The 115,343-nt window shown below is 35.7% G+C and carries 114 protein-coding genes and 1 tRNA gene (2 of these 115 cut by a window edge); 59 read left to right on the top strand and 56 right to left on the bottom strand.

Annotation, left to right across the window (positions count from 1 at the left end):
* The 3 genes in view from tpiA to GGR42_RS14970 are tightly spaced (at most 21 nt apart) and all read left to right on the top strand, a layout consistent with a single transcriptional unit that may run on beyond the window.
* On the top strand, positions 1–729 hold the 3' portion of the coding sequence (tpiA, locus tag GGR42_RS14980; RefSeq protein WP_167965692.1) for a triose-phosphate isomerase. The gene continues 21 nt to the left of window position 1, outside the view; 729 of the gene's 750 nt are visible here — the last part of the coding sequence; the start codon falls outside the window, past its left edge; the stop codon is at positions 727–729.
* Positions 730–737: 8 nt separating this feature from the next.
* On the top strand, positions 738–1,571 hold the full coding sequence (gene prmA, locus GGR42_RS14975) for a 50S ribosomal protein L11 methyltransferase (protein ID WP_167965690.1): 834 nt from the start codon (positions 738–740) through the stop codon (positions 1,569–1,571).
* 21 nt (positions 1,572–1,592) lie between these two features.
* Positions 1,593–1,868: an ATP-dependent Clp protease adaptor ClpS gene (locus tag GGR42_RS14970; RefSeq protein ID WP_167965688.1), complete on the top strand. Its 276-nt coding sequence runs from the start codon at positions 1,593–1,595 to the stop codon at positions 1,866–1,868.
* A 26-nt stretch (positions 1,869–1,894) separates the two neighbouring features.
* Here the strand turns inward: GGR42_RS14970 and GGR42_RS14965 are convergent, their stop codons facing one another.
* From GGR42_RS14965 to GGR42_RS14950, 4 genes are all read right to left on the bottom strand, one after another.
* Entirely contained in the window at positions 1,895–2,308 is a 414-nt protein-coding gene (locus GGR42_RS14965) for a DUF6691 family protein (protein ID WP_167965686.1), read from the bottom strand.
* Positions 2,305–2,868 carry a YeeE/YedE family protein gene (locus GGR42_RS14960; RefSeq protein WP_167965684.1) on the bottom strand — a complete coding sequence of 188 codons (564 nt, stop codon included), beginning with the start codon at positions 2,866–2,868 and terminating at the stop codon, positions 2,305–2,307. Before GGR42_RS14960 ends, GGR42_RS14965 begins: the two co-directional genes overlap by 4 nt.
* Before the next feature lie 78 nt (positions 2,869–2,946).
* Positions 2,947–3,336 carry a hypothetical protein gene (locus tag GGR42_RS14955; protein ID WP_167965682.1) on the bottom strand — a complete coding sequence of 130 codons (390 nt, stop codon included), beginning with the start codon at positions 3,334–3,336 and terminating at the stop codon, positions 2,947–2,949.
* Between the two features lie 158 nt (positions 3,337–3,494).
* Complete coding sequence (locus tag GGR42_RS14950; RefSeq protein ID WP_167965680.1) at positions 3,495–3,971, bottom strand: hypothetical protein; 477 nt, start codon at positions 3,969–3,971, stop codon at positions 3,495–3,497.
* A gap of 132 nt (positions 3,972–4,103) precedes the next feature.
* Here GGR42_RS14950 and GGR42_RS14945 point away from each other — a divergent pair, with 132 nt between their 5' ends.
* The 8 genes from GGR42_RS14945 (at position 4,104) to GGR42_RS14910 (ending at position 12,625) form a co-directional block, all read left to right on the top strand.
* Positions 4,104–4,466, top strand: coding sequence for a rhodanese-like domain-containing protein (locus GGR42_RS14945; protein WP_167965678.1), 363 nt, complete (start codon positions 4,104–4,106; stop codon positions 4,464–4,466).
* A gap of 236 nt (positions 4,467–4,702) precedes the next feature.
* Entirely contained in the window at positions 4,703–5,371 is a 669-nt protein-coding gene (locus GGR42_RS14940) for a DUF6799 domain-containing protein (protein ID WP_167965676.1), read from the top strand.
* Between the two features lie 83 nt (positions 5,372–5,454).
* Positions 5,455–6,357, top strand: a complete 903-nt coding sequence (locus tag GGR42_RS14935; protein ID WP_167965674.1) for a hypothetical protein — start codon at positions 5,455–5,457, stop codon at positions 6,355–6,357.
* Between the two features lie 147 nt (positions 6,358–6,504).
* A complete protein-coding gene (locus tag GGR42_RS14930) occupies positions 6,505–7,809 on the top strand; it encodes a TolC family protein (protein WP_167965672.1) in 1,305 nt (434 codons plus the stop codon).
* Between the two features lie 8 nt (positions 7,810–7,817).
* Positions 7,818–8,900 carry an efflux RND transporter periplasmic adaptor subunit gene (locus tag GGR42_RS14925; RefSeq protein ID WP_167965670.1) on the top strand — a complete coding sequence of 361 codons (1,083 nt, stop codon included), beginning with the start codon at positions 7,818–7,820 and terminating at the stop codon, positions 8,898–8,900.
* Between the two features lie 18 nt (positions 8,901–8,918).
* Positions 8,919–12,113, top strand: a complete 3,195-nt coding sequence (locus tag GGR42_RS14920) for an efflux RND transporter permease subunit (RefSeq protein WP_167965668.1) — start codon at positions 8,919–8,921, stop codon at positions 12,111–12,113.
* A gap of 1 nt (position 12,114) precedes the next feature.
* Entirely contained in the window at positions 12,115–12,420 is a 306-nt protein-coding gene (locus GGR42_RS14915) for a hypothetical protein (RefSeq protein WP_167965666.1), read from the top strand.
* 19 nt (positions 12,421–12,439) lie between these two features.
* Positions 12,440–12,625 (top strand): YgaP family membrane protein, encoded by a 186-nt coding sequence (locus tag GGR42_RS14910; protein ID WP_167965664.1) that lies wholly within the window; start codon positions 12,440–12,442, stop codon positions 12,623–12,625.
* A 46-nt stretch (positions 12,626–12,671) separates the two neighbouring features.
* Here the strand turns inward: GGR42_RS14910 and GGR42_RS14905 are convergent, their stop codons facing one another.
* Positions 12,672–13,406 (bottom strand): hypothetical protein, encoded by a 735-nt coding sequence (locus GGR42_RS14905; protein WP_167965662.1) that lies wholly within the window; start codon positions 13,404–13,406, stop codon positions 12,672–12,674.
* A gap of 157 nt (positions 13,407–13,563) precedes the next feature.
* A tRNA-Arg gene (locus GGR42_RS14900) sits at positions 13,564–13,637 on the bottom strand.
* A gap of 73 nt (positions 13,638–13,710) precedes the next feature.
* Between GGR42_RS14900 and GGR42_RS14895 the strand changes: the two genes are divergently transcribed.
* Entirely contained in the window at positions 13,711–14,223 is a 513-nt protein-coding gene (locus GGR42_RS14895) for an adenine phosphoribosyltransferase (protein WP_167965660.1), read from the top strand.
* Here the strand turns inward: GGR42_RS14895 and GGR42_RS14890 are convergent.
* From GGR42_RS14890 to GGR42_RS14880, 3 genes are all read right to left on the bottom strand, one after another.
* A complete protein-coding gene (locus GGR42_RS14890) occupies positions 14,220–14,372 on the bottom strand; it encodes an SsrA-binding protein (protein ID WP_167965658.1) in 153 nt (50 codons plus the stop codon). The two genes, GGR42_RS14895 and GGR42_RS14890, sit on opposite strands and share 4 nt — an antisense overlap.
* A 535-nt stretch (positions 14,373–14,907) precedes the next feature.
* A complete protein-coding gene (locus GGR42_RS14885; protein ID WP_245201485.1) occupies positions 14,908–16,629 on the bottom strand; it encodes a M56 family metallopeptidase in 1,722 nt (573 codons plus the stop codon).
* 12 nt (positions 16,630–16,641) lie between these two features.
* The gene (locus tag GGR42_RS14880) at positions 16,642–17,001 is read right to left on the bottom strand and encodes a BlaI/MecI/CopY family transcriptional regulator (protein WP_167965654.1); all 360 of its coding nucleotides are present in this window, start codon (positions 16,999–17,001) and stop codon (positions 16,642–16,644) included.
* 152 nt (positions 17,002–17,153) lie between these two features.
* Here GGR42_RS14880 and GGR42_RS14875 point away from each other — a divergent pair, with 152 nt between their 5' ends.
* Complete coding sequence (locus GGR42_RS14875) at positions 17,154–18,101, top strand: calcium/sodium antiporter (RefSeq protein WP_167965652.1); 948 nt, start codon at positions 17,154–17,156, stop codon at positions 18,099–18,101.
* Between the two features lie 4 nt (positions 18,102–18,105).
* Positions 18,106–19,728 carry a carboxypeptidase-like regulatory domain-containing protein gene (locus tag GGR42_RS14870; protein WP_167965640.1) on the top strand — a complete coding sequence of 541 codons (1,623 nt, stop codon included), beginning with the start codon at positions 18,106–18,108 and terminating at the stop codon, positions 19,726–19,728.
* 67 nt (positions 19,729–19,795) lie between these two features.
* Here GGR42_RS14870 and GGR42_RS14865 read toward each other — a convergent pair whose 3' ends face one another.
* Positions 19,796–20,818: a glutamine synthetase beta-grasp domain-containing protein gene (locus GGR42_RS14865; protein WP_167965638.1), complete on the bottom strand. Its 1,023-nt coding sequence runs from the start codon at positions 20,816–20,818 to the stop codon at positions 19,796–19,798.
* Between the two features lie 218 nt (positions 20,819–21,036).
* Between GGR42_RS14865 and GGR42_RS14860 the strand changes: the two genes are divergently transcribed.
* From GGR42_RS14860 to GGR42_RS14825, 8 genes are all read left to right on the top strand, one after another.
* Positions 21,037–23,223: a glutamine synthetase III family protein gene (locus tag GGR42_RS14860; protein ID WP_167965636.1), complete on the top strand. Its 2,187-nt coding sequence runs from the start codon at positions 21,037–21,039 to the stop codon at positions 23,221–23,223.
* A gap of 73 nt (positions 23,224–23,296) precedes the next feature.
* Positions 23,297–24,283, top strand: coding sequence for a serine/threonine dehydratase (locus GGR42_RS14855; RefSeq protein WP_167965634.1), 987 nt, complete (start codon positions 23,297–23,299; stop codon positions 24,281–24,283).
* A 36-nt stretch (positions 24,284–24,319) separates the two neighbouring features.
* A complete protein-coding gene (locus tag GGR42_RS14850; RefSeq protein ID WP_167965632.1) occupies positions 24,320–25,498 on the top strand; it encodes an AIR synthase related protein in 1,179 nt (392 codons plus the stop codon).
* A gap of 51 nt (positions 25,499–25,549) precedes the next feature.
* A complete protein-coding gene (locus GGR42_RS14845; protein ID WP_167965630.1) occupies positions 25,550–26,005 on the top strand; it encodes a Rieske 2Fe-2S domain-containing protein in 456 nt (151 codons plus the stop codon).
* 28 nt (positions 26,006–26,033) lie between these two features.
* The gene (locus tag GGR42_RS14840; protein ID WP_167965619.1) at positions 26,034–26,468 is read left to right on the top strand and encodes a thioredoxin family protein; all 435 of its coding nucleotides are present in this window, start codon (positions 26,034–26,036) and stop codon (positions 26,466–26,468) included.
* Positions 26,465–27,460, top strand: coding sequence for an FAD:protein FMN transferase (locus tag GGR42_RS14835; RefSeq protein ID WP_317169698.1), 996 nt, complete (start codon positions 26,465–26,467; stop codon positions 27,458–27,460). The genes GGR42_RS14840 and GGR42_RS14835 overlap by 4 nt, the downstream gene beginning before the upstream one ends.
* A 9-nt stretch (positions 27,461–27,469) precedes the next feature.
* The gene (locus GGR42_RS14830) at positions 27,470–27,679 is read left to right on the top strand and encodes a DUF4266 domain-containing protein (RefSeq protein ID WP_167965617.1); all 210 of its coding nucleotides are present in this window, start codon (positions 27,470–27,472) and stop codon (positions 27,677–27,679) included.
* 27 nt (positions 27,680–27,706) lie between these two features.
* A complete protein-coding gene (locus tag GGR42_RS14825) occupies positions 27,707–28,981 on the top strand; it encodes a DUF3570 domain-containing protein (RefSeq protein ID WP_245201484.1) in 1,275 nt (424 codons plus the stop codon).
* On the opposite strand, the gene GGR42_RS14820 is transcribed toward GGR42_RS14825, so the two are convergent.
* Positions 28,967–29,620 carry an ATP-binding cassette domain-containing protein gene (locus tag GGR42_RS14820; protein ID WP_167965615.1) on the bottom strand — a complete coding sequence of 218 codons (654 nt, stop codon included), beginning with the start codon at positions 29,618–29,620 and terminating at the stop codon, positions 28,967–28,969. The genes GGR42_RS14825 and GGR42_RS14820 overlap by 15 nt on opposite strands.
* Before the next feature lie 318 nt (positions 29,621–29,938).
* Entirely contained in the window at positions 29,939–30,964 is a 1,026-nt protein-coding gene (locus GGR42_RS14815; RefSeq protein ID WP_209024000.1) for a glycoside hydrolase family 16 protein, read from the bottom strand.
* Positions 30,965–31,065: 101 nt separating this feature from the next.
* On the opposite strand from GGR42_RS14815, the gene prfA reads away from it, so the two are divergent.
* Positions 31,066–32,142, top strand: a complete 1,077-nt coding sequence (prfA, locus tag GGR42_RS14810; RefSeq protein ID WP_167965613.1) for a peptide chain release factor 1 — start codon at positions 31,066–31,068, stop codon at positions 32,140–32,142.
* Positions 32,143–32,150: 8 nt separating this feature from the next.
* The gene (gene pyrF, locus GGR42_RS14805) at positions 32,151–32,972 is read left to right on the top strand and encodes an orotidine-5'-phosphate decarboxylase (protein ID WP_167965611.1); all 822 of its coding nucleotides are present in this window, start codon (positions 32,151–32,153) and stop codon (positions 32,970–32,972) included.
* 3 nt (positions 32,973–32,975) lie between these two features.
* Here pyrF and GGR42_RS14800 read toward each other — a convergent pair whose 3' ends face one another.
* The 8 genes from GGR42_RS14800 to GGR42_RS14765 all read right to left on the bottom strand — a co-directional run bounded on the left by GGR42_RS14800 (position 32,976) and on the right by GGR42_RS14765 (position 43,427).
* Positions 32,976–33,170: a hypothetical protein gene (locus GGR42_RS14800; protein ID WP_167965609.1), complete on the bottom strand. Its 195-nt coding sequence runs from the start codon at positions 33,168–33,170 to the stop codon at positions 32,976–32,978.
* A gap of 210 nt (positions 33,171–33,380) precedes the next feature.
* Positions 33,381–34,187 carry a hypothetical protein gene (locus GGR42_RS14795; protein WP_167965607.1) on the bottom strand — a complete coding sequence of 269 codons (807 nt, stop codon included), beginning with the start codon at positions 34,185–34,187 and terminating at the stop codon, positions 33,381–33,383.
* 23 nt (positions 34,188–34,210) lie between these two features.
* On the bottom strand, positions 34,211–35,932 hold the full coding sequence (locus GGR42_RS14790; protein WP_167965605.1) for a SusD/RagB family nutrient-binding outer membrane lipoprotein: 1,722 nt from the start codon (positions 35,930–35,932) through the stop codon (positions 34,211–34,213).
* A gap of 24 nt (positions 35,933–35,956) precedes the next feature.
* On the bottom strand, positions 35,957–39,193 hold the full coding sequence (locus GGR42_RS14785; RefSeq protein WP_167965603.1) for a SusC/RagA family TonB-linked outer membrane protein: 3,237 nt from the start codon (positions 39,191–39,193) through the stop codon (positions 35,957–35,959).
* Positions 39,194–39,423: 230 nt separating this feature from the next.
* Complete coding sequence (locus GGR42_RS14780; RefSeq protein ID WP_245201483.1) at positions 39,424–40,953, bottom strand: helix-turn-helix domain-containing protein; 1,530 nt, start codon at positions 40,951–40,953, stop codon at positions 39,424–39,426.
* Positions 40,954–41,293: 340 nt separating this feature from the next.
* On the bottom strand, positions 41,294–42,001 hold the full coding sequence (locus GGR42_RS14775; protein ID WP_167965601.1) for a DUF4197 domain-containing protein: 708 nt from the start codon (positions 41,999–42,001) through the stop codon (positions 41,294–41,296).
* Between the two features lie 67 nt (positions 42,002–42,068).
* Positions 42,069–42,920: a formyltetrahydrofolate deformylase gene (gene purU, locus GGR42_RS14770; RefSeq protein WP_167965599.1), complete on the bottom strand. Its 852-nt coding sequence runs from the start codon at positions 42,918–42,920 to the stop codon at positions 42,069–42,071.
* Positions 42,921–43,031: 111 nt separating this feature from the next.
* Complete coding sequence (locus GGR42_RS14765; RefSeq protein WP_167965597.1) at positions 43,032–43,427, bottom strand: hypothetical protein; 396 nt, start codon at positions 43,425–43,427, stop codon at positions 43,032–43,034.
* 119 nt (positions 43,428–43,546) lie between these two features.
* On the opposite strand from GGR42_RS14765, the gene GGR42_RS14760 reads away from it, so the two are divergent.
* Both GGR42_RS14760 and GGR42_RS14755 read left to right on the top strand, forming a co-directional pair.
* A complete protein-coding gene (locus GGR42_RS14760) occupies positions 43,547–43,993 on the top strand; it encodes an Lrp/AsnC family transcriptional regulator (protein WP_167965595.1) in 447 nt (148 codons plus the stop codon).
* 175 nt (positions 43,994–44,168) lie between these two features.
* Complete coding sequence (locus tag GGR42_RS14755; protein WP_245201482.1) at positions 44,169–45,524, top strand: alpha/beta hydrolase; 1,356 nt, start codon at positions 44,169–44,171, stop codon at positions 45,522–45,524.
* Here GGR42_RS14755 and GGR42_RS14750 read toward each other — a convergent pair.
* The gene (locus tag GGR42_RS14750) at positions 45,511–46,248 is read right to left on the bottom strand and encodes a DJ-1/PfpI family protein (protein WP_167965591.1); all 738 of its coding nucleotides are present in this window, start codon (positions 46,246–46,248) and stop codon (positions 45,511–45,513) included. The genes GGR42_RS14755 and GGR42_RS14750 overlap by 14 nt on opposite strands.
* Before the next feature lie 60 nt (positions 46,249–46,308).
* Between GGR42_RS14750 and GGR42_RS14745 the strand changes: the two genes are divergently transcribed.
* Positions 46,309–46,959, top strand: a complete 651-nt coding sequence (locus GGR42_RS14745) for a DUF1684 domain-containing protein (protein WP_167965589.1) — start codon at positions 46,309–46,311, stop codon at positions 46,957–46,959.
* A gap of 31 nt (positions 46,960–46,990) precedes the next feature.
* Here GGR42_RS14745 and GGR42_RS14740 read toward each other — a convergent pair whose 3' ends face one another.
* The 7 genes from GGR42_RS14740 to crcB form a co-directional block, all read right to left on the bottom strand.
* Positions 46,991–47,593, bottom strand: a complete 603-nt coding sequence (locus GGR42_RS14740; RefSeq protein ID WP_167965587.1) for a carbonic anhydrase family protein — start codon at positions 47,591–47,593, stop codon at positions 46,991–46,993.
* A gap of 77 nt (positions 47,594–47,670) precedes the next feature.
* Positions 47,671–49,263 carry a SulP family inorganic anion transporter gene (locus GGR42_RS14735; RefSeq protein WP_167965585.1) on the bottom strand — a complete coding sequence of 531 codons (1,593 nt, stop codon included), beginning with the start codon at positions 49,261–49,263 and terminating at the stop codon, positions 47,671–47,673.
* A gap of 78 nt (positions 49,264–49,341) precedes the next feature.
* On the bottom strand, positions 49,342–49,683 hold the full coding sequence (locus GGR42_RS14730; RefSeq protein WP_167965583.1) for a hypothetical protein: 342 nt from the start codon (positions 49,681–49,683) through the stop codon (positions 49,342–49,344).
* 191 nt (positions 49,684–49,874) lie between these two features.
* Positions 49,875–50,918, bottom strand: coding sequence for an outer membrane beta-barrel protein (locus GGR42_RS14725; RefSeq protein WP_167965580.1), 1,044 nt, complete (start codon positions 50,916–50,918; stop codon positions 49,875–49,877).
* A gap of 146 nt (positions 50,919–51,064) precedes the next feature.
* Entirely contained in the window at positions 51,065–52,309 is a 1,245-nt protein-coding gene (locus tag GGR42_RS14720) for an ammonium transporter (protein ID WP_167965578.1), read from the bottom strand.
* Positions 52,310–52,337: 28 nt separating this feature from the next.
* Positions 52,338–52,676 (bottom strand): P-II family nitrogen regulator, encoded by a 339-nt coding sequence (locus GGR42_RS14715; RefSeq protein WP_167965576.1) that lies wholly within the window; start codon positions 52,674–52,676, stop codon positions 52,338–52,340.
* A 293-nt stretch (positions 52,677–52,969) separates the two neighbouring features.
* Positions 52,970–53,341 (bottom strand): fluoride efflux transporter CrcB, encoded by a 372-nt coding sequence (crcB, locus tag GGR42_RS14710; protein ID WP_167965574.1) that lies wholly within the window; start codon positions 53,339–53,341, stop codon positions 52,970–52,972.
* A 543-nt stretch (positions 53,342–53,884) separates the two neighbouring features.
* Here crcB and GGR42_RS14705 point away from each other — a divergent pair.
* Positions 53,885–54,271, top strand: coding sequence for a pyrophosphohydrolase domain-containing protein (locus GGR42_RS14705; protein ID WP_167965572.1), 387 nt, complete (start codon positions 53,885–53,887; stop codon positions 54,269–54,271).
* Between the two features lie 45 nt (positions 54,272–54,316).
* Here the strand turns inward: GGR42_RS14705 and GGR42_RS14700 are convergent, their stop codons facing one another.
* Positions 54,317–55,381, bottom strand: coding sequence for a branched-chain amino acid aminotransferase (locus GGR42_RS14700; protein ID WP_167966409.1), 1,065 nt, complete (start codon positions 55,379–55,381; stop codon positions 54,317–54,319).
* A 109-nt stretch (positions 55,382–55,490) separates the two neighbouring features.
* Here GGR42_RS14700 and GGR42_RS14695 point away from each other — a divergent pair, with 109 nt between their 5' ends.
* From GGR42_RS14695 to GGR42_RS14660, 8 genes are all read left to right on the top strand, one after another.
* A complete protein-coding gene (locus GGR42_RS14695) occupies positions 55,491–55,976 on the top strand; it encodes a DUF4920 domain-containing protein (protein WP_167965570.1) in 486 nt (161 codons plus the stop codon).
* 1 nt (position 55,977) lies between these two features.
* Positions 55,978–56,640: a tRNA (5-methylaminomethyl-2-thiouridine)(34)-methyltransferase MnmD gene (gene mnmD, locus GGR42_RS14690; RefSeq protein WP_167965568.1), complete on the top strand. Its 663-nt coding sequence runs from the start codon at positions 55,978–55,980 to the stop codon at positions 56,638–56,640.
* Positions 56,641–56,748: 108 nt separating this feature from the next.
* Positions 56,749–57,309: a nucleotide exchange factor GrpE gene (locus GGR42_RS14685; RefSeq protein ID WP_167965566.1), complete on the top strand. Its 561-nt coding sequence runs from the start codon at positions 56,749–56,751 to the stop codon at positions 57,307–57,309.
* A 9-nt stretch (positions 57,310–57,318) separates the two neighbouring features.
* A complete protein-coding gene (gene dnaJ / locus GGR42_RS14680) occupies positions 57,319–58,443 on the top strand; it encodes a molecular chaperone DnaJ (protein ID WP_167965564.1) in 1,125 nt (374 codons plus the stop codon).
* A gap of 188 nt (positions 58,444–58,631) precedes the next feature.
* Positions 58,632–59,567: an ABC transporter ATP-binding protein gene (locus GGR42_RS14675; RefSeq protein WP_167965562.1), complete on the top strand. Its 936-nt coding sequence runs from the start codon at positions 58,632–58,634 to the stop codon at positions 59,565–59,567.
* On the top strand, positions 59,560–60,894 hold the full coding sequence (locus GGR42_RS14670; RefSeq protein ID WP_167965560.1) for an ABC transporter permease: 1,335 nt from the start codon (positions 59,560–59,562) through the stop codon (positions 60,892–60,894). The genes GGR42_RS14675 and GGR42_RS14670 overlap by 8 nt, the downstream gene beginning before the upstream one ends.
* A 3-nt stretch (positions 60,895–60,897) precedes the next feature.
* Complete coding sequence (locus GGR42_RS14665; protein ID WP_167965558.1) at positions 60,898–61,788, top strand: mechanosensitive ion channel family protein; 891 nt, start codon at positions 60,898–60,900, stop codon at positions 61,786–61,788.
* A gap of 63 nt (positions 61,789–61,851) precedes the next feature.
* Positions 61,852–63,015, top strand: a complete 1,164-nt coding sequence (locus GGR42_RS14660) for a sigma-54-dependent transcriptional regulator (protein WP_167965556.1) — start codon at positions 61,852–61,854, stop codon at positions 63,013–63,015.
* On the opposite strand, the gene GGR42_RS14655 is transcribed toward GGR42_RS14660, so the two are convergent.
* Positions 63,016–63,702, bottom strand: coding sequence for a hypothetical protein (locus GGR42_RS14655; protein ID WP_167965554.1), 687 nt, complete (start codon positions 63,700–63,702; stop codon positions 63,016–63,018).
* Between the two features lie 197 nt (positions 63,703–63,899).
* Here GGR42_RS14655 and GGR42_RS14650 point away from each other — a divergent pair, with 197 nt between their 5' ends.
* The 3 genes from GGR42_RS14650 (at position 63,900) to GGR42_RS14640 (ending at position 67,210) form a co-directional block, all read left to right on the top strand.
* On the top strand, positions 63,900–64,784 hold the full coding sequence (locus GGR42_RS14650) for a PPK2 family polyphosphate kinase (RefSeq protein WP_167965552.1): 885 nt from the start codon (positions 63,900–63,902) through the stop codon (positions 64,782–64,784).
* Positions 64,781–66,175, top strand: a complete 1,395-nt coding sequence (locus GGR42_RS14645; protein WP_167965550.1) for a M20/M25/M40 family metallo-hydrolase — start codon at positions 64,781–64,783, stop codon at positions 66,173–66,175. The genes GGR42_RS14650 and GGR42_RS14645 overlap by 4 nt, the downstream gene beginning before the upstream one ends.
* 102 nt (positions 66,176–66,277) lie before the next feature.
* Positions 66,278–67,210: a peptidylprolyl isomerase gene (locus tag GGR42_RS14640; RefSeq protein ID WP_167965548.1), complete on the top strand. Its 933-nt coding sequence runs from the start codon at positions 66,278–66,280 to the stop codon at positions 67,208–67,210.
* A gap of 470 nt (positions 67,211–67,680) precedes the next feature.
* On the opposite strand, the gene GGR42_RS14635 is transcribed toward GGR42_RS14640, so the two are convergent.
* The 3 genes from GGR42_RS14635 to GGR42_RS14625 form a co-directional block, all read right to left on the bottom strand.
* On the bottom strand, positions 67,681–67,875 hold the full coding sequence (locus GGR42_RS14635; RefSeq protein ID WP_167965546.1) for a cold-shock protein: 195 nt from the start codon (positions 67,873–67,875) through the stop codon (positions 67,681–67,683).
* Between the two features lie 128 nt (positions 67,876–68,003).
* Positions 68,004–68,747 carry a subclass B1 metallo-beta-lactamase gene (gene bla / locus GGR42_RS14630; RefSeq protein WP_167965543.1) on the bottom strand — a complete coding sequence of 248 codons (744 nt, stop codon included), beginning with the start codon at positions 68,745–68,747 and terminating at the stop codon, positions 68,004–68,006.
* 62 nt (positions 68,748–68,809) lie between these two features.
* Entirely contained in the window at positions 68,810–69,448 is a 639-nt protein-coding gene (locus GGR42_RS14625; RefSeq protein ID WP_167965541.1) for a peroxiredoxin, read from the bottom strand.
* 107 nt (positions 69,449–69,555) lie between these two features.
* On the opposite strand from GGR42_RS14625, the gene GGR42_RS14620 reads away from it, so the two are divergent.
* Positions 69,556–70,101, top strand: a complete 546-nt coding sequence (locus GGR42_RS14620; RefSeq protein ID WP_167965539.1) for a YfiT family bacillithiol transferase — start codon at positions 69,556–69,558, stop codon at positions 70,099–70,101.
* Positions 70,102–70,115: 14 nt separating this feature from the next.
* Here GGR42_RS14620 and GGR42_RS14615 read toward each other — a convergent pair whose 3' ends face one another.
* The gene (locus GGR42_RS14615) at positions 70,116–70,676 is read right to left on the bottom strand and encodes a thioredoxin family protein (RefSeq protein WP_167965537.1); all 561 of its coding nucleotides are present in this window, start codon (positions 70,674–70,676) and stop codon (positions 70,116–70,118) included.
* A gap of 124 nt (positions 70,677–70,800) precedes the next feature.
* Between GGR42_RS14615 and GGR42_RS14610 the strand changes: the two genes are divergently transcribed.
* Entirely contained in the window at positions 70,801–71,739 is a 939-nt protein-coding gene (locus GGR42_RS14610; RefSeq protein ID WP_167965535.1) for a bile acid:sodium symporter family protein, read from the top strand.
* Positions 71,736–72,779 (top strand): 1-acyl-sn-glycerol-3-phosphate acyltransferase, encoded by a 1,044-nt coding sequence (locus tag GGR42_RS14605; protein WP_167965533.1) that lies wholly within the window; start codon positions 71,736–71,738, stop codon positions 72,777–72,779. Before GGR42_RS14610 ends, GGR42_RS14605 begins: the two co-directional genes overlap by 4 nt.
* On the opposite strand, the gene GGR42_RS14600 is transcribed toward GGR42_RS14605, so the two are convergent.
* The 3 genes from GGR42_RS14600 to GGR42_RS14590 all read right to left on the bottom strand — a co-directional run bounded on the left by GGR42_RS14600 (position 72,772) and on the right by GGR42_RS14590 (position 77,592).
* Positions 72,772–75,297, bottom strand: a complete 2,526-nt coding sequence (locus tag GGR42_RS14600) for a M14 family metallopeptidase (protein ID WP_167965531.1) — start codon at positions 75,295–75,297, stop codon at positions 72,772–72,774. The genes GGR42_RS14605 and GGR42_RS14600 overlap by 8 nt on opposite strands.
* An 82-nt stretch (positions 75,298–75,379) precedes the next feature.
* On the bottom strand, positions 75,380–75,757 hold the full coding sequence (locus GGR42_RS14595; protein ID WP_167965529.1) for a PUR family DNA/RNA-binding protein: 378 nt from the start codon (positions 75,755–75,757) through the stop codon (positions 75,380–75,382).
* 80 nt (positions 75,758–75,837) lie between these two features.
* Positions 75,838–77,592, bottom strand: coding sequence for an ABC transporter ATP-binding protein (locus GGR42_RS14590; protein ID WP_167965527.1), 1,755 nt, complete (start codon positions 77,590–77,592; stop codon positions 75,838–75,840).
* 177 nt (positions 77,593–77,769) lie between these two features.
* Here GGR42_RS14590 and nusB point away from each other — a divergent pair, with 177 nt between their 5' ends.
* From nusB to yajC, 3 genes are read left to right on the top strand one after another with little or no spacing between them, the layout of a single operon-like run.
* Positions 77,770–78,717: a transcription antitermination factor NusB gene (gene nusB / locus GGR42_RS14585; protein WP_167965525.1), complete on the top strand. Its 948-nt coding sequence runs from the start codon at positions 77,770–77,772 to the stop codon at positions 78,715–78,717.
* A gap of 42 nt (positions 78,718–78,759) precedes the next feature.
* Positions 78,760–79,245, top strand: a complete 486-nt coding sequence (locus tag GGR42_RS14580) for a DUF1573 domain-containing protein (RefSeq protein WP_167965523.1) — start codon at positions 78,760–78,762, stop codon at positions 79,243–79,245.
* Positions 79,246–79,250: 5 nt separating this feature from the next.
* Positions 79,251–79,538 (top strand): preprotein translocase subunit YajC, encoded by a 288-nt coding sequence (gene yajC, locus GGR42_RS14575; RefSeq protein WP_167965521.1) that lies wholly within the window; start codon positions 79,251–79,253, stop codon positions 79,536–79,538.
* Positions 79,539–79,595: 57 nt separating this feature from the next.
* Here the strand turns inward: yajC and GGR42_RS14570 are convergent, their stop codons facing one another.
* Together GGR42_RS14570 and pepT are read right to left on the bottom strand one after the other, a co-directional pair.
* A complete protein-coding gene (locus tag GGR42_RS14570; protein WP_167965519.1) occupies positions 79,596–80,198 on the bottom strand; it encodes a YdeI/OmpD-associated family protein in 603 nt (200 codons plus the stop codon).
* Positions 80,199–80,203: 5 nt separating this feature from the next.
* Complete coding sequence (gene pepT, locus GGR42_RS14565) at positions 80,204–81,430, bottom strand: peptidase T (RefSeq protein ID WP_167965517.1); 1,227 nt, start codon at positions 81,428–81,430, stop codon at positions 80,204–80,206.
* A 73-nt stretch (positions 81,431–81,503) separates the two neighbouring features.
* Between pepT and GGR42_RS14560 the strand changes: the two genes are divergently transcribed.
* Positions 81,504–81,929: a hypothetical protein gene (locus tag GGR42_RS14560; RefSeq protein ID WP_167965515.1), complete on the top strand. Its 426-nt coding sequence runs from the start codon at positions 81,504–81,506 to the stop codon at positions 81,927–81,929.
* A 63-nt stretch (positions 81,930–81,992) separates the two neighbouring features.
* Positions 81,993–83,021, top strand: coding sequence for a quinone-dependent dihydroorotate dehydrogenase (locus tag GGR42_RS14555; RefSeq protein ID WP_167965513.1), 1,029 nt, complete (start codon positions 81,993–81,995; stop codon positions 83,019–83,021).
* Positions 83,022–83,153: 132 nt separating this feature from the next.
* Here GGR42_RS14555 and GGR42_RS14550 read toward each other — a convergent pair whose 3' ends face one another.
* The 3 genes from GGR42_RS14550 to eutB form a co-directional block, all read right to left on the bottom strand.
* Positions 83,154–83,573 (bottom strand): Dabb family protein, encoded by a 420-nt coding sequence (locus tag GGR42_RS14550; protein WP_167965511.1) that lies wholly within the window; start codon positions 83,571–83,573, stop codon positions 83,154–83,156.
* 49 nt (positions 83,574–83,622) lie between these two features.
* Positions 83,623–84,249, bottom strand: coding sequence for a DinB family protein (locus GGR42_RS14545; RefSeq protein ID WP_167965509.1), 627 nt, complete (start codon positions 84,247–84,249; stop codon positions 83,623–83,625).
* A gap of 303 nt (positions 84,250–84,552) precedes the next feature.
* The gene (eutB, locus tag GGR42_RS14540; protein WP_167965507.1) at positions 84,553–86,883 is read right to left on the bottom strand and encodes an ethanolamine ammonia-lyase subunit EutB; all 2,331 of its coding nucleotides are present in this window, start codon (positions 86,881–86,883) and stop codon (positions 84,553–84,555) included.
* A 162-nt stretch (positions 86,884–87,045) separates the two neighbouring features.
* Here eutB and GGR42_RS14535 point away from each other — a divergent pair, with 162 nt between their 5' ends.
* From GGR42_RS14535 to GGR42_RS14505, 7 genes are all read left to right on the top strand, one after another.
* The gene (locus GGR42_RS14535) at positions 87,046–87,672 is read left to right on the top strand and encodes a LysE family translocator (RefSeq protein WP_167965505.1); all 627 of its coding nucleotides are present in this window, start codon (positions 87,046–87,048) and stop codon (positions 87,670–87,672) included.
* Between the two features lie 75 nt (positions 87,673–87,747).
* On the top strand, positions 87,748–88,572 hold the full coding sequence (locus tag GGR42_RS14530) for a hydroxymethylglutaryl-CoA lyase (RefSeq protein ID WP_394352768.1): 825 nt from the start codon (positions 87,748–87,750) through the stop codon (positions 88,570–88,572).
* A 138-nt stretch (positions 88,573–88,710) separates the two neighbouring features.
* The gene (locus tag GGR42_RS14525) at positions 88,711–89,889 is read left to right on the top strand and encodes a hypothetical protein (protein ID WP_167965503.1); all 1,179 of its coding nucleotides are present in this window, start codon (positions 88,711–88,713) and stop codon (positions 89,887–89,889) included.
* A gap of 12 nt (positions 89,890–89,901) precedes the next feature.
* On the top strand, positions 89,902–90,441 hold the full coding sequence (locus GGR42_RS14520; protein ID WP_167965501.1) for an FMN-binding protein: 540 nt from the start codon (positions 89,902–89,904) through the stop codon (positions 90,439–90,441).
* Positions 90,441–90,944: a hypothetical protein gene (locus tag GGR42_RS14515; protein ID WP_167965499.1), complete on the top strand. Its 504-nt coding sequence runs from the start codon at positions 90,441–90,443 to the stop codon at positions 90,942–90,944. The genes GGR42_RS14520 and GGR42_RS14515 overlap by 1 nt, the downstream gene beginning before the upstream one ends.
* 62 nt (positions 90,945–91,006) lie before the next feature.
* Positions 91,007–92,479, top strand: a complete 1,473-nt coding sequence (gene guaB / locus GGR42_RS14510; RefSeq protein ID WP_167965497.1) for an IMP dehydrogenase — start codon at positions 91,007–91,009, stop codon at positions 92,477–92,479.
* A 111-nt stretch (positions 92,480–92,590) separates the two neighbouring features.
* Entirely contained in the window at positions 92,591–93,256 is a 666-nt protein-coding gene (locus GGR42_RS14505; protein ID WP_167965495.1) for an ankyrin repeat domain-containing protein, read from the top strand.
* Between the two features lie 2 nt (positions 93,257–93,258).
* Here the strand turns inward: GGR42_RS14505 and GGR42_RS14500 are convergent, their stop codons facing one another.
* Together GGR42_RS14500 and lysA are read right to left on the bottom strand one after the other, a co-directional pair.
* Positions 93,259–93,792, bottom strand: a complete 534-nt coding sequence (locus GGR42_RS14500; protein WP_167965493.1) for a thioredoxin family protein — start codon at positions 93,790–93,792, stop codon at positions 93,259–93,261.
* Between the two features lie 127 nt (positions 93,793–93,919).
* Positions 93,920–95,161 (bottom strand): diaminopimelate decarboxylase, encoded by a 1,242-nt coding sequence (lysA, locus tag GGR42_RS14495; RefSeq protein ID WP_167965491.1) that lies wholly within the window; start codon positions 95,159–95,161, stop codon positions 93,920–93,922.
* A gap of 196 nt (positions 95,162–95,357) precedes the next feature.
* On the opposite strand from lysA, the gene sucC reads away from it, so the two are divergent.
* Both sucC and GGR42_RS14485 read left to right on the top strand, forming a co-directional pair.
* Positions 95,358–96,551: an ADP-forming succinate--CoA ligase subunit beta gene (gene sucC / locus GGR42_RS14490; RefSeq protein WP_167965489.1), complete on the top strand. Its 1,194-nt coding sequence runs from the start codon at positions 95,358–95,360 to the stop codon at positions 96,549–96,551.
* A 268-nt stretch (positions 96,552–96,819) separates the two neighbouring features.
* On the top strand, positions 96,820–97,161 hold the full coding sequence (locus GGR42_RS14485; protein ID WP_167965487.1) for a hypothetical protein: 342 nt from the start codon (positions 96,820–96,822) through the stop codon (positions 97,159–97,161).
* A gap of 43 nt (positions 97,162–97,204) precedes the next feature.
* Here GGR42_RS14485 and GGR42_RS14480 read toward each other — a convergent pair whose 3' ends face one another.
* Entirely contained in the window at positions 97,205–97,558 is a 354-nt protein-coding gene (locus GGR42_RS14480; RefSeq protein WP_167965485.1) for a DUF1456 family protein, read from the bottom strand.
* Between the two features lie 122 nt (positions 97,559–97,680).
* On the opposite strand from GGR42_RS14480, the gene GGR42_RS14475 reads away from it, so the two are divergent.
* Positions 97,681–98,082, top strand: a complete 402-nt coding sequence (locus tag GGR42_RS14475) for a TerB family tellurite resistance protein (RefSeq protein ID WP_167965483.1) — start codon at positions 97,681–97,683, stop codon at positions 98,080–98,082.
* A gap of 128 nt (positions 98,083–98,210) precedes the next feature.
* Positions 98,211–98,636: an Hsp20/alpha crystallin family protein gene (locus GGR42_RS14470; RefSeq protein ID WP_167965481.1), complete on the top strand. Its 426-nt coding sequence runs from the start codon at positions 98,211–98,213 to the stop codon at positions 98,634–98,636.
* Positions 98,637–98,733: 97 nt separating this feature from the next.
* Here the strand turns inward: GGR42_RS14470 and uvrB are convergent, their stop codons facing one another.
* The 7 genes from uvrB to GGR42_RS14435 form a co-directional block, all read right to left on the bottom strand.
* Positions 98,734–100,722 carry an excinuclease ABC subunit UvrB gene (gene uvrB / locus GGR42_RS14465; RefSeq protein WP_167965479.1) on the bottom strand — a complete coding sequence of 663 codons (1,989 nt, stop codon included), beginning with the start codon at positions 100,720–100,722 and terminating at the stop codon, positions 98,734–98,736.
* Between the two features lie 54 nt (positions 100,723–100,776).
* Positions 100,777–102,171: a T9SS type B sorting domain-containing protein gene (locus GGR42_RS14460; protein ID WP_167965477.1), complete on the bottom strand. Its 1,395-nt coding sequence runs from the start codon at positions 102,169–102,171 to the stop codon at positions 100,777–100,779.
* Positions 102,172–102,287: 116 nt separating this feature from the next.
* Positions 102,288–103,091, bottom strand: a complete 804-nt coding sequence (locus tag GGR42_RS14455) for a dienelactone hydrolase family protein (RefSeq protein WP_167965475.1) — start codon at positions 103,089–103,091, stop codon at positions 102,288–102,290.
* Positions 103,092–103,204: 113 nt separating this feature from the next.
* Positions 103,205–104,938 carry a T9SS type B sorting domain-containing protein gene (locus GGR42_RS14450; protein ID WP_167965472.1) on the bottom strand — a complete coding sequence of 578 codons (1,734 nt, stop codon included), beginning with the start codon at positions 104,936–104,938 and terminating at the stop codon, positions 103,205–103,207.
* A gap of 102 nt (positions 104,939–105,040) precedes the next feature.
* Positions 105,041–107,755, bottom strand: a complete 2,715-nt coding sequence (locus GGR42_RS14445) for a T9SS type B sorting domain-containing protein (protein ID WP_167965470.1) — start codon at positions 107,753–107,755, stop codon at positions 105,041–105,043.
* Between the two features lie 29 nt (positions 107,756–107,784).
* Positions 107,785–108,618: an ABC transporter permease gene (locus tag GGR42_RS14440; protein ID WP_167965468.1), complete on the bottom strand. Its 834-nt coding sequence runs from the start codon at positions 108,616–108,618 to the stop codon at positions 107,785–107,787.
* Positions 108,619–108,663: 45 nt separating this feature from the next.
* On the bottom strand, positions 108,664–109,566 hold the full coding sequence (locus tag GGR42_RS14435; protein WP_167965466.1) for an ABC transporter ATP-binding protein: 903 nt from the start codon (positions 109,564–109,566) through the stop codon (positions 108,664–108,666).
* 92 nt (positions 109,567–109,658) lie between these two features.
* On the opposite strand from GGR42_RS14435, the gene GGR42_RS14430 reads away from it, so the two are divergent.
* Entirely contained in the window at positions 109,659–110,735 is a 1,077-nt protein-coding gene (locus tag GGR42_RS14430; RefSeq protein WP_167965464.1) for a hypothetical protein, read from the top strand.
* Here the strand turns inward: GGR42_RS14430 and GGR42_RS14425 are convergent, their stop codons facing one another.
* The 4 genes from GGR42_RS14425 to GGR42_RS14410 all read right to left on the bottom strand — a co-directional run.
* Complete coding sequence (locus tag GGR42_RS14425) at positions 110,736–111,794, bottom strand: nucleoid-associated protein (protein ID WP_167965462.1); 1,059 nt, start codon at positions 111,792–111,794, stop codon at positions 110,736–110,738.
* 34 nt (positions 111,795–111,828) lie between these two features.
* Positions 111,829–112,329, bottom strand: a complete 501-nt coding sequence (locus GGR42_RS14420) for a plasmid pRiA4b ORF-3 family protein (RefSeq protein WP_167965460.1) — start codon at positions 112,327–112,329, stop codon at positions 111,829–111,831.
* A gap of 27 nt (positions 112,330–112,356) precedes the next feature.
* On the bottom strand, positions 112,357–113,391 hold the full coding sequence (locus tag GGR42_RS14415) for a COX15/CtaA family protein (protein WP_167965458.1): 1,035 nt from the start codon (positions 113,389–113,391) through the stop codon (positions 112,357–112,359).
* Between the two features lie 120 nt (positions 113,392–113,511).
* Positions 113,512–115,343 carry the 3' portion of an OmpA family protein gene (locus tag GGR42_RS14410; protein ID WP_167965456.1) on the bottom strand. It continues 109 nt past the right edge of the window, so 1,832 of the gene's 1,941 nt are visible here — the last part of the coding sequence; the start codon falls outside the window, past its right edge; its stop codon occupies positions 113,512–113,514.

Raw genomic sequence — 115,343 nt, 5'->3', positions numbered from 1 at the left:
GGAAACTGGAAAATGAATAAAAATTTGGCAGAAACAGAAGCTTTGTTGAGTGAATTGTCTGCTAAATTACCCAATACTGAAGCCGAGGTGATGGTAGCCCCCACTTTTGTTAATTTAACCGGGGCTATTTCCAATTTAGAGGGTTCTACCATAGAAGTAATAGCCCAAAACATGCACTTTGCAAAAAGTGGAGCATATACGGGTGAAATATCGGCCGGTATGCTGGTAAATATTGGAATAGATACTGTAATCATAGGCCACTCGGAAAGAAGGGCATACTTTGGGGAAACAGATGAAATCTTGGAGAAAAAAGTTACAGCGGCCTTGGAAAATAATCTAAAGGTAATGTTTTGCTTTGGTGAGGAATTGGAAGACCGTAAATCTGGCAACCATTTTAATGTGGTTAAGAGCCAGTTGAAGAACGCTCTTTTTAGTTTGAACAAGAGTGCGTGGGGGAATATAATTTTGGCATATGAGCCTGTATGGGCCATTGGAACAGGAGAAACGGCTTCTCCAGAGCAAGCGCAAGAAATGCATGCTTTTATTCGTAAGACCATTACAGAAGCTTATGATGCTACCGTTGCTGAAAATGTGTCTATTTTATACGGAGGGAGTGTAAAGCCGGGCAATGCAGTGGAAATTTTTTCCAAACCCGATGTTGATGGTGGTTTAATAGGTGGTGCCTCTTTGGTTGCAGATGATTTTGTGGCTATCATTAAGGCCATTTAAACCTTCTTATGCAAAATGTTTATTTGGAATACAACTTTAGGGTAGAGCCTCTTCAACCTGCGTCTGATATATTGATGGCTGAACTGGGCGAGGTTGGCTTTGACAGTTTTGTAGAGACAGAATCTGGTGTTTTGGCCTATGTCAAAAAAGAAGACTGGTTGGAGAATATCTTGGAGTCTGTTCAAATTTTATCTCAACCTAACTTTAAAATTTCATTTGATTTTATTGAGATTGAACAAGAAAACTGGAATGCCGTTTGGGAAAGTAACTTTGAGTCCATACAAGTGGGAAGCCAATGTGTGGTGAGGGCACCTTTCCATGAAAAACCCAATGTGGAGTTTGATATTGTCATTGAACCAAAGATGAGTTTTGGTACGGGTCACCATGAAACCACTTATATGATGATGAAGCATATTTTAGAAACCGATTTTAAAGGAAAATCGGTTTTGGATATGGGATGTGGTACAGGTGTTTTGGCCATTTTGACCGGAATGAAGGGAGCAACACCAATTGATGCTATTGATATTGATAATTGGTGCTATTTAAATTCCTTGGAGAATGTACAAAGAAACAACCAAGGGCATATTAATGTTAATGAGGGAGATGTTAGCTTGCTGACCTCTCAAAAATATGATGTTATTTTGGCGAACATCAATAAGAATATACTACTTTCAGATATTCCACATTATACAAAATGTTTAAAACCCAATGGAACTTTGTTTTTGAGTGGGTTCTATAAAGAGGATATTATTGACATTTCTGCAAAATGTGGACAATTAAGTTTAAATTTTTGTAAAAATTTCGAAAAAAACAATTGGGTAGCGGTAAAATATGTATTTTAGAGAATATAAAATACTAATTCTATGAGTACTAAGGAGAAAATATCCGAGGAATTACTTTTGGAAGAAGAAGCATTGGAGGTCAATGAAATTGTACTTTTTAATGATGATGTAAATACCTTTGACCATGTAATCGAGACCTTAATGAGTGTTTGCGATCATACTCCCGAGCAGGCGGAACAATGTTCTTTAATTGTACATCATAACGGGAAATGTACTGTTAAAACGGGCATTTATAAGGAATTGGAGCCTCGTTGTAGCAAACTTCTAGAAGCAGGATTAAGTGCCGAGATTGTATAAGTTGTTGTTTTAGTCTAGGACCCTTCTTAATGGGGTAACTTGTCTTTTAAAACACCATATACAAAAGTGCCCAAAATAGCTGCGGCTATTACAATAACCATACTAAAAACACCTGTTCCCAATAAAATATACATGGGGCCAGGGCAAGCACCGGCCAATGCCCATCCCAAACCAAAAATAGTACCTCCCAAAATGTAACGAGTATAACCTTTATCCTTTGGGACAAGTTGTATTGTATTACCTTCAATATTTTTGACGTTGTTTTTTTTGGATACCCATAAAAAAAGTGCCCCAAGTCCTACTGCGGTACCAATAATACCATACATATGAAAGGACTGGAATTTAAACATTTCAAAAATACGGTACCAAGAAACAGCCTCGGATTTTACCAATACAATTCCAAAGAAAATACCAACCAATAAAAACTTTAAATATTTCATGCTCCAAAAATTAAGGGTAATAAAAAGTGGGTCATTAATAGACCACCTATAAAAAAGCCGATAACAGCAATTAATGAGGGTAACTGTAAATTACTTAATCCTGTAATTGCGTGCCCAGATGTGCAACCACCGGCATACCTTGTTCCAAAACCTACCAAAAACCCTCCAATAACAAGTATTGCCAATCCTTTAAGGCTCAATACATTTTTCCATTCATAAATTTCTGGTGGCAGTAGGCTTTCTCCAGCATTGGAGAACCCTATTTCTTTTAAATCATTTACTGTTTGAGGACTTAAATCCATTACTGAGTTATCAGACAAAAAAGTTACAGCGATGAATCCTCCAATCATGGCACCAAGAACTACGGTTAGATTCCATTTTTGCGATTTCCAATCAAACTTGAAAAAATCAGCATATTTACCAGCTCCACCAATACTGCATAAAGTTCTTAGGTTAGAGGACATGCCAAATGTCTTTCCAAAAAAGACAAGTAAAAACATTACCAGGGCTATAAGTGGGCCAGAAACATACCATGGCCATGGCTGTAAAATAAAATCCATTTTTGTTATTTTTTTGGCAAATATAGAAAAGTAAAAATGGTATATGAAATGTTGATAATTTAAGGGCTTGAGGTACGCTTAAAAATCCTCATGCTTGTACTCCAGTATATGTATGACAACTATGTTTTTACCAACATTCTCTAAATCACTTACATGGTGTTTGTTCTTAAACTGGAAAAAAGTAGTTTCTCCTTTCTCTATTTTGTACATCCTTATGGTGCCATCTGTATAATGGGAAATAGTTTGACCACCTGAAAGGCAGGTCCAACTATAATTGGTATTCTTTTTAGAAAATGGTAAACGCTCACCCGGGGCTAGTGTAATGTCCCATAATTTCACATATTCATTCTCAAATAAAAGGTTGGCACCCGCAAATGAATCAGCAATAGAATTGTTTTTCAACTCCTCTAGTGTACTTGGTTTCCAATTGCAAAAACTGCCTGGGGGGTTTAATTCTACAGCTTTCAATATTTATGGTTTGGTCTACTAAAATTAACAAAATATGCTTTACCCAATCAACTAATATTTAGCTTTTTCAGCTTTTTTTTTGTTTGTAAATTTTAAGACAATGAATTATAATAAAATTGACTAGCTGTTGTAGGTATTTACTTGTATTCCTCTTTACTTTATAGTTTTACATAGACCACACTTTGTACATCGGGTAAGTCCAAATTTTGCAAATTCGTTAAGGTGTTTCCATTACTTAGTTGAAGGGTTATATCTATATTTCCAGTTAAAATCACTGTGTTATTGGAGAAACCCCAAGTACCCACAAGACTACTGGTAGGTTTGCAGGTTAGATTGTATAGGTTGCCAGTAATGAACTGAACATTCAAATCGGTTCCACTAAGGCTCCAAGTGAAATCATTATTTAATAAAAGAGTGGAATTTAAGCAACTTAATTCATTCAGAACATTGGTAGATGCCGTTCCATCTTCATTTACATCTTGTGGAGGGTTTATATTTATTTCCGCCAAAGCCCAGGATCCCATAACTTCTGCGGAAGGACTTACGTTGTTGGAATCTTCAGAGGAATCCGATGAGCAAGAAATAAAAAGAAGGTTGACGAATATGAATACGATGGGCAATATTAATTTCTTCATAAGTTTTTTTGTAAAAATAAAGATTTTGAAGCAACTAATTAAGGAGTTGAACTTTCTGTAACCAATGTTACTGCCCAAGTATATATTACCTACTAATTTTGCAACTAATAGAAAATATAAAATTTTTAAATTATGTCTTTTTTAAAAACATTTTTTGGTTCAACTTCACGCTCTTCAGAATTTATAGAGGTAATAAGCCCAGAAGATTTTGGTAAGGCGATTAAGAATCCACACGTTCAACTTGTAGATGTACGTACTGCCAGAGAATACAATAATGGGCATATTGCGCATGCGGTTAACATTGATTTTTTTGATGCCACTACTTTTAATGAAACCTTTAAGAGGTTTGATAAGGAAAAGCCCGTTTATATCTATTGCAGGTCAGGTAGCCGAAGTCAAAAGGCAGCTGCAAGACTAGTGGGAATGGGTTTTGAAAAAATTGTGGATTTAAGTGGTGGTTATATGGCCTGGGATAATACTAACACTTTCTTGTGATGAATAAATAAGTTTATTTCAATGATATTTACAATAGAAAAGGGAAACATAAGTACGTTTCCCTTTTTTTTGTTTACTAAAGTTTTTTTGATTTTGAACAGTGTCATTTTATGTAACAATTGTCACATAAAAAATTCGATTAACCCCTTAAAAAATAAGGGTTTACTGACCTATATCATTTTGCAATTTATTATTGCATTCTAAATTTGACATAGTATTAATGTAAAACTATAAAAATGAAAAGGGTATTTTTTTTAATGATGCTATCAGTTATTGGAACTGTTGCAATCAAAGCACAAGATAAAGTTCAAGACCGTGACCAAGACCGTTTGATGATGGTAGATGGTGATGTACTTCAAATAAGGGATAGAGATCAAGTAAGGTTACAAGATCCCATTGTTTTAAATGATGGTACTACTGTAAATCCAGATGGGAGTTACCAAACAAGAGACCGTGACCGTTTGCGTTTGAAAGATGGAGAGTGTTTGGACAATGACGGTATTAAATACCGAAATGAATATCAATATAGGTATAAGGTGAAACAGGAAGGCAAAGGTCTAAGTATGGCCCAGATTCAGGAACGAAACCAAAATAGGTACCAAGTAATGCTTATCGATGGTGAGGTCTTTAAAATAAGAAATAGGGAACAAAATAGAATTCAAGAACAGGTAAACTTGGGTGATGGCATTATAATTAATCCTGATGGTAGTTATCAAAACCATGAACGGAAACAACTGCAACTACAAGACGGTGAGTGTATCAATATGGATGGTGCTATGTATAAAAATATGTACCAACATAGAAAAATGTTGCTTCAGAAAAATATGAAAGCCAATAAGAATATGTTGAAAAAAAAGCCGCAGACAAAACCTGGTGTCCAAAAAAAGAAAAAAAGTACCAAATAAATTCAGTTCTAAAAAAGCCTTGCTTCAATAAGAAAGCAAGGCTTTTTTCAATTCTATTTATAATATCAACTTAAATTTTGGTCATGAAAACAAGACTTATAGTTTCCTTTATAATATTGGTTTTTATCAAGATTAATCTAGTGGCCCAAAACAATAAAAAGTCTGTTAAGCAAAAATCAAGTGAAAACCAATCGTACCTTTTGTCAGATGTTAGTTATATCAATGATGCAGTATTTATGGGCAGAAGGGATTCCATTGCGGCACCCTATATTTTCCCTTCAATCGGATATTATGATAAATCAGGTTTTTTTGTGGATGGATCAGCATCTTATCTTGTTGGCTCCGAAGAGAACAGGGTAGATCTCTTTCTAATAAGTGCGGGTTACATTTTTACTTCAAATGAATTTAGCGGAGGCATTTCTGGAACAAAGTATTTCTTTAATGATGATAGTTATAATGTTAGGTCTGAGATTGTGGGAGATATAACCGGTATGGTCAGTTATGATTTTCAGGTCGCAGAGGTAACCCTAATGGCCAGTACTTATCTAAACAACGGTGACTCTGCAGATATTTTTGCAGGATTTATTTTAGATCATACCTTTAACTCTAGTGACAATAGTTTTTTATTGAGCCCTACCGTATCCTTGTATGCCGGATCACAATATTTTTACCAAGAATATTATAGTACAAGTCGTCTGGGAAATAGAAAGGGCCAAGGTAAAGGCTCTGGAAGTTCAAGCTTATCTGCTCCAGTAATGGTAGAAATAGAAGAAGTTTCCAAATTCAATATTCTAAATGTAGAGCTTAGCCTTCCCCTGCAATACTATCACGACCAATTTATTTTCTCATTTAATCCAATATTGGCCCTACCACAAACTAGTTCTACTATTATTACTGAAGAAACAACAATCACGGAAGATTTGGAAAGTGTATTTTATTTCTCTATTGGTATAAGTTACTGGTTCAATACTAAAAAGGTTAACTAGAAAACCCCATTAGAAAAGGATTATTGTTCCCAAGTTGTTTGCTTCCAGATAAAATGGTCTAACCGAAAGGGCTATTTATATGCTTGGTAACATATGTTACTGCACAAACCTTTTTACCAAACTAATTTTGCATTAAATAAATTAAATATGAAACAATTATTACTACTAATAGGATTTCTGTCATCTACTTTTTTTGTTAGAGCGCAAGAAGTTTTGCACATAACAAAAGAAGAAGTTGTAACCAGGGTAAAGGAAAATAATAGGGCCCTTAAAATATCCGAGCAAGATGTATTGGCTGCAAAGGGAGATTTAAATCAAACCAACTCCGTTTTCTTACCAAATATAACGGCTTCCCATACTGGGATTGCAACAACAAACCCATTAATGGCTTTTGGTTCTAAACTGAACCAACAAATCCTGACACAGGCAGATTTTAACCCAACACTGTTAAATGATCCTTCCCAAATTGAAAATTTTGCCACCAAGTTCGAAATACAACAACCGTTGATCAATGTTGATGGTTTTTATCAAAGAAAGGCCGCTAAAGCCAAGTTTAACGCTACTTCATTACAATCAGAAAGAACTCAGGACTATATAGCTTTAGAGGTTGAAAAAGGGTATATGCAGTTGCAATTGGCATACAAAGCGGTGGAGGTATTAAATAAAGCGTTGGAAGCAGCAATTGCCAACAAAACAATCGCAGGGAACAGCTTTAAAGAAGGTTATATACAAAGGGCAGATGTGCTGGCTGTGGAGGTACATGTTACCGAAGTTCAAAATCATTTGCAAACAGCTGAAAGTAATGTAAGGAATGCATCAAACTACCTGTCTTTTTTGATGAATGAAGAGAGCGATGTCATTATACAGCCATTGGACAGTTTAGCGGCGATTTCTTATCGTTTAAATAACAGTACTATTTCTGAAGAGCGCTCTGATATCAAAGCAATGGAATATGGTACACAAGCCTATGAAAAAATGTACAAAGCAGATAGAATGACCTTCTTACCTCGTTTAAATGCCTTTGGAAGCTATGAGTTGTATGACGATGAGATTTTTCAGGCAGATGCAAATGGGTATTTATTTGGAGCGCAATTGAGCTGGGATTTATTTCAAGGTTCCAAACGTTTTGGGAAAGCTCAAAAAAGTAAAGCCGAATTTGAAAAATCCAAGCTACAATACGAACAGTACGTATCTCAAAGTCAGCTAGAATTCAATAAAGCAAAACGTATGCTATTAGATGCTGAAAACAAACTAAAATTAACAGAATTAGCATTGGAACAATCCAAAGAATCTTTAAGAATTAGAACGAATAGATTCGGAGAAGGATTGGAAAAAACATCAGACCTTTTAATGGCAGAAACACAATACGCACAAAAGCAATTAGAATATTATCAAACAGTATTCGAGTACAATTACGCACAAGCTTATTTACAATTTTTAACTAAAGAATAATTATTAAGATGAAAAAATATACATACATGATCGCTGTAATCGCATTATCAATTTTTGTAATGAGTTGCGGTAGTGATAATAAAAAAGCAGTTGCTGATAATACGTCACCAATTGCTGTAAAGGTTAATGCCGTACAAGCTGATGGAAACAACCCGTTTGTGACTGCCAGTGGAAAAGTTCAAGCAGAAAATAGTGCAGATTTAAGCACTCGTATGATGGGTTTTGTAAACAAAGTTCATGTAAATGTTGGTGATGAAGTTAGAAAAGGACAGTTATTGGTTTCTATTAATAATGCAGATTTACAGGCAAAACGAGCGCAAGTAAACGCAGGTATTACTGAAGCAACTGCAGCTTTCAACAATGCGCAAAAAGATTACAATCGTTTTAAAAATCTATTTGCGGATAACAGTGCGTCTCAAAAGGAAATGGATGATATGACAGCGCATTTTGAAATGGCTAAAGCGCGTTTGGAAGCTGCAAACCAAATGAAGAATGAAGTTAATTCTCAATTTGCCTATTCAAATATTACCGCACCTTTTAGTGGTGTGGTTACTAGCAAAAATATCGAAGCGGGGGATATGGCAAATCCTGGAATGCCCTTGATTTCTGTGGAAGTCCCAGGGAAATTTGAAGTGATTGCAATGGTTCCAGAAAGTGAGATTTCACAAATTAAAAAAGGAATTGAAGTTGATGTGGTTGTAAAATCTATCAATAAAGCGATAAAAGGAAAAGTGGCGGAAGTAAGTACATCGGCAAAAAATACTGGCGGACAATTCTTGGTAAAAGTACTTTTAGATGAAACGGGTGCTACTATTTTATCTGGAATGTTTACCACAGTGCAATTTCCTGTAGCTAAAAAAGCAACAGCATCAACAATGGTGTTAATCCCAACAGAAGCCATCGTTACCCGTGGTCAATTAACAGGGGTTTACACCACAAGCCAAAGTAATACAGCTGTATTGCGTTGGTTGCGCTTGGGAAGAACTTATGGGGACAATGTAGAAGTTTTATCGGGTTTATCAGCCAATGAATCTTATATCGTTTCTGCCGAAGGAAAACTATTCAACGGAGCAAAAATTTCAATTCAATAATCATAAAAACTTAAAAAAATGAAAGAAGGTTTAGCAGGAAAAATTGCCAAAGTCTTTATAGGCTCTAAGCTTACTGTGCTTCTAATGATCGTGTTTATGGTTATTGGAGTGTATAGTTCGTTTTTGATTCCGCGTGAGGAAGAACCACAAATTGATGTGCCAATGGCAGACATTTTTGTTGGTTATCCTGGAGCAAGTCCAACCGAAGTGGAATCACGAGTTATAAAACCATTAGAGAAATTAATTTCCAATATAAAAGGTGTTGAGTACGTGTATTCAACATCGATGCAAGAACAAGGAATGGTCATTGTTCAATTTTATGTTGGTGAAGATATTGAGCGTTCGTTTGTGAAAATGTACAACGAAATCAATAAGCATATGGACCAAATGCCACAAGGTGTTACATTTCCGTTAGTGAAAACACGTGCAATTGATGATGTGCCAATGTTGGGTTTAACATTGTGGAGTGAAAATTATGATGATTATCAAATAAAGCAAATTGCCCAAGAATTAACAGATGAAATTGAAAAGGTAAATGATGTTGCCGTAACACATAAAATTGGTGGTAGAGATCGTCAGTTAAGAGTGGTTTTAGATAAAGACAAACTCTCTGCAAGCGGTTTGGATTTCTTGGCTGTCTCTGAAATGATCAAAGCCAACAACAAACAATTAAGTGCTGGAAGTTTTGATAAAGGCGATACGGAATTTCTTGTTAACACAGGAAAATTCTTGGAAACGGTTGAAGATGTCGAGAATTTAGTAGTTGGTGTTCAACAAAATCAGCCTATTTATTTAAAACAAGTTGCAAAAATTGTTGATGGTCCAGAAGTACCTATTAATTATGTAAGCCTAGGTTTTGGTCAAGCTAGTGAAAAGGGAACAACGTATAAATCGGAATATCCAGCTGTAACTATTTCCATTGCAAAGCGAAAAGGTGCGGATGCAATGAAAATAGCGGATGTTATTCTTGAAAAAGTAGAGCATTTGCGTACGGATTTAATTCCAGACGATGTTCATGTGGAAATTACTAGAAATTATGGAGAAACAGCTTCTAAAAAAGTATCAGAATTATTATTGCACCTTATAGGTTCTATCATAGCGGTAACATTTGTGGTAATGCTGGCAATGGGTTGGCGTGGAGGATTGGTAGTGTTTTTATCAGTACCAATTACTTTTGCTTTAACATTGTTGAGCTACTACATGCTGGATTATACACTAAACCGAATTACTTTGTTTGCTTTAGTATTCGTAACAGGGATTGTAGTAGATGATTCCATTATTATAGCCGAAAATATGCATAGGCATTTCAAGATGAAACGCCTACCATTTAAGCAAGCGGCTTTATATGCCATCAATGAAGTTGGTAACCCAACCATTTTAGCAACCTTTACGGTAATTGCTTCGGTATTGCCAATGGCTTTCGTATCCGGTTTAATGGGACCATATATGTCACCGATGCCAATTGGAGCTTCTATTGCGATGATATTGTCACTTTTTGTAGCGCTAACAATCACCCCATATTTAGGGTATATTTTCCTCCGTGAAAAAGATAAAAAGGGAGAAGAAGAAAAGGTTGAAAAACCAATGGAAGAAACGTTTATCTACAAAATGTATGATAAGTTTGAGCGCCCTTTACTTGAAAATAAAGGTAAGCGCTGGTTGTTTCTTGGATTGACATTTGCGTTATTAATGGGTTCAATGGTATTGTTTTTTACCAAATCGGTTGCTGTAAAAATGTTGCCTTTTGATAACAAGAACGAATTCCAAGTGGTTATAGATATGCCAGAAGGGACCACTTTAGAGCGTACAGCAGTGGTTTCGCAAGAAATCGCACAATATTTATCTACAAGACCCGAAGTGGTAAACTATCAAAGTTATGTTGGTACTTCTGCACCAATAACCTTTAACGGATTGGTACGCCACTACGATTTACGTGGAGGTAGTAATATGGCAGATATTCAAGTGAATTTGGTTGACAAAGAAGAACGTAGTGATCAAAGTCACGATATCGCACGATTGTTGCGTCCAGAAATTCAAAAGATTGCTAAGCAATACAACGCCAATGTTAAAATAGTTGAAGTTCCACCGGGACCTCCAGTATTGTCAACAATTGTCGCTGAGGTATACGGACCGGATTATGACGAGCAAATTGATGTAGCCAATCAAGTACAGAATATCCTAAAAAACACAGATGATGTTGTGGATATCGATTGGATGGTTGAAGCAGATCAGGTAGAATACGAATTCAACATTGACAAGGAAAAAGCAATGTTATATGGTGTTGCCCCTCAGCAAATTGCTTACACCATGAATATGGCATTATCCAATGGGGCGATTACCACGCTGTATGATGAAAATGCTTCTAACCAAGTTGGTTTAATTCTAGCGTTGGATGAAAAAGAAAAATCTACCATAAGTGATATTTCGCAACTAAAAGTGAAATCACAACAGGGCACTATGATTACTATTGGTGATTTGGTAGATATTCAACCAACAACTAAAGCAAAAAGTATCTACAGAAAAAACCAAAAGCGAGTGGTTTATGTAATGGCAGATATGGCTGGAAAGCTGGAGAGCCCTGTATATGCTATTTTAGGAATGGAAGATAAATTGAAGGAAGTAAAACTTCCAGAAGGTTATAAACTGGATGAAATGTATTTGGGGCAACCAGAATTTGAAGATAATTATACAGTAAAATGGGACGGAGAATGGCAAATTACTCTGGAAGTATTTAGAGATTTGGGTATCGCCTTTATGGGAGCCATAATTATTATATATCTACTGATTGTGGGTTGGTTCCAAAACTTTAAAGCGCCAGTGGTCATGATGGTTGCTATTCCGTTATCATTGATTGGGATTGTACTGGGACATTGGATTATGGGAGCATTTTTTACTGCAACATCATTTATTGGAATGATTGCTTTAGCGGGAATAATGGTAAGGAACTCGGTATTGTTAATTGACTTTATAAATCTCCGTTTGGATGAAGGTGTGCCTTTAAAACAGGCTGCTATTGAAGCAGGAGCCGTAAGAACTACACCAATTTTGTTAACTGCAGGGACGGTGGTGATCGGTGCCTTTGTAATTCTTTTTGATCCTATTTTTCAAGGGTTGGCAATCTCACTTATGGGAGGAACCATTGTTTCCACTGTATTAACCCTATTGGTTGTGCCATTGGTGTATTATATGATTGAACGTAAAAACCATAAATAAAATGAAATTATTGATCGTGACAGTTGTAGAACAATTTCATAAAGAAATTTTACAACTATTTAAAAAGGCAGGAATTGAAAATTTTAGCGGTTCGGATATAGACGGCTACAAAAATGCTCCTTCTTTATTAAGGACATCCAGTTGGTTTCCAAGTGAGAAAAGTGGTGCGGAATCTAGTATGTTTTTCTCATTTACCACCGAAGATAAAGTAGATGTTCTATTTAAGTTGATTGAAGATTTTAATGAAAATATGGAGACCAACAATCCAATAAAAGCGGTAGTGGTCCCAATAGAAAAATATATTTAACCTTAAAAAAATAAATGTAATGCTAAATACATATTTTAGAGTAATTGTTGGCACTTTGGTTTTGTTAAGTGTTGTGTTAAGTGCCTATGTAAATCTGAACTGGTTATGGTTTACGGTTTTTATTGGTGTTAATTTAATCCAATCCGCCTTTACAAAATGGTGTCTTTTAGAAGTTATTCTTAAGAAGTTCGGTCTTAAGGATTAAATTTCACCTTCAAATTTTTTGATATGAAACGTATAACTACTAAAATTTAATTTTTAACATAGCCGTTATTTTTTAGACTTAAACTCTCTATTAAGTCCATTTGGGTGCAATTATTGGTTTCATTTAGTTTTATAGCAATGATTTGGGGAAAGATTTGAGTTGTGTTGTCATAAATTTTTGATTTAATGGTGGCCATGGCTTGCATGGCATGTTGAATTGTTGTTGGATTTATCTCACTGGGAAACGGTATAATATTGGTAACGTCTTTAGATTTTATACCAATTACCTCTATAGCTAAGGTTCCTTTTACATGGTTGGACTCTGCTGCAATTCCCAGTGCAAACAAATCTCCAAAGCCAACATTACTTTTGTTGGACTTTACTTTTGCTATCAAACGTAGTCCCACTCCAATTCTAGCTGACCCCAAAGAGCTGTTATTTAATGTTTTATGCTTGGAATAATCCATGACAATTCTGTATTGCTTGTTTTTTGAAGAAGTGGCAGAGGGCCCCAGATTAATTTCACCATCTTTTGTTAGTTCCAAAATGGTGACAAGCACATTTTCATTAACCAGGTAATTAAGTTTCTCTTCTTTGGTAGCTAAAAACATGTCCTTGTATTTTTTGACATTGTTTTCCAAAACGGGAATAGGATACCCATACTCCAATGGGTCTATTGGTAAATATTCAATATTCTTATAAGTTGTATAATAATAGGTTTCAGAAGAGGACTTACAAGAAGTATATGCAATCAATACCATTAAAAGAATTGTTTTTTTCATACTAGTGTCCTAGGTAGTCTTTTTTAAGCTACATATTAAATATGGGAGCTACTATGTAAAATAAGTTTATGAATACCTTGGGTGAGGGAAACTACCTTTTGGGCAAGGCAAAATAAAAAAGCAAGCTTTATGATTTAGCTTGCTTTTTATATATCAGTGACCTCGACAGGATTCAAACCTGTAACCTTCTGAGCCGTAATCAGATGCGCTATTCAGTTGCGCCACGAGGCCTTTATATCCCTTTAATAGGGCTGCAAATATATTTCTTTTTAAATTTACTGCAAAACCCTTATGCCTAAAAGAAATGGATTTTAAGAAGTACATACGCGATGTAGAAGATTTTCCAAAGAAAGGAATCGTCTTTAAGGACATTACTCCATTGTTGCAAAATAATCTAGCCATAAAAGCTGTGTCTCAAGAATTATTGGAATCCATTGGGGATCAAGAAGTAAATAAGGTTGTAGGTATGGAAAGTCGTGGCTTTTTCTTTGCACCATGGCTGGCCACTCGTTTAAATGCTGGATTTGTTCCCGTTCGTAAAGCTGGTAAGTTGCCCTTCAATAAAATATCTGAAAGCTATGCTTTGGAATATGGGGAAGATACTTTAGAAATGCATGCAGATGGTATTTTAAAAGGAGAAAAAGTAGTCATTCATGACGATGTTCTGGCCACTGGAGGTACAGCATCGGCAGTGTGTAGGTTGGTGGAAAAGCTTGGAGGGGAAATTGTACAGTGCAATTTTTTGATTGAACTGGATTTTCTTAAAGGAAGAGAGCAGTTAGAAGAATACAATGTTCGCTCTTTGCTGCATTATTAACCCAGTGCATTGGTGGTTACATAATAGCGCCATCCTATAATGGCCATTTCCATTTTTGAGGCCTTGGACAGGTCCAATTGTTTTTTAGAGAAGCTTGGGAGGAGCATTTTGTTTACTCTGGCCAGAAATTTAAAAATTACTTTTTTCAAGGGGTTGGGTTTGATACAAATATAAGAACTTAAGAAGAAGAAGGTATGTCATGAACTACCTTCTTAATTTAATGTACAACTAAAACCATTTCAAGTTAAATAATTATCGTTATCAATGATAACATTAGGAACAGCAAAAATTTGACAAGTGTAAACATAATTGATTGGTTTTTGGGTTAATAAATATGTGATTCTTACTACTAATTTGAAATTTGAAATCTGAAGATATATATTTTGCAACCACACTGACAAATAGTTATGAAGGATTTAATGTAATTGAATATAAATTTGAAACAAAAAAAACAAATATGGCTTCAATATTTTTTAATATTGCTAATTGTGAGTTATGAATTTAAACTTTAAGTATCACCTATATTTCGTATTGTAATAATTGAAGGGCCTTTTTTGCACTTTTTTAAAAACCTAGGGAGATTTCATTGTTAAAATGCTCTTTTTTGGCATTTTCATTTTTTGAAACAAAAAAACCGACCCTTAAATGGGTCGGTCGCTAATTCAAAATTGAGTTAGTTTTTGGTTATTTTTTCTTCTTGGTGATAATTTCTACAACTCCATTTTTTGCTTTCTTGCCATATTTTTCGTGTGCAGCATCACCTTTACTTACATCTATGGTCGCAATATCTTTTTTTGAGAGTTTTTTAAATTCCTTTTTACTAACTTCTTTTCCGTCAACAATGTAAAGCGGCTCTCCTTCGCCATCATGATCTATAAAGAAAAAGTCGCTGTCATCATCACCCACTACTTCAATATCATGGTTGTCATCGGAATCCTTAATAATGAAAACATTGTTACCTTTTTTTCCTTTCTTCTTTTTTACCTTAACAAGTTTGTTGTGCATTTTACCGTCATCCTTCATTTTTTCATAATCCTCCCTACTTACAACCTTTCCATTGACCTTTATGACCTCTTTACCATCTATTTCCTTAATCTCTACTGTTTGATGTTTGCTATCCGAGGAATGCACCCAGACCATACCGTCATCTGTTGAACTGCTGTGGCCCTTAATGATAATTTCGTGTTCCCCATCTACATGCACATCAATATCCTCGTGTACGTCTTCATCTTCATGAATGGTGAAATTAAAACTCTTGCCTCCAAATGTCGTATTTGCATTACCAATAGAGATTTGGTCATTGTCAATAGTAATCTTTATGGGTTTAATGGGTGTTTCCCCATCAGTATTAAAAGAACCATTATTGGTTTTAGAACTTACTTGGATAGTTATTCCAATGATTTCCTGGTTGTCATTATGAACGACGGTATAGGAGAAGTCGATATCACCTTCTGCTAAATCTTTTTTCATGCCTTCTAATTTTTCATCAGAAGTGTCTTTAGTGATAATAAGCTCTGTTTTTTTGACATACTCTACAATTTCCTTCTCACTTTGTGCTACTACCTTTATATTAAATGTAAATACAAAAGCCACCAACATAGGTGCTATTAAGGTGTATTTCCATAAATTTTTGTTGTTAGATTTTGATTTGTGTAACATGACTATTCGTTTTTTGATTAATGAATTATAAAAATTATTTGTGATTGATGTACAAAATTGAGTGCCAGACCCTTTAACAAGGGCATACTGGTATGTTTTTATAGAGGACATATCCTGTGTGGCATATGCATCTGCCAAAAATTCCAGGTTTTGCTGAATACTTTTTTTATACAACCATATTATGGGATTAATCCAGAAAATGATGGTTGTAATATGGGTCAATAAAATATCTATGGAATGCCATTGGGAACTATGGGCTTTCTCATGCTGGATAATGGCATCCAGTTCGGATGCACTATATAAAGTTGGATTATAAACTATATAGTTAAAGAATGAAAAAGGGGTGATTTCCCTAGTAGTTTCCACAAACACAAAACCATCTTCTTTTCTTTTTGTATTTTGGGTTATGAGCTTACGTAACGAAAATAGTTGAATTATTAACCGAAAGGCAAGTAAGCCTGCGCCAACACAGTAAATAATAAACAAAAGTTGGGACCAATCTATACCAGTAAGAATGGGGGTAGAGGTCATAACTGGATTCTTCGTAGAAACAATATCAGAATAGAATGTGTTGGAACTAAATTCAACATATCGGGTTACATATACAATGGGGAAAATAAAGGATGATAAAATCCCCGCCAATAAAAAATGTCTATTACCGGAAAAAAAGGTTTCTTTTTTTAGAAGCAGTTGATAGATTATAAAGAAAATCAATAGTACTCCAGATGCTTTTAATAAATATTCCATAAGTGCCTCCATTTACTTTTTTTTCTCAATTAAATCAATAATATCTTTCAACTCTTCCACAGAAATTTTTTCCTCCTTGGCAAAAAAGGATACCAAACTTTTATAGGAATTGTCATAATAATCGGAAATGGTAGAGTTAATATACTTTTTCCTGTAGGCTTCCTTGGTAACAATGGGAAAATATCTGTGAGTGTTCCCAAAGGCCTCATGCCCAACATATTTTTTATCCTCTAGATTACGGACTATGGTTGATAAGGTATTGTAATGTGGTTTCTCTTCCTCGATTTCAGATAAAATTTCTTTTACAAAGGCCTTTTGCAGTCTCCACAAAATTTTCATTATTTCCTCTTCCTTGTTTGTTAGTTTTTGCATCTGAGAATTAGTTTGGTTCAAACCTATTACTATTTTTATAGTTAAACAACTATTTTAGTAGTTATTTAACTATTTTGATAGTGGAATTATATAGATGATATCAATTTCCTTACTATTGAAATCTTCATTTATATTTGTCCAAAGTTTAAATCATGCTACATACATTATATATTGTTCTAGGACTTGTTTTGCTAATTGCTGGTGGAAATTGGCTTTTAAAAGCTGCAGTTGCCCTATCCTTAAAGCTGAATATCCCAAAAATTGTTATAGGGATGACAGTGGTTTCTTTTGCCACCTCTGCCCCAGAACTTATAGTAAGTATAAAGTCTGCTCTAGATGGTTTCCCAGATTTGGCTTTGGGAAATGTAGTGGGTTCCAATATTGCTAATTTAGGATTGGTATTGGGTATCACGGTCATTTTAAGTAGTATAGATGTAAATAAGAGTTTTTATACAACGGACTGGCCGGTTATGATGTTGGCTTCCATGTTGTTTTTTGGATTCCTTTATTTTGATGGAGAATTACAGCAATATGAGGGCATAATTATGCTTGTAATGCTCTTTGCCTTTTTGGTTTACTTACTTCGTTTTCAAAAAACGGCTGTGGTTGATGAGCTTCCAGAAGATGACGAGCCCTTGCCCTTGTGGAAAATTATGTTGTTTTTGGGCATAGGTGGAGTGGCTCTATGGGGAGGTTCGGAATTATTGATAAATGGAGCAGTTGGTTTGGCCAAAACTTTTGGGGTCAGTGAACGTATTATTGCAGTAACGGTTGTATCTGTAGGGACTAGCATACCAGAGCTTGCGGCATCCATAATTGCTGTTATTAAAAAGGAAAAAGCCATTTCTCTGGGAAATTTAATAGGTTCCAATATTTTTAATATCCTTGCCGTATTGGGTATTACTTCTATAATAACACCTATTAAAGTTATGGATCAAGGATTACTTACCAATGATATTTTTTGGATGTTAGGGGTGTCTTTTTTAGTTCTTCCATTAGTTTTTATTCCCAAAGGACTTAGATTGGGATGGAGAGATGGTATAATTCTTGTGGCTATTTATGCAATATTTATATATTTTACTATTGGCTATAATCATTAGAACAATGTGTTTTTCAAAGCTTAGTGTTTTACTCTTAGCATCTATATTTTTTATAATAGAAGGCCAAGCTCAAGAAACTGATTTGCTTCGCGGTAAATTATTGGATGAACAAACAGGTGAGCCTGTAGTCTTTGCAACTATTAGAATTAAGGGCACTACTGTGGGGGTAATTACCAACGAAGATGGTGGTTTTCTTTTGCCAATGGACTTTTGGTCCAATAAGGACACTCTGCTACTTAATAGTATGGGGTATAATAAAATGGAACTTCCCTTAAAGACACTTTCTCCATTTGATATTAATTTAGTCAAAATGTCTCCAAATATTTTCCAACTTAACGAGACAGTAGTAAAAGGAAATAAAAAGAGAAGGCCTTCTGCATCCCAAATCGTTAAATACGCGGTGAGCAGTATCTCTAAAAATTATCCTTTGAAGGCATTTGGTCTAATAGGATATTATAGGGATTACCAAGATAAGAATAGGGAATATGTAAATCTCAATGAGGCCATTATTGAAGTGAGAGATTTGGGTTTTCAAACTAAAAATAATTTTGCCTCGGATTTTTTGCTTTATTCCAATGTTAAAAATGAAGATTTTGAAGTAGATTCACTTTTGGCAAAACCTTATGATTATGATTCTCAAAGCAAGATTATTCCCAGTGCAACTATGTTTAATTCTGGAGGTAATGAATTCTTTACTTTAATTATTCATGATGCAATAAGGAACAATAAGGACAAATCGTTTTCATTTATCCATAATATGGAAACAGAATTTATCAATAACCATAAATTTAAAATAGTAAAAAATACTGTATATAATGATCAGCCTGTTTATGAAATCTCTATTAGGTATCACAAAAATGGTTATGTGGCAAAGGGAAAAATATTTGTGAACATGAACAATTTTGCCATTCATAGGCTAGATTATTCCCTCTTTATTCAAGAATTAATGGGAACCTCTTCTGATAATAGTGGTGCTGACAATAAGAATTTGAAAAATAGTGAAGATAATGGTTTGGTATACCAAATCATTACTGAGTATAGGCCAGATAAAGACCAAAAAATGTTTCTAAACTATATTTCTTTCCGAAATAAGTTTATTTTTAAAAGACCGCCTAGTTTTAAGGCTACCAAGTTTGTAATTGATTTGGATGATGAATGCTTCAAAATAACTTTGAACAGGCCTCCCAGGGATTTGGAAAAAATCAAAAACAAGAATTTTACACTTCTGTATAAAGAAGAACAATTGCCAATAAAAAATGTGAAATTTGAAAATGATAGCTTACGGTTTTGGGTCTATCCAGATAGGTCGGTTAAAAAATTCCAAAGTTCTTATGAGGAATTATTTACTGAAACCGATAGTTTGAGAATTTCAAAATTCAAGTATGGGTTTAACGGAATCCAGGATTCTTTAGGAAATATCTTAGATAAAAGTAGTAATGAAAACCTTCAGCAATATCGTGAGTTTTTCGTGCAGGAAGTAGTAACTGAAATTTCTGGGATGCCAAATGAGGAGGCTTCTTTTATGAAAACAGATTTGCCGCTATTTAGTTCTAGACAGCCTATATACCCTGATGAACGGAAACGGAAATTTTGGATGAATACGCCATTGCAAACAACAAAAGACTAAAAAAAACCATCCCTAGATATTCTAAGAACGGTTTTTACGTCAACAACTAATTGTACTGTTTTTATATCTAAACCTTTGCAGATTTAACAGTTTTAATAATTCTTCCAGCAATTTTATATGGATCACCATTAGAAGCTGGTCGTCTATCTTCTAACCATCCTTTCCAGCCTTTTTCAACTGTAATGATTGGAATACGAATAGATGCACCTCTATCGGATATACCATAAGAGAAATCATTTATTGAAGCTGTTTCGTGTAAACCAGTTAAACGTTGGTCGTTAAATTCACCATAAACCTCAATATGTTCTTTAACTACAGGACGGAAAGCCTCACAGATAGCTTCGTAAGTTTCTTTGGACCCACATGTTCTTAACGTAGTGTTAGAGAAGTTGGCGTGCATACCAGAACCGTTCCAATCCATATCTTTTCCAAGAGGTTTTGGATGGTATTCAATATAATAACCATAATCCTCAGTCAATCTTTGTAATAAGTATCTGGCAACCCAAATTTCATCACCTGCTTTTTTTGCACCTTTGGCAAATAATTGAAATTCCCATTGTCCAGCAGCAACTTCTTGGTTAATACCTTCAAAATTAAGTCCGGCATCAATGCATTGATTTGCGTGCTCTTCAACTAAATCTCTACCCCAAGTATTTCTGCCACCAACAGAACAGTAGTACATACCTTGTGGACCAGGGTAACCACCAACAGGGAAACCTAAAGGTAATTGTGTAGCCGTATCCATAATGAAATATTCTTGCTCAAAACCAAACCAGAAATCATTGTCATCATCATCGATTGTTGCCCTTCCATTGGAAACATGTGGCGTACCATCAGCATTTAATACTTCGGTCATAACCAAGTATCCATTAATACGTGCAGGATCTGGGTAAATAGCAACTGGTTTTAATAAACAATCAGAAGATCCACCTTCTGCTTGTCTAGTTGAAGATCCATCAAAAGACCACATTCCCAGCTCTTCAAGAGTTCCTTTAAAATCGTCATGATCCTCAACTTTTGTTTTACTTCTTAAATTTTGAGTTGGAAAATAACCATCCAACCACAAATATTCTAACTTAATTTTCGCCATAATTTTTGGTAGTTAATTTAATCTTCTAATAATTATTGAATATACACAAAAATAATTTTTTTTCAGTATTATACTAATCTTTAGGGGGTTAAATACATAACATTTTTAATTATTTTGATACACCCCTAAATACTTTGGGGTATTTTGCCATAAAAGTATTTTTAAGAAGATATATTATTAATTTGCTAATTTTGACCAAACTTTAATGAGAGAAGCTTATGTCCAAATTAAGATTTGATGCAATTGCAGAAAGCCATAATAGAAAAAAAATAGAAATTGAAGAGTTTGGGAGGCGTTCGGAGCTATTTGGAACAAATGTTTTCAATGATGATAAAATGCTTCAATATCTTACTAAAGAGGCCTATGATAAGGTAAAGGACGCCATTTTTTCGGGCTCGAAAATAGATAGAAAAATAGCAGACCAAGTTGCCGAGGCCATGAAAGGTTGGGCAATATCCATGGGTGCAACACATTATACACATTGGTTTCAACCCCTTACGGGATCTACTGCCGAAAAGCATGATGCTTTTTTTGATCTTCTTCCGGATGGGAAGGCATTGGAAAAGTTTGGTGGCGGACAATTGGTCCAACAGGAACCAGATGCTTCCAGCTTTCCAAGTGGAGGTATTCGCAATACGTTTGAGGCAAGGGGGTATACGGCATGGGACCCCACATCGCCAGCGTTCATCTATGGTACCACCTTGTGTATACCTACAATTTTTGTTTCCTATACCGGTGAGGCATTGGACAACAAGGCGCCCTTATTGAGAGCTCTTAATGCAGTAGATGAAGCTGCTACCGCTGTAGCTAAATATTTTGATAAAAATGTATCAAAGGTTACCGCTACATTAGGATGGGAACAAGAGTATTTTTTAATTGATAAGGCCTTTGCACACTCGCGACCAGATATTATTATGACCGGGAGAACCCTTGTAGGCCATTCTGCTGCAAAGGACCAGCAGTTAGACGATCATTATTTTGGAGTAATACCTAGTAGGGTTCTTAGTTTTATGAGCGATTTGGAAAAGGAATGTACAAAATTGGGCATTCCGGTAAAAACTCGTCATAATGAAGTAGCACCCAACCAGTTTGAACTCGCCCCTGTTTTTGAAGAAGCCAATTTGGCCGTGGACCATAATTTATTACTTATGGATGTTATGGACAAGGTTGCCGATAAGCATAGTTTTAAAGTACTTTTTCATGAAAAGCCATTTGCTGGCGTCAATGGTTCTGGAAAGCACAATAACTGGTCATTGGCCACGGATACGGGTGTAAATCTTTTGAGCCCAGGGTCCACGCCCATGAAAAATTTACGTTTTCTTACCTTTTTCATAAATACCATTAAAGCGGTTGATACCTATGAAGAGTTGTTGCGTTCTTCTATTGCTTCAGCCAGTAATGACCATAGATTGGGTGCGAATGAGGCGCCTCCAGCAATTTTATCAGTTTTTATTGGAACACAATTAAGTGAGGTTTTGGATGAATTGGAAGGGGTTTCACAAGGGAAACTATCACCCGAAGAGAAAACAGAACTTAAATTGAACGTTGTTGGTAAAATCCCAGAAATATTATTGGACAATACAGATAGGAATAGGACATCTCCCTTTGCTTTTACGGGAAATAAGTTTGAAATGCGGGGGGTGGGTTCCAAAACTAATTGCGCCAAACCCATGACAGTATTAAATACAATTGTTGCAAAACAACTGATTGCTTTTAAAAAGGAAGCCGATGCGCTGATTGAAAAGAAAAATCTTAAGAAAGATGAGGCTGTTTTTAATGTGTTGAGGGAGTATATAAAAACCTCCAAAAGAATTAGGTTTGATGGTGATGGGTATAGTGAAGAATGGGAGAAAGAAGCAAAACGTAGAAAGCTCAGTAATAACAGAACTACACCAGAAGCTCTAAAAATACTTACTTCCAAAGAAAGCTTGGATTTGTTTAGAACCATGAGGGTAATGAGTGAAGTCGAGGTTAAAGCTAGACAGGAAGTAGAATTGGAAGCGTACAGTTTTCATGTCCAAATAGAGGGAAGGGTTTTTAACGAATTGGTATATAATTACATTATACCTGCTGCTATTGCATATCAAAATGAATTGATGAAAAATGTGAAGGGACTTAAAGAAATATATGGCGCAGCATATAAAAAACTGGTTGAGGGGCAACTCAATATCATTGAAAGCATTGGGGAGCATGTAAATGCCATTAAAAAGAAAACCGATGATATGACAGAGGCAAGAAAAAAAGCCAATAAATTGTCCGATTTAAACAAAAAGGCGCAGGTTTATTGTAATGATGTTAAGCCTTATTTTGATGAAATTAGAAATCATTCCGATAGATTGGAAAAATTGGTGGACAATCAATTATGGCCATTGACCAAATACAGGGAGTTGTTGTATATTAAGTAAAAATAAAGGTCGTAAAATTGTTTACAGAGAATGAAATTTCGACCTTCTTGTTTTTGCTACAAACTGTAATGTTATGAGTTTAAATTTGTCCGATATAAAAAATGCTAAAGAGCGGATTGCCCCTTATATAAACACTACTCCTATTTTAACATCTTCACTTCTTAATCAGTGGTTGGGACACGATATTTTTTTTAAGGCAGAAAATTTTCAAAAAATAGGTGCCTTTAAGGCTCGGGGTGGCATTAATACCGTATCATGGCTAATTGAAAATAGCTTGACTCCGGCAAAAATCGTGGCCAATAGCTCTGGAAATCATGCTCAAGCAGTTGCTTATGCTGCAAGACAATTTGGAATCCCAGCAACCATTTATATGCCGGAATACTCATCAAAAGTCAAGATTCAGGCTACAAGGTCCTACGGAGCGGAGGTGGTATTGAGTGCCACTCGAGATATCACCGACGAAAAAGTACGGGAAGCTGCCGGTGAAAAAGGGACCTATTGGATCCCTCCTTTCAACCATGAACAAGTTATTTGTGGACAAGGTACCGCTGTTTATGAAGCACTTAGGGAATTGGAAAATGTGGATGCTGTTTTTACACCATGTGGTGGAGGTGGGTTAACATCGGGTTCTTTAATAGCGACAAGAGGGCTGTCTTCAAAGACCGAATTTTTTGGAGTTGAACCCTTAAATGCCAATGATGTAGCAGAATCGTTGAGAAAAGGAACTATACAGAGATTGCCAGATGTGCCAGATACATTGGCAGATGGAGCCATGACCATGGCAACAGGAGAAATTACGTTCAAGTATCTACAGCAATTGGATGGTTTCTATGAAATAGAAGAAGAGTATTTACTGTATTGGACACAGTGGTTGACCCACTTGCTCAAATGCCGTATAGAGCCCACGAGCGCAATGTCTATGGAGGCCATACGCAGATGGTTGAAAACTAAAAAAACAAAACAAAAAGTATTAATGGTCATCTCAGGGGGTAATGTGGACCAGGTTACCACAGAAAAAATTTGGAAAAAGGATTTTCTAACCCAACAACCTGTTTTATAATCCTTACAAAACAGTATTTTTGCCAAAACAAAATACATGTCCTTAGACTCTAGTAAACGATATGCCCAACGTGGCGTTTCTGCATCAAAAGAAGATGTGCACAATGCCATAAAGAATATAGATAAAGGTCTTTTTCCAAAAGCATTCTGTAAAATTGTTCCGGATTATCTCACCAATGATGATGATTATTGTCTTATTATGCACGCGGATGGAGCAGGTACAAAGTCATCCTTGGCCTATATGTATTGGAAGGAGACCGGGGATATATCGGTTTGGAAAGGAATAGCACAGGATGCCCTTATCATGAATGTGGATGATTTATTATGTGTGGGAGCTACCGACAATATAATGCTTTCATCTACAATTGGCAGAAACAAAAACTTAATTCCTGGAGAGGTAATCTCTGCCATTATCAATGGTACGGAAGAGTTGATTTCAGATTTAAAGAAGCATGGGGTTGCTATACACTCTACAGGAGGAGAAACTGCAGATGTAGGTGATTTGGTTAGAACAATTATTGTGGATTCTACGGTTACTGCAAGAATAAAACGCAAAGATGTAATTGATAACGCCAATATTAAAGCGGGTGATGTTATAATAGGATTAGAATCTTTTGGGCAAGCTACTTACGAGAAGGAATATAATGGTGGAATGGGAAGTAACGGACTTACCTCTGCTCGCCATGATGTGTTTTCAAAATATTTGGCCGAAAAATATCCCGAAAGTTTTGATGCCGCTGTTCCAGAAGAATTGGTGTATTCCGGTAATACAAAGTTAACGGATGAAGTCCTCAATTCTCCTTTGAATGCGGGTAAGTTGGTACTTTCTCCAACAAGGACTTACGCCCCTATAATTAAAAGAGTATTGGAAAAATATACATCAGAAGATATTCATGGAATGATTCACTGTAGCGGAGGCGCACAAACTAAAATTTTACATTTCATTGATAATCTGCATGTTATAAAAGATAATTTATTCTCAATTCCACCATTATTTAAATTAATACAAGAACAATCAGCTACGGATTGGAAAGAAATGTACCAAGTTTTCAATTGTGGTCATCGCATGGAAATCTATGCAAAGGAAGGCGTGGCACAAGATTTGATTTCCATAGCGCAAAGTTTTAATGTTCAGGCAAAAATCGTAGGTAGGGTAGAAGCAAGTTCTACAAAAATGCTTACTATAGAAAGCGAATATGGAACCTTTGAGTATTAGAGCATACGATTACCCCAAATAATACGTTGTTTTATAAACAAATCTTATGTTATGGAAAGAAAGGATTTTTTAAGGACCTTAGGTGCTGGAGCTGCATTTGCATTAACTTTTCCTTGTGTAAATGGTTGTTCTAAGAATGACGGAATTGAAACATTTCCAGTATCGGATGGTGTTGACTTCACCATTGATTTAACATCAACAGAAGCGGCTCCTTTGGCAAACAATGGAGGGTTCATTTCTATAAAATCAAATCCGGATTTTACTTATCTGGATATTGTTGTAGCCAGAAACCTATCTGGAGAATTAATTGCGGCAAGTAAAATATGTAGCCATCAAGGAACGGAGGAAATTAGATTTATTACGGAAGATGGTGGCGTGTACCATTGCACAACTCATCAGTCGAGATTTGCACAAGATGGTACTTCATTGAATCTTAAAACCACCAGTAACCCTCTTAAAATCTTTAATACGGAGCTAAATGGAAGTATGCTCAGGATTTTTGAGTAAAAAAAAGTTGAACCCCAAATCTTAAATTGTGAAAAGCCTTGCCACAGTTTTGCTCTTGTTTTTTTCATTTTGTCTTTTTGGACAAGATTGGAAGGAAAGTTATGATTCAGCTGTTTTACAGGCTACAAAAGAAAATAAACCCATAGTACTTGTTTTTTCAGGATCAGACTGGTGTGCTCCCTGTATTAAGTTGGATAGAGAGATATGGCAGTCCATTGAATTTTCTAACTACGCTCTGGACAAATATGTGCTCTACAGAGCAGATTTTCCGCAAAAGAAAGTGAACAGACTTTCAAAAGAAAAGCAAACCTTAAATAATGGGTTGGCCGAAAAATATAATCCAAAAGGATATTTTCCTTTAGTGGTTGTTTTGGATGAAAATAACAGGGTTCTTGGAACACTTGGTTATGAAAATCTTTCTCCAAAAGAATATATTTCACGTATAAATTCGTTTGTAAAGTGAAAATTCTGGTTCCCCTATTCTTACTTTTTTTCCTTGTTACCGTTAATGCCCAGGAGAGGGAGTATGTAACCGTGCACAAGACCATGAAGCTTATGGGCAGTAGGTTTGATATTACTGTCGTGGTATTGGATGAAGAAATAGGTTACATCAATATCAATGAAGCGGTGACGGAAATAACTAGAATAGAAAAGATGATTTCTTCATGGGATGAAGAATCAGAAACATCGCTTATCAACAAAAATGCTGGAATTAAACCGGTTAAGATTAGTTTGGAATTGTTTAAATTAATAGAACGTGCTAAACAAATATCCAAAATAACAGATGGGGCCTTTGATATTTCCTATGCTTCCATGGATCAAATTTGGAAGTTTGACGGTTCTATGGAATATTTTCCAACTCCAGAAGAAATGGCAAAGTCCATTGAAAAGGTTGGGTATTATAACATCATTTTAAATGAAGAGGATACTACTGTTTTTTTAAAAGAAAAAGGAATGAGAATTGGTTTTGGTGCCATTGGCAAAGGTTATGCAGCTGACAGGGCCAAAGAACTGCTTATTTCCAAACAAGTAAAGGCAGGTATTATAAATGCTTCTGGTGATTTAACTACATGGGGGACAAAGGCTACAGGTGAAAAATGGCTGATTGGGATTGCCAACCCCTTGAGTAAAGAGAAGATTTTTTCATGGCTTCCTATAGTAGAATCGTCCGTGGCAACATCTGGTAATTATGAAAAATTTGTAACGTTCAATGGCAAGAAATACTCCCATATTTTGGATCCGCGGACGGGTTATCCCTCATCTGGAATAAATAGTGTTTCCGTTTTTTCCAAAAGTGCCGAGTTGTGTGATGCTATGGCGACTGCTGTTTTTATTATGGGAAAGAACACTGGTCTTGCTATGATAAATCAACTGAATGGGACAGAAGTGATTATTGTGGATAGTTTTAACAAAATACACAAAAGCAACGGTATCATGTTCAATAATAATGAGTAATTTTAATGTATGAAAAGTTTTGTAATTGTATTTTTTTTAGTTCTTTTTTCTACTTCTTGCATTGCGGTAAAGGAGTATGAAAAAGTATATCTTAATGATGAAGAAATGCAGTTGGTAGGTAAGGACATGGAGCGTTTTGAAACCAATTTTCAAATATACCGTGAAGCTTCTGCAGGTGCCAATGGAGGTAAAACAGGTGGTGGTTGTGGTTGTAACTGATTCAATAAAGTATAATCAATTCTTATATTGAAAAATTTCTTTTTACTTCTATGTCTTTTGGTTACGATGTATGGGTTTTCTCAAGCAGGAGACACTTCATACAAGAAAAGAGTTTTGGAAACAGCCGAAGTGGATTTGCTTTTTAGCTATTATGGTCAAGATGGCCAAAATGCGGCCGTGACAGGGGGAGAAGGGACGGAGAAGCTTACGGATGCCACTTCCAGTATTGTGGTCAATTTGCCCATGAATGCCGATGATGTTTTAACAGTTGATATTGGTATTTCTGCTTACACATCAGCATCATCCAGTAATGTAAATCCGTTGGATGGTAATGATAATGTGAGTCCATATATAGAATCTTCAGGTGCCTCTCGGAGTGATGTGTTGACTTACTTTAAACCAACCTATCAACATACATCAAATGATAGAAATTCCATTATGGGGGCTAATCTATATGTGTCCACGGAATATGATTATTTTTCTTTTGGTTTTGGTGCAAGTTTTACACAATTGTTCAATGAAAGAAATACGGAAGTTTCAATAAGTGGACAGGTGTATTTGGATAAATGGAACTCCCAATATCCTATTGAGCTCCGTAGCGGTTTTTTTGATGAAAGAGTAACTGGGACTGGGACCTATGACCCAGGATTCATTGCCTTTTCAGATGAAACTAGAAACTCATATTCCTTTTCATTTAGTTTTGCCCAGATATTAAGCAAAAGATTACAGGGTGCCTTATTTATGGATTTGGTGTCTCAAAACGGTTTGTTGAGCACGCCACACCAGCGAGTATATTTTGGTGATGCAAATGATTTTTTTATTGATGATTTTCAATTGGCAGATGATGTAGAACGTTTGCCAGATAGTAGGTTTAAAGTACCTATTGGAGGAAGACTTAACTATTATCTTAATGATTTATTTGTTCTTCGCAGTTATTATAGATATTACTATGATGATTGGGGAGTTGCCTCACACACAGCGAGCTTAGAAGTGCCGGTAAGATTAAACGATACTTTTACGGTGTACCCTTCGTATAGATATTATACACAAACTGCCGCCGATTACTTTTACGCCAAGGAGGATGCCTTGTCCACTTTGCCATTTTATACTTCAGATTATGATTTGTCCGAGTACAATGCTCATCAATATGGAATTGGTATTAGGTATAAGGATATTTTTACAAAAGCCAAAATACTTACCTTTGGGCTTAAAACCTTAGATTTAAGATTTAGCATCTACGACAGAAGTGATGGACTGAATGCAAGTATAATTACTTTAGGAACTACTTTAGTTGGGAATTAAATAACCTTCGTTTTCTAAGTCTTCCCTTGTTACTATTAATTTTGAATACCCATTTTTTAGAAAATAAATAGAATCACTTATTTCTAAAATATCCCTATAAAAGTGATCGGTTAGGATTATTAATTTTTCCTTTTTTAAAGATTCCATGAGGGATTTAAATTTTTCAATATAAATAGGGGCGATAAAAGAAAAGGGCTCATCCAAAAGGATGATTTGTTTTGATGAACATAAAGTTAGATACGTTTCAATAACTCTAAGTTCTCCAGATGATAATTCATTGATTTTTAGATTTTTGTATTTTTTAAAACTAGTAAAAGTACCTGTAAATTGTTCCCAGTTAAGTTGATACCACTTAAAGGCTTTAGAGAGTTTTAATGAATTTGGCAACAATTTATTTTGAGGTAAATAACCTATTATGTTTTTTGTGAATAATTTACTTTTTTGATAGGTGCCATCAATTCTAATATTTTTATACTTTGGGAGTAAATCACCAAAAATGATACGCAACAAAGTTGTTTTTCCACACCCATTTCTTCCTAAGATTCCAGTAATTTTTCCTGTTTCCGCCCTTAAATAAATGCTGTGGATAATTTTTTTATCGTTGTAACTTAGTTCTATGTTGTCTACTTCTAATATCAAAACAATTTCATTAAATAGTAGATGGGAACAAAGATTGAGAGGTCGATAAATAAAATCGACAAAAACAGCACTTCCTTTGAAATTCCAAAATTTTTGTAGAAGACAATTTTTTGTTGCCGAGTGGTTTCAAAATATAAAAAATAACCTAGTCCAAAGAGAATTACTTTAGATACGACAATTGCAAAAATTGATGCTCCGCCAAACGAAAAAAGAATAAAAACTAGTATGGAAGGCATTAAAAAAAATCTATAGAAATAAAGACCTAACCTATAAGTTTTAATAGCTAAGAATGGACTCATTTAAGTGGAATTTATGCTTTTATTCTTTTTCTTGGAACACTCTTATATAATCCACAATTAAAAATTGAGGAAATACTGTTGCACTGTTTGGGTCACCAGGCCAATTGCCACCAACAGCCAGATTTATTAGAAAATGGAATTCATTTTGAAATTCATTTAGTTCTACCGGAGTAATGTCAATAACATTAAATTCAATATCATCTATATACCAAGTGATGGTCTCTGGTGTCCAGACGATAGAAAAAACATGAAACTCTTCTTTAAAAGTTTGGTCTGTTAAAGAATAACTTTGCCCATAACTAGCATAGTTTCCAACGTTGTCCCAATGAACTGTGCCATGCACGGTTTTTTCCCTTCCTTCGCCGCCAATCATTTCCATGATGTCAATTTCTCCACACGCGGGCCAACCAACCGAGCTTATGTTTTCTCCCAACATCCAAATAGCTGGCCATATTCCCTGTCCTTCGGGAAGAGAGGCCCTTACATCCACACGCCCAAATTGCAGCGTAAATTTACCTTGGGTGTTAATCCTTGAAGATGTATAATTTTTTGAATTGAAGGTTTGCTTTTTTGCTTCAATGATAAGATAACCATCTTTAACAGTTGTATTTTCCTTGGTATAATATTCTAGTTCATTGTTTCCCCAACCACATATATCAGGACAACCATCTCCGATTTGAAAATTCCAATAAGTTTCATCCAAACTCGTTCCATTAAATTCATCTGCCCACACAGCATTTAAATTTTCATAAGTTACTGGAGTGGTATAACCCGTAGTGGGAATACTCAATGTATTTTCAACCGGAACATCCGCTTTGGGCGTATCATCCATGTCATCATTATTGGAAACATATCCTAAAGGTTTTTCGCATTCAGAAACCGAGACTTGAGGGTTTCCTAATCCATCTCCATCACTGTCTTGGTACCAATTCGTTTTTTGGCACTCACTATTGGAACACGACCCTAGGGCAAACAAGGTTAAAAGAGCGATATATTTAAACTGATGGGAAAGAGTTTTAACTCTTGTTCTATTGGATAAAATCATAAAAAAATATTATTTAATATTTCAATATAGGGCTTTCTTTAATAAACATACAGATAGGTGGTTCAAAAAATTGTAAATTCGCAGCTAAGTGTGGTTAGAATATGATTGACAAATTAAATATAGTTAAGCAACGTTTTGATGAGGTTTCAGACCTAATTATTCAGCCTGATATTATATCAGACCAAAAGCGTTATGTTCAATTAAATAAGGAGTATAAAGATTTAAAAATTTTGTGTGATAAGCGGGACTTATACCTTGAACTCACCAATAATATATCGGAAGCAGAGGAGATTATTTCTGATGGTAGTGATGAAGAAATGATAGAGATGGCAAAAATGCAATTGGATGAAGCAAAAGAGGCCATACCAAAGTTGGAAGAGGAAATTAAGTTTTTACTGATACCAAAAGACCCTGAGGACGCCAAAGATGTGGTGGTGGAAATACGAGCTGGAACTGGAGGAGATGAGGCCAGTATTTTTGCTGGTGATCTTTTTAGAATGTACACTAAATATTGCGAATCCAAAGGATGGAAAACGAATGTTATAGATTTAAGTGATGGTACCAGTGGTGGTTTTAAAGAAATACAATTTGAGGTCACGGGAGAGGATGTTTATGGTACTTTAAAGTTTGAAGCGGGAGTGCACAGGGTGCAACGCGTTCCACAGACTGAAACACAGGGTAGGGTGCATACGAGCGCCGCCACCGTAATGGTGCTGCCAGAGGCAGAGGATTTCGATGTCCAAATTGATCCAAAAGATGTACGTATAGATTTTTTCTGTTCATCAGGTCCTGGAGGTCAATCTGTAAATACGACCTATTCGGCCGTACGTTTAACGCATATACCAACAGGATTGGTAGCTCAATGTCAAGATCAAAAGTCTCAACATAAAAACAAGGATAAAGCTTTTAAAGTATTGCGTTCCAGATTATATGACTTGGAACTTGCCAAAAAACAAGAAGAGGATGCAGCTAAGAGGAATTCACAAGTAAGTAGTGGTGACCGTTCTGCAAAAATTAGAACCTATAATTATCCACAAGGTAGGGTAACAGACCATAGAATTGGTTTAACGCTCTATGACCTGCAGAATATTATCAATGGAGATATTCAAAAAATTATAGATGAATTAATGCTTGTTGAAAATACCGAGAAGTTGAAAGAGGCTTCTGAAATATTCTAAAAACTTAGATGACTACCAAATTTCTTATTGAGCAAATTCACAAAAAGAAATCTTTCCTATGTATAGGATTAGATACAGACTTAGATAAAATCCCTTCTCATTTATTAAAAGAAAAAGACCCTATTTTTGCTTTTAATAAGGCAATCATAGATGCTACACACCACCTTTGTGTAGCCTACAAGCCTAACATAGCATTTTATGAGGCATATGGAATAAAGGGATGGCAAGCCTTGGAAAAAACCATTGAATATTTAAATAAAAACTATCCCGAACAGTTTACCATAGCTGATGCCAAAAGAGGGGACATAGGTAATACTTCTACAAGATATGCAAAAGCCTTTTTTGAGGATTTAGGGTTCAATTCAATTACCATTGCTCCTTATATGGGCAAGGATTCGGTAGAACCCTTTTTAACTTTTGAGGATAAGCATACTATTTTATTGGCTTTGACATCCAATCAAGGAGCGTACGATTATCAAACCAAATTGATAGATGGTAAGGAATTGTATAAAATAGTATTGGAAACTTCCAAAGGTTATGAAAATGCTCAAAACCTTATGTATGTGGTAGGGGCGACAAAAGCTTCTTACTTAACAGACATTAGAAAGATAATCCCATATAATTTTTTGCTGGTTCCAGGAGTAGGTGCCCAAGGAGGTAGTTTAGAAGAAGTTTGCCGTTATGGTATGACCAAAGATGTGGGATTGCTAATAAATTCTTCCAGAGGAATTATTTATGCATCAAACGCAGAAAATTTTGCCCATGAAGCTGCAAATAAAGCAAAGGTGTTGCAGGTCAAAATGGAAAAAGAATTAAAAGCTTTAGTTTAATTATTAAACCAAATTTTCTAGCATTTTTTTTACCTTGATTGCTTTAAATTCAAAAAAATTAGCCAACTTTTGATCAACAGATTTTGTTGAAGATGCTTTGTCCATAAAATTTCTATATTGATATTCCAATAAAGAAATTGCATGTGCTCCACTTGTTATGGGCGTCACGGCTCCTACTTTACAATATTGCTTTTCCATAGTCAAATCTTTGTTCTTACAAATATACGCGCCAAATGAGGTTTTAGATGTTGATATCATAGTAGGAACAACTAAAAAGTGGGTATTTTATCTAATTTTTAACAAATTGGCCATGAATATGATATTGAAAGCGCCCTTCCTAAATGATTTGGTTAAAAAATATGGTGTAATTGTTTGAACAATTACACCATATTCAGAAAGGTTTACAAATTAATTAATACATGGTGCAGGCCCAGGACCAAAAGGACCCCTAATATCACCATCCGGTGTTTGTATAGTATAAACATGTTCTTCTTCAAAGGCACCACTTGTGTATGAAATCAAAAGTTCCGATATACCGGCCGGTACATCAACTATATGTGTTGCTGCAGAGGCTTGTCCTGCCGAAATTGTATAGTTTGTTGCCACCCCATCAATTTCAAAAGTTACAAAAGCACCATCCCAGCCATCACCATAAAGGTCTTGCATCTCCACAGTCCATGTTCCCGCTATAGTGGCATCTGTTATGGGCGAGCATTTAACCAAGACTATGAAATTGAAAGCTTGCCTTTGTTCTTGTTGGCCGGTAATACTCCCTGTAAAGTTTTCAAAGGTGAAAACTGAACCATCGGTTCCCGTTGATGTACCCAAGAATCTTATGAAGTCCCCTCCAGATATTTCATCTGTGGTTATGCCTAAGCCCGAAGCTATATCTGCAAAAGGAATGGATATTTCACTAGGAAAACTGGTAACGGTGGTCAGCGGAATTGTATCACTTGCAACACCACCAGATTCCCTGCTTACACTCAAGTCCCATGAAGCCACATTGTTATCCAAGGCGTCTACGGTTGCATTAAAAGTACTAGTTCCAATGTCACCCGCAGCAACAATTGTTTCTTCCACCAAAATCCTAACATAAGGTGCTTTTATTTCATCTCCACCCAAAAGGTTAAGTGGGTTTTTATCTTCTTCTTCACAGCCTACGAAGGTGATGGTTATTAATAGTAGACCTATAATTGATTTAACTGTTTTTTTCATTTTTTTGGATTTATATTATTATATCAATCTACAAAGCCTTCTGGGTTTGTATCCCAAAAAACAGGGGTGCTTGGGGCCTGCTTTTGGGTAATGTTTGTGTTACTATCGGCAGCTGTTTGTGGGTACCAATTTGATCTTAAGAAAGTTCCAGAGTCTTCTAAAAAGAATCCAGGAGTTAGATTGTCCGGCTGTCCAGTTCTTCTATATGTATTATAAGCCTCTATGCCATTTCCCCAAAGGGCAATAAAATATTGCTCAACAATTATGCGTAACTTATCTGTATCTGAGCCAGCATCAAATGCATTAAGAACGTCAGAAATGTGGTCATCGATTTGGGTTGCGGTCGGTACAAATCCTGTACCCGAAGCCAATGTTGAACCAAAAGCCATAACCTTATTTATAGATTCTCTTATTCCATTTTCTAAATATGTTCTTGGGTTTCCCGTTGTACCCAAAGTAAGTGCTGCTTCTGACAGCATAAAATTTGTGTATGAGGATAACATTAGAGGAGATATACCTGCTCCTGCCAAACCTTCGTTCACCGCTGCTGAACCGGCAACATTTCTAAAAGAGTCATCATCAAATGGACCACCTACAGGATAAACACCAAATACAGTCCTAAAAGCTTGATCAGGAGGAATACCGTCATTATCCAAATGATTTCTTCCCCAAAGCCCATCAAAACCATTAATGTTTGGAACCAAACAATAAGGTTCTTCCGGAGCCCACCAAGAAGGGGTTGAGATTTCCGTAACACATTCTTTTGTTACTACATCTGCTCCAGAAAAATCGCTCACTTGCCTGTAGAAATAATATCTTATTCTTGGATCCACACCACCATATTGATTTGCCAGCAAATTCATGTAATAGTTGCATTGGTAGAAATCGGAACTTGGTCCGGCACCATCAAAGTTGGCTGTAAAATAGGGGTGCCTACTATCTGGAGCGGCATTACTGGTAGCCCATTGAAACTGAAAGTCCTCACTGGAATCCAAAATCAATTGATTGCCTGCAATGAGGCTATTTATAACTGATGTGGATTTTGACGCACCGAACCCCCCGTCATTTGCTAAACGTGATTGAAGGTAAAGTTTTAAACGCATGGTATTGGCAACTTTTATCCATTTGCTTTCGTCTCCTCCATAAAAAAGATCATTGGTGGGTAATACTATTTCCTCCTTGTTCAGATTTTCTATCGCATTTAATAATAGCTCATCTGCAGCCGTGTAGACCGATGCCCCTGAATCTAGAATAGGATTCAATATACCTTCTCCACCTCTGACGGCTTCTGAATAGGGAATATCTCCAAAAAAGTCTACCATAGACATAATAATATATGCTTCTAGTACTTGTCCTATTGCAATATGAGTATATTGTCCAGCTTCTTCTGCCACAGGATTCATTGTTCTAATATCTATTAGTGCACGGGCATAAACATTGTCCCATACGCGATCAAAATCTGTTGGGTCATTTAGCTCACGGTAAGTTGGCCCTCCTCCGTTGAGCATTCTAACGGGTTGCATTCCAAATTGGCTTAGGCCATTTTCATTGCGATCTTCCTCACCTGAATGGATTTCTGCAACTTGCTGCTGTATTTGATTTAGGAAAAAATCAACGCTAGCTTGGGATGGATTCAATTCATTGGGACTGGGCACTACGCCAAGTTCAGTTGTTTCACAACCTACCAGGAAGAGGATAGATATATTGGTTAAAACTAAACCAAATGATTTAAATATTTTTTTCATAATATATTATTTTTGTTTTAACAATTAGAAAGTAGCTCTAAGGGTAAACCCATATCTTCTTGTGGATGGTCCCGTTATAAAATCAATACCCTGTCCGTTACCTACTCCTGTACTAGAGGCATTGGTGTCGTACTTTAGAGTGCTTTCAAAATTTACAGCTTTGTACCATAAATTTGACCCAGATAGGGTAAAGGACATGCTGCCAAAAGGAGTATCCTTTAAAAAGCGCTTAGGCAAGGAATATCCCAATGAAGCTTCTTGTAAGCGAATTGTGGTTCCATCAAAAACACTTAATTCATTTATGTCACCACCAAAGAAGGTATTGAAACCAAATTCTGTAGAACTTATTGCCACATTATTTGGAGTGCCGTCTGCTTGTACTCCCGGCAGAACATAATTGGACTCTCTATTAATGGGATTGTCCGCATCCACTGTTCCACGACCTATTAAGGCGGCCGAGGTAACAGAATAAATATCTCCTCCATGACGATATTGTAGGTTGGCCGACAATGAGAAGCCCTTATATGTAAAGGTTGGAATCAAGGCTGTTGTCCAATCTGGGTTGGGGTCTCCAATTTCAGAGATGTTGTTGTCAACAAGGTATAGCCCGTTCCCTCCTACAATTCGATTTCCATTTGCATCCCTTAAGAATGTTGTGCCAAGGAATACCCCAAAAGGTCTCCCTTCAACTGCATAGTTAGCAGCTTCCCCTGCAATTGCATTCGTTAAGAGAATGTTATTGGTGCCTTCGGCTAAATCCGTAACAATGGTTTCATTTGTGGTAAAATTACCAGCGATGTTGAAATTGAACCCATTATTGTTTCCTTTGATTATGTCAAGGTCATAATCTACTTCAACTCCTTGAGATTGAATCTCTCCAATATTTACAAAAGTGCTCAGAAATCCTGTAGAACTATCCAATGTTCTATTGGTTATTAAATCTGTGGTAGTTTTATCATATAGACTTACATTTAAGTTTAGTCTGTTGAATAATCTGGTATCGATACCAATTTCCAATTCTTCAACTCTTTCAGGTACTAATTCTCTATTTCCAAGAGCATCCGAAACCGTATTTCCTGAAATAACATTACCATTTATATCAACAAGGTTACGTGCACCTAGTGTTAGAACATCTCTAGTATTGAATGGTGTTGGAAAACCGGCAGAAGAGCCATAACCGAATCGTAGTTTTAGGTAATTAAGTCCATCCCCTTTTATGTTTTCAAATGCTGTGGTTGGAACAAATGAAATACTTGCACCTGGGTAAAACAATGAATTGTTCTCACTTTCTAGAGTTGATGACCAGTCATTTCTGCCCACTACATTTAAATATAAATAGTCCTTATAACTTAATGTGGCATCCAAATATACCCCAACCAAATTTTCTTCAAAATCCTGATTGAGATTTGTAGTAGAAAAGGAATTTATGGATGATGGGGTGGTGAAGTTAAAGTGCTCTAATACCCCAAAAACCAATTGCCCTGTACTTTCAATTCCATCTTGAGCATAAACATCACGTCTGCTATTGGCTCCCAGTGTGGCTTTTAAGTTTAAGTTTTCCGAGATGTTTTTGTCAGAACTTAAAATTAAATCATGGTTGAGTATGGAGTTTCTAACAGATATAGTTCTTAAAATCCCCAACGTAGGTCCATCTACACCCCCTTTGTTTTGACCATAGGAGTTTAATTCGGTATATGTGTCGAGACCATACCTGTATGAAAGGTTTAACCAATCATTTATTTCATAGCTAAGAGACATATTACCAAGAAATCTATCCGTATTTTGTGTTGTTTTTGAATTAGCAACTGTCCAGTATGGGTTTTGAATATCGTTTCCAGAACGATAATATAAACTTCTACCATCCACAGCTTGAAAAGGTAGATTTGTTAAATCCACACTTCTCGGGGTGTAGAGTACATCACCAAAAATTGCAGACCCCTGAAAGGCGGCACCACTACCTGTACTTACCGCGTTTGGTGGGGATTTATATCCTGTTTGTATAAAATTGAATATCCCGGATACGGTAAGTTTGTTGGATAATTGTGCATTACCACCAATACTGAAATTATTTCTCAATAATCTGTTTCCTGGTGTTACCCCTGAGTCTTCAGTGCGTCCATAATTGGCATTGAAGTTTACTTTTTCTGAGCCACCACGAACATTTATGGAAGTGGTAAACACATAGCCGGTTTTAAAAAAATCTTTAACTCCATTATAAGGCTTGTAGGGATAAGGGTCATCCAATAAATCTTCATATCCAGCAATTAGTGTTGGGTCTGCAATGAAATTAAATGGATGGCTTAATATTGCAATTCCATTGGCCCCTCCTATAAACTGCCCTGCATTTGCAATTCCGTCATCATCTGATCTGTCGAATCTTGGTCCCCAGTTACTAAAAAAGTATCCAAAGCCTTGGTGAAAACCTCCACCATAATTATTTTGATATTTTGGAATGATTGCTGTGGAAGCGAACACCGATTGACTAATAGTGACTTCATTTTTACTATTGGTGTCTCCAGAACTTGAGTTTTTGGTAGTAATTAGAATTACACCATTTCTTCCTCTATTTCCATATAGTACAGTTGCACTTAACCCTTTAAGTACACTGACATTTTCAATAGTGTTTGGGTCAATGTCCAAAAATCTACTAGACTCTGTATTGCCATCTAAAAAATCTGATTGGGTATTAGTGCCAGAATCGAATGGAATACCATCTACAATGAATAGAGGTTGGTTGGATTGGGTTGCAGATGAGTATCCCCTAATGATAATATTAGTTCCGGATCCAGAAAGACCATTGTTAGATGTTATGTTTACACCTGCCACTTTACCACTAAGTACCCTTCCAATATCTGCTTCAGGCCTAGACTCTACTAAATCAGATTCAACTGTAGTCACAGAGTACCCTAAAGACCTTTTTTCCCGGATAATACCTTGGGCTGTAACTACAACTTCCTCCAGCACCTGTGCATCTTCCTGCATTTGTATATTTATAGTATTTTCTGTGGATACTACTACCTCTACAGTTTCTTGGCCTATATATGAGAAATTTAAAGTTTGTCCCACACTGGCTTGAATGGAGTAATTTCCATCAAAATCGGTCTGAGTTCCTATAGTGGTATTTTTAACCAAAATATTGACCCCTGGCAAGGGTATTCCACTTTGATCGGTAACCGTGCCAGAAACGGCCTTTTGTTGTGCATATGCCATGGAAAAACCACATATAAAAAGCATAAACAACCATTTGCATCTTTTTTTCATACGTATAATTATTTAAGTTTTAATGTAAATGGCAGCCCTGACGTTGATAGCTAATTCAAATAATTACTCTAAAAAATGAAACATGAATATTTTTCATTTAAGTATGAGCAAAATAGTGCAGGGCTGCTTTACATTTACCGTTAGTTAATTACTCAAAGTAAAGTGCAAGGTGGGTATTTGTGGGAAAGACTTATAAACATTTACTCTCCCGAAGAAAGATTACGCTAAATTTACATCTGTGGCTGGAAGAAAGTCCTTTGGTATTCACTGGGAGTTAACAATGTATCCTTTTTAAAGGCTTTGTTGAATGTAACTTTGTTATTGTATCCCACTTCATATGCAATATCTATTATATTAAGGTTCCTATTATAATCATTGCTCATAATTTCTTTAGCTTCTTGTATTCTATACTTGTTTACCAGTTCGTGAAAACTCATGTTAAAATGTTCATTGATAACCTGTGAAGTATTATGCCTTGTTGTATTTAATCTATCGGAAAGAACATCAAGACTAATTTGGTTTTCTCTATAAATCTTATCAACATCAAACAGGTTAATTAAACTTTCTTTTAATTCATAGGAAAGACTCTCGGTTAAGCCAGATTTTTCATATTTAAAAATTAGATTATTGCCATATGAATATACCCCATTAAATACTTTGGGCTGTACATTGGCAGAGTACCCAACATAAAGAACCATTATGGCCATGGTCACAATTTGTGAATGATAAAAAAATCCGGAAGATATATTGTTACTAATAAGAAGACCATAAACTGTATAGCAGACTATATATATAAGATGAATACCGTAGATATTGCGCTGCCATGTTCCACTTTTCTTATCCAAATCTTTATTTTCCTTGCTCTTTAGATAAAGTTTTCTAATATGGAATCCATAAATAACCAGTGATACCCATTTTAATGCAACAATAATAGAAACAGCTGCCGAATCAGAAGGATTTAATCCATTCCGTACTCTATTCAACATTAGTTCTAATTTAGCGGCCCCGGACATGGAATATATAGGTATAATGTAAATAAGGAAAAGAAGGGTAGGGATAAGGTGTAACAAATCTTTTGTTTTGAATTTGTATTCCTGTGTAATCCTTTTAAAATAAAAGTATAATAATGGCCCATATAGGAAAGAAAAACAGGTAGACATTAAATAGGAATGGGGAAATTGATATTGGTAATTGGTTATGTTAAGACTAATGTGGAGTATAAAAAAGGAATGAATAAAAACGAAACCTCCAATAAGTATTTTTGCCCCAGCATCTATTTTTTTATTAAAATTTAAAACAGTAACAATAAAAAAACCAATCATTGCTACATAAAAGTAAAGAAATGACCATATACTGACCTTTGGGACATATTTCTTTACAACAGATCTATAGCTTTGGGTATTTTTAATTGGTGCAAATCCTTCATGTTCCAAAAATGAGGTTTTGAAATCTGCCATTAAATACTGTTCTATGTAGTCGGCAGATTTAATGGAATCTAATAGAGCTGCATGGCTGAGAGCCATTTTTTTTAATACATGAGCCTCATTTTCATCATGATTGCTTTCAATCTGCTCATATAACGTTAGTGCCTCTGAAAATTTTTGTTCATGATAAAATTTATCTGCGTTAATTAATACAATACTGGTTGAAGGATTAATTTTAGTAATACTTATTTTGGCTATTTTATCCTGTGGGGAATGTGGAGTAACTGAATTGCTCAGGAATATTGATAATAAGGAGAGGTAGATTTGTAGTCTCATTATTAGGTAGAATTAGCTATGTTCAAATTAGGAAATATATATATTTAAAACCTTATTTTTTTCATAAAATAAGGAACTCCCGATAATACTTTACCTTTAAAGATAGTAAAATAACCTTGTAAAGGGTACAAATTGGGGTATAAAAAAACCGGTGCTCCCACCGGTTTTAAAACTAACTAACTCAAAAAATACTAACTCAAATAATTCTATGTAAAAGTCTAAAATTGACTATTGCTTCGTGTTAAATAAACATTAGCAATATATTACTATTGCCTTGCTTTTAAATTTTAACGAATTAATTTTCAAGTTATTGTGGGAAGCCTATTAAATATTGAACATTTTAATCTTGCAATGAAAATACTTTTCTCAAAAGGTCTGATGTTCTCGAAGAAATGTTTGTTCTAATCTCTTTCTCTTCTATTGCAATCATGGTGTAGACACCATTCAAAGCTTCTTTTGTGACATAATCTGTTAAGTCCGGATTAACATTATTTGTCAATGGAAGACTATTGTATTTTGTTATAAGATTGGCCCATATCTTATCTGCGCCAACTTTCTGAAATGAATTTTGAATAATAGGGTTAAATTTGTAATACAGGGCGGTCTCGGTTGAGTTACTTAGATACATTGTTGCTGCATCATCACTACCAAGAAGTATGTTTTTTGCATCAGAAAATGTAATTCCTTTAATAGCATCAACAAATATAGGCGTTGCCTCACCAACAGCATCTTCCGCCGCTCTGTTAAGGATTTTAAGCCCTTCATCTGCCAGATTGCCCAATCCAATATCCCGTAAAGTTTTGTCTACTTTTTGTAGCTCTTCTGGCAACATTATTTTTACCAGTTCATTTTTAAAAAAACCGTCTTCCTGGGTAAGTTTGGATACCTGCTGAGATATTCCAAGATTAAGAGCTTCTTTTAGCCCATTTGCTATTTCAGCATTTCCAATAGTTGTTCCTCCTTGAGGCAATTGATTTACTATGTCTTGTAATTCTCCACAAGAGATGAGTTGAAAAAATAAAATGAAGGTAAATGTTCTTTTGATCATGCGATTAATGTTTTTCCAAAATTAGGAATTAAACAATTAACATGGCATAAAATGGGCAAAAGTGGATTTAGGAAAAGATAACTGTCTTATTATTGTAGACCATAGTTTTTCTCCTTATGTGTAGTTTTACCCCTCTTGAAAGAACAATTTTTTCGAGATCTCTACCTTTTGCAATAAAATCTTTAATACTGTGAGAATGGGAAACTGCGGTAACATCTTGCTCTATTATAGGGCCAGCATCAAGCTCCTCGGTCACATAGTGACATGTAGCACCGATAATTTTAACTCCTCTTTCAAAAGCAGCATGGTATGGTTTTGCACCGGCAAAAGCAGGTAAAAATGAGTGATGAATGTTTATTATTTTATTGGGATAGCAATCAATAATTTTTTTGGTAACTATTTGCATATACCTTGCTAATACCACAAAGTCTACCTTATGGTCTTTCAACAGCTTTAATTGCTGGTTTTCTGCTTCTTTTTTTGTAGTCTTTGTTACTGGAATGTGATAAAACGGAATGTTAAATTGCTCTGCTACATATTGTAAATCATTGTGGTTGCTTATGATAAAAGGAATTTCCACCTCTAATTCACCAGAGTTGAACCTGCTTAACAAATCATATAGACAATGGTTGTATTTAGAAACAAAAAGAGCCATTTTAGGTTTAATTCCACTGCTGTATATTCTCCACTTCATTTCATATTTCGTGCCCAAATTTTCACCAAACCCATTCCTAAAGTTTACAATAGAAAAATTCGGAGCGTCAAAATCACTTTCCAATCTCATAAAAAAGACACCTACCTCTTTGTCCACATGCTGGTCTAGGTATATAATATTGCCATTGCTTTCATGTATAAAATTGGTGACATCACTTATGATTCCAGATTTATCTGGACAGTGTATAAGAATAGTGGTTTTCAAAATAAGTCAAATATTAAATGGTAAAAATATAGAAAAACCCTGGTTCATTGTATTTGATGAGCGGTGTATTTAAAAAAAGAATAGGGAAGGGGAAAAGATTTAAATGGCATTTTACATCCTTCTTAAGGATCGTCTCCATAATTTATATGCCAAACGAAAACTTTTTATTTCGTTTCTAAGGAGATTTATATATTCCTTTTCTTTAAAGCCATCTTTTTCCAAGCCATTACAGTAGGAAAGAATGTTTCTTGTCATAATATTTACATAAAGGACATTCTTCATTCTAGTAGCGTAGGATTCTGTACGCTCTGCCTGTTCAATTTTTTGAGGAATCAATATAGCATCGGTAATTATGGAATTGGCAATAATGTCCCTGTGGCTATTGGACTGGTATAATTTTAAAAGATCCTTATTGGAAGAGATATAGGATACAATCTCTCTACTAATTTCACAGAGAGACAGTGATTTACGATAAACCGGAACAGTATTTAAATTTTTATAGGGCATGGGGTATTTATAGCAAAATTTTAATTAAAATTACGTCGTAATCTGTATATTTATCTTTAGTTTTAAAAGAAATTATGTATTTTTTGTTTTAAATACTAATTTTTTAATAGTCAAAACTTATGAATATTAAAATTGATGAATTAAACTGGGAAATTTTAAAGTGTTTGCAGGGAAATGCTAGGGAATCCTTTGCCAATATGGGTAGAAAAGTTGGACTTACTGCCCCGGCTGTGGCTGAACGTGTAAAGAAGATGGAGGATACTGGAATAATATCTGGTTACAGTACAGAGATTTCATATACAGCAGTTGGTTATCAATTAAAGGCTATAATAACATTAAGAGCTTTTATGGGGAAATTAAAGCCTTTTTTGGAAATTGTGAGTTCATTTGATGAGGTTGTAAATTGTTACAGAATTACTGGTGATGAGAACATAGTAATGGAGGTCGTGCTTCAAAATCAATCACATTTAGAAAAATTTATAGATAGACTTATTACTTATGGTGAGACTAGAACACACATAATATTGTCCAATGTGGTTTCCAATGCTCCAATCAAAAAAAAGTAAATGGTCATTATAAATAGACGTTTCACTGTTTTAAAATTGACTTGGTAATAAATCTATTATGTAACTTTAATTCAAATTTTTTGGCTAGATTTTTGATGAGATTATTTGTATGAAAAGAAAAATATTACTTCTGTGCTTTTGTATTTCAGTTCCTTTTTGTTTGAGCGCGCAACAAATGACCCTTAAAAAGGGAGTTATAATAAATTCATTGAAAATTGCGGACTCTTTACCCAACGAGACTTTTTCATTATACCTTCCAACTAGTTTTGATACTTCTAAAAGCTGGCCAGTACTTTTTGTTTTTGATGTTGAAGGAAAAAGTGCACAGGCCATAGGTATGTTTAGGAGTAGTGCGGAAGAATTGGGCTATATTCTTGCGGCATCAAGCAACGTACATGATAGTCTACCCACAACACAGAATATTTTGATTTCCAATAGAATGATAAATAAGGTATTTGAGATTTTGCCAATTCATAGAAACAGAGTGTATACAGGAGGTTTTTCCAATGGGGCAAGGTTGGCATCAATAATACCACTATTTATAAAAGAAATTGAAGGAGTTATATCTTGTGGTGCAAATATTAGAAGTGTAGAGCTGTTAAACTCTAAAAACCCTTTTCACTTCATTGGCATAGTTGGAAGAGAAGATTATAATTATAAGGAAATGATAGATTTTAAGAAAACCTTAAATAGATTGAAGTTTCCCAATCAACTTTTAAAATTTGATGGAGGCCATGAATGGCCAAATATTAACCTTATTAAGTCTTCTATGGAAATATTTACTTTGGCCTCCATGGCCAAGGGAAATATAGAAAAGGACAGTTCCTATGTAAATACCCTTTACAATGAAAGTATGTTGGAATTAAATACTTTGTTAGATTCCAATGATTTGTTAAAAGCCAATGAGCTAATAGAGGAATCATTGTCAATATACAGACCTTTTAAAGAAATGGATTCCTTATTGAAAAGAAAAAAGGAGCTTAGGAAGAACAAATGGTTTAAGTCTATTAACAGAAATGAGAATGCAGCTATTTTGAAAGAGGCGTTTTTGAAAGATGAATATTCCTATTCTTTGGAAGAAGATGTTCTCGCCTACAACTTTAACAATTTAGGCTGGTGGAACTATCAAATGGGTGAGCTAAAAAAATATATAGACAGTAAAGATAGGGCGCAACAGTTAATGGGAAAGCGTTTACTTGGATATATAAATGCATTGGTGGAAGATACGATAGATATACTGGAGTCCGAAAAAAAGGTGGAAGAAGAAGGAGTTCGTTTTTTATGGATGTTAAAAACAATTACCGAACCAAATAATTATACATATTACCTAAAAATTATTTCTGATAGTGCCCGAATAGTCGATTATGGTACTGCATTGTTCTATTTGGAAGAGGCTCTAAAGAATGGTTATAACAACAAAAATGAACTGTATTCCTTGAGGCATACAGAACTTTTGAGAATTACACCAGAGTTTAATTCCATAGTTTCTAAATATCTAAAGGAAGCCAGATACGATTTTATTGAGGAATAAACCTAGGAACTGCTTCTAAATCCCAATCTATGACAAGACCCCTTGCTAAGGAATTCGCAATTTCTTTGCCATATAAATGTTCGCAAAGGTGAAGAGCTGCCTCAAAACTTTTTGCTCCACCAGCAGATGTAATGTACTTGCCATCATGTACAAATAGTACACTATCCTTAATCTTTATGTTGGGAAACATTTTTTTATAGGCATCAATGTCACTTGGAAAAGTAGTAGAGACTACATGGTCCAATAGACCTGCTTTGGCCAAAACAAAAGCTCCATCACAATGAGAGGTGATAAAAAGAGCCTGTTTATCAACTTTTTTTATAAAATTGAGCATAAGGGTGTCATTTAAATCAGTATCCAAATGATGCTCCGCACTTGGAACTACCAATATATCTATTTGTGGAATGGAATCTTTTGTATAATCATAATCTGGTAAAACCCGTACACCTTCAAAAGTGGTTATGGGCTTTAAAGTATTGGCAACTGTAAAAGTGTTCATTGCCTTTATATTTTTTCTATACTGGGTATGTTGAAAAATATCAAAAGGAGCAGTAAATTCAGTATTATAGGTGCCATCCATTATTAAAAAAGCAACATTGTACCTATTGGGTTCCAATATGGGAAATATTCTTTCTACGATGTCAGTTTTATCTTTATGGCCAGATTTTTTACTACAAGAAATTATGGATAAAAAACCGAAAATTAAAAGAAAGATTTTTTTCATTGAAAAAGAATTATAGTACTCAAGTTAGTATAAATTGTAATTTTGAGTAAACTTATGACAATGAAATATTTTTATTTACTGGTGGCGCTGGCATTTTTAAGTTGCAAGGATGGAAGAAAATATCATGATTCCAGTAGTTTAGAAGATAAAGAATACCAAAATGGGTTGTTGGGGGACATACTTCAATTTCAAGATGAACTAAATTCAGAATACAAGAATCCTGATAAGTCCCCCTTGCCGGACAGACACCGTAAAAACTTTGAAGGCTTAAGTTTTTTTGCTCCGGATACTAGTTATGTTGTTGAGGCAAAATTTGTTAGGACTCCTGAAGCTGTACCTTTTTTAATGCCCACAACATCAGGCGAGAAGTCTGAAGAAGTGGTTTACGGAATTGTCCATTTTTCGTTAAATGGAAAAGAGCATCAGCTAGAAATTTATCAAAACAAAAAATTGATGTTGGAAGAGAGGTATAGAAATTATCTCTTCCTACCTTTTATGGACGATACCAATGGAGAAGAAACCTATGGAGGAGGGCGTTATATTGATTTGACAATTCCAGAGGGGAATTCAATTGTAATCGATTTTAACAAAGCCTACAATCCGTATTGTGCTTACAACAAAAAATATTCCTGCCCATTGGTGCCTGGAGTAAATACGCTGGATACCAGAGTTTTGGCGGGAGTGAAGGATTTTAAAAGAGATAAAAAATAAAGCCCGGTCGTGACCGGGCTTTTGACGATGTTTATAAGAAATCTACTTTTCCACTGGACACATCATAGATAGCGCCTACAATTTCTATTTCATCATTTTTTTCCATTTCAGCAAGTATGGGACTTTCATCCCTAATTCTATCAATAGAAAGCTGAACATTTATTTTTGCAACACTTTCTACCTCAACTTCATTGTTCTCAACTTTCGATTGTTTGACCGCGGGCATAATTTTGTCCAACAATGGGGTGATATTCCCCAATTTTACATCCTTGCATGCGGCGGTAACGGCACCACATTTTGTATGCCCCATAACGACTACGATTTTTGACCCAGCCACTTTGCAGGCATATTCCATTGAGCCCAGTATATCTTCATTGATTATGTTTCCTGCGACACGGGCACTGAAAATGTCACCAATACCTTGGTCAAAAACCAATTCAGCAGGTACTCTGGAATCAATACAGCTCAATATGATTGCAAAAGGGTATTGGCCCTTACTGGTTTCCAAAACTTGTTCCTTAAGATTTCGTTGGGCCTTTAAATTTTCAACAAACCTTTTATTTCCCTCAACCAATATGTTATGGGCGTCTTTTGGTGTTAAGTTTTCTTGCGTAAATTTTGTCTGTGTTTTCATTTATTTTTTTTTGTTGCCTCCGGCATTATTTACAATTCTTTCTATGTACGTTTAAACCCTATTAGGATTGCTGAATCCTAGTTTAGACTTAGGTTAGATTTTGGTCTATTTCTAAAAAACTCCGCAAAACTTTCAGGATTTTCAATGACCCCTCTTTTAGAAATCAATTTAATATCTATGTTCCTTTCCTTTGCCTTGATTCCAAAATCATCCAATATTTCAATAATATCGTGGTCAAGATATCGGGTTTTAATCAGGTCAATTTCTAGATAAGTATCTTCCGGTAGACTATCAAGTTCTTTTAGAATAGCCCCTTTGTTGATAAAGGTAACCTCCTCGGCTAATGTCATCTTGATACGGTGCTTTCCGTTACTTTTGTCTTCAATATGTAGGAAATGTGAATTTTGGTAGCTTTTAATCAAAATAACAATGATTCCAACAACCAAACCTAATCCTATACCCCATAAAAGGTCAACAAAAACAATACCTAGTATGGTTATGATAAAGGGTATGAACTGTTTCCAACCCAATTTGTACATGGTTTTGAACAAAGTGGGTTTAGCCAATTTATAACCAACCAAAAATAAAATTGCTGCCAATACTGATAAAGGAATCATGTTCAGGAGACTTGGAATTAGTATAACAGATATTAAAAGAAAAAAACCATGTACAATAGCCGATAACTTTGACTGTCCCCCAGATTGTATATTGGCACTACTTCTAACAATAACCTGGGTTATTGGTAATCCACCAATCATCCCAGAGATTATGTTTCCGGTACCTTGAGCCAAAAGTTCGCGATTTGTTGGAGTCACTCTTTTATGTGGATCCAATTTGTCTGTAGCTTCTACGCATAAAAGAGTCTCTAAACTTGCTACAAGGGCAATTGTAAATCCAGTTATCCATATCTCTGGATTTCCGATTACACCAAAATTTGGAAAGCTGAACTGGGCAATGAAGGAGCTGGCGTCTTCTGGTACGGGAACACTAACCAAGTGTTGGGGGGAGATGGCCAAGGTTTCATTCCCATTTGTTAGAATATAATAAATAATTCCAACGACAACCGCTACTAAAGGGCCTTGTATTAATTCAAAAATCTTACCTTTTTTCTTTAATACCTTTTCCCATAAAATAAGAATAAACAGCCCAATCAGTGCAATAATGGTAGCGCCTGGACTTATATGGTTAATGGTGTTAATGATTTCAGAAAAGGTATTCTCACCATCGACTTGAAAAAAGGCCCAATCACCTTCTGGGTCCGAATCGTACCCAAAAAAATGGGGAATCTGTTTTAAGATAATGATAATGCCAATACCAGTAAGCATACCCTTGATAACCGAAGAGGGAAAATAGTATCCAATTATACCCAATCTAAGTACACCAAATAGTATTTGAATTATACCACCAAGAACTACAGCAACTAAAAAGTTTTGGTAACCGCCCAAGGCTGTTATTGCAGTTAATACAATAGCTGCTAGTCCAGCAGCTGGACCACTGACACCGATGTGTGATCCACTTAGGAGACCAACTACAATTCCTCCAATTATTCCGGCAATTAATCCAGAAAATAATGGGGCGCCACTGGCCAAAGCAATACCAAGGCATAAAGGTAGTGCGACAAAAAATACGACGATACTTGCTGGCAAGTCGTTTTTAATATGTTTAAACATTAATATAACTTTTAGATCTTCTTATTATTAAAGAAGAATTGTTAGAAATTTTAATTTAAAAAGAAAAAGGAAAATATTTTAGAAGAGAAGATAGTTCATCTCTGGAGGGGGGGAATGGATACTAAGTTTAAAGTTTAAAATGTTCTCGGGTTGTTTAAAAAAATTATGAACGGAGTATACATCCAATAGGAAGGTATTAAAAATTAAAAGATCAAGAGCTGCTTCCTCCTGCTCAAAATCAATATTTTGTTCATTTTCTGATTGTTCTCCTTTTTTAGAATCTTCAAACAGTTCGTGTTCAGCCTCGGAAAGTTGATTGCATATAAAAGCAACGGGTTTGGCCAATACCGAAAGCACAAGGCATATCATAAAGAAATGTCCTATGAAATTAGCAATAATGGTCTTTGAGTTGGCTTTCATTTAATTTTATAAATTAAAGTTTTATTATATGCTCTATAAAGAAGACCAAAGTACTTTTAATGTGTTAAATATAAAAGTCAATTTTTTGGATTAACATATATTTAAGTTTTTCAGAGGAGAACTATTTATTTGTCAAAAAAAAAGCCCTTTGCATAGAAAGGGCTTTTTGTACACTATTATTTTAAAACAATTTAGAAAGCATAAATCGCAGCCAATACAAAAGATGATAGACTTTTGCTTGGGTCTAAATCGGAATCAATAAATGCATTTTCAGAAGTGCTGTCCAAACGTAATTCTGGTTTAATGATTAGGTCGCCAATTGTAGCACTACCTGTTAGGGTCACAGCTAAAACGCTTGTGTCTTCCATGCCGGTTCCTATTGCGCCAAAATCACCTGTTTCTACAAAATATTCACCTCTAAGACCCAAAGAGAAGTTTTCTGAAGTTGCTAATTGAGGATAAAGTGCTACACCTGCAAATCCAACCCCATCATTATCATAGTATGCGCCATTTATTCCTAAAAAGAAATCATCTGAAAGGTCAAAACCACCAGTATAGTCAATTTCATAAGCACCATCATCCAATAAGAAATTCACATATTGTCCAAAGAAACCTACTTGAGCTCCAAAAGCATAATCCCCAGTTGGGTTAAATTCTGTTAAATCTGTTGGGTTCATAACGGCAAGCATAAGAGACCAATCATCATCGATAGCGAAATCTGCTTTAATACCAGTATGGCTAAATGGTCCATAAGAAAATAAATAAGAAGTGCTGTAATTAAAATTGGCAGCTGGCGAAATAACCTCATACCCTAAAAAGGTATTGAAGTTACCAAGGGTCAAAGTTACACTTTCACTTACATTCCAATAGGCATATAATTGATTTACAATGTTACCAGTAGCAGAGTACATTGGGGATGCAAAAACTGCATCTGTACCTCTTGGGCCAAATACTAAATCTGCAACAAACCCTGCTTTTTCACCTTCATAGGAAGCAACTACATTTGCCATGCCCAAAGCAAAGCCAGGTAAATTTGCAAATGACGAACCTGGTGCAATCGCATTTTCATCATTTGGTCCACTTAAATTGGCTCTATAGTATGCATCTACTGTACCGGTAATGGATAGTTTTTTTTCTTCCTCCTCTTCCTGAGCAAAAGAAAGTGTAGTCGTTAACAATGCAAATGCGAATAAAAATGCATTTTTTACGTAATTTGTAGTTGTAATCGTTTTCATATTTAAATGTTTTAATAATTCCTTAGGTTTCTTAGTTAAAAGGAATCGAATTGTTTTAATTACTTCGTATTATTTTGAGAAAGGTTATAAAACGGAGCGTTCTGCAAAACGCTCCGTTGTTATATATATATATATATATATGATTCTTAGTGTTCGTTCATTCTAAAATCACCATAGGCGTTCATTCCATGCTCATGACCATCCAGACCTTCCAACTCTTCTTCTTTGGAAACTCTGATTCCAACAGTTTTCTTAAGAACAAACATGATAATGAAAGCTGTAATGCAACAGAATACGGCTGCTGCTGCAACACCAGTTAACTGCCACATAAATTGTTGTCCACTTGCCAATCCACCGAAAATACCTACTGCCAATGTGCCCCAGATACCACAAATTAAGTGTACTGCAACTGCACCAACTGGATCATCTAATTTTAATTTGTCTATCAATGCGATTCCCAATACAACAATAATACCAGCTATGAGACCAATGATTACTGCCTCGTTAGGTGACATTTGGTCAGCACCTGCGGTAATACCTACAAGACCAGCCAAAATACCATTTAAAAACATGGTTAAATCGTAATTCTTATATAGGATGGTTGAGAACAAGAAGGCTCCAACACCACCTGCAGCGGCTGCTAAACATGTAGTAACCAATACCAATGAAGTTAATTCTGGGTCGGCAGATAGCACAGAACCACCGTTAAATCCAAACCACCCCAGCCATAGGATTAAGACTCCTGCTGCTGATAATGGAAGGTTGTGACCCGGAATGGCATTTGGTTTTCCATCTTCACCAAATTTACCAATACGTGAACCTAGCAACCAGATAGCTATCAAAGCCGCCCATCCACCTACAGAGTGTACTAAAGTAGAACCTGCGAAATCATAGAAACCTCCATCATCACCTCCAAGGGTAGATAAAAATCCACCACCCCATTGCCATGAACCTACTATGGGGTATACTAATCCTACATATACAATGGTGAATATCATAAATGGTCCTAATTTTATTCTTTCCGCAACTGCACCGGAAACAATAGTTGCTGCTGTTGCTGCGAACATGCCTTGGAACAAGAAATCTGTCCACCAAGTGTATCCTCCATCTGCATAATCGGGAGTCATGCCACCTTCTGGAGCTCCAATTCCAAATCCTGCAAATCCTACATACCCATTAAAATCTCCTGGGTACATTAGATTAAATCCTCCTATGTAGTATAATAAAAGGCCTACACATATTATAAATACATTTTTAAATAATATGTTTACTGTGTTTTTTTGTCTGGTTAGTCCAATCTCCAAAAAAGAGAAACCCAAGTGCATAAAGAATACCAGGGCGGTACATATCATCATCCAAACGTTGTTTGCTGTAAATAATCCTGCGTCCATATTGTAAATTGTTAGTTAGTTTAGTTTATTAGTTGATTCCAGCTTGGCCACTTTCCTTGGTTCTTATTCTATATGCGTCACTTATTTCTGAAACAAAGATTTTACCATCACCAACATTACCGGAATAAGCTGCTTCCAATAAAGTGTTTACTGTTTTTTCCAAAAAATCATCCGATACCACAACTACCAAATACCTTCTTTGGATATCTGTTGTACTATAAGAGATGCCACGATACACATGGCCCTGCTTTTCATTTCCAACTCCAGTTACATCCCAGTAACTAAAGAAGTTAACCTCAATTTGATGAAGTGCTTTTTTCACTTCGTCAAATTTTGACTTTCTAATAATTGCCTCGATTTTTTTCATAATTAATTTGTTGTTTATATCGCCAAATATATGTTAAAATAATTATGACCCTAAAGTTAAGAGGGTGTTAATGGATATTTTTATTTTTATTTCAATAGAACCCCATTTATTTTGAGGGTATCGTTTTTTATCATCAAAAAAAATGATTATTTGATTATTCTACTTTACTTTTTCATGAGGATGATTGAGAATTAAATAAAGAATACACCCCTTTTGGTGCGAATAGTTTAAAAAACAGCACAAAAGGTTGTGTTTATGTTAAAAAATAAAAAAAATGTAAAAGAAAGTGTTATTTATAACATTTTTGAAAGCCATAAACCAAGGGCTATAGCAATGACACCAATAACTATACTTAATATGGTATAAATTGAAAATTGGAAAAGTTCTCCAGTCTTTAAAAGGGAATGTCCTTCATATGAAAATGTAGAAAAAGTGGTGAAGCCCCCACAAAAACCTGTTGATAATAATAAAGTTTGATTGGGTGTTAGATAATTACCCCTTGCAGAGATGCCCAAAATGAAACCAATAAGTAGACAACCTATTATATTGACTAGAAAAGTACCTAAAAAAAAATGTTGCAAATGACTATTATATGCCTTGCTGATAAGAAAGCGAAGAATACTTCCAAAACCGCCTCCTAAAAATACCAATACTACTTGTTTCATACTTTAAAAGTATAAAACTAAATCGCCTTTTTGTAATTTGAAGGAAGTAAATCTATAGGATAGATTTTTGTTATTGGAGTTTTTGAAACAGCATTTTTATTTTTGCTGATACCACTATTTGCTCTATTTACACTAAAAATCAAAAGGATTGCATTAAGCCCCAATAATCCTAACAATATGCTAAAAAATATTACCATTTAACCTAAATTCTTAACATTATAACGCAAAAGTACGTCTTTTCTTATCTTATACGAGGGAAATAGTAATTATGTTGTGAAAGTGTTAATTTTTGTGGCGTATGCAATAGGTGTGTCAATATTTAAGAATTTGTTTAATTATAAAAAGAATTACTATGAATATAGCAAAGGTTAGGCCTACCCACTTAATACCCTTATAACTCTTGGAGTGCGTTTTTTTATCTTTTTTGTATGAAAAAAAAATAATAATTGTGAAAATTAACACAAAAATGGCAGCAAAAATTAATTGCCCGTTACTAAACATATTTTATATTTTTATGCAAAATTAATATAAAACAAATCAATAATGAAGGCAAAAATAAAAGCGGTAGAGAAGTTTCATAAATGTTTTGGAATGGGCGTGTCCCATGAAATGAAAGCTGATTTAGGTGAAAGGAAAAATTTGTTGCGTTTTAATTTAATGGATGAGGAGAACAAGGAGTATTTAGAGGCTGCTGGAAATAATGATTTGGTTGAAGTGGCAGATGCCCTTGGCGATATGCTCTATATTTTATGTGGAACAATATTGGAACATGGAATGCAATTTAAAATAGAAGAGGTTTTTAATGAGATACAACGTAGCAATATGAGTAAATTAGGTGCCGATGGCAAACCCATATATAGGGAAGATGGTAAGGTTTTAAAAGGCCCTAATTATTTTAAACCCAATATTCAAGAGATTCTTGATAAATAAAAAAAGCACCCTTTTGGTGCTTTTTTTACTATTTAGGTTAGAAATTTATACTTTATATCTCCATCCAAACTTATCTTCAGTTTTATTATACTGTATGTCTGTAATTCTTTTTTTCAGCAAAGAAGCGTAACTGCTTTCAAGTTCGGGCAAGTCATAGTTCATATTTTTATGTCCAAAACCAGAAATGGGCGAAACTACGGCGGCCGTTCCTGCTCCGAACATTTCTTTCAAAATACCTTTTTTTGACGCTTCAACCACCTCGCTTACTGTGATTTTTCTAATCTCAACGGGGATTCCTTCATCTTCAGCAATGGTTATAATACTTTTGCGGGTGATACCATCTAGGATACGGTCGCTTGTTGGACCAGTAATGAGTGTATCATTAATTCTAACAAAAATATTCATTGCCCCAGCTTCTTCAATATATTCATGGGTATTGTCATCCGTCCAAATTACTTGCTGATATCCTTTTTTTACTGCCAACTGGGTTGGATAAAACTGACCGGCATAATTCCCACCTGCTTTTGCGAAGCCAACACCTCCATTGGCGGATCTAGAGTAGGTTTCTTCTATTAGGACTTTTACTTTTCCAGAAAAATAAGATCCAGAAGGAGCGCAAGCAATAATAAATTTGTATTCATCTGCTGGTGAGGCGTGGAACCCTTTTCCAGATGCAAATATAAAGGGCCTAATATATAGGGAGCTTCCCTCGGATTGTGGAATCCATTTTTTTTCCAATTTCAAGAGAGTCTTTAGGCCTTCCATGAAATATTCTTCTGGTAATTCTGGAATCGCCATTCTCTTTGCGGAAATGTTCAAACGTTTCTGGTTGTCCAAAGGCCGGAATAACCATACATCATTATTACTATCTTTATAGGCTTTCATTCCCTCAAAGATAGACTGGCCATAATGGAAAATCTTAGCAGATGGATCTAAGGTAATAGGTTGATAAGGTATAATTTTTGGAATTTCCCATGCGCCATTTTTATAATCACAGACGAGCATATGGTCTGTAAAAACACTGCCAAATGATAAATTATCAAAATCTATCTGGTCAATTTTAGATGTTTTTACTTTCTCAACAACAATATTCTGTACAGTTGTATCCATCATAACAAACTTTTTTGGTGGAGTAAAATTAATGAAATATCCCAACGTGGGCTTTATTTTTTGGTCAAAATTGTTGAGTTTTGTAGCATGATTAAAAATTTTTAGAAATATGAAAGGATTTAATATACTATGTGCGATTGTTGCATTATTTTTTTCGGAGGCTTCAATGTCTCAAGTAACAGAGAATAAGACCGACTATCTTTCTTTTGGAAAGCAGATAACTATGGAAGGTGCAGGTACTTCATTAGAGGCATCCGAAGTATATCAGAATTTAAAAATAAAAGATACAATCTCTACCAAGTTTAGTGCAAAAGTTACAGATGTTTGCCAAGCTAAGGGATGCTGGATGAAACTTAGTTTGGAAGATGGTAAAGAAACTATGGTTCGCTTTAAGGATTATGGATTTTTTATGCCCATGAATATTGTTGGGCAAGAAGTTGTTGTAAATGGACTGGCCTTTGTGGAGGAAATGAGCGTGGCGGACCAAAAACATTTTGCCAAAGATGGTGGGGCATCAGAAGAAGAAATAAATAAGATAACTGATGTTAAAAAAACATTTGGTTTTGAGGCTGATGGAGTGCTCATAAAGCAATAAATTGAAAAGAAAAATTATTACTACCTCTGATGGTTCCAAAACCATACAGATAGAAGATTGGAACGAACAATACCATTCCAAACATGGGGCTATCCAAGAGGCTTACCATGTTTTTATAAAACACGGGCTTTCACTTTATAGTAATGAATCCATTGCCCTTTTAGAAATAGGCTTCGGAACAGGGTTAAATGCTTTGATAACATTAATTGAATCCCAAAAAAAGAAACTTAGAGTTGAGTATACAGGGGTTGAAGCTTTTCCAGTGAGTGGAGAAGAAATAGAAGAACTCAATTATATTTCCCAACTTAATGCCAGTTCTTTTGAGAATTGTTTTGTAAAAATGCATCAATCAACATGGGAAGATAATATTCCAATTATTGACGATTTCACTTTAATCAAACAAAAAAAGGATTTTATGCAGATTAATGAGCAAGAAAAGTATAACCTTGTTTATTTTGATGCTTTTGGCGCTAGGGTTCAGCCAGAGTTGTGGACGGAAACCATTTTTAAAAAAATGCATGATGCACTCCAAAAGAATGGGGTACTGGTAACTTATTCTGCAAAAGGGAGTGTGAGAAGAGCCATGCAGGCAGTAGGTTTTACTGTGGAACGTTTGCCGGGCCCTCCCGGAAAACGAGAAATGCTAAGAGCAACAAAGCCCTAATAGTGATATTCATCCCCAAATATGTAAAGTTTAGTGACATTTTGACATTTTTAAAGAATTGGCAGTACTTTTGCCATCCTAAAATCAGATATTTTTAACGCTAATTATATGAGTAAAGAAGATAAAGTCGAAAATATGGAGGAACCCATTTCTGAGTCACAAGCGAATGAAGAAATGCGAAACTATATAGAAGAGCAAGTGGATGAGGTGGAAGAAATGAGTATAGAAGAACAACTTAGAGAAGATTTAGCAAAGGAAAAGGATAAGTTTCTGCGTCTTTTTGCTGAATTTGAAAACTATAAAAAGCGTACTTCCAAAGAACGTATGGAACTTTTTAAGACGGCTGGGCAAGAAGTAATTGTAGCTATGTTGCCAGTCATAGATGATTTTGACCGTGCATTAAAAGAACTTTCAAAATCCGAGGATAAAGAAATGTTCAAGGGTGTGGAACTTATCAGTAATAAGTTTAAGGAAGTATTAAAGAGCAAAGGTATGCAAGAAGTAGGTGTAGAAGCAGGAGATGCTTTTGATGCAGAGGTGCATGATGCCATAACACAAATACCGGCACCCGATAAAAAGCTCAAGGGGAAAATTATAGATGTAATTGAAAAGGGCTTTAAACTAGGGGATAAAATTATTCGCCATCCTAAAGTCGTGGTAGGCAACTAAAAATATAGAATGAAGGAGGATTATTACGAATTACTTGGAATAAGCAAAAACGCTACGGCAGCCGAAATAAAAAAGGGTTATCGTAAAAAAGCCATTGAATATCATCCTGATAAAAACCCTGGAGATGCAAAGGCTGAAGAAATGTTCAAAAAGGCTGCTGAGGCATATGAAATATTGAGCGACCCAAACAAGAAGGCCCGTTATGATCAATATGGTCATGCTGCATTTGAAGGTGGAGGCGGTTTCAATGGTGGCGGTATGAATATGGATGATATTTTTAGCCAGTTTGGAGATATTTTCGGAAGTGCTTTTGGTGGCGGAGGAGGTTTTAGTGGTTTCGGTGGCTTTGGAGGCGGAGGCCAGAGAAGAGTAAAGGGGAGCAACTTAAGAATTAGGGTAAAACTTACCTTGGATGAGGTTGCCAATGGTGTTGAGAAAAAAGTAAAGGTACGTAGGAAGATAAAAGCCGATGGAGTCACATATAAAACTTGTACCACTTGTAACGGTGCCGGTCAGGTAACAAAAATAACTAATACAATCCTAGGTAGAATGCAAACGGCAGCAGCCTGTAGCACCTGTGGCGGTAGTGGACAAATTTTGGATAAAAGACCTAGTGATGCAGATGCGCATGGTTTAAAAGTTGCCGAAGAAACTGTATCTATTAAGATTCCAGCTGGGGTGGAAGAAGGAATGCAGTTAAAAGTTTCTAATAAAGGAAATGAAGCTCCAGGGAATGGAATTCCCGGAGATTTGTTAGTGGCCATTGAAACAGTGGAACATGATTCTTTAAAGCGAGAGGGAGACAATCTTCATTATGACCTATACGTAAGTATCTCTGAGGCCGTTTTGGGAACTTCCAAAGAGATTGATGCTGTTGGTGGTAAAGTGAGGATAAAATTGGAACCTGGAATACAATCTGGTAAAATATTAAGATTACGGGGGAAAGGTATTTCAAGTCTTAACGGATATGGCACTGGAGACCTGTTGGTTCATGTAAATGTATGGACCCCTAAGGAACTTAATAAAGAGCAGAAAGACTTTTTTGAGCGTATGCAGGGGAACGATAATTTTGAGCCAAAACCAGAGAAATCGGACAAGTCATTCTTTGAAAAAGTGAAGGATATGTTCTCCTAGAAAATATAATGGGAGATTTAAAATAAAAACGTATATTTGAGATTAAGTATTGGGAAACCAATATTTAATTTTCTTTTTCATAGCAATTTTTTTCCCATCCTTAATTTTTTTAAGGGTGGGTTTTGTTTTTAAATAAAATAGAAAGCTCTTTTATAGCATTTCTATATCTTTGATAAAACTGCGCTTACATGGATAAAATTTTGGTTGCAAAAGACGTTACCAAACGATTTGGAAACCACACCGCCCTTAACAAAGTTTCTCTAGAAATTCCCAAAAACAGTATTTATGGATTGCTTGGCCCCAATGGAGCTGGAAAAACTACCTTGATACGTATTATAAACCAAATTACATATCCAGATACAGGACAAGTTTTATTTGATGGCAAACCTTTGGAGCCCAAACATATTTCTATGATTGGTTATTTGCCAGAAGAACGGGGATTGTATAAAAGTATGAAGGTTGGTGAACAGGCCTTGTATTTGGCACAATTAAAGGGACTTGGTAAAGTTGAGGCAAAAACACGTTTAAAATTTTGGTTCGATAAGCTGGAAATAGGGGATTGGTGGAACAAAAAAGTGCAAGAACTATCCAAGGGGATGGCACAGAAAATACAATTTATTGTAACAGTTCTCCACGAACCCAAACTATTGATTTTTGATGAGCCCTTTAGTGGTTTTGACCCCATTAATGCCAACATAATAAAAGACGAAATATTACAATTGAAAGAGGGTGGAACTTCTATCATTTTTTCTACTCACAGAATGGAATCAGTGGAAGAATTGTGCGAGTATATCGCACTTATCCATGAGTCTAATAAAATATTGGATGGGAAATTATCAGACATTAAAAAAGCATATAAAAACAATGTTTTTAGAGTGGGATTGTGTACAGATAACGGAAACGTTCTGGTAAATGAGCTTATGGATAAATTTAATATTAAAATGCCCAATTATGTTATAGAGGATAGTCAGCTGGATTTTAATATTCAATTGCCGTCTTCGGATACAAGAGAGTTATTGACTTATCTTGCATCTAAGGCTAATATCAATCATTTTGAGGAAACGGTGCCTTCCGCCAATGATATTTTTATACAGACAGTAAAAAACAAAAATGTAGATGAATAAATTGATGCTCATTATAAAAAGAGAGTATTTGGCAAAGGTTCGCAACAAATCCTTTGTAATCATGACATTTTTGAGTCCCATTCTTATTGTTGGGATGATTGTCCTTATAGCCTATTTGGCCAAAATAAACGATAATGAGACTCGAGTTATAGGAATACTAAATGAAAGTAATTTCTTCTCAAACGACTTTAATTCCACTGAGGCCACATCCTTTGTTGTTTTTAGGAATATTACTTTGGAAGAAGCAAAGGATTCCACAACAAATATGGGGTATTATGGTCTTTTGCATATTCCATTGAATGATAATTTGGAAACCGTTTCCGCCAATTCTTTTTTCTATAGCAAAGAAACGCCAAATACATCTGTACTGGATAAATTGGAAGATGTCTTCCAAGCAAGGTTACAGAAGAAAAAACTACAGGATTTGGGTGTTTCAACAGAAGACTATGCCAGTATTGACAATAGATTTGAAATAAGTACTGCAACTTTTTCTGGAGAGCAAAATTTAAAAGGGTTGACCGAAATGAAGGCCATAATTGGTGGTGCCTTTGGGTATTTAATAATGATGTTCATTATTATCTACGGGGGATTTGTAATGCGCAGTGTTATAGAGGAAAAAACAAGCAGGATTATAGAGGTTATTATTTCCTCCGTAAAACCTTTTCAATTAATGTTGGGAAAAATTATTGGGACTTCTTTTGCTGGGGTTACTCAATTTGCAATCTGGATTATTTCAGCTTCTTTGTTACTTTTTGCTGTTGTTTACTTTTTTGATATTGATTTGGGCGGCGTAAACACAACTCCCAATCTTCCTATGGATACAGCTACTACAATTGAGTCGGCACAATCAAATGGAAAAATGCAACTATATATAAATGAACTGGTAAAAATCCCTTGGTTTATGTTAATTACCTTTTTTGTTATCTATTTTATATTGGGGTACTTAATATATAGTTCTATTTATGCCGCTATTGGAGCAGCCGTGGATAATGAAACGGATACGCAACAGTTTATTTTTCCAATAATCCTTCCGCTTATGTTGGCAATTTATGTAGGGTTCTTTTCTGTTTTTAGTAACCCCCATGGCCCAATTGCTGTGGCATTTTCGTTATTTCCGTTGACATCTCCAATTGTAATGTTAATGCGTTTACCTGGTGGGATTGGTGACGGTGGTGTGCCTTTATGGCAATTGCTAACATCAATTATTTTGCTTATTGGTACCTTTATGGCTATTGTATGGTTAGCTGCTAAAATTTATAGAATAGGTATTTTAATGTATGGTAAGAAACCAACTTACAAAGAATTGATTAAATGGTTGAGATATTAATATATGATACAAGAAGAACCAAATACGGTATTGGAAGTGCTTGAAAAAGATGTTTGGGAAAGAATAAAGGATTTTCTCAATTGGGGCATTCATATTGGTGAAGGGGAAAAATCAATACATGTTACCATTGGTTTATTGTTGATTCTTACCGTTGCATTTATCATTACAAGCTTTGTGTTGAAATGGTTAAGAAAGCTTTTCACCAGAAAAATGAATCCAGATGATAAACTAAAGTTTATCAGTGTTTTTAAGTTTATTAAGTATGTGGTTTATGTGGCTGTTATTTTAATAACCATGAAAACTGCGGGAATAGATATAACAATTCTTATCACAGCTTCTGCGGCACTTTTCGTTGGTTTGGGACTGGCTTTGCAGGAAATATTCCAAGATATAATAGGTGGTATATTTATCATAGTGGACAAATCTTTAAGTGTAGGTGATATTATCGAAATTGATAATAAAGTGGGTAGGGTATTTGAAATTAAATTACGAACCACTAGAGCCATAACAAGGGATGACAAGGTGATTATTATCCCTAACCATAAATTTATCAGTGATACAACCTATAATTATACTCAAAACCATAGAAATACCCGGGAAAGTGTAAAAGTGGGAGTGGCTTATGGAAGTGATGTGCAATTGGTTACAAGAATCTTGGAGGAAATTGCAAGTGCCCAAAAAGGTGTGTTGAAAAGCCCTAAATCATTTGTTTTGTTTGAAGATTTTGGAGATTCTGCATTAATTTTTTCACTTGTATTTTATATAAGCGATAGTTTTACGGATCCAAAGATTAAAAGTGAATTGCGATATAAGATTGATGCAAAATTCCGTGAACATAAAATCACCATTCCTTTCCCACAAAGGGATGTACATATCTATCAAAATAAAATTTAATCAAAGACTATAAAGTATAATCATTCGTTTATAGCAAAAGATAATAAGGTTTAAAGCAATAAGATGTCAAAAATATTAGTGATAGAGGACGAGGCGGCCATAAGAAGGGTCTTGGTGAAAATATTGACCGAGGAAAATGATTCCTATATGGTGGAAGAGGCTGAGGATGGTCTTAAAGGAATAGAAATGGTAAAAAAGGAGGATTATGATTTGGTCCTGTGCGATATAAAAATGCCTAAAATGGATGGTGTTGAAGTTTTGGAGGCAGCAAAAAAAATAAAGCCGGAAATTCCTTTTATCATGATATCGGGACATGGAGATTTGGATACTGCGGTAAATACCATGCGTTTGGGTGCGTTTGATTATATTTCCAAACCACCAGATTTAAATAGACTTTTGACCACAGTTCGCAATGCAGTGGATCGCAAGGTGCTTGCTGTTGAGAACAAAATCTTAAAAAAGAAGATTAGCAAGAATTATGAAATGATTGGGGAAAGTAAAGAAATTTCGGTCATTAAAGATATGATAGAAAAAGTGGCGCCAACAGATGCAAGAGTATTGATTACCGGTTCAAATGGAACAGGAAAAGAACTAGTTGCCCATTGGATCCATGAAAAAAGCCCTAGGAGCGGTGCCCCTTTTATTGAAGTCAACTGCGCTGCAATACCATCAGAATTAATTGAGAGTGAATTATTTGGTCATGTTAAAGGTGCTTTTACCTCTGCAGTAAAAGATAGGGCCGGTAAATTTGAAGCGGCAAACAAGGGAACTATTTTCTTGGATGAAATTGGGGATATGAGTCTTTCAGCACAGGCCAAAGTTCTAAGAGCTCTTCAAGAGAGTAAAATTTCAAGAGTAGGTACTGATAAGGATATAAAGGTGGATGTTCGGGTTGTAGCTGCCACAAACAAAGATCTTAAAAAGGAAATTGCAGAGGGTAAATTTCGTGAGGATTTATATCACAGACTAGCTGTTATCTTAGTTAAAGTGCCAGCATTAAATGATAGGAGATCGGATATTCCTTTATTAATAGAACATTTTTCGAAAAAAATAGCATCAGAACAAGGTTCAATAGTAAAAGTATTTTCAGCGAAGGCAATTGATTTGCTAAAGAGCTATGATTGGACAGGAAATATCCGTGAATTAAGAAATGTAGTGGAACGTTTGATAATACTTGGTGGAAATGAGGTTACAGAAGAAGATGTTAAGCTTTTTGCAAGCAAATAACTAGTTTTCACACCGCACCAATTGATCTAGAGCATTTTTTGTAATTTCTTTGGTCCTATAGTTGTAATACCTTTTTGCCTCTGTCAAATTGGGCATTAATAACTCTTTTTCACATTCTTGGTATATTTTCAGTGCCATGGCCCTAGCTTCTTTACAATTTACTGTTTGTACTGCCTTATCCAAGGATTCTTCATAGGTAACCAAAATACTGTCTATTTTTTTTTGAAGGACAACATTGGTTATGGTAACGGAAGAGAGTTTGGTTTCAATGTTTTCTGAGTTAATTGCCAATAAATTATCAGGATTTTTACTGTTACGAGAATTGTATTTTTCTATTTCCCGTAAACTTTGGCTTATGTTTTCAAATGCTTTGGTCAAGAAGCTTTTGGAAGTATTTATGGAGTCTGTTTTTGTTGCCATGATTAAATCCCCAAGACCAAGATATAAAAGCTCTTTAGAAGAATCACAGCCACATGCTTCCAACTGTTCTTTGGACTTTTCAATTCCATTTATGGCTTTGTATGCGAAGAATTTGGAAATACCTAGTTCTTCTGCTTCAATTGCTTTAAGAGTTTGTTGCTGTACAGAGGCAATATTAGTGCCCGCAAAGTCACATGCGTTGTAGTTTTTGTAAGAAAATAAAAGGAATGTATAGCATAGTAGGAATGCTAAGCAACTCTTTTTCATGGCATTAAGGTTTGGAACAGTAAAATGCATAGGCATGTTACATATTATAAAAATAAAGAATGAACACTTTAAAAAACTATTTTGTCGATAAACTACGGAGCTAATGGTTAAAGGTCACAATTTGTACGATTTAGTGTTCTATATCTATTTTTTTTTACATTTTATCGGAGCATCCTTAAAATATTTTATATTCACCTATGAAGAAAATAGAAATATCATCATATAAAGTTAATGGCTCCCTAGAATTATCAGATTATAATACTCATGAAAATTTGGGAGTTACGGATAAGGAGCTAAAAAAAGAATTGCAAAAAATACGGCAAGACCTAGGTGAATTTCAGGATACGATGTATGCCCACTCTAAATATAGTGTGCTAATATGTCTTCAAGGAATTGATACTGCTGGAAAGGACAGTCTTATACGTGAAGTTTTTAAGGATTTTAATGCTCGAGGTGTTGTGGTACACAGTTTTAAAGTACCTACAGAATTGGAACGCAAGCATGATTATATTTGGAGACACTATATTGCCTTACCGGCAAAAGGAAAGTTTGGGGTCTTTAATCGGACACATTATGAAAATGTATTGGTGACAAGAGTGCATCCAGAATATATTTTAGGAGAGCATATACCGGGAATACACTCAGTTGAGGATATAGATCAAGAGTTTTGGGATAATCGCTTTAAACAGATCAATAATTTTGAAAGGCATATAGCCGAGAATGGAACTATAATCTTTAAGTTTTTTTTACATCTTTCCAAAGAAGAGCAAAGACAAAGGTTACTGCGCAGACTTGCCCTAAAAAGAAAAAATTGGAAGTTTTCCCCGGATGATTTAAAAGAAAGAAAATTATGGGACAAATATACAAAGTGCTATGAAGAGGCCGTAGAAAAAACATCCAAACCCCATGCTCCATGGTACATAATCCCTGCAGACAATAAAAAGGCTGCTAGGGTTATTGTGGCATCTATACTTTTGGAAGAGTTAAAAAAATACAAAGATATTAAGGAGCCGGAGCTAGATGATGAAATAAAAGCTAATTTAGAAGTCTATAAAAGAGAATTGGAAAACGAAAAAGAATGAAAAAAGTATTGATTCTGCTCCTTTTGGTGGCAGCCCAAGGTTTTTCCCAAACTGATGATGAAAAACAGATAAAAGCCATTTATAATACTTCTTTGACCAAAGGAAAGGCATATGATTGGTTAAACCATTTGTCTAACCAAATTGGTGGGCGGCTATCAGGATCGGTTCAAGCGCAACAGGCAGTAGACTACACAAAATCCCAGCTGGACTCTTTAGGATTGGATAGAGTTTGGTTACAACCTGTCAAAGTCCCAAAATGGGTTAGGGGAACGCCAGAATTTGCTTATATAGAGACTAAACCTGGACTTACCAATAATGTACCGGTCTGTGCATTGGGTGGCTCTGTGGCAACCCCTCTAGGCGGTATTAAGGCCAATGTTGTAGAAGTCAAAGGAATTGAAGATTTAGCAACTTTGGGTAGAGAGAACATAGAAGGAAAAATAGTTTTTTATAACCGCCCCATGGACGCAACTCTCATCAGTACTTTTCAATCATATTCTGGTTGTGTGGACCAGCGCTATTCTGGGGCCAACGAGGCTGGTAAGTATGGTGCGGTAGGAGTCATTGTGCGTTCCATGAATTTAAGGCTGGATGATTTACCCCATACGGGATCTATGAGTTATGGTGATACGGCCGATTATAATAGAATTCCAGCTGCTGCCATTAGCACCAATGGTGCGGAGTTGCTCAGTACCACACTAAAATTAAACCCACAAGTAAAGTTCTATTTTAAGCAGAATTGCAAGCAATTTGATGATGTAGAATCCTTTAATGTTATCGGTGAAATAAAAGGCACAACTTACCCCAATGAAATTATGGTAGTTGGCGGTCACTTGGATTCATGGGATTTAGGGGATGGCTCTCATGATGATGGTGCGGGCTGTGTACAAAGCATGGATGTGCTTAGACTTATTAAGGAGTCTGGTTACAAACCAAAACGTACTATTAGGGTAGTGTTGTTCATGAATGAGGAAAATGGTTTAAGAGGAGGCAATAAGTACGCTGAGGTAGCCAAAAATAAAAATGAGAATCACGTATTTGCCTTAGAGAGTGATGCGGGAGGGTTTACACCAAGAGGCTTTTCTTTTGATTGCTCTGATGCTAATTTTGAAAGGGTGGAGAGCTGGAAGAAATTGTTTGAACCCTATTTAATTCACATGTTTGTTAAAGGTGGCGGAGGTGCAGATATAGGGCCCTTGAAGAATGAGAGTATGGTTTTGGCAGGACTTAGGCCAGATTCCCAACGTTATTTTGACCATCACCATGCAGAGAACGATACCTTTGAGCATGTAAACAAGCGAGAGTTGGAACTTGGAGCGGCTACTATGGCAAGTTTGGTGTATTTATTTGACAAATATGGGATTGTGCCACCCGTAAAGATTAAAGGATAACTTGGGATACTATAAGAGTCCCATAGGTTTGGAAATCATGATTCAACCTTTCAATCCAAGGTTAAAAACCCTACCTTTGCCGCTCATTTTAATAAAGCAAATATGCAAGACGGAATCTACGCAAAATTCAATACCTCAAAAGGAGAAATACTAGTAAAACTTACCCATGATAAAACCCCTGGAACAGTCGGGAATTTTGTGGCCCTGGCAGAAGGGAATATGGAAAATTCCATTAAACCTCAAGGCAAACCTTATTATAATGGATTGAGCTTTCATAGGGTAATTCCAGATTTTATGATACAAGGTGGGTGCCCTTTGGGAACAGGAACTGGTGATGCGGGGTATAAATTTGATGATGAATTTCATCCAGAATTAAAGCATGACTCACCTGGCGTGTTGTCCATGGCAAATGCTGGACCTGGAACCAACGGAAGTCAATTTTTTATTACCCATATTGCAACACCTTGGTTAGACAATAAGCATACAGTTTTTGGACATGTGGAGCATGGACAAGAAGTTGTTGATGCCATTGCCCAAAGTGATAAATTAGAAACTCTTGAAATTGTTAGAGTAGGTGCAGAGGCAGAAGCCTGGAATGCAATTGAAGCTTTTAGAACTTTTGAAGGAGCTAGAGAAAAAAGAATGGCAGAGGAAAAAGAAAGAGCTGAAGCTGAGTTGGATAAAGTAGCTGCTGGTTTTGATAAAACGAACAGTGGACTTAGATATAAAATGATACAAAAAGGCAATGGTGCAAAAGCTGAAAAAGGCAAAACAGTATCCGTACATTATGAAGGTTCTTTAACCGATGGCCAAGTATTTGATTCTTCTTATAAAAGAAATCAACCTATAGATTTCCAATTGGGTGTTGGGCAAGTAATTTCTGGATGGGATGAAGGTATTGCTTTATTGCAAGTAGGGGATAAGGCTCGTTTTGTAATTCCGTCCCACTTAGGATATGGTAGTGCCGGTGCCGGTGGAGTAATTCCTCCAAATGCAACCCTTATTTTTGATGTGGAATTAATGGGCGTTAAATAACTCTATTCTATTCAAAACTATGTATAATAAAGGCTTCCAAATGGAAGCTTTTTTTATTAGGCTTTATTTACACTAGTAACAAGTAGTATAATGTTCAAGGCCATTAAAAATAGGAATATAGCGAAAAAAGTATTCATTTTTTGGGGTCAAAGGTTTTGGGATATATCTATATCCCTTTGATAATTGAACAACTTGGCAATAAATAACCCTACTAGGTTTAACGTTTTTTAGTCTGATTTACACTTAACGTAAGCAGTAATAGGTTGATTGCCAATAGAGAAAAAAGAATTCCAAAAAATGTGGTCATATGGTTATTTTTAGTTGGGGAACTTTAACCGTTTGGTATAAGATGATAAAAAGGGAAGGGGTTGCGTAAAAAGTTAAAAAAAATGTTATTAGTTTGATTTTCAGTCAATAAAAAAAGCCCAAACAATTGCTTGGGCTTTGTGCTATAAAAAAGTTGTTTGTACCTAGTCTACTACCTTCACATTAACGGCGTTCAATCCTTTTTTACCTTGTTGTAGTTCAAATTCTACAACGTCACCTTCACGTACTTCGTCGATTAAGCCAGAAATGTGTACAAAGTGATCTTCTTGCGAACCATCTTCAGTGATGAAACCATATCCTTTGGAATCATTGAAGAATTTTACTGTTCCTTTACTCATAATATAAATATAAAATAATTAATTAAAGTACGAAAGTACTATTAAATTATTGGAAATCAGAGTTTTTTTTAAAATTATATTAGTTGGCATAAAAAAGCTTAACATTTAGAAAACATAAGGAGTGCCAACTAATTAAATGTAAATAGGTCAATGGTATAATCCAATAATTCAGAACCGCCAGATTTTCCATGACCAGGAACAACGACTTTTAAGTTTTTATATTTTTCTTTAATTTTAGATACAGTATGTGCCCAATCAACAATATTGGCATCTTCCAGATTTCCTTTTCCCGCCCCTTTTTCTTTGACAAGACAACCCCCAAAAAGCACTTCATCATATGGAAAGTAGCCCACGATGTTATCCTTTGTATGGCCCTCTCCATGAAATTCCGCAATAACCATTTGGTTTCCAACTTTTAGTTCCAATGAATTAGAGAACCCGTTCATGGGTACTGTTTTGTTGAAGGCTTTGGCCAATGAAATGGTTGAATCATTGGCATAGGAAGGAATGTTTTTTTTATGAAATGCATCTAGGCCAGCAAGGCAATCTGCATGAAAATGCGTGGGAATTATAGCTTTGATTTTGCAATGCAAACCATTTTCTACCCAACTGATTAATTCATTGGATGCATCAATTCCAGTTGGTGTATCAAAAATTATGGCTTCATTTTTATTTATGATTACTAGACCATTGCATGGAACCAATCCAAAACTGCCTGCGTTCAGGTATGAAATATGTTGGTAAACGTGGGGCGCAATTTTATTTACTAACAAAGTTTTGGACTCATATTTTTTTTCTTTTCGAGAGTTTTTTTTTGATTGGCATCCCAGAAATAAAACAAAAATTATTGAAAATAGAATATGCTTTGTCATTTCAAATAATTAAAAGAGAAAGCCTCCCAAGTGAGAGGCCTTCTTTTGAATACTATGTATTTTTATGCTGTTGGATCTGGTGTCATTCTTAAGTAAGGTTTTACCTCGGTAACTCCTTTGGAAAATATTTTTTTGGCATCCTCTGTGGCTATCGCCGGACTAACCACAACATCTTCTCCATGGTTCCAGTTAGCTGGAGTGGCCACTTTGTGGTAGGCTGTCAATTGTAAAGAATCTATTACCCGTAATAATTCATGAAAATTTCTTCCTGTAGACGCAGGGTAGGTAATAATTAGTTTTACTGTTTTGTCCGGTGCTATGATAAATACAGAACGTACAGTTAGATTATTGTCTGCGTTTGGATGAATCATATCATACATATTGGATACTTTTTTATCCTCATCTGCTATAATCGGGAAGTCCACTTTTGTATTTTGGGTTTCATTTATATCCTGAATCCATTCATTGTGCGAGGCAGCGCCATCCACACTTAAAGCCATCATCTTTACATTTCGTTTTGCAAATTCATCTTTAAATTTAGATGCAGTTCCCAATTCTGTAGTACAAACAGGTGTAAAATCTGCAGGGTGGGAAAACAAAATACCCCAACCATCTCCCAAATAATCATATAGATTAATCATTCCCAATGAGCTGTCAGCTGTAAAGTCTGGGGCCATATCGCCCAATCTTATTGTTGCCATTTTTATATTTTTTTGGTTTAATTAATTGTTCCTTAAAGTTAAGGTATATTCCTTAAAAACCTTTTTTAGGAGGTTAAAAATGTATTAAAGTTTACTACTTTTATGTAATGAAGAATATGGATTTAGAACAGTTGCGATATCCTATTGGACATTTTGAGCGTCCAGCAATTATTTCAGAGGCCAATATAGTTGATTGGATTAGTGTTTTGGAACAATTTCCCCATAGATTGGAGCAGATGGTGAAACCTCTTTCATATGATCAATTGGAAACCCAATACCGTCCCGATGGTTGGACAGTGAGACAAGTAGTTCATCATGTGGCAGATAGTCACCATCATAGCTATACCCGTTTTAAATGGGCCCTTACCGAGAAAACTCCTTTGATTAAGGCTTATGAGGAGAAAGAATGGGCGGAACTTGTTGATGCTAAATCGGCACCCATTTCACTTTCTCTGGATTATATCAAAGCGTTACATGCAAAACTAGTGTATCTCTTAAGAGGGCTTTCTAAAGAGAATATGGATTTGAGTTATTTACACCCAGAAGGAAATGTACAAGTGACTGTTAAAGAAAATATTGGTAAATATGCATGGCACAGTAGCCACCATTTCGCCCATATTGAGAATTTACTGAAAAGGGAAGCCTGGCTTTAAATCAATCTCTATGACTAATTTTTCACCCATTTAATATTACAACCTATACTGGGTTTTTGTACAAAGTCAATTGGATTTCCAACCAATACCGCATCAATTGCATTTCTAAGGTCAATTCCCGTTACTGGAATACCATTTTCAGGCCTGGAGGAGTCTAACTGGCCACGGTAGACCAATTTTAAATCAGCATCGAACAAATAAAAATCTGGTGTGCATGCCGCATCATAAATTTTTGCTACTTCTTGGGTCTCATCATATAAATAGGGAAAAGTAAAACCTTCTTCCCTAGCTGTCTTTTTCATTAAATGCGGGGCATCTTGAGGGTAGTTTATTGCATCATTACTGGAAATTGCAACAAACCCAATGCCTTTTGCACTATAATCTTTTCCCAATTTGGTCAATTCGGAATTTACATGTTTTACAAAGGGACAGTGGTTACAAATAAACATAATTACTGTACCATGCTCACCTTTAATTTCTTGAAGCCCTAAAAAAGAATTCGATGTCGTATCAAGCAAATTAAAATCTGGAGCAACCGTACCAAGAGGTAGCATGTTACTGGGAGTTCTAGACATTTTTAACTGAATTTAAGTGATAAAATTAAGGATTTTATCTATCTTATTAAATCATTTATAGAGCACCTATAATGTGGCCAGTAGTTAAATTTTAGCGCGAATACCCTATATTGTAACATTTGGAATGATAACTTATATTAATTTGGTAGATCAAATTATAGACACTGTTCACATAAATTTTAGCACAGAAGCCCTATGGGTCATGAACTTGGCATTGGCCTTTGTAATGTTTGGTATTGCTTTGGAGATTTCCGTTTCGGACTTTAGGCATTTGGTGAAAAGTCCCAAACCCGTTTTGGTTGGGGTGATAAGTCAGTTTTTGTTACTTCCAATAGTTACTTTTTTTTTGGTTTGGATAGTAAAACCTTTGCCCAGTATAGCTATGGGCATGTTTATGGTAGCTGCTTGTCCAGGAGGTAATGTTTCTAATTTTGTAACCCATCTTGCGAAAGGGAACTCAGCTCTTTCTGTGAGTCTTACGGCAATAGCTACACTTTTGGCCATTTTTTTGACCCCATTGAACCTTCAGTTATGGGGGTCTCTTTACGGGCCAACTCATTCTATATTAAAAACAGTTTCTATTTCTCCATGGGAAATGATAAAACTGGTTGCACTCTTATTGGGAATTCCATTGGTATTGGGAATGTGGTTAAATTATATAAGGCCGAAATTGGCGGAGAAAATGGCAAAAGTGTTGAAAGTTGGGTCCTTACTGTTTTTCATCACCTTAATTTTCCTTGCCCTTTATAACAATAGAGATGTTTTTATGGATTACGTTTTTTATGTTTTTTGGATTGTCCTCTTACATAATTTCTTAGCATTTTTTACTGGTTTCTCTTGGGCAAAACTTATGGGGCTTTCGCAAAGGGACAGGAAAAGTATTACCATCGAAACGGGAATTCAAAATTCTGGACTGGGATTGTTATTGATTTTTACTTTTTTTGACGGACTGGGAGGTATGGCTATTCTGACTGCATTTTGGGGAATTTGGCATTTGGTTTCAGGACTAATATTGGCCACAATTTGGGGGTACAAGCCAAGTGGTGAAAAAGAACTGGCATGAAAAAAGTTGGTTATTACTTTTTTAAATGTTGGCTTGGTGCTGGACTTCTATATTATTTTTCGAAAATTAAGATTTATGGCTTGGAGAAGATTCCTAAAAATAAGCCAGTACTGTTTCTTGCCAATCATCAAAATGCCTTGTTAGATGCACTATTGGTTGCCATTTTTTGTAAAGGGAAGCCCTATTATTTAACAAGGGCAAGCGCTTTTACAAATCCTCTAGTAACTTCCTTGCTAAATTTTTTACAAATGATTCCTATTTATAGAATTAGGGATGGTATAGATAAGTTGGGCCAGAATGAAGCGATTTTTAATCAATGTGCCCAGTTGCTTAAAAATAATGAACATATTTTAATTTTTCCTGAAGGAAGCCATAACATAAAAAAAAGGATTCGGCCATTGAGTAAGGGTTTTACTAGGATTCTTTTTAGAGCTATGGAAAAACAACCACATTTGGATATTAGGCTATTGCCAATAGGCATAAATTACAATAGAGCAGAAGGATTTCCAGATAGTGCCGCTGTATATTTTGATAATGATATCCCCCTTTTGAAAGTTTATGATGAAAACAATTTATCGGAATCCATCAAGAGAATTAAGGATGTGGTTTATGAAAGCTTAAGAAAGGTGACCACGCATATAGAGAATGAAGAAGATTATGATGAAATCTTGGCTAAGTTGAATTCCATGAAGGTAAATTATTTAAAGCCTTCCTCTGTCAACACTGTTATAGGAACTATTGAAGCTAATGAAGTGGAGCTGAACAATAAAAGCTTGTTTTCAAAAATTTTAAAAACACTGTTTACAATCCTTAATTACCCTTTTATTGTTCCATGGAAATTATTTATTCTACCAAAAATAAAGGAAATAGAGTTTATAAGCACTTTTAGGTTTATGTACTCCCTTATTTTTTATCCTGTACTATATTTAATAGTGTTCTTTGTCCTTGGAAATTATATAGGACATGACCTAACGGCAATACTGCTTTTAGGTCATATCCTATTTAATAGACTATATATTAGAACATACCCTTTTACATGATTTGTCCAAAGAAAATGGCATTCATGAGCAGTTTATTTGTACCGTACCAAAATGCCCTAAAATTAGTATTGTCCGTAAATGCTATTACCCTACCTTTTCCCATACGCTTTACTTGAAAAGGAACCGAATTTTTAATGAGCTCCAGATTTTCTTCTGAAATATACCCGCTTAACAATGGGTTATTAGTATAGGTAATGGGATTGTCATAGCTATTTTTATTGGGCTCAATATAGATGTTGGTATTTCTAAATAAGGCTAGTTTATCATTTTTGTAGCCATAATTAATAGGATGAGTACGATCTAATTTAGTTTCAAAAATAGCACCGCCAGTTACTTGTGCTCCATGAAAATCGCTCTTTTGTTCAAAAGAAACATTTTTAACTTTTAATGAGTCTTTTTTAAATTTCAATTTTATGAATTCATTCTTATCCAGCCATTCTGCCACACTTCTATAACCAATTAGGGTTCCACCTTCTTTTACCCACGCTTTTAGTTTATCCATGCCGCTTTTACTCAACGCACCTCGCCCCCATGAACTTGGAATAATTATATCTGTATAGGTGGATAAGTCAACATTGTTAAAATAATCGACATCTATTTTGGTGATTTTCATATTATACCGTTGGTCAAATAAATGCCAAATTTCCCCAGCATCGTATGAGCGTATTCCATTACCAACCAAAATTGCTACCTTTTGTTTTTTTATGGGGTCAAAGTCATTACTTCCTAAGTCTATCCCTACTGTATGACCCGTGCTTACTGATTTTATGTTGATTTTGCTGTCTTGGGCAACTTCTGTCAAAAAATCATAAAGCTCTTTTTTACCCATTTTTTGGTTTTGAACGGGAATCATAATAGTGCCATAATCATATGTTGTTCCTTCCAAAGTGAATTGAGATTTGGCAACTTTTGCTCTTATACCCTTATTTGTAATTTTATTCAAGGCTTTTGGGGTATAATATTCGTGCCACTCAAATAAATAAGCATAATTGCTTTGTTTGTCCACTGTACCTGTCAATGGGCCAAGGTTTGTTATTTCCTCCCCCGCGTTGGCCATTGTTCCAACTTCTGAATAATCCACATTAAAAGCCAGAGGAAAAGTCCAAGCTGATATGTCATAGAAAATACTATCTGTAAATGTTGTTCTCTTCTCGAACATTGCTTTTATCAGATTTGGATTTTTTTGGTTCATGGGCACTATATAACTGCTTCCTTTTTTATAGGATTTTCCTGCAACGGTCACATCATTTTTTAATTCATTGAATTTAATTTTGTGTCGATTCAATATTTCGGCTAAATGCCATGTTTTAGATGCATCCTTGCTATCCCCAAAAATGATGGCCTTGGATTTGGAACGGCTGGCTTCATCCCTCATGCTCTTATAAAATCCCTTTTGGTAGTCCAAAATTTTTGAACGCATATTTTTTGCAGCTTCAATAGTAGAAAGAGCTGCTGTAAACTGGTTTCTAATCGTGAACGGAAAAGTCAAAAGACCATTTTCACTTTCCTGAATATGTCCCCTGGAACTTCCTTGTTCAAATAAAATACCAATACTACCATTTACATCTGGAAAGGTTGAGCCTTTTCCATAATAATAATCATCATAGCCTTCCTCTGAGTAGTACAACGAACCAATTTTGTTAAATGCCTTTACATGATAGGAACCTATTTCGGCCGTAAGTTCCTGGTTTAATTTTGGAGTTAGGGGATGCACTCTTGTCGGTTCACCTGGTTGAAAAAAGAAGGTGGAATTTGTACCCATTTCATGATGGTCCGTTAAAATATTAGGCAACCATTTATGGAATGTATTTATACGTGCCCTACTTTCTGGTAGTTGTACGGGCAACCAATCTCGGTTAAGATCAAACCAATAGTGATTAGTTCTACCCCCAGGCCAAACCTCATGATATTCTCTCTCATTGGTATCCGCATTTAGATTATCGCTCTTGTTTGTATTGGCCCAATAAGCAAAACGTTGCAAGCCATCTGGATTAAAGGAAGGATCCATGAGGATTACGGTATTATCCAACAAATCTTCAATTTCTTTGCCTTCAGCAGCAGCCAAATAATAAGCATAGGCCAGGCCAGCATTTGCACCACTGGGTTCATTGCCATGTATGGAAAAACCTTGGTAGACCACTATAGGCATATCCGCTATAGATAAGCTGTTGGCACCGCTTTCTGAAAGTGACATATGATCAACCCTAATTTTTTCTATGTTCGTATGATTTTTTGGTGAGGTAATGGTCAATAATAATATAGGCCTTCCTTCATACGTTGCCCCTCTATTTTCAATAGTGATACGATTACTTGCCTTCGCCAAGGTTTGCATGTAGAACATAAGTTTGTCATGTGTTACATGCCATTCACCCACTTCATGTCCAATAACATCCTTGGGGGTTGGTATATTTTTATTGTAAGTAATATTCTGTGGTAAATAATAGTTTAAATCTAAGGACTCCTGAGCTGTTGCACAGAGGGAAAGACCCACTGTAAGATAAAGTAGTAGTTTTTTCATAGGTATTCAGTTGTTTGGTTTAAAACAAAAACGACCCTCATTTTAAAAGGGTCGTTTATACTATTATAAAGAAAATAAGAAATTAGATATCATCAAAATCAACATCTGTAAAACTACCAGTTGAAGATTTTTCATCATTTTCATGGGTAGTGTTGTCCTCTTTCTTAAAATCTCTTTGGTGACGTTCAGAAATTACTTCTGCCCCTTTTTCATCAATAATATAATCCATCATTTCATTCATTAATTCACGAAAGGCACTAAAATCTTCTTTATAAAGATATATTTTGTGCTTTTTGTAATGAAATGACCCATCATCATGCGTAAATTTCTTGCTTTCTGTGATTGTTAAATAATAATCACCTGCTTTTGTACTTCTTACATCAAAGAAATATGTTCTTCTTCCGGCCCGTAAAACCTTGGAATATATTTCCTCTTGGTCCATTAAATCTTTTTCACTCATTTTATATAGTTATAGTTAGCGGGGGAAATTTAGTTAATCTTTCAAAAATGTGAAAAAAAAGTTAGTCTAACAAGATTTTTCTAACTTTCTTTCTCCGATAATTGATCATAATACAATTGTTTGTAATACCCATCTTCATTCATTAAAACGTCATGTTTACCCTGTTGTATTATTCTACCATCATCTAAAACAATTATTTTATCTGCATTTTTGGCTGAGGAAACTCTATGACTTACAATTACTGTTGTTTTGTTTTTGGAAATTTTCTTAAGATTACTCAGTATTTCCTCTTCTGTCTCTGTATCTACGGCAGAAAGACAATCATCAAATAAATAGATTTCAGGATTTTTAATCAGTGCACGAGCTATGGATACCCTTTGTTTTTGACCACCACTAAGGGTAATCCCCCTTTCCCCTAGAACTGTATCGTATTTTTTGGAAAACTCCATAATATTATCATGAACGACTGCCATTTTCGCAATTTGTACTATTTCTTCATCTGTGGCGTCTTCCTTTCCAAACTTTATGTTGTTCTTAATAGTATCGGAAAAAAGAAAAGCATCTTGTGGCACTACTCCAATTCCTTTTCTTAAACTGTTGAGATTTAATTCCTTTATCCAAGTATGGTCTATGAGTATTTTCCCCGAAGTTGTATCATACAATCTTGCTATTAGGTCCAAAATTGATGATTTCCCAGAACCGGTTTTTCCCAGAATGGCCACTGTTTCCCCCTCTTTAATTGTGAAGGAAATATTCTTTAGAGCGGTAATGTTGGTGTCCTCATAGGTAAAGGAAACATTTTTAAATTCAATATTTCCTTTGATGGGTGTTTCTTTTTCAACTTCGTTCTTAATGGTAGGCTGCTGCTTAAGAAATTCATTTATTCGCTCTTGTGATGCTTCTGCACGCTGGACAATGGATGTAAGCCAACCCACTATGGCCACTGGCCATGTAAGCATGTTTACATAGAGGATAAATTCCGCAATGGTTCCTATGGATTCTATTTCCCCGTTAATATATTGCTTCCCACCAATGTAGATAACAAATATGTTGCTAATGCCAATTAGCAGAATCATTAATGGAAAAAACCAGGCATTTACCTTTGCCAAATCCATACTCTTATCCTTTCCTTCAATTGCAAGAGCTTGTACTTCGGCATTTATTTTTGGCTCAAGACCATAAGCCTTTATAATCGAAATTCCAGAAAACGATTCTTGTGTGAATGTTGAGAGTGTAGACAAAAACTCCTGAACTTTGGTACTACGAACATGAATAATCTTACTAATCTTATAAATAAGAAAGGATAAAATTGGAAAAGGGGCAATAGTGTAAAGGGCCAATGTGGGTGCAGTAATGAACATCCAGGGAATAAGACATCCAAAGAGGGTAAGTGCATTTAGGCCGTACATTACAGCTGGTCCCGCATACATTCGTACCTGCCCTACATCTTCACTTATGCGGTTCATAAGGTCACCTGTTCTATTCTTTTTATAGAAATTTAGATTTAGGAATTGATAGTGATTGAATACCTCATTTTTTAAATCATATTCAATATAACGTGATACGTTTATTATCGTCTGACGCATTAAAAAAGTAAAGATTCCAGAGAGTAGAGTGGTGCCAAGAATTATTAAAATGTATTCCAGTAAAAGGTCCTTTGCTTCAGGTTTTGCAATGGTATTGGCTATAAACCCTTCCACTACTTCAAAGGACTTTCTTACATATGAAGGCATTACCAAAGAAAAAATGCGGGCAATGATTGTAATTAAGACACCAAGCAAAAGTTTAACCCAGTATTTTTTAAAGTATTTATTTAGGTATCTAAGTTCTTTCATTCAGAAGTTGGCTCGAAAAAATATAATTGTGGTTTACAAAAGCATCAAATATACCAGTTTGATGGTAAATTAAATGTTATAAAATTTATAAGATTGCAAAAGGAACACTCAGGATTATAAATTATAACACTATTTTTGCGCCTACGTTTAACATGATTTAACAAAAGTTCTTTAAAAATGCTCACAAGAAGGCATATTAGGGTTAAAGTAATGCAATGTATTTACGCACTGACCCAATCCCAAGATGACTCTTTGGAAAAACAAGAAAAGTTTTTAAGAATGAGTATAGAGAATATGTATTCACTGTATTTGCTAATGTTGAGCCTGCTAATAGAAGTTAGGCAATTGGCGGCTAAGAATGTTAAACTCTCCTCAAAAAAATATTTGGCCACGGCATCCGACCAATACCCAAATCAAGAAAAGTTTGTGAACAATGCTCTTTTGAACCAGTTGGGCGATAATAAAATGCTCAAGGATGCTTTAGCAAAAAAGAAGTTGAAGAACTGGTACTTAAACGAAGAGTATGTTAAGATTATCTACAAGGAAATCATTGAAAGTAAGCTCTACAAGGACTATATGCTTTCTGCTGATACTAGTTTTGAAAAGGACAAGGAATTGATTGTAGAACTGTTTAAGAATGTTATTGCCCCCAATGAGAAGGTCTATGATTATTTTGAAGATGATAAATTAACTTGGGTGGATGATATTCCTATTGTAAATACGTTTATTCTAAAACGTTTCAAAAAAGTGAAAGGGAATCAGGGAGAATCTTTCTTTCTTCCCGATTTGTTGAAAGACAGGGAAGACATGGAGTTCGCCCAGAAGCTTTTGACCAAAACTTTGCTGAACAACGCTCAATGGGAAGGTGAGATTGATGGCAAAACCCCAAATTGGGATAAAGACCGTATAGCAGAAATAGATTCCATCTTGCTTAAAATGGCTATTTGCGAACTCCTTAATTTTTCATCCATACCAGAGAAGGTGACCTTAAACGAATATTTAGAGATTGCCAAAGAATATTCTACACCAAAAAGTAGCATTTTTATCAATGGAATATTGGACAAATTGGTTAAAGAATATAGGAGTGAAGGAAAGTTAAAAAAAGTGGGCAGGGGATTGTTATAAATAAATTTTGTTAATTTTACATCAAAGTATAAAACCATATTCATGAAAAAAACAAGTATAGTATTGGTAATTAGCTGTTTGGTTGTTCTTTTTTCTTGTAAGGAAAAAGCATCCAATAAGGTTAATGTAACCAATGTTGAAGCTGCTTCGCAAAGAGATGCAGCAGCTAAAAGTTTACCTATTATGACTTTTGATAAGTCTGAGCACGATTTTGGCACTATTGACCAAGGTACCCCTCAAGAATTTGCATTCACATTTACAAACACAGGCAATGCTCCATTGATTATTACAGATGCTAAGAGTACTTGTGGTTGTACTGTGCCTAATCCTCCAAAAGAACCTATAGCTCCTGGTGAAACAGGTGAGTTAATGGTGAAATTTAATGGATCAGGGCAAAACCAAGTTACCAAGTCAATTACGGTGACTGCAAACACAGAAAAAGGGTCAGAAATAATTAGAATAAAGGCTTTTGTAACTCCAAAAGCGGGTGTTACTCCGGCAGCTGGTCCTTTAAAAGTTAGCAAATAAGACATATGTTAGAACAATATCCATTTCTTCCCCTTATTTTAATATTTGTAGTGGCTTATTTTTTTATGATTCGCCCACAGATGAAAAGACAAAAAGATGAGAAGAAATTTGTAGAAGCTTTAAAAAAGGGTGATAAAGTAATTACTAGAAGTGGTCTTCACGGAAAAGTTGTGGAATTAAATGACAAGGATGCTTCCTGTGTTATTGAAACTATGGCCGGTAGACTAAAGTTTGACCGTTCTGCCATTTCTATGGAAATGAGTAAGAAACTGAATCCCGTAGAGAAAAAATAAGAATTCTCTTAAAGTATAAAAAGGCAATCCATTTATTTGGATTGCCTTTTTTGTTTTCTAACAATTTCGATATTTATCATGGAGTCCAATACCCTCTTTTATCATGGGCACTATTTTGTGTAGCCGGGCAATTTTGGTTTTTTCCTGCTTCGCCTCTGTAATATATTCACAGTACTCCTTTTGCTTGGATGGAGAAAGACCATCAAAGGCTGATTTAAATTTGGTATCGCTATTTATGTTTTCCAATAGCATAGGTGGTATAACAAAACTTTTTTTAGTTGTTTTTTTAGGAGTAATGGTTAATCCCTTTTTTTGGTTTTCTACTGCTTCTTGCATATAAGCCAAAACGATCATTTCATTAATGTCGTCAATAGAAGTAAACTTCCAGTGCCTCATGCCTTGCGTTTTTCCCTCTTGCGCATTCTGTAACACTTTTTTTTCGTCCTTTAAAAAGACACCATTAAAAAACCAAACTCCAAAATGGTTTTTGAACTTACAGATGCTCAATACATTTTTATTGTTGAGCGTATAGGTCGGGAAGTTCCACTTGTATGTCTCATCAAGACCAGTTTTTAAAACCAAATTCCGTAAGACTGCAATACTGTCTTTAAAGCGGTGTTCTTCATCAAAATAGGAGGCTACTTTTTCGGACTTGTCCATATGGGCTATTTTTTAATTGCTACAAGTTCGCAAATTTTCACAATAACTTCAACTGCTTTTTGCATACTTTCCACTGGAACATACTCATATTTTCCATGAAAATTATGACCTCCAGCAAAAATATTGGGACATGGCAAGCCCATAAAACTTAGCTGAGAACCATCTGTTCCTCCTCTAATGGGTTTTATTATGGGTTTTATATCTATGGATTCCATAGCTTTCTTGGCAATCTCTACAATATAGAAAACAGGTTCTATTTTTTCTCGCATATTATAATACTGGTCTTTCATTTCCAAAGTAATACAATCTCTATGTTTTTCATTTAGTTGCTCTGTTATTTTATTTAAAAGAACTTTTCTTTGCTCAAATTTATTTCTATCGTGGTCCCTTATAATCATTTCAAATTCTGCATGTTCAACATTTCCTTTAATATGGTGAATATGAAAAAAACCTTCTCTGCGCCAAGTTTGTTCCGGTACTTCTTCCATAGGCATCAATGCAATAAACTCATTGGAAATACCAACTGCATTTACCATTTTTCCCTTTGCATATCCTGGATGTACACTTTTTCCTTTTATGGTGATTTTTGCACTGGCAGCATTGAAATTTTCATACTCTAGTTCTCCAATCTGGCTTCCATCCATGGTATATGCCCAATCAGCCCCAAATTTTTTTACATCAAATTTATGGGCCCCTCGACCAATTTCTTCATCAGGAGTAAAGCCAACTCTAATCTTTCCATGTTTAATTTCTGGATGCTGAACTAAATATTCCATGGCGGTAATGATTTCTGTAATTCCGGCTTTGTCATCGGCACCCAACAGGGTAGTACCATCCGTGGTAATCAATGTTTGCCCTTTATATTGGAGTAGGTCTTCAAAATAATCAGGTGATAGAATTATGTTCTCCTTTTCATTCAGTACAATATCTTGTCCATCATAATCCTTTACGATTTGAGGGTTCACATGGGTTCCCGAATAATCTGGAGAGGTATCAAAATGGGATATAAACCCAATGGTTGGTACTTCTTTATCTAAGTTGCTTGGTAAAGTGGCCATTATGTAAGCATTATTGTCAATAGTAACCTCCTTCATGCCAATTTTTTTTAATTCTTTTACCAAAAGATTGGCCAAGTCCCATTGTTTTTTGGTGCTGGGAGTGGTTTTGGAACTGGAATCACTTTGCGTGTCAATGGTCACATAACTTAGGAAGCGGTCAATGATATTTTGCATTTGCATAATTTTTCGCCAAAAATAATGTTTATATAAGTGCTATTTTTATCATTAGAACAAATACCTTATTAAAATGAACCTTACCAAATATATTACTTCCCTTCTTTGCTGTTTATTGATATCTTTTATAAGCAAATCCCAGGATTGTACATTAAATATTGGAGGTGAGGATGATGAGACTATAATTAGTGTTTTTCAATTAAATGAGGAACAACAGGGTAAAATGGAAGCTTGGGGAAGAGAATTGCAATTTAAAAACAAGGTTTTAGAAGATGGAATGCAGAAGTTACTGGATACTCACCCACAAAGTAAACCCGAAGATGTTGTTATAATGGGAGAGAAGTACAAAAAGCTAAAAGATGAATTTGTAGCAAATTCCAAAGAGTACGATATAAAGCTTTTGACCCTGTTCAATGAAAAGCAGTATAGACGTTATGTAGATTTATGCCGAGAAGCTTTTCGAAGGCCATTGAACAGAAATAGTACCATTCCCGAATAAAAACCACATTAGATTTATTGGACTTAAATTCAGTTTGTATTTTTGTCCAAACTAACATCATCCATGTACAAATTTCTTTTGCGCCCTGTACTTTTTCTTTTTGACCCAGAAAAAGTACACCATTTTATATTTTCTGGTTTAAAATTTCTTTCAAAAATTGGTTTTTCAGGGCTTTTCAAGGCAATTTACATGGTTGAGGACAAGAAATTGGAACGTGAAGTTTTTGGACTGAAATTTAAAAATCCAGTGGGACTCGCTGCTGGGTTTGACAAAAATGCACTTCTTTATAATGAGTTGTCCGATTTTGGCTTTGGTTTTATAGAAATTGGAACTCTCACCCCAAAACCCCAAGATGGCAATCCAAAGAAAAGATTGTTTAGGTTAAAAGCCGATAAGGCAATCATCAACCGAATGGGTTTTAACAATGAAGGGGTTTTCGCTGCAGTTGAGCGACTTAAAAAGGAACATAGGGTACTTATTGGGGGTAATATTGGCAAGAATAAAGTAACGCCAAATGAAGAAGCTACCCAAGATTATTTAATTTGTTTTGATGCACTTTTTGACCATGTAGATTATTTTGTGGTGAATGTAAGTTCCCCTAATACCCCTGGTTTAAGGGAGTTGCAGGACAAGGAACCATTAACTTCTTTGTTGAACCAATTAAAAAATGCCAATGCCAAGAAGGAGTGTCAAAAACCTATTTTATTAAAAATTGCGCCAGACCTAACGGATGACCAATTATTGGATATCATTGATATTGTAAAAGTCACTCAAATAGAGGGTGTTATAGCGACCAATACTACAATTTCTAGAGAAGGTCTGCAATCCGACCAGGATTTGACCAAAGAAATGGGAGGGTTGAGCGGGAAACCTTTAACTAATAGAAGTACGGAAGTAATCAAATTTTTATCAGAAAAGAGTAACAAAGCATTTCCAATTATTGGTGTTGGGGGCATTCACTGCGCACAGGACGCTATTGATAAATTGGAAGCTGGAGCAGCTTTGGTACAACTTTGGACAGGTTTTATTTATGAAGGACCGGCGTTGGTCAAAAAAATTAACAAGGCCGTTTTAAAGAATCCTAGTTTATAAGTTGTTAGTTCTTGACTCAGCTCAAAAGACAAGGTTTAAGTTTTGTCTTTTCGAGAGATTCTTTGAGAACTAGGAGAAATTTTTTTGGTTTTGGATTTCTCAACAATTCTTCATTTCGAAATAACATATTTTTTATTTAGTCCAATAATCTACGACCAAAACATCCTCCAAAATTCCTGATAATGTTGCTCCAAATGCCTTATGGTCTGGATGCGGTAAATAAATAGCGCGTGATTCTTCACTTGCAAAGGTAAGAAAGTAGCAATGGGTAAATCCCTTGTTTAGGCCTTCTGGACTATTGTTTAATCCCCATTCGTATGAAATGATTTCCGGTATTTTTGAAGGCAGGGCATTAAAGGCATCCTGTACTGTTTTGATTTTTTCAGGTGTAGTTCCTTCTTTAAACTTAAAAAGAACCACATGTCTTAATACACTATCTTTTACAATGGAAGTGCCTACATTTTTCTTTTCCTCTTTTTTCATATCTGTAGTAATAAAACTTAAAGATAGTACAGAAGCCAATAGAAGGGTAAATAGGGTAGAAGTTTTCATAATTTTTATAGTTCAGTTTATTACTATGTTTTTATTGAATTTTCACAATTTAAAGTGTATTCAGCTTAGAGTAGCCTGGAGGCCTTATTCCATTCATTCGTAAATAGCTAATGGCCTGTGCTCTGTGATGTGCTGTATGGCTTTCTCCTCGTAGAATAAGGTCAAGGTTCGTATGGCCTTCCAAAAACCATGGTTTCTCCTTATTTTCAGCTCTTGCCAAACTTTCATCATTGATTTTTCCCAGACTGGAAATTACATAATCAAAAGTACTAATTACATAATCGGATACTATTTTTTTATTTGTTGTTGAATCTCTTTCCTCCAAGTGATCGGGTTGAAAAAGGTTTATTGGGTCAGGACGCTCTAGGAAGAATTCAGCCTCCATTAGGTCATTGAAATCGGGGTAGGTTTTGGAATCCATCATTATACCTATGAAAACATTGTTTGTGTAGCCAAGGTGCATAAAATGCTGTGCAAAACTCATTTGTTCCTGTGAGGGGCTATATTCCAGATTGTCCTCTGGCATGGCATCCAATACAGCTAGTGTATATTCTTTGGACTTTTTCCATCTTTTAATTAATATGTCAACCAGTGGATTGTCAAAGGTGGGTGCTTTGGAAGCAAGTAGCGTCAAAGGACTGAGCCCTATTAGACCTAATAAAAATCTTCTGTTCATGTTGTTTGTTTTAAAGTTTGGGTGCTTGTTCAGTACTAATTAATGAAGTTAAAGACAAGAAATTGCTTTATTTCAATTTTTGATTCAAATATTTTTTGCCATTCCAGTTGACTGTTTTCTATTTTAAACTATGGTTTTCTTGCCCTAATACCCTTAGACTTACAATTAAAAAGATAATCCGTATTTTTTTTAGCATAATTCTGTTATTTGAGTTTTAATTGTATTCAACTTTCGAATATAGCTACAAGCAACAATTTCCCTTTAATATAAGGTGTTTTATTAATTGTATAGCTGTATTATCATCTATGCAGGAAGAACCTTAATTCTTTGGTTTAAGAATAGTTCATCCATAATCTTAACGGTGTTTGTAATGGCCTTTTCTGGGGTTAGCGAGGTATCCGAGATACCAGAGACCACCCTGGATATATTGTGGTCCACAACACCTTTTTTGTTCCAAACGGACGATTGCGCAACAGTAAGATACGCAGAAAAATTATGGTGCCCTGAACCTGGTCTTTCCCCAATGATATGGACAATACCATGACCTTTGGACAACTTCTTTTTTTGACCAAATAATAGCTCACCACATACATACCCTGCCCGTACACGACCGTTTGTAACAACAATGTTCTTTTTGCCCAAGGAATAACCATTTTCTTTTAAGGATTTCGTAAGCCCATCTAGAAAAGGGAGCAAGTGCCCTTCATCCATTAAAGCTCTTACATTTAATCCATCAGAAACCACAATTTGTATGTCTGGCAACTGCCCGTTCCACGATTCTTTTATTGCGTTTACTTCTTCAATGGATTGTGGGCTCAATATTTCACCCGTTGCAGGGTGGTACACATAGTCTTTTCTGTCTTTGGATTGTGTATTGACCATCACCGATGCAGGAATACTTTGTATGAAGGGTTCATTGATTTCTGTCCATAGACTCACTTTTGCATCATTGTACAAGCGATGCATTTGTTCGTCCAAAGTAGGCTCCAAATCCCATATGTTCTTTCCATGCCCCTGCGCTATCGGAACCCCATTTTTTTCTATACGGGCAATGCATTGTTTTCCTTCTCCATAAATTTCCTGAAAAGACCTTTTGTCTTTTTTTGCCTTTTTAAATTTGTAATACACCCATATGGGGTCACCAAAATGTTCGGTGGGTTTTCCGTGTTCATCAATGACCTCTAGCTCCTTAAAAAATTCCCACATGGCATCGTTTACCTTGTACCCAAACTGTTCCCTAACTTTTACATGGTTGCTAAAAGCGGTTGTCAAATAGCTTAACATTGGATCATTTTTAGTAGGTAAGGCCATTAAATAGGCTGGGTTGGCGGGCATTACTTTTTCTATACACCAATCCAAATCTTCCAAATTCACATCCATGTGTAAAGTGGAACAAATATCCAGACCAATGGTCAATCCATGTAATTTTCCCATTACGGTATCTTCCAAACAACAGCGCACGAGCTGTTCTTTGGTCTTAAATACTTCTGGGCCAATAAAGCCGGCAACATCATTCACATGAACCCAAGAATTATCTTCTCCTTTTAGTTCGTTTATTTTTTGTTTAAGTGCCCTTAGAAACCCATATTTTCTGGATTCGTGAATCACCATATCAAAACCTTCGCCATGACCGTTGGTCAAATCTGCCCCTTGACCTGTTTCTGCATAAAATCCATATTGCCCATCTCGCATAGATGCATATTGCATCATCTTTTCAAGGGTGAGGTCAAATGTTTCGTTTGCGTTTACCGTGCCTGCTATACTTTGAAACCAAACTCCCGTAACACCAGGGTTCATTTTTTCTACTTCTGCTTGCACATCTACATGGGAAAGTACACAATTTGGAAGAGTATTTTCCAAATTAAAACTGGTAATAATGTCAAAAAGTGTTTTTTCAATTTCCGCTACGGATTCGGGTTCACTAGAAACGGGATTGGTACCTAAAACGACATCTCCGACTGCATACGACCAAGCATCAAAAACCTGCCATGCAATGTCTTCGGTATTATCGGTAGGGGAGTTGGGCTGCACCCTAGCTCCCATATATCCTTTGCTTCCAATTTTACTGTTTGGCAGTGGATTAAAAATCTTTTGACTTAATTGAATCAGTTCTTCATTGTTCATCAATTTTACCAAACAAGCAATTACATCGCTGCTTAAACTTGGCATTATTTCCTTGATTTTTTCTTCTGGTTGAGACAGCGAAAAATCTTTTAGTTCCTGCATTGTCCAACCTTCCATGGAAAAATTTTGGTGGGTGGATTCTTGTATTAAAGTGAGAAGCTCATCTTTAAAAACAACATTTTTGTCCAATTCAACAATATTGGTATTTCCCAGCAAGGTTCTGGCGTACGTTCTGGATTTATCATTTATAGCAGAAATTTTTAGGGTATCATCACCTTCTTTATATTCATTGGCTGCACCTAAAATCTGCCTATAGATGGCAAGGTCAAAATTCCCTTTTGTTCTTTGTATATACTTAAAGATGTCTTCCTTGTCATTTGGTTTTAGAAGTGTAACACTGGCTGAAGAGACAAGCCTTTCTTTTTCGGGAGTAAAAATATCGCATCCGTTCAATGCCAATACGGCAACTCCTGCTTGACTTGTTTGTTTTAGGAATTTTTTTCTGGTCATACTCTTTACTATTTTAATTAATTGGTTATAATGTGTTTATAGTTTTGACCAACAAAGTAGTGTACCCCTAATATAAGATTTATGAAGCATAAATAGGTTAGCTGTATTTTAAATTCTTGGTAATTCTATAGGAAATTGTATTTTGGTTTTTAAACCCAACCTATGAACTACGAAGTTCTGTACACTTTTTGTTTTGCGACTGCAGCATTGGCCATTTCACCTGGGCCAGATAATATTTATGTGATGATGCAAAGTCTGGTCAATGGCAAAAAATATGGCATGGCCACATTGGCAGGGCTTATTTCTGGGTGCTTAATACATACAAGTTTGTTGGCTTTTGGGGTTTCTGCCCTTATAAAAGAAAATGACGAACTATTTTTTGTTATAAAACTTTTGGGTGCAATCTATCTTTTCTATTTGGCCTATAAAGTTTATAGAAGTGAGGTTTCTTTAAATGTTTCCAGTGAAGGAGTTCCCAAAAAGAGTATGTGGGCGTTATTTAGACAAGGGTTTGTAATGAATGTATTGAACCCTAAAGTAACCATTTTCTTTTTGGCATTTTTTCCCGGATTTTTGTTCAGTAATGAGTTGAGTACAGTCTGGCAGTTTTATATTTTGGGCGGACTCTTTATGGTGGTCTCCTTTATTATTTTTAGTGGTATTGCTTTATTGGCAGGGTCGATTTCCACTTACTTTACCAAGCAAGCAAAGGCAGGGGTGTTTCTAAAGTGGTTACAGATTGTGGTATTTGTGGGTATTGCCATATATATTCTATTATCAGATAATTAATGGTAATTTTGAGAAAATTTGTTAGTTAGGACCATTTTGGAAAAGGTGAAAATCATAGAATGTCCCAGAGATGCCATGCAAGGCATTAAAACCTTTATCCCCACGGATAATAAGGCAAGGTATATTCAGTCTTTGCTGGGATGTGGTTTTGACACTATAGATTTTGGAAGCTTTGTGTCTCCCAAGGCCATCCCACAAATGGCCGATACAGCTGAGGTTCTTTCCAAGTTGGATTTGTCCAAAACCAAAAGTAAATTACTGTCCATAGTTGCAAATGTACGGGGAGCGCAAGATGCTTCCCAGTATAAAGAAATTGATTATTTAGGATACCCTTTTTCTATTTCGGAGAACTTTCAAATGAGGAACACCCATAAGACCATTGCACAATCTGTAGAAACGCTTCAGGAAATATTGAATATAGCCGATGCTCAAAACAAGGAAGTGGTCACTTACATTTCCATGGGTTTTGGAAATCCTTACGGTGACCCTTGGAATGTGGAAATAGTTGGTGAGTGGACAGAAAAATTAGCGGCTATGGGGGCAAAGATTTTATCGCTTTCCGATACGGTGGGAACCTCCACGCCAGAGGTAATAGATTATCTGTTCTCTAACTTAATACCTAAGTATCCTAATGTGGAGTTCGGGGCACATCTACATACCACACCTACAAAGTGGCACGAAAAAGTAAATGCAGCTTATCTGGCCGGGTGCCGAAGGTTCGATGGCGCCGTGCAGGGTTTTGGTGGTTGTCCTATGGCCAAGGATGAACTAACGGGGAATATGCCCACAGAAAAAATGCTTTCATATTTTACCTCCATAAAAGCTCATACCGGTGTTAATTGGATGGTTTTTGAAGCTGCGCATAATAAAGCTACCGAGCTGTTTTCAACCTATCACTAAACTCCTTTTTGTTTCGTTGGTTTACAATAATGTTAAATATCTAAATTAATTTAGATTTAATATAAGTAAACTTTGTGGTTTCCTAAAGGTGAAATATATTTGCGGACTATTTTAAACTAATCTAAATAAACAATTAAAATGAGGAAGCTCATATCGCTTTTTATACTTCTTTTCGCAACAATTTTATCCGCACAAACAGTCACGGACTCAATCACCTTAGATCCCCAAAAACAATTGAACGCTGCACAACGAATTCTATCTGGTAACTATGCCTCTGCTGTGACCTTGGGAGCCTATGGTGAAATGTTGTACAACCAACCTAATGGAGACAATGGGGAGTTGGACATACAGCGATTGGTAGTATTGTTGGGATATAGATTTGATGATAGAACCCAGTTTGTTACGGAAATTGAATTTGAACACGTACAGGAGGTATTTGTGGAGCAAGCCTTTGTAAACTATAATGCGGCAAATAACTTTAATATAAGAGGTGGTTTGATGTTGGTTCCAATGGGCATTGTAAATGAATATCATGAACCCACGACCTTTAACGGTACGGAAAGACCGGCAATTGATAACGTGATCGTTCCCTCAACTTGGAGAGAGCTCGGGGTGGGTGTCTACGGACGGATCAATAACGCTTCATTAGGGTACCAGGCATATATCTTTAATGGTTTTAAATCCACAGAAGCTGATGGTGAAGGTGGTATAACCGGAATTTTAAAAGGTTCCAATGGATTGCGCAGTGGACGTCAAAAAGGGATTCAATCTACTATAGATAGCCCTACCTTTTCAGGGAAATTGGACTATTACGGAGTACCTGGATTACGTTTGGGCCTGTCCGGTTATTTTGGGCAAACTCAGGCTGATGACGATGTTGAGTCTACAGACGGAACCAATATTGGTATTTCAATGATTGGTCTGGATGCACGTTATGCATACCAAAAATTTACTGCAAGAGGCCAATTTATACATGCTTCCCTTTCTGATACGGAAGCATATAATACTTTGACAGGGAGAGACTTGGGAAGTGCTATGCAAGGATGGTATTTGGAAGGTGCCTATAACCTATTGCCAACCGGCAATAGACAAAAGCTATTTGCATTTGCCCGTTATGAAACGTATGATACGCATACCAGCACGGCTGGGACCTTGGAAGATAACCTGGCCTATGATAGAACAGATGTAACCACTGGATTGACCTACCATATAGCGCCCGGCGTAGTGGTAAAAGGAGATTATCAATTTAGAAGTAATGCCTTGGAAGATAGCGATGTAAAGGATAGGCTTAATTTTGGATTGGGAGTGTGGTTCTAAAAAAATTAATAGATGATTTTGTATAAGAAACCTTTCATAGCAATTCTTTTTTTACTGGCCTTTGTTTTGGTTGGATTTGGTTTGCCCAAAAATCTTCAGAAAAAAGTAGAAAAAGAACTGCAAAAGGTTTTTGAAGTAGAACAATTTTCAATGATTTCAGTGCAAGTTTCGGATGAACTAAATGCTGAATTGCCCTCAAAGATTTCCAATGCTAATTTATTTAAGATTCTTTTGGATGAACAATCGTTGGGTTATGTTTTTGTAGACCAGGCTCCCAGTAAAACAGCCCAATTTGATTATCTTGTCGTTTTTGATACCAAACTAAAAGTAATACATAGTAAGGTATTAGTGTATAGAGAGGAATATGGAGGGGAAATAGGGAGTAAAAGATGGCTGCGACAATTTATAGGTAAGACCGGAAAAGATAGGGTAAGTCACAAAACTAATATAGATGCCATTTCTGGCGCCACTATATCCGTTCGGTCTATGACAAATTCTATTGATAAATTGTTGCAGACAATTGGCATACTGCAAACAAATAAGATTTTATAATGGAGTATAATGGCTTGCTATTAACTTTTCCAAAGGAAATAAAAATATTCATTGGGGCCTTTGTCCTTATTCTATCTATTGGTTTTTACACAGGACTTTTGTTTGTCAACGAGACCAGCTCTAATTCTCCTTCTGGCATAGAGGAAAATTATTTGGGAAATGAAGAAGATGAAGAGGCCGAAGTCATGAAATTTAAGAAGGGTGAAAGGGAAATGCTCACTATTGTGCACACACATATACTGTCAATGTCTTTTATTTTCTTTTTGTTGGGCGGATTGGTATGGATGACCAAAGCGTCAAAAAAATTGAAACTATTCCTTACCATAGAGCCTTTTTTATCGGTAATCCTAACTTTTGGTGGAATATATCTTATGTGGACCGGAATTTTGTGGATGAAGTATGTTGTTGTTTTTTCAGGAATTTTAATGACCCTCACCTTTACTGCTTCTGTCTTGTTGGTTTTTTTTCAGTTAATGAAAAAACAAGCTTCCGTTAAGTTGTAAAATACAGTGCAAAAGGTTGCTTTAAATGTAGTATATTTGCACGCAATTAATCTTTAATTGCTATGGAAGCTCACCTAGAAAAAATTGTTGGCGAAGGACTAACTTATGATGATGTACTTTTAGTGCCCGCCTATTCAGAAGTCCTCCCAAGAGAAGTCAACATTCAAGCAAAATTTACGCGGAATATAACTATCAATGTGCCCATTGTTTCAGCGGCCATGGATACCGTTACAGAATCTCGAATGGCTATTGCCATTGCCCAGGAAGGTGGTATTGGGGTATTGCACAAGAATATGACCATTGAGCAACAAGCGATAAAGGTCCGGAAGGTTAAAAGGGCTGAAAGTGGTATGATTCTGGATCCTGTTACCTTGCCTTTAAATTCTTTTGTACGCGATGCAAAAGCCAGTATGAAGGAACATAGTATAGGAGGAATTCCGATTGTGGACGACAAAGGAAAGCTTCTGGGAATTGTTACCAACAGGGATTTACGTTTTGAAAAAAATAATGAACGACCTATTTCAGAGGTAATGACCTCAAAGAACTTGGTTACGGCAGCAGAAGGAACATCTTTGGCTGAAGCAGAGGATATTCTTCAGGAGAAGAAAATTGAAAAGCTTCCAGTAGTAGATAAGGATTATAATCTTGTAGGTCTTATTACCTTTAGGGACATCACCAAACTTACTTTAAAACCTATAGCCAGCAAAGATCAATATGGCCGGTTGCGTGTAGCAGCGGCAATTGGTGTTACGGGTGATGCCGTGGAAAGGGCGGAGGCTTTGGTGAATGCAGGAGTGGATGCTGTAGTTATAGATACAGCACATGGTCATACACAAGGGGTAGTCACTGTTTTAAAAGAAGTTAAAAAGCAATTTCCAGATTTAGATGTAATTGTTGGAAATATTGCTACAGGTACTGCGGCCAAATATTTGGTAGAAGCGGGTGCAGATGCTGTAAAGGTGGGTATAGGCCCTGGTTCCATTTGCACAACGAGAGTGGTGGCCGGTGTTGGTTTTCCTCAATTTTCTGCAGTTCTAGAAGTGGCGGCTGCGATAAAAGGGAGTGGTGTGCCTGTAATTGCGGATGGAGGAATCCGCTATACGGGTGATATTCCAAAAGCAATTGCTGCTGGTGCAGATACAGTAATGCTTGGGTCATTATTGGCGGGCACAAAAGAATCTCCAGGAGAGACTATTATTTATGAAGGAAGAAAATTTAAGTCGTACCGTGGAATGGGCTCTGTTGAGGCTATGAAAGAAGGTAGTAAAGACCGATATTTTCAAGATGTTGAGGATGATATTAAAAAATTGGTGCCAGAGGGTATTGTAGGGCGCGTTCCATACAAGGGTGAATTATATGAAAGTATTCATCAATTTGTTGGAGGGTTGCGTGCTGGTATGGGGTATTGTGGAGCAAAGGATGTTGCATCTTTGCAAGACATCGGAAGATTTGTTAAAATCACTGCTAGTGGTATTAATGAAAGCCACCCGCACGATGTACATATTACCAAAGAGTCCCCGAACTATAGTAGGTAGAGGACAAAAATTATTTGTAATAGCCCCAATCTCATAGTCATATGAAATTGGGGCTGTTTTTTTCTCCAAAATAAGTATCTTACAGGGTATTAAATTGTTAAACAGATGGTTATGGATTCACTGGCTAGTATTGTAGAAATAATAAAATCTGGAGGTTCGGAAGGGTTGGAGGATATATTGTCAAAAAACCCAGAATTGGCCAAGGAAGATACGGAGCAGGGTATTTCCATTCTTCAATTGGCTATCTATTATAGGAACAATGGGGCGGTAGAAGTCTTAAGAAAGTACAAAAAAAACCTAAGTGTTTATGAGGCAATCGGTATTGGGGATTTGTCACTTGTTTCCAATTTTATCAATACAGATTCATCGCTTCTCAATTCGTTTTCCCCTGATGGATTTACCCCTTTGGGGCTTGCTTCATTTTTTGGTCAAATTCCAGTTGTTAAGTTTTTGCTGGAAAAGGGAGCAAATCCCAATGTTGCGGCCAACAATACATTTAAAGTAGCACCTATCCATTCGGCATGTGCAATATCCAATTTAGAAATTGTGAAACTCCTGATTGAAGGTGGGGCGGATGTCAATGCCAAACAAATGAAAGGAGTTACACCTATACATTCCGCAGCGCATAATGGACAAAATCAGTTAATTCAGTTATTAATTGATAATGGTGCCAATATACATGCTAAAACAGAGGACGGTCAAACGCCTTTGGTTATGGCGGAAGAAACGGAATTTGCGGAAACTGCTATATTACTTAAAAACTTGGGTGGAAAATAGTGTTATTTTCCCTGGGCATCATAACTTTTCCAATCCTTCTCTTTGTAGATGTTATCACCAAAATACTTGGCTATTTTAAGAAACGGTTGTGGTTTTTGGTAGCCAGGAACTGGGGATAGCATATCCAATTTTTCATCTAAAAAGATAACAGTGGGATAACTCATTCTGCCCTGCATCAAAGCTGCAGCGAACTCATGGTATCCACGTCTTCCAGAAGGGACAAAATTAAAGGTTTTTCCTTTGTATTCAATTGGTTCTTTGCCTTCGCCATCCATTTTTACCATATAAAAATTCTCTTGCATATAGGCGGCTACCTCTGCATTTTGGAACGTGTCCTTATCCATCTTTTTGCACCATCCGCACCAATCGGTATAAACATCAATAAATATTTTTTTTGGTTTTTTGTCCGTTTGGGCCAAGGTTGCGGCCTCATCCCATGTAAGCCATTGTACTTCTTGGGCACTCAAACTCAGAGTTAAGAAACCTATGAAAAAGGCCAAGAAAGTGGTTTTGTATATTGGGCGAGTAATTTTCATATCAATTATTTTCTGTCAGTTAGTCCAACAACTATACCAAATTTAACGAAAAAAGGGCAGATTTATTTTAAAATCTGCCCTTCTAATCTATTTCGATTTCTAAACTAACCCAATGAGGTAGTGTAATTTATTTAACTGCTGCTTTTTCCTTTTTTGGTGCAAAAAGATTTTTTACATCAACTTGGTTTTTAATTAAGTCATCAAAATTTTCACGTTCCCTAATCAGAATAGCTTTTCCATTGTGCCATAAAACCTCTGGTGGTCTAAATCTTGAGTTATAGTTGCTTGCCATTGTAAAACAGTAGGCGCCGGCATTTTTGAAACAGAGGATATCACCTTCAGATATCTCATTTATTCTTTTGTTGCTTGCAAATGTATCAGTCTCGCAGATATATCCAACGACTGAATAATAACGTTCCCTGCCTTCCAGATTGGAAATATTCTCTATTTGATGCGATGCGCCATAAAACATGGGGCGTATTAAATGGTTAAAGCCAGAGTCAATGCTTGCAAAAACGGTTGAGGTAGTTTGTTTTACCACATTTACTTTTGCCAAAAAGAAACCAGCTTCACTTACCAAAAATTTACCTGGCTCAAATGCCAAAGTAAGCTCTCTTCCATACTCTTTGCAGAATTCATTGAACCTGCTTCCCAATTTTTTACCCAATTCCTCGACATTGGTCTCTATATCCCCTTTTTTATAGGGTACTTTAAAACCACTTCCAAAATCTATAAATTTTAAGTCTTTGAAATTTTTGGCGGTTTCAAAAAGAATTTCTGAGGCATAAAGGAAAACATCAATATCCAAAATATCACTTCCAGTGTGCATATGAATTCCATTGATGTTCATTTTAGTCAGTTCCACAATTCTCAATAAATGTGGAATTTGATGAATACTGATACCGAATTTGGAATCAATATGGCCCACAGATATCTTACTATTTCCACCGGCCATTACATGTGGGTTAATTCTAATACAAACGGGTACATTTGGATGTTTGCTCCCAAATTGTTCCAAAACAGATAGGTTGTCTATATTGATGCGAACACCGAGAGCGGATGCTTCTTCTATTTCCTCCAAGGAGACACCATTAGGTGTGAATATGATGGTTTCGGGTTTAAACCCGGCCAAAAGCCCCAATTTTACTTCCTGTATGGAAACAGTGTCCAAGCCACTTCCCAAGCTGTTCATTAATCTTAGGATATTGATATTGGAAAGGGCTTTAGCGGCATAATTCAATTTTAATTTTTTTACACCACTAAAGGCATTTGTAAGCCTATTGAACTGTGAAATTATTTTTTCTGAATCATATACATAGACAGGATCTCCGTAGGTCTTCGCGATTTTAAGTAAATCGGTAGTTTTCATAGCTTCATCATTTTAAGCAAATCTAGGCTACTTGGGCAATATGGGCAAAAAAAACGGGTACAATATTAAAAATAAAACAATTTGTTAAAAATAAAACAACTATATGGTTTTCGGACTTTTTTAGGTTGGTATTTCATTAGGGTAAATGATATGGGTTTCCTATTTTTGCTATCGAATCTAAAGACATTTTTTACATATGAACCTTCACGAATATCAAGGAAAAGAAATATTGGCGAGTTTTGGAGTAAGAATCCAAAAAGGAATTGTTGCCCACAATGCTAAAGAGGCTGTGGATGCTGCCAAACAATTGACCCAGGAAACGGGTACGGGATGGCACGTAATCAAGGCTCAGGTTCATGCTGGAGGTCGTGGAAAGGGCGGAGGAGTAAAACTAGCTAAAAATTTGCAAGAGGTTGAAGAATTGGCAGGTAGTATTATTGGAATGAATTTAATAACTCCACAAACTTCTGCTGAAGGTAAAAAAGTGCACCAAGTTTTGGTTGCAGAAGATGTTTATTATCCGGGCGATAGTGAAACTTCAGAATTTTATATGTCGGTTCTCTTGAATAGGGGGACGGGAAGAAATATGGTAATGTATTCTACTGAAGGAGGTATGGATATTGAGGAAGTAGCTGAAAAAACTCCACATTTAATATATACTGAAGAAATAGACCCTTCTACAGGCATTTTACCTTTCCAGGCCAGAAAAATTGCTTTTAACTTGGGGTTGTCCGGAACTGCTTTTAAAGAAATGACCAAGTTTGTGACTTCTTTGTACAAGGCTTATGTTGAGAGTGATTCCAATATGTTTGAAATAAACCCTGTGTTAAAGACATCCGATAATAAAATAATGGCGGTAGATGCCAAAGTATCCATAGATGATAATGCATTGTACAGAAGAAAGGCATATGCAGAAATGAGGGATTTGCGAGAAGAAAATGCCATTGAGGTAGAAGCAAGAGCGGTAGGGCTTAATTATGTGGATTTGGATGGCAATGTTGGTTGTATGGTAAATGGTGCTGGCTTGGCCATGGCAACTATGGATTTAATTAAAATGGCAGGTGGTGAACCAGCTAACTTTTTGGATGTTGGTGGTACCGCTGATGCGAAAAGGGTAGAAGAGGCCTTTAGAATTATTTTAAAGGACCCAGCGGTCAAGGCTATCTTAATCAATATTTTTGGAGGAATCGTTCGTTGTGATCGTGTTGCCCAAGGAGTGGTAGATGCTTATAAAAACATGGGAGATGCCATAAAAGTGCCAATAATAGTTCGTTTACAAGGAACTAATGCAGAACTTGCGAAGGAAATAATTGATAGTTCTGGTTTGGCTGTACATTCTGCAGTGCAGTTCCAAGAAGCTGCCGATAAAGTAAAGGAAGTTTTGAGCTAGATTTAAACATCATTATAAAATTTAATTAAGGTCAGTATTTTGTAAATACTGGCCTTTTTTATGTTTCCTAATTGTTGCTCATTTTATAGAATCGTTAAGCTTGTTTTATTATGATTTTTTGTGGTGAATTGCTATTAATTTTGTGTAGGAAAGGGGTCGGAAATTGATTAAATAAATGTTAAAACCTATTTTGGATGTAACATTAATAATTTTTAAGCGTCTTTTTATATATATCATCAATTATTATCAATCATTAAACAAAAACATCATGAGAAAAATTAGTTTAGTTTTAGTAGCTGCAATGCTACTTACTGCAGGAAATCTTTTTGCCAACGATTTTACAAAAGTTGAACCTTCTAAAAAATTGTCAACTCAAATTGCTGAAATGTTGAACGATAACAAAATTGTTCTAGAGCAAGACTATGATGAGTTGACTGCTCAAATTCGTTTTACAATCAATAACGAAGGAGAAATAGTGGTTATGTCCGTGGATACGGAGAATAACAGCTTGGAAGGCTTTGTGAAGAGTAAATTAAATTATCAAAAAGTGGAATTGGATAATTTTAAAGAAGGTAAAATCTACACCATTCCCGTTCGAATTAAAGCTTAAAAAATCGATTTTGTTCTAAAATCCTGACTCTATATGTAATGGGTCAGGATTTTTTTTTGTTCTTATATTTCACGTAGGAAATATCAGGACTTTTCTTTTTCTTGGGGGCAAATGTTTTTTTTGGCGTTTCTTTAGATTGGTTTCTTTTATATAAAACCTCTTTTGGGATTTTTGGGTTTTCCTTGGTTCCCCTAAGATGTATTACCAGTCCATTTAAAAAGTTTCTTAATATTTGATCTCCACAGGCTACATATTTTGGATGGTCTTCATTCCTAAAAAAGGCACCTAGTTCACTTTTGGAAACTTTAAAATCCACCAGTTTTAAAATATCCACTATTTCATCATCCCTAAGCATAAGGGCAACTCTTAATTTCTTTAAAATATCATTGTTGGTCATGGATGATTTTTTTGGCAAGTTAAGATAATAAACCTATATATTATGGGGTATTATCATACTAAAACTGTTTTTTTTTAGTTAATATAATATCCCCTTTTTTATGACCTGAACTTTAAAAACCTATGAGTACGCATAAGGAGAAACTTAGTATTTTATCTGAAATGATAGCTTTTGCCAAATTGGATAAGGTTATGGAAGACTCGGAATACAATTTTCTTTTGGGCGTGGCTTCCAATTTAGGTGTAGAAAAACAGGAATTTGATTCTCTTTTTAATAAAAAGGTGGATGCAGTAGTTCCCAAATCCCATGCAGAACGTATTCTACAGTTTCATAGATTGGTTTTGTTGATGAATGTGGACAGTGTTCAAAGTATGTCAGAAACCAATAAGCTTCATAGTATTGGATTAAAAATGGGCTTGCCACCCTCTGCTATAGACCAAGTGCTTATTGTAATGCACAACTACCCCAATAAAGTGGTCCCACCCAATGTCTTGATCGATATTTTTAAGGCATATTACAATTAACACACAGCGAAATTGACAACTTGTCAGTATTAAAATTCCAAAACACGCCATTTTGACGCTATTTTTTAATTGGTACACCATTTGACTATACCTAGTCGAAACAAAGTCTAATTAAAACATATAGAGTCATGAGTTTAGTAAAAAGAAACAATGTAATGTTGCCATCATTTGTTAATGATTTTCTTGCACCAGATTGGTTTGGTGGCCTTGACAAGCCCTTGTATAACCTTCCAGCAGTAAATATTAAAGAAAATGAAGCCAATTTTGAATTGGAGTTGGCCGTTCCTGGAAGAACAAAAGAGGATTTTAAAGTAGAGGTTGATAACGATGTTTTGACAATATCTTCTGAAACAAAGTCTGAAGATGAGACAACTGAGGAGAATTTTACCAGAAGAGAATTTTCATATACATCATTTAAGAGGGCATTTACTTTGCCAGAAAGTGTTGAATCCAATAAAATTGATGCATCCTATGTAAATGGTGTGTTAACATTGTCAATTCCAAAAAAAGAAGAGGCTTTGCCAAAGCCTAAAAGATTAATTGAAATTGCTTAAAAAAATTTATGCAACCCTACTTAGGGTTTTCATAATGGTTGGTTAGTTTAGTTGGTTGGTTGGAAAAGTGCTCTAATATTTTAGGGCACTTTTCTTTTTATTTTTGTTTTTGAAGCACTTTTATTTCATCCCTTAATTTTGCAGCTTCTATAAAATTTAACTCTTTAGCCGCTTTTTCCATTTCTTTACGCTTTCCACGAATCATTTTTTCTCGCTGTTCTTTGGTTAAGTATTCCAAATCTGGCTCTGCCGCTCGCAATTCTTCCTTTTCAAAATGATAGGCAGAAACAGAGTTTTTGGTCAATGTACTATCCAAACTCTTGTTTAGAGCTTTGGGCGTAATATTATGCTCCAGGTTATAAGCAATTTGCTTCTCCCTCCTATAATTGGTTTCATCAATTGTTATCTGCATGCTTTTGGTAATTTTATCTGCATACATTATGGCTTTACCGTTTAGATTTCTAGCAGCTCTTCCGACAGTTTGGGTAAGGGAACGGGCACTTCGTAAAAACCCTTCTTTATCGGCATCTAAAATGGCAACTAGGGACACTTCTGGTAAATCCAGTCCTTCTCGTAATAAATTTACACCAATGAGTACGTCAAAAATTCCTTTTCTTAAATCCTGCATTATTTCAACACGTTCCAAGGTGTCCACATCACTGTGGATGTAACGGCATCTAACACTTATTCTGGTCAGATATTTGGCCAATTCTTCCGCCATTCTCTTGGTAAGGGTAGTGACCAAGGTACGCTCATCTTTCTCAACCCGTTGTTGAATTTCCTCTATCAAGTCATCTATTTGGTTTAGACTGGGACGTATCTCAATAATAGGGTCCAACAATCCAGTTGGACGAATTACCTGTTCAACATATACACCTTGGCTCAGTTGAAGCTCATAATCTGCAGGAGTGGCACTAACAAAAAGCACTTGGTTTTGTATTGCCTCAAACTCCTCAAACTTTAAAGGACGGTTATCCATTGCGGCGGGCAATCTAAAACCAAACTCTACCAGATTTTCTTTTCTGGAACGGTCACCACCATACATGGCATGTACCTGTGGAATGGTCACATGACTTTCATCAATGACCATTAAATAATCATTGGGGAAATAATCCAATAGGCAAAAAGGGCGAGTACCGGCTTCACGCCCATCCAAATATCTAGAGTAATTTTCTATGCCAGAACAATACCCAAGTTCTCTAATCATTTCCAAATCAAAATTGGTACGTTCTTCCAACCTTTTTGCTTCCAAATGCTTTCCTATTTCTTTAAAATATCCAACTTGGAGCATTAAATCATCTTGAATTTGATGGATTGCATTCTGTAATACATCTGGTGACGTTACAAACATATTGGCAGGATAGATATTTAGATTTTCATAGATTTCCAAAACTTTATTGTTGAAAGGATCAAAAGCTTCTATTTCTTCAATTTCATCTCCAAAAAAGTGAATTCTAAAGGCATGGTCCGCATAGCTTGGAAAAACATCGACCACATCGCCCTTTACCCTAAAATTTCCATTTCTAAAGTCCATAGTTGTTCTGGAATATAGGCTTTGCACCAATTGATGTAAGAATTTGGTACGGGAGATTACTTGGTCTTTTTGAATAGAAATAACATTTTTTTGAAATTCTACAGGGTTTCCAATACCATATAAACAGGAAACCGATGCAACAACCAGAACATCCCTTCTACCAGAGAGTAGGGAAGAGGTGGCACTAAGACGCAACTTTTCTATATCCTCGTTAATTGAAAGGTCTTTTTCTATATATGTTCCAGAGGTAGGTATATAGGCCTCCGGCTGGTAATAATCATAATAGGATACAAAATATTCCACAGCGTTCTCGGGAAAAAATTGCTTGAATTCAGAATATAATTGTGCAGCCAAAGTTTTGTTATGAGCCAAAATAAGTGTTGGCTTTTGAACCTGCTCAATGACATTGGCCACGGTAAAAGTTTTACCAGAACCTGTTACTCCCAAAAGCGTCTGGTACTTTTCAGAAGCCTCAATACCTTCTGTCAATTGTTTAATGGCTTCAGGTTGGTCGCCAGTAGGATTAAATTCTGATACAATCTTAAATTTCATGCCATAAATTTACAAAAGGCGTTGGGTTTGAAATGATGAGAAAGAAATAAATTGTCAACGTTTTAATACAAAATAACCCTGTATCTCTTGTTTTTTTAATGAGATGGCATTGAACCAATAACTGGATGGAGGTAGAGGACTTCCGTTTAAGTTCCCATCCCATCCCTGTGAGTTAGGGTCAATCTGGGCCAAGAAATTACCATATCTATCAAAAATGCGGATAATATTAACACTTACCTCCCCAATTTCCTTTGGATGGATAAACTGCCAAAAATCATTGATTCCATCGCCATTGGGAGTAAAGAATTTTGGAAAGTCCTCTGTGGTTAAATCTCGTTCTACTTTTTTTTCATGCATACCACAGCCATTTTTATCCCTTACATGTATAGTATGTTCATTTAGGGGAAGATTGTTGAAAATGGAACTGTTCTGGTAGGGTCCGTTTATGTTCAAAGCGTATTCATAATCACCATTTCCATCCACTTGAACGGCTATTCTCATCTCTCCAGATTCTTGGCTTACCTGTACTTCCCTAATAATTGGTTTTTCGGATAACCTTACATTGAATGTTTTGGAATTAATACAATCTATTTGATAGGAATTGTAGACTTCATATTTGTATTGTCCAATTTGTGAAATAGGAACGGCATTTTCTTCTGAAAGTAAAATTTCTGTACCATCATCATTTAATTTATACCATCTATGCCCATCTGCCAATCTGTTGCCAAATAACGTTGTTGGTAAACTGTCTTCGCATATGCTTACATAATCTGGAATGTTAATTGGAGGTTGAAAACAGCTGGCAGCCACTACACCTGTGGTAAAACTTTCTTCGATACACGGGCCAGTATCCCCATTTTCATTATAAGGAACAATCTGTACATATATTGTTGTATCCAATGGTAGATTAGAAGGAGGGCCATATGATAAAACATTGCCAACATCTTGGTTGTTTAGTATTTCTGTGCCACTTGGAGTTGTCCCTATGGATAGTCTGTAGCCCGTAGCAGTAGAGGCATAGTCCCATTCTATTTTTGTACCTACATCTACTGTAGTTTGATTGTCGACAGGTTCATTAAGTTGGGTGCAAGGGGGTGGTGTTGTAACATCGCCAGTATAAAAACTTTGAGAATCGCAAATAATGGGAGGTTCATTAGGTACAAACAAAATTATACTTACATATATCAGGGTATTTTCTGGTAGTCCAACTTCTGGTTTATAGGAATTAATTGGACCGGAGGTTCTTCTATTAAGTATGTCAATACCATCTGGAGTAGTTCCCAAAGAAATTACAAGTCCAGAAATTCCATTTACTGCCGGCCAAGAAAGGGTGGCATCCACGGGTATGTCCGTTGAACCATTTGGTGGATAAGTTAGCGAAGGGCATGTTTGTCCGTAGGATATATATCCTATTATTGACAATAAAAAATAGAGTGCTCTTTTTCTCATTTAAAAAACTAACAAGGTAAGATACTATAAATCTGTCTTTTATAATAATACATGGGACAAATGGTATAAAAAAAGATTGTAAAGAATATAGATGACTATTGTGTAATACTATTTCATTACCAAACAGAAGTTTTTACCCATTCAACAGCATCTTGGAGATAGGGCAAATAATCACAGGCCACAAAATGACTTAATCCAGGTGCAATTACAAACTCTATTTGGTTCCCGGCATTTATAGATTGCTCTACCAATACTTTGGTGTTGATTAAGGGGAAAAGTTCATCATTCTCACCGTGTATAACATATAGGGGCATGTCAATTTTTTGAATTTCTCCGTTGCTGTTATAGGTAGGGGAATACGCACTGGCCATGGGAATACTTGCAGAAAAAAGCTCGGGGTGTGTTTCAGAAAAAAACCAACTTCCGTTACCACCATCACTATAGCCAAGAATTACTACTTTCTCAGGTTCTATATTTAAATTTTCCAATGCAAAATTCACCAAATTGACCACTTGGGTTTCATTTGCCGGATTATACCATAACAGACCTTGAGAGTTTGGACTTAAAATGTATGCATTGGTATTTTCCAAAGCAGGTTCAATATAACAATCTGTCAATTTATGAATGTTGGGGTCCTTGGCACTTGCACTCCAATGAAGATTAACAAATAGTGGTACCATTTCATTTTCCATAATTTCTGGAACAATAACCCTAAACTCCCATGTTTTATTATTTGGGGCGTTCAATTTAAAATCATTAATACCTGTCTTAAATGGCAGCTCGGAGAAAGCTTTTTTGGTATCAGCAAGGCTTATTTGGGAGGTGTTCACAGGATTGTCTTGAGCACTTAAAAAACGATCGCTACATCCTGTAAAACAGATGATAAAACTAAAGGCTGATATAATAGTTTTTATTTTCATGAGTATCAATGTATTGAAAATCAATAGTATAATGACCAATAAATATAATAAATGACTACCTAATTCCAAGTAAGAAATAATGTTCAAGTTTGTTCAATACAAAACAATGGATATTATCTTTTTAAAGCAAAAGGTCCCTGCAATGGTTTTCCATCTTCCAAAACAACCTTAAACCAATAACTTGAAGCAGGAAGAGCCTTTCCTTTGTGCATACCATCCCACCCTTGTGATTCGGTATCAATTTCGACTAAAAAATTACCAAACCGATCAAAAATATAAATAGTATCAATGGTAAGTTCATTGGTAATTGGAGGAGCGATATATTGCCAAAAATCATTAATACCATCTCCGTTGGGAGAAAAGAACTTTGGAAAACCTTCCAAAGTTAAATCTTGTTCAATATTTTTCTCGGCAATGCCACACCCATTTTTATCCCGTACATAAACTGTATAATTAGAATCTAAGGGTACGGGGCCAAAAACATTACTATCTTGATAGGGCCCGTTTATATTATTCAACGCATACTCATAATCCCCACTCCCAGTTGTCTCTACTGTTATTGTAAAATTGTTGGATGGTCCAGTAATATTCATGGATGTTATGGTTGCAATTTCTGAAGAAATAACTGAGAATTCTTTAGAGCTTGGGCACTCAATAGTATTAGCTGACTGAGAAATTACGTTATAAGCCTCATAACGATACTGTCCCTTTTCTGTGAGGGATACTTCCTTGTTTTCAGAAATTAGGGTTTCATTTCCAAAATCATCCAATTTGTACCACCTATATCCATCTGCCGTATCAGGTGAGTAAATTACAAATGGGGTTTCACTTTGACAAAATGAAATTGTATCGGGAAAATTTATTTCTGGATTTCTAGTGATAAGCTCACCAGTAGCGGCATCATAATAGGGACCACATCCCAATACGGTGGAAAATGATTCTTGACTACAACCAATAGCTTCACCAGCTGAATTAAATGGTACTATGGTGATAAAAAAAGTACGATTGGGTTCAAAGTTTAACACAAAAGTAGAATTGGCGGAAAAAGTAACATTGTCCAAAACATCAGATATAAAGGGAGATGAACCAATGGATACATGGTATCCTATTGCTCCGGGAATCTCTGTCCATTCCAGAAATGGTGTTAATGGAACATTTATGGCACCATTTAAAGGAGAGATCATTGTGGCACAATTCGGTAAAATAGCCTCAGTACTAGTTGCGAAACTTGCCGCGGAACAACTGGTCGCTCCAATACTATTATAGGGTGTTATTTCAACATAAATTTGAGTATTAGGAGGTAAGTCGGTTGGTGGATTATAAGATAAAACATTTCCTACATCAAAGTCGTTTAATATGTCTCCACCAGCTGGTGTTGTTCCCAAAGTAATTCTATATCCCTGTGCGCTATATGCATAATCCCATGTTAAATTAGTGGAAGGATTTATATTTACAGAGCCATTTATAGGATTGCTTAAACTGGTACAGAGGGGAGCTTGGTCAATGGTTTCCGTTATAAAACTTTGGCTGGGACATACAATATCGGGTTGGTCAAAAAAGAATAGGGTAATGGTAACAAAGATTTCGGTATTCTCCGGTAACCCCAAAGGTGGTTGATATGAATTTGTGCTTCCTACAGATTGCTCATTGACAATTTCCGTGCCCCCTGGGGTAGTTCCCAATGAGATAATATAACCGGTGACCCCAGCTACTGGCTCCCAAGAAATATTGTTAAATACAGGAACTTGTAAGGACCCATTTGGAGGGCTTATAAGAGATGGGCATTCTTGTCCATAACCTAAGGAACAGATAAGGGTTAAAAAGAGATATAGCAGTTTTTTTTGCATTGGAAAGACAATCAAACATTACAAGATACTATAAATCCCTTTTCTTTAATAATAGAGGAGGTGAATTGATTAAAATGGCTGTTAAATTTAAAAAAGGAGCATTTATCTCTTTAAAGCAAAAGGCCCTTGAAAGACTCTTCCATCTTCCAAAATAACCTTAAACCAATAATTGGTTGAAGGGAGTGCTTTTCCATTGTATGAGCCATCCCATCCCTTATCTGTTGGGCTTATTTGAGCCAAAATTTTCCCGTACCTATCGTAGACAGAAATGAGACTTCCATTTTGAAATTGCCCATTTATTCCTTTTACTTGCCAAAAGTCGTTTACACCATCATTATTTGGCGTAAAAAATTTGGGATAACCAACCACAGAAATTATTTTATCTGTTATGCCACAACCATTTTTATCCCTTACGTAGAGTGTTGCAAAACCAGGAAGAACATTTTCAAATAGATTGGAATCTTGGTAAGTTTCTCCATCCAATGAGTATTCATAAAGGCCATCTCCTGTTACCAATACTTTAACCAAATTGTTGTCTGATACATCCTCTATAACAACATCCTCTATAACTGCAATATTGGAAGGAGCTATTGTGAAAACTTTTTCTGAAGTACATAACAAAGTTCCAGCGCTTGTATCATAACTATATCCAACCTCTAAAATATAATTCCCAATGGAAGCAATAAAAACATTTTGATTTGTACTAACTTCATTATTTACGCCTGCCTCTTGTTTTAGCCACCTATAGGAATCAAAACCAGATGGAGCAATCAATTCCATTGCAGTAGCATCTGTACACCACAAAAATGTAGAGTCAAAATCTATAAAAGGTTTAGGGTTCACTAGCAATTCCACTTTTACAACATCTTCACACAGTCCTTCATTTTCAATTCTTGCATAAAGAGTAGTGCTTTCGGTCCTAATTGTTCCCATTAGGGAGTTTACTTCAATTCTCGCATCATCTATCGATGCATAAAAACGAACATCCAAGACTGTATTCACAAATGGTCTTATTTCATCCAAATTAAAGAAACCATCCAACACAGAATCGTTTATGTCCTCATCACATGTCTCAAATATATAGGGTGCTGAAGTACTTAAATTTATTGATTGTACTTCTAGTTCCAATTGCCCAACATCAGTACACCCAGCACTATTGGATACCCTATAGTATATAGTTTCATTAAAAGGATTTGTATTTAAAAAGTTGGTATTGTCAGTAATGGGTAAATCACTGTTCATATCGGAGATAGATTCGTAAAATGTATAATTGAATTCAGAATTTAACGATAGTTCGTTAAGGTTAAATGCAGTTAGTCCATCATTTGTATCGCTATCCAAATCACATTGAATCAATGACAGTGTTTCCGTTGGAGGAAGCGGGTTTATGTGGATTGTGGATTCCCCTATTATTGTACATTCATCAGGGTTGGGTAGAATTATTTCTAATCGGTAACGACCTGTATCATCCAACGTAGCACTTGGGATTTCAAAAGTATTGGAGGAATTTGTAAATGGGATTCCATCCTTTTCCCATTTGTATACTGCCCCTGGAATAAAATCCGCTTCCAGATTAAAAGGTTGATTAACACATATTTCTATTAAACTGGATTTTGTCCCGTCCGTATTTTTTACCAAATCAATTTTATCGAAAAATGATTGTATAAAGGGAGGTAGGCCTTGGGTGCCATTTCTTCCTTCCAAAAAAATGGCATTGTGCACATAATTCGAGGCAGTCCCTTTTTCGTTCGGATTGTTTATGACTCCCAAATACGGCGAGCCAGAAAAATAGTCTGATGCTATTGTTCTGTATATTTTACCATTTTCCCCCAATTGTAATGCTCCCCTGTACAGATTTCTAATATCCAAAATTACTTCTGTGGCAGAGATGTCTGTAGATGTTATATCATATTGAAGCAGGGAGGCTTTGTGGTTGTTAGTTTCACCCGGTGCTTGATTATTTGATGCCAAAATATATATGAATTGTTGGTTTGGAGAAAACTCCACCCCATATGCAAATTGGTCGGAAGAGCTTATGGTTATAGTTTCTTGATTGGTTATTAAACCCGTATCAGGATCAAAGTCATAGATAAAAAGACCCGAACCTGAATTTGCACTAACAAGCTTGGAACCATCTGCCGAAAATTTTAAATAACCCCTTGGGTCATTTATCTCTAAATCCTCAAACGTAGTTTTTACAGATGTTTTTTGAACTCCCGTGGTATTTACTTCAAAGGCATGGTATGTATTAAAGGGTTGGTCGGGCAGCCCGTTTTCTGATGCCAATGTAACTACCCAAATGGATTGATCAAAACAGTTTTTTACTACGGCGGTTATTTTTTCCGAACAATCATCCAAAAGTTTAATATTCTTTTGTATTACTGCGCCATTACCCGCATTTAAGGATAAATCTATTACGGAATAGCTAAGCCCTCTATCTATATCCTCTCTAGAAATTGCCGTATCCACGGTAAAAATATATTGTATGTTGGGGTCTTCTGGTTTTGGAACAATAATCGCAGCTTGTGTACTGGAAGGATCACCATATAAACCTGTTCCATTTTGCATAATACCGTGGGTGCGGTCGTACACGGTTATACCGTCCGTATAAAATAAAAGGTTTCCATCTGCATCCGAAATGCTGGCGCACCCCTCAACTGTATTAAGTAGACCATCTGTTAATGCAGTGACACTGCCATCATTGTTAAACTGTATGCCTGCTCCATTTCCAAAATACCAATTGGTGGCCTCTCCTTGCCCTTGGACGGCAAAGAAAACAAGTTGGGCCAAAAGGAAAAAGAGTACTTTTTTTAACACATGTTAGGTTTGTTGCACCTCACAAGATACTATAAATCCCTTTTCTTTAATAATGCGTAAGATAAATAGATGAAAATTGCAGTCCAGACCAACACAATTAAAATTTCATACCAGTGCACGGCATAGTCGAAATTAAATTCTTCACCAATTTGGTTGGCCACAGATTTTACGGCACCTAACCTTGAAAAGGGTTCTTTAATTAAGTTCCACATAGAATTAAGGGGAAAAAATCCCATTATTCTATCTGTGGTTTCTCCATCAAAAAGTTTCCAACGAATCATTCCTCGAACAAAACCCTCAAAAACTTGCCATAAGATTAAAAAACCTAGGGCAAAGGCGGATCTTTTTACTAAAATTCCCAAAAACAAACAGAAGGAGAAAAAGCCTATGAGTTTAATAAAAAAGGCGAAGAGGTATTCCAAGTCTGAAAAAATGATTGATATTTCATTGTAGTCAGAATATATCAGTCCCAAAATCATGGAAACCACAAACACAAAAACCGTAGAGATAACGGCAAATGAGATGACGGTTAAAAATTTAGAGAGTACAAACTCCTTTTTGGACAGTCCGTCTATAAGATTCTGCTTTATGGTCTTATTACTGTATTCATTGGCCATCATGGATACAATTACTATAGCAAGAAATAACTTAAAAAATGCGGTAATGAATGTGTTGAAATGCCATATATATGGAAAATTAAAAATACCCTGATCTGCTAAATGAAACTTTACAGGACCAATATCAAATTTTATGGCAGCTACTAATGCTATAGATGTAAGCAAAACAAAGTAGGAGATAATCAATACTTTACTGGCCCGATTGTTCCAAAGCTTTATAAATTCTATTTGTAATAAACGTATCATATACTTTTGGTTGATGTATTTGCCCACATTAAATTGGGGGTAGATTTAGTTGCTTTGGTTTTTTGTTAAGGTCAAGAATTGTTCTTCCAAGCTTTCCTTGCGTTTAACCATGTGAGATAATATAATTCCCTTTTTGAACAATTCTTGATTTAGAACTGCTGGATTCATTTCTTCTGTTAGAAAAGCAGTTATAAGGCCATTTTCTGTAGTTACCTTTCCAAAACTGTCATTCTTTTCAAGATAGGTTTCCAATTCTGCCATGTTTTCAGTTTTTAACTCAAAAAAACCATGACTTGCCAACATATCATCCACCCTTCCCGAATATAGTTTTTCGCCTTTTCTAAGAATTACAACATGGCTACATACTTTTTCCACCTCGTCCAATAAATGCGATGCCAATAAAATAGTGGTTCCCTGCCTTGCAATCTTCTTTATGATTTCTCTTATTTGATGAATTCCCTGTGGATCCAAACCATTTGTAGGTTCATCCAATATCAATATTTCTGGGTCGTTCAATAGGGCAGAGGCAATGGCCAAGCGTTGTTTCATTCCCAAAGAATAGGTTTTAAACTTACTGTTTTTTCGTTCCAGAAGCCCAACCAACTTTAACTTTTCTTCAATTTTATCTTCGCTTACCTCTTTTATTTTGCAAACCAATTTTAAATTTTGGACGGCAGTCATGTATGGGTAAAAGTTTGGCCTTTCAATAATAGCACCCACTTTTTTAAGAGCATTGTGTGTGTCTGTGTCCCCATTGAACCAACTAAAAGTTCCATTTGTTTCATTTACCACATTTAGGACAATGCCCAATGTGGTAGATTTGCCACTTCCATTAGGGCCTAAAATGCCATATACGTTACCTTTTTCAATAGTGAAGGATAAATCTTTTACTGCTGTTAGGTATCCAAATTTTTTGGTGAGATTATTTACAGAGAGTATCGTTTCCAAATTGGGATGGGTTTTTGGGTTGTTTATAGTAACTTGACGAGGAAATCACTATTTTGTTACAAGATAACATCAATAAATAATAGATAGATATAATGATCGAGGAAAAACTAATGTCCAAAAAAAAACCGGCCTACCCCGTTAACAAACGATTGGATGCTTATTTGGACTATTATAACAGAAAGATTGAGATCCCTATTTTTTATGAGGATTTACTTCGTTTTTCAGGTTCAATTACGGTTTATGACACGGAAGGTGAGGATACATTATGGATAAGGGTCTATTATTCTGAGTACGAAAGACAAGAAATAGATTTAAGCTTAAAACGGGTATATTCTATTTTGCTTTCAGATGGAAGCGATAGCATATTTCAATACCTTAATGTGGATGCTGTGGACTACTGTACATTTGGAAACTCTAAACCTTTTAGGATTAAAATTAGAAACATTTTAAATGATAACTTCACTTATTTTTATATAAAAAAAACAGATGCCTCTCGTATATATGGGTTGGAATTGGAACACATGCTTTCCCCATATAACCTTAACTTTTTGGTGTATAAAGATACTTTGATTGAAGAGCATATTGCGGGAATTCCCGGTGATGACTTTATCAAGGAAATGCTTCCCAAGTGTTCAGAATCAGAGAAGGCCCAACTTGCCAAAGAGTTTGTTAAGTTCAATGAACGTTGCATGATTAGATTGTTGGGAGATATGCGGTCCTATAACTATGTTATAGTGCCTACCCATGATTTTGACCATGTGGTCTATAAGATACGTGCCATAGATTTTGACCAGCAGTGTTTTGAAGGAAAGTTGAAGGTGTATCGTCCGCAATTTTTTAAAGAAAATTACCAAATGGTGGAACTTGTCCGCAATAAATTGCAAAAAGATTCTGTTGATCAATACAAAATTGAGGAGCGCTCCATTGTGGCCAAACGAATCATAAGTTCAGGGAATAGGATTAAGAAACTAAGAAGTATATGCAAAACAGATCATATTTCTTTGGAATCACATATAGAGTTGTTGAAAAGCCAGATTTATGACCTTACTTTGGATTTGGATTTTAAAAAATGCACCACCATGGGCCAAATTTTAGATTTGGCGCTGGACTTTGTAAAAAGAAATTACGAGGATGTTAGTATGAAACAGATTATTGAAAAGAAGTTTTAATTAACTTTTTTGCTCTTTATTAAAGTACACCAAGTAATAGTACATCTGCCTTTCTTCATCCCAACCTTTTTCCACAAACTTCTCCGCAGAATCTGGGTTTATAAAATCTAATTTAATTTGGATATTGGTATCTAGATTAATGACATTTTTGATTTTCCTACGGGCATCGGAAACTGCCTTGTTGGCAATGTCAAAATTGGAAACATCCTCAATACTGTATTTTGGGCCTTTCTCGACTTTGTAATGTTTAAACTCAGGAATCAATTCTGGGTTTTCCATTACCTCATTTAAAAAAGTACTTTCCTCAAAGGCATCATTTTTGGCAAAATGGTTCACTGCTCGGTTCATGAACAATACTTCCTGTTGCTTGTCCTCCGCAGGTAAAACCACATCCTTTGCAAAGTTTTGGCAGAACTTTAAATAGTTTTTGGTCTTAAAATTATCGTCTGAAAGGGCATCGACACCCAAGAAATTTTCTAGCCAATATTTGGTGTCATATCGATTACTGTCTACGGAAAGTGCTTTGTAACCTTCTTCCTTATTGGTATTGAAAATAAGACAACCTTTATCCAGTTTATTGATATTGATTCCCTGTTGTACGAGCATATCTAGATTGCCACCTTTTTCTTCAAACTGAAGAAAATCATGCTTTAATTCGCTCTTAAAAATACCAATAGCATCTACTTTTACATTATCCAACATAAGCCCGGTTAAGTAGGCAACATATACTTCTCCACTTTTTATGTGCGGATGGTTGGACTGTTCAAATAAATGGGTGGCAATTTTTTTAGAATTTGAATGAACTGAGTCTGGTTCACTAAAAATCTCTGAAACAACCTTATAAAGAGGGTTGAACTCTAAATCCACTTCGTGGGCCAAATGAAAATAATTTTCTTCCTTTTCTCTGAAAGGTCTAAAAAAATATTCTTTTAGTAATCCTGTAGTTTCATCATTTAAAGAATAAGGTTCTGCTGATAGAAAAATGGATTCATTTCTATTTTTATTTCCAACACGGTGTATGGAAACACTTTCAATTTGGGTGGGGTATAGGTTTAACATGTTTTATAGTAAGTTAAAGTGGCAGTAAATTATTTTAGTTCCAGTTTTCATCAAAATCCAAATCATCATAGCTTTCCAAACCTTCGTTAAAGTCAAAAGAGGAGTCTGGATCCGCTTCAAATTTTTTCTCTGGAGGTGAATCTGGTAATTCTCCAAAACTAAACAGGGTATTTGGGTAAGAACCTCCATCTTCTTTATCTACTATATCGGCCAGTTCCACATAAAAAGTCCACATATTAAGAAAATCGTAGACATAAATGAGCTTGGGTGTTTGTTCTCCAAGAATGTCTTCCAACAAAGTTTCACTCATAAGACGAACATCTGAGCCATTTTCACTTACATCAAAAAGAGCTATTTCCTCATCTTGGTTCCAGTTATCATCACAAGTATAAAATGAGGCCATTTCATCTCCCAAAAACCCAAAAGATTGACTAATGGCATTATGAAAATCCTCTAAAGTATTACTTTCTTCTATTTCTATATCCCTAAAGATATCATCTTCGGCATCTAGAATTACCCTAATCTTATAAACCATGCCCTTAATTTTTAAGTGAGGACAAAGTTACAAAGTTTCTTGGGTTTTATTGAATTTTGATGCCTCCAAAACCAAATAGAATTGAACACCAAAAAGGAGTGAGGCAAAAACCATATGAATGGACTGACTGCCAAAAGGAAAATCCATATAATACATAAATATACCGCTAACGACCTCTATTAGAAGTATGGCCAATACCCAATTGATTTTTGTATATCCAAGTTGTCTTTTTTTGATTAGAAAAGCAATGTAAAGATTAAGAACAACCACTGTGATGGAGAAAGTACGATGAATATAAAACTGGGCGAGTGGCTTATTCAACCAAAGATTTTTGGCATGTTCACCAACAGAGCCTATCTGTTCATCAACAAATTGACGCACTTGGGTTCCCAATACAATTTGCACTAAAGTAATTACTAATGACCCTATAAATAATGCCCTTAAATTTTTATGAAATACAAAAGTGCTGTTTGGATTTTTTGTTTTGTAAATTAAGTACAAAAGCATAGCTACAATTATTAATGCCATGAGCATGTGCAAAGTAATTTTTATAGGTTCTAAAACCGAATAAACCACGGTGGCACCCAACCATCCCTGAAATCCCATTGAAAAAACCACTAGCCACGATAAAATGGTCACCAATTTTTTCTTTTTCCAATAAGACAGTGACAATATGGCCATTATAAAAGTTGCCATACCGGCCAAAGCTCCTAGCAGCCTATTTATATATTCTATCCATGTATGCCATACATTGAATTTTGCATAGTCATGCTTTGTATAGGGTTCCCAGTTTCTTTTGTTAAATTCAGATAGCGTTGTAAAATCTTTGATGGCTACCTGTAGGGTTTCGCCAACAATGATAACCTGTCCTTTTTTATATTCATTGTTGGAATGCCATTCCAATTGGGAAACTTCGGTTGGCGGAATATAGGTGCCAAAACATTTGGGCCAATCTGGGCATCCCATACCACTTCCCGTCATTCGTACAACTGCTCCCGCAACGATAACAAGATATACAAGAATTAGGGAGGCTATAATTAGTTTTCTATAATATTTTTCCATGTTAAATAGGGTAAAAACACAGACAAAATTACTATACTATATTTAGAAAAAAGCCTTATTTGAACTAAATAAAAAGGGAAAACTTTCGTCTTCCCTTTTTTTGCTATTATGAATATGGAATTATTCAACTACAATAAATTCTGACCTTCTATTTATTTGATGGTCTTCTTCTGAACATTTGACAGAATTTGAGCAATTATTTAATATTTGTGATTCTCCATAACCTTTACCCGTAAGTCTCCCCTTATCTATGCCTTTAGATATGATATAGTCCATGGTCTGTTTGGCTCGTTTATTGGACAGCCAAAGATTATATTTATCACTCCCACGACTATCCGTATGTGATCTCACATCAACTCTTATAGCCTTATTGTCCTTTAAATAGGTTACAATCTTATCCAATTCTTTGTAGCTTATTTTTTTAATATATGAACTGTTTGTTTCAAAATAAATTGGATTTAGATTTAGTAGATGAAACAGATCAGAATTTAAAGGAGCCTCTTCTTTTACCTTTGATAAGAGAACTTCAATTAATTTTTGAGATTCTTTTGGAAGCACATTGAAATTTATAGTTGAGTATTCATATTTCTCAAGGGAAACATGAGCTGTGTTGAATTTGTTGCCACATTTTAAATCTATCTTAAAATGCCCCGATTCATTACTGATTACCGTAAATTCTTCATTTTTGTCATTTATCAATTTTATAATGGCATTGGAAAGAGTGTTGCCGTTTTCAATATCCTTTACAATGCCCTGTATTGTATTACTGCAATTAAAAACAATAGGTTTAAGTTCTAAAAAACTGTAAATATCATCATCACCTTTTCCACCTTTACGGTTAGAAGCAAAATAGCCGCTTTTAGATGTTTCATCGATAATCAATGAGAAATCGTCTTTGTTACTATTAATGGGTTCACCCAGATTTATAACTGGACTATCCACTGTATTGCTCATTTCTGCCGCAAACATATCTAGGCCACCTAAACCAGGATGTCCATTCGAGGCAAAGTAAAGAATGTTACTGTCGGTAATAAAGGGAAATGTTTCGTTGCCTTCGGTGTTAATTTTGTCACCTAAATTTTGAGGAGTTCCAAATTTGCCATTTTTTTTAATATCTACTACATAAATATCGGAAGCTCCTATGCTTCCTGGCATATCGGAGGCAAAGTAAAGTTTGGTTCCATCAGAATTTAAAGTAGGGTGGGCCACAGAGTAATCATTACTGTTGAAAGGAAGCTCCCTTATATTGCCCCATACTCCATTTTTATATGTAGATGTATAAACTTTAAGCCTACTTATTCCTTTTTTATCTCTGGAAAAATTACCGTTGGATGAATTGTTCCTTGTAAAATATATGGTATTGCCATCTTTGGAAAAAGTAGGTGAAGATTCATGTGTTTTTTTGTTGATTTTTTTTGAAAATTTAACAGGTTCCTTTAAATTTCCATTAGATTGTTTGTCAGTTTTAAAAAGATTTAAAAAGGGTTTGTCGTTCCATGCATGAATATTCTTTTTTGCAATTCCAGAATCTCTTGCAGATGAAAATACCAACAAATCATTCTTATAAAAAGATGGTGAAAAATCTGATGCTTTGGAATTTATTTTCAAATTTTCAATTTGATACCTTCCCGAGGTAATTTTTATCTGTTCCAGATAATCCTTGTTTTTGTTGAATTTTAAAGCTCTTGTGTCGTCTGCCTTGGCTTTATTGAATTTTTGCATCCAAGAATCGGACTCGGAATACTTTTCTATTGATTTTAAGCTTTGCGCATACCTATACAGATACTCTGCATCTATATCCGTTGTATTTAATTTTAATAGTTTGCCGTACCAATTGGCCGCTTCTTTATAATTCGCATTTAAATAATGTGCATTTCCTAAATTAGAGAAAATATCTTTGGAGTTATATCCTTTCTTGACAAGCTCGCTGTAGGATGAAATAGCTTCAACAA

The organism is Saonia flava, from assembly GCF_011927795.1.
GTDB classification, from domain to species: Bacteria; Bacteroidota; Bacteroidia; order Flavobacteriales; family Flavobacteriaceae; genus Saonia; species Saonia flava.
This window is presented reverse-complemented; position numbering and strand designations above follow the sequence as displayed.

Bases quoted from the DNA above. Each gene is read 5' to 3' on its own strand.
- GGR42_RS14525 (WP_167965503.1), top strand. From the start codon at position 88,711: ATGAGGAAGCTCATATCGCTTTTTATACTTCTTTTCGCAACAATTTTA.
- guaB (WP_167965497.1), top strand. From the start codon at position 91,007: ATGGAAGCTCACCTAGAAAAAATTGTTGGCGAAGGACTAACTTATGAT.
- GGR42_RS14610 (WP_167965535.1), top strand. From the start codon at position 70,801: ATGATAACTTATATTAATTTGGTAGATCAAATTATAGACACTGTTCAC.
- GGR42_RS14895 (WP_167965660.1), top strand. From the start codon at position 13,711: ATGGATTTTAAGAAGTACATACGCGATGTAGAAGATTTTCCAAAGAAA.
- GGR42_RS14420 (WP_167965460.1), bottom strand. From the start codon at position 112,329: ATGGTTTATAAGATTAGGGTAATTCTAGATGCCGAAGATGATATCTTT.
- GGR42_RS14545 (WP_167965509.1), bottom strand. From the start codon at position 84,249: ATGAACAGAAGATTTTTATTAGGTCTAATAGGGCTCAGTCCTTTGACG.
- GGR42_RS14815 (WP_209024000.1), bottom strand. From the start codon at position 30,964: ATGATTTTATCCAATAGAACAAGAGTTAAAACTCTTTCCCATCAGTTT.
- GGR42_RS14935 (WP_167965674.1), top strand. From the start codon at position 5,455: ATGAAAACAAGACTTATAGTTTCCTTTATAATATTGGTTTTTATCAAG.
- GGR42_RS14960 (WP_167965684.1), bottom strand. From the start codon at position 2,868: ATGGATTTTATTTTACAGCCATGGCCATGGTATGTTTCTGGCCCACTT.
- GGR42_RS14440 (WP_167965468.1), bottom strand. From the start codon at position 108,618: ATGATACGTTTATTACAAATAGAATTTATAAAGCTTTGGAACAATCGG.
- GGR42_RS14790 (WP_167965605.1), bottom strand. From the start codon at position 35,932: ATGAAAAAAATATTTAAATCATTTGGTTTAGTTTTAACCAATATATCT.
- GGR42_RS14860 (WP_167965636.1), top strand. From the start codon at position 21,037: ATGTCCAAATTAAGATTTGATGCAATTGCAGAAAGCCATAATAGAAAA.
- GGR42_RS14905 (WP_167965662.1), bottom strand. From the start codon at position 13,406: ATGAAAAAAACAATTCTTTTAATGGTATTGATTGCATATACTTCTTGT.
- GGR42_RS14920 (WP_167965668.1), top strand. From the start codon at position 8,919: ATGAAAGAAGGTTTAGCAGGAAAAATTGCCAAAGTCTTTATAGGCTCT.
- prmA (WP_167965690.1), top strand. From the start codon at position 738: ATGCAAAATGTTTATTTGGAATACAACTTTAGGGTAGAGCCTCTTCAA.
- GGR42_RS14645 (WP_167965550.1), top strand. From the start codon at position 64,781: ATGAAAAAAGTATTGATTCTGCTCCTTTTGGTGGCAGCCCAAGGTTTT.
- GGR42_RS14695 (WP_167965570.1), top strand. From the start codon at position 55,491: ATGAAAGGATTTAATATACTATGTGCGATTGTTGCATTATTTTTTTCG.
- GGR42_RS14800 (WP_167965609.1), bottom strand. From the start codon at position 33,170: ATGGAAAAGCAATATTGTAAAGTAGGAGCCGTGACGCCCATAACAAGT.
- GGR42_RS14720 (WP_167965578.1), bottom strand. From the start codon at position 52,309: ATGGACGCAGGATTATTTACAGCAAACAACGTTTGGATGATGATATGT.
- GGR42_RS14605 (WP_167965533.1), top strand. From the start codon at position 71,736: ATGAAAAAAGTTGGTTATTACTTTTTTAAATGTTGGCTTGGTGCTGGA.
- GGR42_RS14635 (WP_167965546.1), bottom strand. From the start codon at position 67,875: ATGAGTAAAGGAACAGTAAAATTCTTCAATGATTCCAAAGGATATGGT.
- pepT (WP_167965517.1), bottom strand. From the start codon at position 81,430: ATGCAAAATATCATTGACCGCTTCCTAAGTTATGTGACCATTGACACG.
- GGR42_RS14470 (WP_167965481.1), top strand. From the start codon at position 98,211: ATGAGTTTAGTAAAAAGAAACAATGTAATGTTGCCATCATTTGTTAAT.
- prfA (WP_167965613.1), top strand. From the start codon at position 31,066: ATGATTGACAAATTAAATATAGTTAAGCAACGTTTTGATGAGGTTTCA.
- GGR42_RS14880 (WP_167965654.1), bottom strand. From the start codon at position 17,001: ATGCAAAAACTAACAAACAAGGAAGAGGAAATAATGAAAATTTTGTGG.
- GGR42_RS14750 (WP_167965591.1), bottom strand. From the start codon at position 46,248: ATGAAAAAAATCTTTCTTTTAATTTTCGGTTTTTTATCCATAATTTCT.
- GGR42_RS14855 (WP_167965634.1), top strand. From the start codon at position 23,297: ATGAGTTTAAATTTGTCCGATATAAAAAATGCTAAAGAGCGGATTGCC.
- GGR42_RS14885 (WP_245201485.1), bottom strand. From the start codon at position 16,629: ATGGAATATTTATTAAAAGCATCTGGAGTACTATTGATTTTCTTTATA.
- GGR42_RS14600 (WP_167965531.1), bottom strand. From the start codon at position 75,297: ATGAAAAAACTACTACTTTATCTTACAGTGGGTCTTTCCCTCTGTGCA.
- GGR42_RS14500 (WP_167965493.1), bottom strand. From the start codon at position 93,792: ATGAAAATTACTCGCCCAATATACAAAACCACTTTCTTGGCCTTTTTC.
- GGR42_RS14450 (WP_167965472.1), bottom strand. From the start codon at position 104,938: ATGCAAAAAAAACTGCTATATCTCTTTTTAACCCTTATCTGTTCCTTA.
- sucC (WP_167965489.1), top strand. From the start codon at position 95,358: ATGAACCTTCACGAATATCAAGGAAAAGAAATATTGGCGAGTTTTGGA.
- GGR42_RS14590 (WP_167965527.1), bottom strand. From the start codon at position 77,592: ATGAAAGAACTTAGATACCTAAATAAATACTTTAAAAAATACTGGGTT.
- GGR42_RS14765 (WP_167965597.1), bottom strand. From the start codon at position 43,427: ATGCCCTATAAAAATTTAAATACTGTTCCGGTTTATCGTAAATCACTG.
- GGR42_RS14830 (WP_167965617.1), top strand. From the start codon at position 27,470: ATGAAAAGTTTTGTAATTGTATTTTTTTTAGTTCTTTTTTCTACTTCT.
- GGR42_RS14915 (WP_167965666.1), top strand. From the start codon at position 12,115: ATGAAATTATTGATCGTGACAGTTGTAGAACAATTTCATAAAGAAATT.
- GGR42_RS14595 (WP_167965529.1), bottom strand. From the start codon at position 75,757: ATGAGTGAAAAAGATTTAATGGACCAAGAGGAAATATATTCCAAGGTT.
- dnaJ (WP_167965564.1), top strand. From the start codon at position 57,319: ATGAAGGAGGATTATTACGAATTACTTGGAATAAGCAAAAACGCTACG.
- pyrF (WP_167965611.1), top strand. From the start codon at position 32,151: ATGACTACCAAATTTCTTATTGAGCAAATTCACAAAAAGAAATCTTTC.
- GGR42_RS14455 (WP_167965475.1), bottom strand. From the start codon at position 103,091: ATGAAAATAAAAACTATTATATCAGCCTTTAGTTTTATCATCTGTTTT.
- GGR42_RS14940 (WP_167965676.1), top strand. From the start codon at position 4,703: ATGAAAAGGGTATTTTTTTTAATGATGCTATCAGTTATTGGAACTGTT.
- yajC (WP_167965521.1), top strand. From the start codon at position 79,251: ATGTTAGAACAATATCCATTTCTTCCCCTTATTTTAATATTTGTAGTG.
- GGR42_RS14460 (WP_167965477.1), bottom strand. From the start codon at position 102,171: ATGAGAAAAAGAGCACTCTATTTTTTATTGTCAATAATAGGATATATA.
- GGR42_RS14875 (WP_167965652.1), top strand. From the start codon at position 17,154: ATGCTACATACATTATATATTGTTCTAGGACTTGTTTTGCTAATTGCT.
- GGR42_RS14570 (WP_167965519.1), bottom strand. From the start codon at position 80,198: ATGGACAAGTCCGAAAAAGTAGCCTCCTATTTTGATGAAGAACACCGC.
- GGR42_RS14430 (WP_167965464.1), top strand. From the start codon at position 109,659: ATGATCGAGGAAAAACTAATGTCCAAAAAAAAACCGGCCTACCCCGTT.
- GGR42_RS14780 (WP_245201483.1), bottom strand. From the start codon at position 40,953: ATGAGACTACAAATCTACCTCTCCTTATTATCAATATTCCTGAGCAAT.
- GGR42_RS14870 (WP_167965640.1), top strand. From the start codon at position 18,106: ATGTGTTTTTCAAAGCTTAGTGTTTTACTCTTAGCATCTATATTTTTT.
- GGR42_RS14475 (WP_167965483.1), top strand. From the start codon at position 97,681: ATGAGTACGCATAAGGAGAAACTTAGTATTTTATCTGAAATGATAGCT.
- GGR42_RS14675 (WP_167965562.1), top strand. From the start codon at position 58,632: ATGGATAAAATTTTGGTTGCAAAAGACGTTACCAAACGATTTGGAAAC.
- GGR42_RS14735 (WP_167965585.1), bottom strand. From the start codon at position 49,263: ATGTTTAAACATATTAAAAACGACTTGCCAGCAAGTATCGTCGTATTT.
- GGR42_RS14950 (WP_167965680.1), bottom strand. From the start codon at position 3,971: ATGAAGAAATTAATATTGCCCATCGTATTCATATTCGTCAACCTTCTT.
- GGR42_RS14725 (WP_167965580.1), bottom strand. From the start codon at position 50,918: ATGAAAACGATTACAACTACAAATTACGTAAAAAATGCATTTTTATTC.
- GGR42_RS14415 (WP_167965458.1), bottom strand. From the start codon at position 113,391: ATGGAAAAATATTATAGAAAACTAATTATAGCCTCCCTAATTCTTGTA.
- GGR42_RS14480 (WP_167965485.1), bottom strand. From the start codon at position 97,558: ATGACCAACAATGATATTTTAAAGAAATTAAGAGTTGCCCTTATGCTT.
- GGR42_RS14665 (WP_167965558.1), top strand. From the start codon at position 60,898: ATGATACAAGAAGAACCAAATACGGTATTGGAAGTGCTTGAAAAAGAT.
- nusB (WP_167965525.1), top strand. From the start codon at position 77,770: ATGCTCACAAGAAGGCATATTAGGGTTAAAGTAATGCAATGTATTTAC.
- GGR42_RS14425 (WP_167965462.1), bottom strand. From the start codon at position 111,794: ATGTTAAACCTATACCCCACCCAAATTGAAAGTGTTTCCATACACCGT.
- GGR42_RS14730 (WP_167965583.1), bottom strand. From the start codon at position 49,683: ATGAAAGCCAACTCAAAGACCATTATTGCTAATTTCATAGGACATTTC.
- GGR42_RS14930 (WP_167965672.1), top strand. From the start codon at position 6,505: ATGAAACAATTATTACTACTAATAGGATTTCTGTCATCTACTTTTTTT.
- GGR42_RS14795 (WP_167965607.1), bottom strand. From the start codon at position 34,187: ATGAAAAAAACAGTTAAATCAATTATAGGTCTACTATTAATAACCATC.
- GGR42_RS14550 (WP_167965511.1), bottom strand. From the start codon at position 83,573: ATGAAAACTTCTACCCTATTTACCCTTCTATTGGCTTCTGTACTATCT.
- GGR42_RS14560 (WP_167965515.1), top strand. From the start codon at position 81,504: ATGAACCTTACCAAATATATTACTTCCCTTCTTTGCTGTTTATTGATA.
- GGR42_RS14850 (WP_167965632.1), top strand. From the start codon at position 24,320: ATGTCCTTAGACTCTAGTAAACGATATGCCCAACGTGGCGTTTCTGCA.
- GGR42_RS14555 (WP_167965513.1), top strand. From the start codon at position 81,993: ATGTACAAATTTCTTTTGCGCCCTGTACTTTTTCTTTTTGACCCAGAA.
- GGR42_RS14755 (WP_245201482.1), top strand. From the start codon at position 44,169: ATGACCCTTAAAAAGGGAGTTATAATAAATTCATTGAAAATTGCGGAC.
- GGR42_RS14910 (WP_167965664.1), top strand. From the start codon at position 12,440: ATGCTAAATACATATTTTAGAGTAATTGTTGGCACTTTGGTTTTGTTA.
- GGR42_RS14865 (WP_167965638.1), bottom strand. From the start codon at position 20,818: ATGGCGAAAATTAAGTTAGAATATTTGTGGTTGGATGGTTATTTTCCA.
- GGR42_RS14650 (WP_167965552.1), top strand. From the start codon at position 63,900: ATGAAGAAAATAGAAATATCATCATATAAAGTTAATGGCTCCCTAGAA.
- GGR42_RS14625 (WP_167965541.1), bottom strand. From the start codon at position 69,448: ATGGCAACAATAAGATTGGGCGATATGGCCCCAGACTTTACAGCTGAC.
- bla (WP_167965543.1), bottom strand. From the start codon at position 68,747: ATGACAAAGCATATTCTATTTTCAATAATTTTTGTTTTATTTCTGGGA.
- GGR42_RS14505 (WP_167965495.1), top strand. From the start codon at position 92,591: ATGGATTCACTGGCTAGTATTGTAGAAATAATAAAATCTGGAGGTTCG.
- GGR42_RS14965 (WP_167965686.1), bottom strand. From the start codon at position 2,308: ATGAAATATTTAAAGTTTTTATTGGTTGGTATTTTCTTTGGAATTGTA.
- GGR42_RS14775 (WP_167965601.1), bottom strand. From the start codon at position 42,001: ATGATCAAAAGAACATTTACCTTCATTTTATTTTTTCAACTCATCTCT.
- GGR42_RS14845 (WP_167965630.1), top strand. From the start codon at position 25,550: ATGGAAAGAAAGGATTTTTTAAGGACCTTAGGTGCTGGAGCTGCATTT.
- GGR42_RS14615 (WP_167965537.1), bottom strand. From the start codon at position 70,676: ATGTCTAGAACTCCCAGTAACATGCTACCTCTTGGTACGGTTGCTCCA.
- GGR42_RS14485 (WP_167965487.1), top strand. From the start codon at position 96,820: ATGAGAAAAATTAGTTTAGTTTTAGTAGCTGCAATGCTACTTACTGCA.
- eutB (WP_167965507.1), bottom strand. From the start codon at position 86,883: ATGACCAGAAAAAAATTCCTAAAACAAACAAGTCAAGCAGGAGTTGCC.
- GGR42_RS14660 (WP_167965556.1), top strand. From the start codon at position 61,852: ATGTCAAAAATATTAGTGATAGAGGACGAGGCGGCCATAAGAAGGGTC.
- crcB (WP_167965574.1), bottom strand. From the start codon at position 53,341: ATGAAACAAGTAGTATTGGTATTTTTAGGAGGCGGTTTTGGAAGTATT.
- GGR42_RS14515 (WP_167965499.1), top strand. From the start codon at position 90,441: ATGGAGTATAATGGCTTGCTATTAACTTTTCCAAAGGAAATAAAAATA.
- GGR42_RS14785 (WP_167965603.1), bottom strand. From the start codon at position 39,193: ATGAAAAAAAGATGCAAATGGTTGTTTATGCTTTTTATATGTGGTTTT.
- GGR42_RS14655 (WP_167965554.1), bottom strand. From the start codon at position 63,702: ATGAAAAAGAGTTGCTTAGCATTCCTACTATGCTATACATTCCTTTTA.
- GGR42_RS14945 (WP_167965678.1), top strand. From the start codon at position 4,104: ATGTCTTTTTTAAAAACATTTTTTGGTTCAACTTCACGCTCTTCAGAA.
- GGR42_RS14760 (WP_167965595.1), top strand. From the start codon at position 43,547: ATGAATATTAAAATTGATGAATTAAACTGGGAAATTTTAAAGTGTTTG.
- GGR42_RS14535 (WP_167965505.1), top strand. From the start codon at position 87,046: ATGAACTACGAAGTTCTGTACACTTTTTGTTTTGCGACTGCAGCATTG.
- lysA (WP_167965491.1), bottom strand. From the start codon at position 95,161: ATGAAAACTACCGATTTACTTAAAATCGCGAAGACCTACGGAGATCCT.
- GGR42_RS14685 (WP_167965566.1), top strand. From the start codon at position 56,749: ATGAGTAAAGAAGATAAAGTCGAAAATATGGAGGAACCCATTTCTGAG.
- GGR42_RS14580 (WP_167965523.1), top strand. From the start codon at position 78,760: ATGAAAAAAACAAGTATAGTATTGGTAATTAGCTGTTTGGTTGTTCTT.
- GGR42_RS14745 (WP_167965589.1), top strand. From the start codon at position 46,309: ATGAAATATTTTTATTTACTGGTGGCGCTGGCATTTTTAAGTTGCAAG.
- GGR42_RS14925 (WP_167965670.1), top strand. From the start codon at position 7,818: ATGAAAAAATATACATACATGATCGCTGTAATCGCATTATCAATTTTT.
- GGR42_RS14530 (WP_394352768.1), top strand. From the start codon at position 87,748: ATGCAAGGCATTAAAACCTTTATCCCCACGGATAATAAGGCAAGGTAT.
- GGR42_RS14705 (WP_167965572.1), top strand. From the start codon at position 53,885: ATGAAGGCAAAAATAAAAGCGGTAGAGAAGTTTCATAAATGTTTTGGA.
- GGR42_RS14520 (WP_167965501.1), top strand. From the start codon at position 89,902: ATGATTTTGTATAAGAAACCTTTCATAGCAATTCTTTTTTTACTGGCC.
- GGR42_RS14620 (WP_167965539.1), top strand. From the start codon at position 69,556: ATGAAGAATATGGATTTAGAACAGTTGCGATATCCTATTGGACATTTT.
- GGR42_RS14700 (WP_167966409.1), bottom strand. From the start codon at position 55,381: ATGGATACAACTGTACAGAATATTGTTGTTGAGAAAGTAAAAACATCT.
- GGR42_RS14670 (WP_167965560.1), top strand. From the start codon at position 59,560: ATGAATAAATTGATGCTCATTATAAAAAGAGAGTATTTGGCAAAGGTT.
- GGR42_RS14640 (WP_167965548.1), top strand. From the start codon at position 66,278: ATGCAAGACGGAATCTACGCAAAATTCAATACCTCAAAAGGAGAAATA.
- uvrB (WP_167965479.1), bottom strand. From the start codon at position 100,722: ATGAAATTTAAGATTGTATCAGAATTTAATCCTACTGGCGACCAACCT.
- GGR42_RS14970 (WP_167965688.1), top strand. From the start codon at position 1,593: ATGAGTACTAAGGAGAAAATATCCGAGGAATTACTTTTGGAAGAAGAA.
- GGR42_RS14740 (WP_167965587.1), bottom strand. From the start codon at position 47,593: ATGAAAACACAGACAAAATTTACGCAAGAAAACTTAACACCAAAAGAC.
- GGR42_RS14715 (WP_167965576.1), bottom strand. From the start codon at position 52,676: ATGAAAAAAATCGAGGCAATTATTAGAAAGTCAAAATTTGACGAAGTG.